Here is a 115343-nt window from a genome sequence, read left to right as displayed (position 1 = left end):
TAGTGCAGAACAGTATATTCAGGAACCTGCAGGAAGATTGTACTTATATTGAGGGTGGAAGAATAATTTTTGCCAATAATGTGTTTTACACTACAGGGGTAACTGGAGGTGAGGCCATGAACTTTAAATCGGGATGTTTAGCAGATATTGCCTACAACCTGGTTTACAGCACCAATACCAATGCACTAAAACTATCAAATACCGGCGATAAAACACCACAAACTTACATTATAGCCTATAACAATACGATGGTTAACACCGGTTGGAGAAGACCAACAGCAAAGGGTGGCTCAATTTGGTTGGAAAGTACAGTGCGTGCAGATTTATACAATAACCTTTTTGCCAACACCCGTTTTGGTGTAAAAAGGGATCCGAAAAAACCAGAAGACGCCCGTTCTGCTTACAGCAATAACTGGTATTATGGATACGACCAGGCTACAGTTAACCAGTTTCAACCAACAGGAGATATTATTGCTGGGAAAAATGATGTGATTGGCACAGCTGCTGGCGCTAACGATCCAAAATTTGTTAACTACCCATTAAATACCGCAGTCAATAATGCGGATTTCAACACCGCCTGGGATTTTCATTTACAGGGCAATTCGCCAGCTTTGGGTAAAGGGATTACTAATTTTACCCGCCACCACGCGGCTGGCATCGTAATGAAAAATGGTATTACTTATATTTCACCGGCACCATCTACTTTTGTAGGTGCTTACGGTACTAAAATTTAAAATGAAGAATAGAATTATTATACCCGTTGCAGCAATTGCAATTTTAACACTTTGCTTTTCTTGCAACGGAATTGCACAAAAAGCTGATAGCACTGCGGTAAAGCCGCTTTATGTTTCGGAACCGGTTGATTTTGATACCGATGATCCTGCCATTTGGGTTAACCCGGCAGATGCCTCACAATCTTTGGTAATTGGTACCGATAAAGATGCAAACGGAGGTTTGTATGTTTTTGATCTGAAAGGGAAAATCATCAAATCGAAAACTGTTAAAGGTTTGCAAAGGCCCGATAATGTGGATATTGCTTACGGATTAAATCTTGGAGGGAAGAAAACTGATATTGCCATAACTACTGAAAGATTGAGTCATAAGCTCAGAATTTACTCTCTTCCGGATATGAAACCGGTAGACAATGGGGGTATTCCGGTTTTTGTTGGGGAAACAGGTGCAGAGTTCCGCGATTTGATGGGCATATCGATGTACACAGACCCTGACGGAAAAATATATGCAATTGTTGGCCGTAAAACTGGTCCGAAAGCTGGAGGTTACCTTTGGCAATACTTATTAACCGACGATGGCAATGGGCATGTTAAAGCCGATTTGGTAAGGAAATTTGGGAACTACAGTGGCAAAAAAGAAATCGAAGCCATTGCCGTTGATAATGAACTGGGCTATGTATACTATTGCGATGAGCAGTTTGGCGTACGTAAATATTACGCAGATCCGGCTAAAGGGAACAAGGAACTTGCACTATTTGGTCAGGGCGACTTTGCGGTGGACAATGAAGGCATAGCCATTTATAAAACTGCCGAAAACAAAGGTTATGTATTGGTTTCTGATCAGGGAGCCAGACAGTTAAAAGTTTACAACAGGGAAGGTAAAGCGGGTGCACCTAATCAGCACCCATTATTGGCCACTATCAAATACGCGGCTAACCAAACCGACGGAATTGATGTGGTATCGGTACCTTTAAATAGTGACTTTAAACATGGGTTGCTGGTAGCGATGAGCGATGATAAAACTTTTCATTTTTACCGCTGGGAAGATATCGCGGGCAATAATTTAACTGTAAACCCGTAACATGCAACAGTATACTGTTGTTTTATGCGTGAATTAATAACCTGTAATCGTGAATTACACAAAAAACAACATTTTTATGTTGTTTTTTGTGTTTTTTATGTTGTAAAGAACAGAATGATGTCGATTTCACTGGGTTCGGTTATTAAAAAAAGAAGAAAAGAGTTAGGGCTCACACAGTCTCGATTATCCGCAATTGCAGAGGTCAGTCCCACTACATTGCGTGAGATAGAATTGGGAAAAGTGAATCCTGGTGTAGACGTTGTTAGTCGGATATTGGATATACTAGGTATGGAACTTTGTGCTGTAGTTAAAAATATATCGGAAATAGATCATGAGGCGAGCTGAAATCTTTTTTCAAATGGGGATGCTCATTTGAAAAATTTTGGGTTGTTGGAAACTACTCACGGTGATTTCACACTTAGCCCAGCCTATGATCTTTTGAATACCAGGATACATGTTGACGTTCCAGATTTTGCACTCGAGGGCGGGCTTTTTGCCGATGATTTCAGATCAGGAAAGTGGAAAATAAATAATTCGCCTAATGAACTCGATTTTCTTGAGTTTGGTAGAAGATTGGGAATTTCAGAGAAACGGAGAGAAGTGTTAATAGCCACGTTTTTACTAAGACAGGATAAGGTTTCAGGGTTAATTGAGAGTTCATATCTTGCCCCCGCAGCAGCAAAAAACATATCTGCTGCATTATAATAAACGTAGGAACCTGCTGAAATAATTTAGATACTTTTCTAACAGCTGTTTTATGCTAATGTTATGATCTTTAAAAATGGCCTTATCGTATTGATTGTCGGTTGTTAAGTTGTGTAAAGACAAGCGAGGAGAGTGAGGTAGATGTGTGGTAGTTAGTTGTTTATGAAGGCCGGGCCACTTAAAGTGAAAAGTCGGAAGAAAAATCTTCCGACCATGAATGGGCCAAGGCCGCTTTTTTGTTATTAAATCTTCGGGTAATTATTTTGCTAAAGCTGCAGTTCTTTGGGCAGCTTCCGGAGTATTCATTTCTGTATTTACAGCTGCAAAACGATCTAAGTTTAATTTTGGTGTGCTTCCCATTACCAGGCTATGGTTTTGAGTTGTTCCACTTAATTTTAAATCTGCATGGTCTGCAATAACGGTGTACAAGCTTTCAGTTTTCGAGTCGATTTTCGCTACTGCATTTCCGCTTAAAAATACCTGAAGGTTAGTTACATTTAATTTACCTGTTGTTTTTACAACTGCATCATCAGATGCCATTACGCGGTAAATGCTTTTTACATAAACAGTAACTTTAGCTACCTGGTTATCTGCCGAGGTAATTTTTAAAGCTGTTCCGTCCTGGATCACTTTTACTTTTCCGCTATTGTCATCAGCATAGCTAATGCCTTCAGTTCCGTTTTGGATCAAGGTTACTTCTACATTTCCGCTCACTACTACTTTATCGAAGTTTTTAGGAGCAGAGATTTTAACAGGTTGTTTTTCGGTAGCCATAACAGGTGTAGAGAAGATTGAAGTGCTTAAAACAACAGCTGCCATTAAAGATTTTGCTAGGGTTGAGAATGAAGTTTTCATAATATTTTCGTTTTATAGTTTTAGAATATTTTGTGAATGTTTTAATAATAAGACGGCAAGAGGGGAGAAACGTTTCAGCGGTTTTGGCCGTATTATACCAACGGCTGTAACTTCTCGACGAACGCCGTTTTAAATCGGGCAAAAAATGACTGGTCTGATTGAAAATGTAAACCGTTTATTCACTTATCGCCCTTTAAATGCATAAAGCCATTAAATTTATTCGCATTTTTATATAGAAAAACAACCAATATATGTCTGCCTGTTAAAGCAGCCAGATATGTTAAATAGCTAAAAACAAAGGTTATGGAATTTACAGTTAGTATTAATGCAATATCGCAGGTAACACATAATGTAAAGTGTCTTCGTTTTGATAAACCGGAGAATTACCATTTTGTTCCTGGTCATGCTGCCGATGTATCCATCAATAAGCCTGAATGGGTTGAGCAAAAGCGGCCATTTACCTTTACGGCTTTAGCAGATAAACCTTATCTTGAATTCACCATAAAATGCTATACTGATCATGACGGGGTAACCAATCAGATAGGGCAGTTAAAAGTTGGCGATCAATTAGTGATTTCCGATTCATGGGGAGCCATTGAGTACAAGGGCGAAGGTTGTTTTATTGCAGGTGGCGCGGGTATTACACCTTTTATAGCTATACTCAGGCAGTTACATCAGGAAGGAAAAGCAAAAGGCAATAAATTGTTTTTTTCGAATAAAACTGAAGCCGATATCATTTACAATGAAGAGTTAACAGAAATTCTTGGCGAAGATGCTGTGTTTTTGCTGAGTAGCCAGGCATCCACCCGCTATGAAAACGCACGCATTAACGAAGCTTTCATTAATGCCAATATCGAAGATTTTAATCAACCGTTTTACATCTGCGGTCCGGATTTGATGATAGAAGAGATTGCTGCCATTTTAGTAAATAAAGGGGCAAACCCCGAAATGGTTGTATTTGAAAAGTAAGGGGTTAAATGCCCTGGTGCTGGCTTGAAATCTATACTTCAGTTAAGCATCTGTTTTTTCATACATGGCGTTTCTATAAGCCGTTCCCCATTTTGCAATTTCATCTATAATGGGTTTCAGTGTGCTACCATATTGGGTAACTTCATATTCTACCGTAATCGGTTTGGTATCCAAAACAGTACGGCTAACAAGTTGATTCATTTCCATGTCCTGTAATTCCTTTGAAAGCATTTTTGCAGCTATGCCATCTATTTCGCGCAACAAATCCATAAAACGCATTTTACCACCTTCAAGCAAGGTGCCCAGGATGTGAAACTTCCACTTGCCCGATAAAACCTCCATGGTATCCTTAATGGCTGTTATCCTTCCTTTACAAATGTTAGTGTTATTTACCGTCTGGTTTTTCTTCATCTCAATTAATTTTCCAATTATTCTATAAAACTAGAGAAACTCCAGATAGTTTCCAATGGGTAAGTAGTTTCCAATTGGAAACTGATAACGTTTGTAAACTGACAGGATTTTAAATTTGCCCAAGCGAATGAATAAGCTTAAAAACATGTCAGACAACACTATAAAAAATAACCCATTGCTGTGCAATCCTGAATCTGGTATTTGTGAAATGCCAGATTTTAGCGCTGAAGAATTTGATGCGACTGAGGTTGTGGCGAAAGTAAATCCCGTTAAAGTAATTTATTTTACCGACCCGATTTGTTCTACCTGTTGGGGAATAGAACCTCAGCTTAGAAAACTAAAACTGGAATATGGCAGTAGTGTAGAAATTGAATATCGTATGGGTGGTTTATTGCCTGATTGGAGCTATAATAGCGGGGGGATTAGTAAGCCATCAGATGTAGCGCATCATTGGGATGAAGTAAGTACGTATTACGATATGCCAATTGATGGTGATGTTTGGCTGGAAGACCCGCTCGATTCTTCTTATCCACCATCAATTGCTTTTAAAGCAGCACAACTGCAAGATCATGAAAAAGCGATTTTGTTTTTAAGGATCATAAGAGAAATGGTTTTCATGCAGAAAAAGAATATTACCAGATGGGAACATCTGGCAACAGCGGCTAAAAATTCAGGATTGGATATTGAACAATTAAAATCAGATTTCGAAGGTCCGGCAAAAACAGCTTTCGAAGCAGATTTGAAAGCGGCCAGAGCATACGGTGTGAGGGGGTTTCCTTCCTTGTTTTTTGAAGGAAATAACGGAGAAAGAGAATTTATTTATGGAGCTAAGCCTTATACCCATTATGAAATGGCGGTTTTAAAGCTATATCCTGATGCCATCAAAACAGGATATAGTAAAGACTGGGAAGCGCTTTTTGGTAAATATATCTCGCTTACTGCTAAAGAATTTACCGAACTCTCTGGTGTGAAACGAAACGTGGCTGAACAGTTATTAAATGACCTGGTGCTTAAAGGAAACCTTGAAAAGCTAACAACAAAAAATGGTTGCATCTGGCGACTAAAAGCTTAATCTTCTTTCACTATTTCTAAACTGCGATGTAGTTCACGGTTTAAAATATTGATTGCCCAAAACTCATTGTTTAGATGATTTAAAGCAAAAATAGCATCAGTTATAGTCAAAATTTGAGGAGTGTATGGAAATGGGGATTTCTATCTTAATCATATAAATCATTCAATGCCGCTATAATTGATCAACTAAGCCTTATCTATACAAGTTTTACTGGTTAGGATTTAGGAAGCAGCTTGATTAATCTGTAATGGATGATTTTTTAATTGATTATTTGGCACATTGTAAAAATGTAAGCGATAGCCTGCAAACAATTGCGAAAGATCTTTTAACACTTTAAGGTTGTGAACGATGAGAATGTCCAGGAAGATAATTGAAACAAAAGAAAAACAGTCCGTTGTGCGGATTAGCAGGTATATCACCATTGATGAACTTGAAGACTTGATAGAGGGACAGTTGGTATATGATGAAAAAGGGATGTCGGCTATTTTACTTGACATAGAAATAAAAGCCTATAAAACGGAAAAGCATGTTTACATTAAACTTTCTTCCAATCCAAAAACCATACTGATTATTAAGTAAGTCTCATTTAAAACAAGAAAAGCGACCGAAGTCGCTTTTCTTGTTTTAAAAACTTGTAATGTTTATTTTGATAAGGCTGCAGTTTGTACTGTAACTTCCGGAGTGTTCATTTCTGTATTTACCGCTGCGAAACGATCTAAGTTTAATTTTGGTGTACTTCCCATTACCAGGCTATGGTTTTGAGTAGTTCCGCTTAATTTTAAATCTGCACGGTCTGCAATAACAGTATATAAGCTTTCAGTTTTCGAGTCGATTTTGGCCACTGCATTTCCGCTTAAAAATACCTGAAGGTTGGTTACGTTTAATTTGCCTTCGGTTTTTACAACTGCATCATCTGAGGCCATTACGCGGTAAATGCTTTTTACATAAACAGTAACTTTAGCCACTTCGTTATCCGCTGAAGTGATTTTTAAAGCTGTTCCATCCTGGATCACCTTTACTTTTCCAGTATTGTCATCAGCATAGCTAATACCCTCTTTACCGTTTTGGATCAGGGTTACTTCTACATTTCCGCTTACTACTACTTTATCGAAGTTTTTAGGAGCAGAGATTTTAACAGGTTGTTTTTCGGTAGCCATCACAGTTGTAGAGAAAATTGAAGTGCTTAAAACAACAGCTGCCATTAAAGATTTTGCTAGGGTTGAAATTGAAGTTTTCATAATATTTTTGTTTTATAGTTTTAGAATAATTTGTGAATGTTTTAATAATAAGACGCTAGGAGGTGCTAAACGTTGCAACGGTTTTGGCCGTATTATACCAACGGCTGTAAGTTCTCGACGAACGGCGTTTTAAATCGGGTAAAAAATGACTGGTCTTTTTTTATTACCAGTTACACTCGCTAAAACAATTGGCAGATTGGATGGTAAGTTTCTCATGCAGGGTTGCCGGGTGATGGACCAAATGAGTATTGGCTGATTTCAGTGATAGCGGCTTTAGCTATTGGCTATGGCCTAATTTATACGATGATAGTTTAAGATAGAGTAAAAAAACAGGGAGAAGAGAAGGCAATGGGGTCGTATAGCTTTACTTAAAAGACAGATAAGTAGTGTTACTAACCATGAATCAGCTTTACGTGGTTTTAAAAAACCGATGATCGGAGAGGAAAAAAGACTGGTTTTCCTGCTTATGGCAAATTTTACTTTTGTATTTAAATTTATAGTTTTGTCCTTTATAGCGCTACATTTCCATTGCAGTCCTTATCTTGTTTTGATCATTTCCGTCAAACTCACTCCAATACTCGAAGCCTATTGTTTTTGAATATTTTTTATTCTGAATATTCTCTTCATATATCGCTGAAAGCTGTTCTTGAATTTTTAGAATGGAATCAAAGCCTTCAAGAAAAGGAGTATTAATGTATAGCGACCCGTATTTTGGTAGTGAACTCAAGAATGGGTATTCGCGCTTTGGGAGCCCAATAACATATTCCTCTATATCGTCAAATCTGGATATAATATAAGGCTGTGAAGAAGCTTGTAGTTCCTCAAATAGGGTATCTAGACTAAAGTTTTGTCTATCGCCAAATTCTCTTTCTGCCCCAATCAAAAAGGGTAGGGTGAGTCCGTTCTTATCCTCTACTGTACACCAAAGGTATACCAGTTTACGCCATAATGATTTTTCCATATATACTGATGATTATTTGGCTACCATATGCCATCTCCAAAATAAATATACGCACATTTTGGTCAGGAGGGGACTATATCAGCAAAAGGTTTTCACTAAGATTCACTTTTGTGCCTGTAAAATATCAGAGATCCAATGGATGTTTCTTTTTTTATTCAGGAGCTTAACGAATCAGTATATTGTTTAATTTATAATCAGCGGATTAAAGTTTAACCTTTTTCAGTATAGCTAGTTCTACTTCAATCTGTACGCTGAAATATCCTTCCAGCGTATTTTTGTAAGAAAAGGAACATTTAGAACCATAAGCACTATTAAGCCGCTCCTTCAAATTATCTAGTCCTATGCTTTCCCCAGAACTATTGATATCGGTATTGATAAGATTAATTGTTTCGACTACGAGTTTATCTTTGCGTATGAGTAAGTTAAAGATTCCTGGAGCTGATGGGTCACTTAGATTTCCATGTTTGAAAATGTTTTCCAGTAGAGTAAGTAGAACAAGGTGGATAAAATGGTAATTATAAACCTCCCTATCGACATTGAAATTTAAATAGGCTGTTCCTGATTTTGGTATTAGCCAAAGATCAATGAGGCTTTTTGAATGAGCTATTTCAATTGATAGTGGTGGATTTTCTTCAGCATGCTCAGCATCTAGCGCAAATCGCATTATTTTAGAAAGCCTCACTACAGCTTCAGCAGCTTTAGGTTCACTTTTTTGAATTAGGCTAAAGATGTAATTGAGCGTGTTGAAAAGGAAATGAGGATTAATCTGTGCTTTCAGGTAAACCAGTTTAGCCTGAGTTAACTCAAGTTGCAGCCTTTGCTCTTTAATCTGGTTTTCAAGACTTAGGCGTTCGAGGTTTTCGCGGATATCTCTTTCCTTGACGTAAGTTCTGAAGTAATAGAAAAGAAAGGCTAATGCTAGGAAATACAGGCTTCTCCAAGCGGCACCCCCAATATACCTGGCATTGAAGTTTAATGCTCTTCCGAGATCTTTATCCATAAGTTTGAAAGAGAGATCTAGTAGTCCTTTGCTTATAATTAATAGAGAGAACGCTGCAGCCAAAAAAATGGGAAGTCTCCAAACCCATTGTTTGCCATATCTCAGAGAGTAAGGAATTACCCATAACGAAGTAAGGTAGAAAAAGAAGATGTTGATCACATAGTGAGTCACAATACGATCCAGTTTAGCGACTATTCCCATCGCAAATGATATTGTGTATAGCTCATAAGTGATCAAAAGTAACCATGCCAGTATATGCCAATAATATGTCTTTTTAGGATTTTCAAGACCAGTTTTTACGTTAAAAGGGACTTTAGTATAAGTAATATGACTTAACATAGCTATTGAATAAATTCTTATTTATCTTATGTTTTTAGTAAATTGGTTTTATGAAAAAACAGCTCTCTCCTAAACTGACCAAAAAAACGGTATTTACTTTTCGATCAATGAATATGATAAGGAAAATAAGTACTGATCCTACAGAAACAACAATGACCATTGTTACCACAACATCAACGGATACCATAGCAACTTTTCGGTAGCTTGTTATTAAGGATTCTCTATTTTCTAAAGAGTAGGGTGTTGTCTTCTAGGTACCGGACAAAATCAGCTTTGTAAGGAACAGTCATGAGTACATCATACTTCTGCAGGTGTATGGTGTTCCCTTGAATTGAATGTACATAGTCGGTATTTATGATGTAAGACTTATGTACCCTGAAAAATCTAGTGTTGCCCAAGAGTTTTTGAACCATCTCCTGCAATGAATAATAGATGGTATAATGTGTTTCAGAAGTAAAAATGTGTAGATAGTTTCCTGCTGCTTGGATATAAATAATGTCTTCTTTCAAAACCTTCACCCGATATCCCCTTTCTCCAACCCTAAGATAAAATGCATCATTGTCTTCATCCAAAGGATTATCAAAACATTCAAGTAACACCGTGTATACCTTTTGGGAAAAGATATCAAGGTCAATGGGTTTTAATAAATAGTGTTTAGCTCGTAGGTCGAAAGCTTTTACTGCATATTCGGCAAAGGCTGTCGTAAAGATAATATTCGGGAAAGAATGCCTCACCGATTCGGCGAAATTGATCCCCGTTAGCCCAGGCATATCGATATCAAGAAAAATAAGGTCTAGTTTATTTTTTAAACTGTTTATCTCAGATAGTGCTTTAATTGGATTTGTATAGGTTTGTAAAATCTGTAACCTAGGGATTTCTGCAATGTGATTGGCAATTACTTTAATTGCAAACGGATCATCGTCAATAATAACGCAGTTAATAATGTTTTTCATATAGGAATTTAAGGCTCACTAAATTAAATATTCTTATTTTGTTTAAATCATGCTGAAAGTACTATCTGTAACGGAAAGTGTGCTATTCGTGTAGCTGTGATGAAAAGCTAACCAAGTTCTAGTGATGATCTTGCTGATTTTAGTGCATTATAATTTTCGTTGGAAAGACATTTTAATGAAAACGAAAAGGATCAACCCTCCCTGATCTCTTTGGCCTATATATTTACAGCTTTTAAGTTTCTTGGAGTGAGATATGTCTTTGCCTGGTGTCCAGTAATTGATTTAGCTAAATCTCTGGCAATTCCGTTGGATAGAGCGAATACAAAACCTTCATTATCTTTTGAATTTTTCGTTTTGCTTATTTTCAACTTTTGAGGATTCAACTCAACAAAACGGTGAGGTTTCCGTAAAATATTTTAATATGAATGGAGCGGCTAGTTCTAAAAATAACACGGCGGAGGTATTTACCTCTTAGCAGGTACAATTTCTGTTAATTTTTGTAGTTTAGAATTTTTAACCAAACCAAATGAGCATTTATAAAGAGTACAGTGAAAAAAAACTGCTTAGTCTTCTCGCGCAAGGAGATACCGATGCCCTAAGTAGTCTGTATTATTTACATGTTAAACAATTAAATTATTTTGTCTTAAGGACGGCTAAGTCATCACCACTAGCCGAGGATGTTGTGCATGATACTTTTATTAAGGTTTGGGAAAATCGTGAGAAAATTGATTGTGAGCAACCATTTAAGCCATATTTGTATACGATTGCCCGCAGGCACCTGCTTAATCTGTTAAGACGTGCACAACATGAAGTGAGCATTATGGAGGAGTTGAAAAAAAACACAATCAGCAAAGAGAATGTTACCGAGCACCTGATCGACTATACTGAAAGCAGTTCGATATTCATGGAAGCAATAAATAGTTTGCCTGCACAAAGGAAAGAAGTCTTTATTCGTTGCCGGATTCAAGGGCTTACTTATAAACAAGCTGCAATAGAATTGGGTATTTCTGAAAGTACCGTTAATAGTCAAATGGTTAAAGCTCTTAAAACTATTAGAGGTTTTATCTCCTTACGAACTGCCGTTCTGCTCTTAATGGCAGCTGTTACAAAATAATTATTTTTTTTTCATCACAGTAGATGTATTGTTGTCACCATTTGTATTAGTTACAAATGAAGGAAAAATTGAACAACGAGATCATACAGCTATTTATAAAGTATTTAAACAATCAATGTAGTAAAACAGAACTTGAAAAGGTACTTAAGCTGATTGAGGAGGGAAGTTATAAAAGTGAATGGGAATTTGTAATTACTGAAGATGCAGCGGCATTGGTAAATAGCAACCATCAAACGGAAATGCCAGTTGAAGTAATTTCCGGGCTTCACGATAAAATACAAAACACCATTACCGAAGAAAACAATAAAACTTCAGCCCTCTCACTGCAGGTTTCATATTGGCGGAAAATTGCGGCTGCTGCAGCCATCCTAATTACATTGAGCATAGGAACTTTCTATTATTTCTCCAAGCAAAAGAATACAAGTGACTTAGTTCGGGATATAGCCCCCGGTGGTAGTAAGGCAATACTTACATTGGCGAATGGCAGAAAAATAATCCTTACCGATGCAAAAAATGGGCAACTGGCTGCGCTGGGTAACGTGGTGGTAACCAAACTTGCTAATGGAAAGATAATCTATAGCGTAAAACCGGGTAAAACCGGCGAGGCATCACCTAATACAATAGAAACACCAAAGGGGGGACAGTACCAGGTTATATTGCCTGATGGAAGTAGAGTTTTACTAAATGCGGCTTCAGTCTTGACTTATCCTGCTTCATTTGCAGGCCTTAAAGAGCGACGTGTGTTGTTAAAGGGGGAAGCATATTTTGAGGTGGCAAAAGTGCTGATGAAGGATAAAGAAGTGAAGCAAAGGATACCATTTATCGTAGTAACCGGTAACCAGGAAATAAAAGTGTTGGGTACACACTTTAATGTAAATAGCTATTCAGATGAACCGCAAACCAAAACTACATTGATTGAAGGATCTGTACAGGTTATATCAGCAGGAACAAAAAAAGTCCTTCTTCCTGGTGAGCAGGCTATAGTAGGCCCCAATGGACTGTCCATTTCTGAAGCTAATATTGATGAGGTCTTAGCTTGGAAAAATGGGTATTTTATGTTTGAAAGCGAAGACATAGAATCAGTAATGAGGAAGATTGCCCGATGGTATGACGTCGATGTTGTATTTGAAGGCGATAAACCTAAAGATAGATTTGGTGGTACTGTTAGCCGTTTCAGTAATGTTTCCCAAGTACTCCGAAAATTAGAATTAACCAATAAGATTCACTTTAGAATAGAAGAAAGGAGGATTATAGTTACCAAATAACAACTTAACTTATGAAGTAATCTTAAAAAGAAAAAAGCCAGAAGTGCTTGCAACACAACTGGCCAATGCCTGGATTACTTAGTCAATAAATGCGATTTAACCAACTTTAACCCGCAGAAAACTTTAGATTCTTTAGGATCACAGTTAACCTGCGAATAACCAGACTAACAAATGTATAAAAATTATACTAATGAACTTGGTGTACCCAAAAGGCATGTCAATAAACTACTGCTGATTATGCGATTTACTACCGTAATACTAATAGCAACCATAATGCAGGTGAGTGCAGCAGGTTTTGCCCAAAGGATTACTCTTTCTAAAAAGAAAGTATCCCTTAAAAGTGTTTTTAAGGAAATACGAAAGCAAAGTAATTATGATTTTATCTATACGGATGAATTATTGCAAAATGCGAAGCCCGTCGATATAAATGTTAAAGAAGCGTTGCTGGACGATGTTCTGGATAAACTATTTCAAGGCCAGCCATTATCCTATACCATAGAAGACCATACAGTTGTCCTCAAAGAAAAAACAGAAATTTCTTTAAAAGGAAAATTAGCCCTGCGGACAATTGACATACGTGGCCGCGTTGTGGATAGCAAAGGACTAGGAATTCCGGGTGTAACAGTTCGGATAAAAGGTGAACCTGGTGGGGGCAGTACAAATAATAATGGAGATTTTAGTATCGCAGTTACCTCGGCAAATTCTGTACTTATCTTTTCGTCCACCGGTTTTACGACAAAGGAAGTTTCTGTAAATGGTCAGACAGTCTTAAATGTAATACTCACAGAAGCAGTGGACGAATTGTCTGAGGTTTTGGTCGTCGGTTACGGCACTCAGAAAAAGATTACTGTAACTGGTTCTATCAGTTCTGTGAATATGGCTGATATGAGAACGCCTGTAGCGAGTCTTTCCAATGCCTTGGCGGGTAAAGTAGCGGGTGTTATTTCCATGCAGTCCAGCGGCGAACCAGGTTATGATAATTCTCAATTCACCATTCGTGGACTGGGGACTTTTACCGGAAGTACATCACCTCTTATTATTATAGACGGTGTGCAGCGTGATGATGTTAATAGTGCCTTCGGAGGCTCTTTTAATAATATAGATCCTGAAGATGTGGCCAGTATTTCCCTGCTTAAAGATGCTTCTTCTACAGCCATGTACGGTGCAAAAGGCGCCAATGGAGTTTTAATTATTACGACAAAAAGAGGGGTAGCCGGTAAACCAAAAATATCCTTAAAAGCAGAAACTGGAATAGCCGGTTTTACGGAAAGACCTGAAATGTTGGATGGAATTCAATACATGCAGTTGTTTAATGAGGCCAGGACCAACATGGGATTATTACCTAATTTTTCAAATGAACAAATTCAGAAAACAGCTAGTGGCCTTGACCCATATTTATACCCAAATGTAAACTGGATAGATGAGGTTTATAAAGATCATTCTACTTTAACCAACGCAAACTTAAATATAAATGGTGGTACCGAAACGGTACGGTATTATATTTCCAGTTCATTTTACAACCAAACAGGGCCTTATAAAGTTGAGAAGTTAAATGGTTACAATCCTAATCTAAATTTTAAACGTTATGACTTTAGAAGTAACATCGATGTCAATGTTACTAGTAGCACACTTTTGCAACTGAATATTGGTGCAATGTTGGTTAATGCGCGATATCCGGGAATTAGTGCAGGCAGTCTATGGTACCAGTCTTATGCCACGACACCTGTTGCATTTCCAACAAGGTATCCAGATGGAAAATGGGCTGGTCCAACACCAAATGGAGGCATTAATCCACTAAATGCAGTACAAAACAATGGGTATTCCGATGAATTCAGACCTGCTGTACAATCTGTATTTACGGTAACCCAAAAGTTAGATGTACTCACCCCTGGTCTGTCATCCTATGCAAGGTTCTCTTTTGATAGTTATGGAGATTTCAATAATAGGAGATCAGGTGTTAATGATAACTGGCTGGCCATAGGTCGTGATGGTAATGGTGAACTGATGTTTGTACAAAACAGGATAGGACAACAGTTTTTAGGCTATAGCCAAGGTTCCGATGGTGAAAGAATCATGTACCTGGAGGGAAATTTGAACTATGACCGAACTTTCAGCAATCACCGTATAGGTGCCATGTTTCTATATAATATGAGAAACAGGCTTAAAAGTACTGCAGGGGATGTAATCAATGCTATTCCTTTTCGTAATCAGAGTCTGGCCGGTAGAATCACCTATGGCTATATGGATAAATACCTTTTGGAAGTGAATGCCGGTTATACCGGGTCTGAAAATTTTCAAAAGGGAAGTAAATTTGGTCTTTTCCCCTCTTTATCAGGAGGGTGGGTGATTTCTAACGAGCGTTTTTTTAAACCATTGGCCAATACATTTACCTTATTAAAGCTTCGTGGTTCTTATGGCGTTGTGGGGAATGATAATATTGGCAGGGGAGATAGATTTCCGTATCTAACGCAAATCGGGGGAGGTTCAAGTACCGGGTTTGGTTTAAACGGTACATGGAACGGTGGTTTAACAGAAAATTTGATAGGGGTAGAAAATCTAACCTGGGAAAAATCATATAAAGGAGACATCGGTCTTGAAATAGGTTTGTTTAATAAGTTGAATCTTATTGTTGATGGATTTGATGAGCGGCGTAAGAATATTTTAATCATGCGCGAGTCCATCTCTTCGATAGTTGGATTAGAGGGAACCCCGGTATATGCTAATATCGGAGAGATGAGTAATCGTGGTATGGATGCGAGCATTGAGTATAATGATCAGATTGGTAAGGTAGCGTTAAGGGTATTTGGAAACGTTACTTACAGCAAAAATAAAATCATTTTCGCTGATGAGCCCGCGAGGAAATACGCTTATCAAAATAAGGCAGGCTTCGCCCAGAATGAATTCCTAGGTTATATAGCTGATGGCTACTATACCAATCAAGCAGATATTGATTCACGACCAGTACAAAAATTTGGTGTGGTAAAACCTGGTGATATCCGCTATCTTGATCAGAATGGTGACAATGTTATTGATGCTTATGATGCAAGAAGATTAGGGAAATCTCCATTTCCTTCCTGGCTATTTGGTGCAGGTTTCTCTGTAGCCTACAAAAAAATCGATTTGTCTTTGTTCTTTCAAGGAGTTGCAGATGTAGGAATCATGGCAAACGGATCAGGCATTTACGGAAATGGTGCAGGGGTAGATGGAGTAGGAGTCGTGCCCTTTTCGGGGCTTGGGCAATATCCCAACAATACCATGGCAAAGGTGCTGGACAGGTGGACAATAGATAATCCACGTCAGGATGCATATTATCCCCGTTTATCCGTAGGCTCGCTTTCCGATAACAACTATCTCAGCAGTACCCATTGGCTAAAAGACGGTTCTTATGTCCGTTTAAAACAAGCTTCAGTTGGTTATACACTTAGTTCAGAAAGATTAAAAAAAGCAGGGTTTCCTCTTTTGTACTTCTACGCTTCTGGACAGAATCTTTTGACTTTCAGCAAATTTAAGATATGGGATCCAGAGTTGGGATCTAATGGGGCGAAATATCCCATTACCAGGATGGCGACTTTTGGTGTGAGAGCTCAGTTTTAATAACCATTTAACAATGATTAAGATGAATAATATATTTAAAAATATTCTTTCAGGCAGCATAGGATTGTTCTTGTTGTTGTCTGGCCTGGGCTGTAAATATTTGGATGTAGCACCAGATAACCTACTAACCTCGGACATGCTGTGGGAAACCAGAGCAAATGCCGAAGGGTACCTAAACCAGATTTATGGTCGTATTGGTATTCCTGATGATGATTATACGATGCTGGGGGCAAGTGATGAAACTTCTTGCAGTATTGCAGGAGTGAACGTTAGGCAATTGACTTCCGGAAACTGGAATGCACAAAGTAATTATTGGTATTATTGGGGACAGGATTATGCAGGAATCAGGCAAAGTATTGTCTTTGAACAAAACATAGACAAGATGTCTGAGTCCATAATTGGTGCTGATTTAAAGAAACAATATAAGGCTGAAGCCCTATTTTTAAGAGCCTGGTTTTATTGGAAGTTGTTAAGGCAATACGGCCCATTTGTTAAAATTACCGAGCAGTTAAGTCTTAATGAAGACTATAATAAGTATCCTCGTGTACCCTTTAATGACTGTGTAGCATACATTAGTGATTTGTTAGACAGGGCGGCCACTAATTTGCCAGCTACGTGGTCTTCCTCATCAAATTATGGAAGGGCTAATAAAGCCTCATGTCTTGCCGTTAAATCTCAGTTAACCTTATTAGCTGCCAGTCCATTATGGAACGGAAACCCCATGTTTGCAGGTCTGAAAAATCATGATGGAACAGCTTTAGCACCATCTCAGTATGATTTGAATAAATGGTGGGCAGCTGCCAATGCGGCTAAGGCAGTAATAGATCTGCCAGGCTACAGGCTTTTCACAAATCTGGATGAGGGCGATAGCCAGTTTGATCCGTATCTCTCTTTCCGTAATTTGTTTCTTACAAATTGGAACGCAGAAATTTTATTTTCAACCAATATGGCAAACTCATGGCAGTGGGGGCATGAGGTGCGTTGTGCGCCGAATCCGGGAGGGTATAACATGCAAAATGCCACCCAGAATATTGTTGATGCTTTTTATATGCGTAACGGAAGGACAATCGATGATCCATTGTCACAATATGTTGAAACTGGATTTGTTCAATTTGATGACCCTGCTAACTGGGGTAAATCCAAGGACGGGTTAAACAGGGGATATATTAAAGGAAATTCCAACATGTACGCCAATCGTGAAGCTAGGTTTTATGTAAGCATCCAATATAACGGTAAGCCTGTTTTGCCAGCACCTACACAGGATGACCGGAATTTCTTTTCATCTGATGCGAACAAAGATGGAACCGGAAGAGCGGAGTTTTATTATTCAGGAAAATCAGGAGTAGGTGTGAATAACAATGGTGACATTACCGGTTACGATGTTTTAAAAAATGTAAGCCCTGCATCGAATATTAGAACAAACTCAGCTGTTTATCGCCCATTTATTCATTTACGCCTTGCAGAAATGTACCTGAATTACGCTGAGGCCTTAAATGAGGTTGAGCCCAGTAACCCGGATGTTTTAAAATATGTGAATTTGGTAAGGCAGCGTGGCGGCCTTCCTGATTTACAAACAGTTTATCCCTCTTCGGTAGGAAATCAAGCTGAAATGAGAAAACGCATCCTGCAGGAAAGACAGGTGGAATTGGCATTTGAGGGCGACCGATATTTTACACTTATCAGAAGACTGATGATGGGAGATACTAAGGTGCAAACCATTTACAGGATGAATACCATCACAAATGATGGCAACCAAGGATTTGCTTTTGCAGATTTTAACAAACGTACATTATTGCAAACCCGGGTGTGGAATGATAAGATGTACCTTTTTCCAATTGCGCAGAGCGACATCGATAAAAATGCTTCATTGGTTCAAAATCCAGGTTGGTGATGAAATTCATTATTTATTAATACATATAAGATTATGAAAAAATATATAAATGCATGCCTATTCATTATTGCTGTTTTGGTGGTGGTGACTACAGGCTGCAAAAAAGAAAAAGGTTTTACACACGATGCATCCTCACCGATAACAATTACTCAAATCCTTCCTGAAAAAGGTAGTGGTGGCACAGAAATTCTGATCAACGGAAGTAATTTTACAACAGATACCTCACAGGTTAAGGTTAGCCTGAATGGAAAATCATTAAAGGTGATAGGTGTTAATGGGGAACAGTTGATGGTTGTCGTGCCAAAAAAAGCAGGTTCGGGTGTGATTACTGTTACAATTGGAGGTAAAAGTACCACAAGTAAAACGCCCTTTATTTATGAATACATGAGAACCGTGACCACCCTTGCAGGATCTGGGGTTGCCGGATTTGCAAATGGGCAGGGCACTGACGCCAAGTTTAATTTTAGTGGTCAATCCTGGTACCGTTGCAGTGGTATTGTCGTTGATAATAACCTGAATGTATATGTTACCGATGTAGGTAACCAATGCATTCGGAAAATTGATAAAGATGGAAATGTCACCACTTTTGCAGGTAACCCAGGTAATGCCGGTTATCAGGATGGGAAAGGAACCGCTGCTAAGTTTAGTCTTCCTTACGGTTTAACAATTGATGACAAAGGGAATTTATACAGTGTTGATCCCGGTAACTGGGATATCAGAAAAATAACTCCAGATGGAACGGCAACTTTGCTTGCATGGGCCAATCAGGAGCCCTGGAGTGTGGCCTTTGATAAGAAAAGTGGAAACGTATTTTATACCAGCTGTAATTCGCCTGGAAATGTTTATCAGCTTACGCCCTCAGGGGTAACCACCCAGGTCATTAGCGGCCTTAATTACCCCTCAGCAATGGCTTTTGACGATGCAGGCAATCTGTTTGTCACTGTACATGGTGATCATATGATTAAAAAATTTCTAACTGGTAGCTGGACAGGGAGTATTGTTGCTGGTTCAGGAACGGCAGGCTATTTTGATGGACCGGCGAAAAGCGCAAAATTTTCTTTACCCTGGGGTATGTCTATCGATGGGACAAATAATTTATACATAGCTGGAAATGGAGCAGGTGGTGGAGGTCTTTCCAATCCAGATCAGAGTATCCGGTATATAGACGCACTGAGCTATGAGGTAAGCACTTTTGCCGGTTCCGGCACTGCAGGGAATGTAAATGGTATTGGGAAAGCCGCCGCTTTCAGTTCCCCTGCCGGAGTTACCGTGGATAAGAATGGAACTGTTTACGTACTGGATAGAAACAATAATTGTGTCCGGAAAATCGTATCCGAATAAAACTTTAAAATACACAAATACTACAGCAGATTGAAGATATATTGTCTTTAATCTGCTGCTTAATGGAGTTTTAGCATGAAAATATCAAAAATATTTTATTTAAAGAATGTCTTTCTTTTGGTGATGATGTTGCTATGCTTTAATGTTTCGACTGCACAGGGCAATAGGAGTTTGCGGGGGGCTGACCATCCTGAAAAATCATCATCCGCCAGAGATATTTATGTTGCGCTTAATGGAAAGAATTCAAATAATGGAACCTTGAATGAACCTGTAAATACCATTCAGAGAGGATTAGAGCTGGTAAAACCTGGTTTTACTGTTTTTGTGAGGTCCGGGACATATAAAGAGAAACTGAACTTCCCCAGAGGAGGGCAAAAAGATAAAGTAATTACTTTAAAGCCATATCGGATGGAGCGTGTGATTGTAAGCGGTGAAGGGCTTTCAGTATCGGGTAGTGAGGCATTGGTTAGTGTAAGCGGAGTAAACTATATCGTTATTGAAAGACTTGATATCTGCAATTTTAAAAGTGCAGCAGCATTTGTAAATGTGGATGGTATAGCAGTAAAGGCTGGTTCAAGCAACATTACCTTAAGAAAGAACAAAATATACAATATTGAAAATAATGCTTCGGCTGAAATGGGCAGAAGCGGGCATGGTATACACGTGATTGGAAATACGGCTGTTGTCATGACAAAAATTTTAGTAGAAGAAAACGAAATTTTTGACTGTAATACAGGCTATAGTGAGAACATAACGATAAATGGTTATGTAGATGGTTTTGAAGTCAGAAAAAATAAGGTTTATAATGGCGAAAACATAGGGATTGTGGCTGCTGGTGGTTACGCAGCTAATATCAACCCAGCATATAATTATGCACGTAATGGTATTATCGCAGATAATGAAGTGTTCAATCTTGATGGTAAAACTGGTCCAATACCAGCTTTCAAAGACCACAATGGGGCTATCGGGATTTACGTTGATGGTGCCAGGAATATCATTGTAGAAAGAAACCTGATAAAAGATTGTGGTCGTGGAATCGGTATCGTTAGCGAGACCAACAACTTTCCAACCCAGGAATGTACCGTTAGGAATAACCTTGTTTCTGGCTGTTCGCTTGCCGGGATTTACCTGGGCGGATATGTTGGTTACACAGGTGGTGGCACCTATAATTGTTTTGTGGTCAACAATACCATTTATTGTAATAATAAAGACTTAGGCTATTCAAATGAAGTTGAAGGGGAACTCAGGCTAACCGAACACTGCTACAACAATGTAATAAAAAATAATCTGATCTACGCCCGGCCTAAAGACCTGCTGATTCATAAATATAGCTCAACAGGAAGCGGAAACACTATCGATCATAACACCTATTATACTACTACTACTACTACTACTGGTCAACCACAATGGATTTGGGATAGTACAAGTGGCAACCCAGTTGGGTTCCGGGACTGGAAAAAAAATAGTGGACAGGATGCCAATTCCATCTTAAAAATAGTTAGTCCTAAGTTTTACTCTAATTTAAGCAGAAAATGGAAAAGATTCCAACAATCAAAGATATAGCCAGACGACTAAATATCGATCCATCAACTGTATCCAGAGCACTTCGCGGACATCCAAGCATTGGTCTGGTTACCACAATGAGGGTTAATAAAATAGCCAAAGAACTAAACTATCATCCCAATCAAAATGCAGTATTTCTTAAGCAAGGAAAAACTTTTACCATAGGAATTGTACTACCCGATATTTCAGAAGCTTTTTATTGTACTGCCTTGAGCGAAATAGAATGTTACTCACACCGTAAAAATTATAATGTAATTTTCGCTCAGTCATTTGAAGACCCTGAGCGGGAAAAACAAATCCTTAATAATATGAAAAACCATCGGGTAGATGGTATATTGATTGCTGTTACCAAATCTACCGAGGATGCCGGGCAGTTCGAAGAGTTCAAAAGATACAATATTCCTGTAGTCGTTCTAGACAATAGGAATATTGTAGCAGATAAGCCGTATCCGGCTATTGAGCATCTATTTTCAATTTTAGAATTTCAGCAACTATCTGGTTTAAAGGTTTAGACTGGCTTTCGGCCTTTATCTCCAGATTTTGATTTACCCATGCGCGCTCCCAGATAAAAAAGTCAGGAGCCTGCATGGTTTTACCCTCTAGGTTGCCCTTCAAGTAGTTTATATACATCTCCCATCTTACCAGATAAAAGTCCTTCATTAATCCTCCCCATTCCTTATAAGCATATTCATGGAGATTATCCTCGTTGCGCACATTTTCGCCCCAATAGGTAATCAACATCATGGCATTCTTGATATTCAATTCCTTCTCCTGTTTGGTTTTTCCAAGATTCAAAGCCTGGATTTTGTATGTATTCAACTGATAGTAAGGATGAGTGGATAACAGTTCGTCTGTTAAACGAATCATATTGAGGAACTGATCAGAGAATAACTTAAATTGTTTAGTATTCTTTTCCTTGTAGGCCTTTGTCATTGCCTTGAAAACAAGTTCTCCATCATTGGCCAATATTTGCCTCATGAGGTTAATCAGATCAATCTGATAAGTGTCTGAATGCTGAAATTCAGGACCTGCTTCTGCAAACTCCAAGGCAGCTTTTTTAAATTTCACGGCATCATAATTCCTTAGCCGCGTTCCCCAGTGGGATACGGGCAGGGAATCCAAGGCCGGACGGATACAAAATACCGATTCACTAGCCCCTTCCTGATAACCCGGAATACTTTGATAGATTGTTTCAAGAAAACCCTGCCAGGCGTCATCAATATGGTTGTTTGAACCCCCATAGCGATATCTTGTGAAATTGGTCAACCATTTTTTAACATCTACGTGGTCTTTTCTCCAACCGAGTTCCAACATCAGATCGTAAACCGGAGGGTTATTGTTAAGTCCTTCAGGCATAATCCCCACGCCTTTTAAAAGGTTTTGGTACGGGCTTTTTTCAATGCGGTTAACCTCGTCTGCAAAACGCTGTAACTTACCATATAGACCCGGCCTTTCGCCGAAATTATTGACAACACACCAGATAAATGGTGTAGCATCGTAGCCATTTCTTTTCTCCCAATTATTGGTGAATTCTCCAAATAATTCCTGCACAAGTATATGCGATTTATCGAGCCCTTCTAACATATGTTGCTTGGGATTGTCCTGCCAACCCTGCAAAATCCAGGTTGATCCAGGAAAACTCTTTTGCATTTCAACCTGAATAGAGTGGCCTGCCATCCTTAAATCTATACCATCGGTAATCCCACCTTCATGAAATGGATCACCAGCAAAAAAACGGATATTTTTGCCGTATGCCTGCTGCAGTTCTTTATAATATATTGCTGCAATCCTGGAAAAGTCAGGGTTGCCTGGAGTTAAGATGTCCGGACGCTTGAATGCTCCCCAGGTCTTTTGATCGATGATTGCAGCTTTAGATTTGCTTTTCAAAGAGCTTGGAACCATGCCATAAAAACCTTGAAGTACAGGTTCTATTCCGAATGCTCTCATTCGTTCTATTATCCTTTTCTGCAGTATTTTACGCCCATCAATCTGGCTTTGGGGCATCGGGCCTCCCCAGCCTTGTATGTTTCCCATAAGCCACCATGCGGTATAGGCTGGGCCAACTAAAAAATCATCAATCTCCTGATTAGAATATCCGATTTGTTTTAATGTATTTTGCCACACGGTTTCCATCCCGGTTACCGTAAGCATTAGATTTACACCATTCAAAGCCATCCAGTCGAGCTCATGTTCCCAGTCTTTCCAATCATAAAAACTCATGGTATAATTATAGGTGCAGTAGTTTAAAGCATAGCGGTATTGGGCCGGTGCCTCAAGAGTGATTACATTTTTTACTGCTGGAATTGGCGATACAGGAGCAAGGTTATCTCCCATATGCGACATAGAACGATGGCAAAAGTATTTTAAATACCAATTTAACCCAACTGCAGCAGCATTGGGGCCAGAAGCACTAATGACCACTTTGTTTCCTATGCTTTGTAATTCGATAAGGTCTCTCTGATTGCTTTTAAGAGACTTAAAAACAATTTGATTTTCTAGCCATGGCACTCTTCGTTTAATCAAATCCTGTACAGGCTTGAACTGCTGGGCTAGAAGGTTTAAAGGAAGTAAGAGTAAAATTAAATAATGGAATTTTCGCATAAATCAGTTCGGTTTTTTGTTTCAAATAGACCGAAACTAACTTAAAATATGATGTAAAACAATCAGTGAACCACCCTGTTATCCGCTATAAGAACCACACAATCGATTGTATTGATCGGTACAATCGATTGTGTGATTTTTCATTATTTTATTCTTTTTTGCATCCCTCGAATAGGAGCAGAGAAAGCATTATGGCTTATTTTATTTTTGTATATCTTTTAAGAAAGATCTTGGTCAAAAGAAGTATTAATCCTAAGGCTTATGCCAGCAGATAATATTTCCAAAAATTCATCGGATTAATAGCTGTTCAACACTGAAGTATAATGTAATAGGAAAAAAGACAATCTGATCCCTTTAAGTCGCTATGTTGTTGGCTCCTTTGTAGAATGGCCAAAAACGCAAAAAGCGACCATGGCCGCTTTTCTTGTATTAAAAAATTGTGATGCTTATTTTGATAAGGCTGCAGTTTGGATTGTAGCTTCCGGAGTGTTCATTACTGTATTTACAGCAGCGAAACGATCTAAGTTTAATTTTGGTGTGCTTCCCATTACCAGGCTATGGTTTTGAGTAGTTCCGCTTAATTTTAAATCTGCACGGTCTGCAATAACAGTATATAAGCTTTCAGTTTTCGAGTCGATTTTGGCTACTGCATTTCCGCTTAAAAGTACCTGAAGATTAGTTACGTTTAATTTGCCTTCGGTTTTTACAACTGCATCATCAGATGCCATTACGCGGTAAATGCTTTTTACATAAACAGTAACTTTAGCTACTTGGTTATCTGCTGAGGTAATTTTTAAAGCTGTTCCATCCTGGATCACTTTTACTTTTCCGCTATTGTCATCCGCATAGCTAATGCCTTCAGTTCCGTTTTGGATCAGGGTTACTTCTACATTTCCGCTCACTACTACTTTATCGAAGTTTTTTGGAGCAGAGATTTTAACAGGTTGTTTTTCGGTAGCCATAACAGTTGTAGAGAAGATTGAAGTGCTTAAAACAACAGCTGCCATTAATGATTTTGCTAGGGTTGAGAATGAAGTTTTCATAATATTTTCGTTTTATAGTTTTAGAATATTTTGTGAATGTTTTAATAATAAGACGGCAAGAGATGAGAAACGTTTCAGCGGTTTTGGCCGTATTATACCAACGGCTGTAACTTCTCGACGAACGCCGTTTTAAATCGGGCGAAAAATGACTCGTCTTTTTAGAAAAAGCCTTATTGCGGTAAAACTATAAGTAGAATGATTGCTTCACTTCAACCGGTATAACTTAAATCATTCGATTTTTTAGCTATGGAAAGGTGACATAGGAGTGAGGCGGGAGTACATTTAGGCATACCATGCAGTTAATATGGATGATATGCCTTTAAGCTGGGTTTTATTTTTTTAACGCGCCAGCGTGTTTATAGGTATTGATGAGCAAACCAGTAGGCGTAGCTTTCGAGTCAACAAAAATAAGTTCACGGGCATCAATAGTATCGGCCAACAAGCGTTTGCCATGGCCAAGCAATACCGGATAGGTAATGAGTACCACCTCATCGGCTAGTCCATGGTCAAGCAGTAATGAAGTTAGTGTCGAGCTTCCTACTACAATCAGGTCTGGTCCTCCGGTTGATTTAAGTGTGCGAATCGCCTCTACAACATCCTCATTAAGACCTTGCACCGGTCCCCACTCCAGACTAGCCGGTCTGTGGGTTACAATAAATTTAGTTGCAGCATTTATTGCATTTGCCATTGGGAAATCTCCGGCATTTGGCCAAAAACCGCTAAATATATCGTAAGTATGGCGGGCAAGTAGTAGATCAAAGTTTGGTCCGTATGCTTCAAAAAGCATTGCCGCTCCAGCGGGGCTGCGGTAAGGTGTAGTCCATGCGCCATAGGTGTAGTCTCCGTCGTGTTCTATTATACCATCAAGGGAAATATGTTCAAAAATTCTGATCTTTCTCATGTTGTTTACATTAGGTTAAATTATAGACCAAATTTAATGAGGAATAAAGCACCCCGTGAGGTGGAATTGCGACAATAATAGGGTGCTTAATGGATTAAAGTTAAACCTTGCAGTAGTTGATGCAGGTATTTAATCCAGAACCATATTTAGAAGATTAGCATTTGAGAAGGGTAAAGCTTATTTATTTCCGGCTTTTACTAAAGTTGTAATAGATTTTCAAAAATTTGATATAGGTAAACAGGGAAATGGAAAATAGAAAGGTTTTATCTTTTAATTGAAATGGTATAAGAATATCACGTTTCCGGTATATGCAGTTTTTGTCTGCCCCATAATATCGAGATCTGCCTGGATTACAACTTTTGTAATGCCTCTCAGGTCTGAAATTGAAATTAACTTTGCGCGGAGTTGCACTTGATCATCGACCAAAACCGGACGGTTAAACTTAAACTTCTCTATTCCGTAATTTACTTCCATTTTTACACCTCTTATATCTGCAATCTGCTTCCATAAATAGGGAATGAGTGATAGGGTTAAATAACCATGGGCAATTGTTGACCCAAATGCACTATCCAAACGTGCCTTCTCCGTATCTACATGTATCCACTGAAAATCAAGAGTTGCCTCCGCAAATTTGTTGATCTGCTTTTGCTCTATCTTATGCCAGTTTGATTCGCCAATCTGCTTGCCCAAGTACGCACTATATTCTTCAAAACTGTCAATGATTACCATAAGGATCTGCAATGTTATTTACCTGAGTAATATACAATATTTTAATCAACTTGTTTGGTTTGGGATAATCGCTGGAGCTAAAACACTGCCGAAGCGCTGTCGTTATCGGGTTATTTGCATGGCTTTTTAAAATATCTTCCTGTGCCTTATGGTGTTATTAATTTTTTGCAATGCCTAATTTAGAAAACACCAAAAACAGCATTACCATGATGATGAGTAGAAAGGCATTAACCCAGTGGCGGTTTTTCCATGGTTTTAAATCTACAACGCCTTTGTCCTGGGGTAAATAAGCAGTTTGCATGGGGTAAAACCTGCCAATTAAGAGCATAATTACGGTTGTCGAAATGAAAAGTAAAGCCAGTATATGTAAGAAATGAATACCCGTATCAAAAAATATTTGAGTAAGGATGTAGCCGAACAGGCAAAATATGAGCCCTATCTTCGCAGCAATTGGAGGCACTCTTTTGGTTACGAAACCAACAAACATAATGGTAAAGATAGGAATGCTGAAAGCTGCATTCATTTTCTGCATAAAAGTGTAAAAATTATCATTAGAGAAAATAATCAGCGGTGCAATAAACATGGCGAGTAAAGAAGCAAACATTTCAAATCTTTTTGAATTTCTGAGCAGGCTTTTTTCTGTAACCGTTGTGCCTTTTTTTTCTTTATAAGGTTTATAAAGGTTTAGGATAAATAAAGTACTGGCACTGTTAAGGCCTGGAGAAAAAGAAGTAATTGCGGCTCCGAAAATAACTGCGGCAATAAATCCGCTAAGGATGGGCGGAGATACATCACTTACTACCATTGAAAACACTTCAGTGGTATTTTGTACCTTACTGTACATATGAACGGCAATAATTCCGGGTAATATAAAAAGGAGTGGGCCAAGTAGTTTTCCTGCGCAGGCAAGGGCAATACCTTTCTGGCTGGTTTTTAGATCAGAGGAGGCAAGAGCTTGTTGAACAATAACCTGTTCAGTACCCCAATAAAAGAGATTCATCAGAATCATTCCGGTAAAGATTGTTGAAAAAGGTATTGCATCGGTTGATGTACCTATTGAATTAAAATGTTCTGTTTTTGAATTAAGGATAGTGTGTATTCCTTGTTGAAGATTACCATGGCCAACATGGCTTAATCCGAAGTAAGCCAATAACAATGCACCGGTAAACATACATATCCCCAAAACAAGATCGGAGATTACAATTGCCTTTAAACCTCCTAAAATAGAGTACAAACTGCCAACAAGACCAATACACCAAACCAGTATCCAGATACTACCTGTGTAACTAATGTGCCACACGTCTGAAAAGTGAAATAAGCCATTTAACGCAACAGCGCCACTATAGAGCACAATTGGTAACAGGTTCACCATATAGCTGATCAGAAATATGAAGGAAACCAGTTTCTTTGTCGCGGGGTCATACCTGTTTTCCAAAAAATCTGGAGTGGTAGACATGGCTCCCTTCAGATAGACCGGAATTACGAATTCAGATACAATCAGCATCGCAAAAACAGAGCTAACTCCCCAGGCCATTACTGTCATGTTGTTTATATAAACCGATTCACTGCTGCCAACGAACTCAGCGGCGCTGATATTGGTGAAAAACAATGCACTGCCAACGGCAGTAAAACTTAATGTACGGTTAGCCAGAAAAAGGCCTGTTGAGGTTGTTATCTTATGCCTTCTGGTTTTGAACCAGGAAATCAGACCAACCAGGAAAGTGACTACAAGAAAAGTAATGAAGGCAATGGAGTTCATTGGAGCTGATTATAAGGATTTTCTTCTGATCAATACTGTAGGGATAATTTCTTGCACTTTTTCTTTTTTCAAAATGGCCTGTGCTACTTTTTTGCCCATCAACGAGAAATCTGCTGAATAAGTGGTAAGACCACCACCAACAATCTCTTTAACAATTTCATCGTTATGAGATAAGATACCTATGTCTTCTCCAATTTCTAAGTGCTTTATTTCACAGTCCTTCATGATTTTCCATATCTCAGAATTGTCCAACGTGAAATAAACTTTGCCTTTCTCCACACTGCCGGGTTTGTATTCATTTAGTATCCTGGTATTTACTTTGAAATCTTTGGCGAATTTTTTAAAGGATTTAATAATTTCAATAGGATCCAGTGAGCCTGGCGTATGAAAAAGAATCATTTCATCGAATTTCATTATTGTTTCTGCAAGTTCAGAAAGTACCTTATAAGTCGATTGCTCAAATTCCTGGGTAATGAAATTAAATTCACCTTCTAAGGGTTCATATCGATCAAACATGATAAGTTTGTTGCCAGGCAGGGTTTCCAGCAGCTGCTTTGTTTTTGGGTGGGGAATCGGCGAGATAACATACACACCATACTTCCCTTTAATCATGTCAAGCATCGTTTCAAACACGGTAATGTTGCCATGGTGGAAAAACACATCAATATGTACGTTCGGCCCAAGTTCATTTCTGAAATTTCTATAGAACTGCTCCTGAAAAGAGTCAATGAGGTACATAAGCAGGGCTACCTTAAGCGTTTGTTCTGTGTCGTCATTTGCTACAAAATACCCGAGTCTGCTTTTAGATTCTACTATTCCCCTGCTAATCAGCTCCCTGTAACCTTTCATAATCGTTTCCCTTGCAAAACCCAAATTTTTGATCAATACACTTATCGAAGGGAGTGGGGCGCCTTTTAAGATGATTTTTTCATCAATCGCATTAATGATGCCCTGAACAAACTGTTCATGTTTGGAATAAGATGGTATTTCTTCGAGTTCTTGAATCTTTTCAAAAATAGTGAGCATATCGGAACGGTTGGTATGGATTAATTATTTACAGATGAAACTTGTTTCTAGTTATTTTACAGGTATATAAGTTTTATCTAAATCATTGCTAGGTAGTGAAAATCATTAAAACTAAGGTATTTTTTTATAAATGTTCTTTGTTTTTACATGTTTATTTCAAATTGGACTTAAGTGGAAATTATTGAAGCGAGAATAACGGAAGGAATGATCTGCCATAGCAAACCATTCCTTCAATTTAATTTTAATAGCCCGGGTTCTGGTTTAGCTTGGTCCGGTTAATTTCACTTTTGGGGATAGGCAGCAAATAATGTTGGGGCTTAAATACCCTTGTTTGTACCTGGGTATAGTTGTAATTCTTGCTGGCATTACCATTTTTAGTGATTATTACACCCATTAATGGTTTGTTTTCGGTTATACTGGCAATTTTCCATCTACGCACATCATAATAACGGTGCCCTTCCAAACAGAGTTCAATCTGTCTTTCATTTCTGATTTTATTTTCAAGGTTTGTACCTGTTAAGGTGTTCGGAAGCTTGTTTTTTATGCCTGCTCTTTCCCTAATCAAATCCAAATATTGAATTGCTGTGCCATTATTGCCAAGATAAAACTGGGCTTCGGCATAGTTCAGGTAAATTTCGCTTAACCGGCTAATAACCCAGAATTTATTGGTTTGGGTTTCGTTATTGAAGTTATAGGTGGTATCGCAATATTTTCTAAAGGTATAGCGGGTAACACTATTGTTCCATTTGTCCCAGCCCTGGGGCGAGTCTAATCCGCCCTCATAAAATTCAGCTGCATTGGTGCTCCCCACATTGTATCTGTCTTTAAAAAATTCAGGCTTCCCGTATGGCCTTCCATCATAAACGATATCATGATAAAAGCGAGGATCGCGATTGAGGTAAGGCTGCTGCGGATTGTAACCTGAGCTCGGATCGGTGATGTCTTTACCGTCCAGTGTTCCAAATGCATCTACCAGGTTCTGGCTCGGGGCAAACGAAGCCCATCCATGGTATCCACTGGCAGATAAAAACATTTCTACCCCCTGGAAAGCGCTCCACATATACTTTTTATTGGTTAACCGCACCATAATCAGTTCTGAATTTTTAGTTGTAAAAAGATCAGCATAATTCCCCTTAAATAGTTGAAAAGGCAGATCGATTACTGCTTTGGCTGCATCCGAGGCTCTTTTCCATTTCGCCAGATCGTTAGTTGTATTCCACTGTGGACTGGCTGCATATAAAAGAACTGTAGACTTTAATGCAAGCGCTGCGGCAGTAGTAACCCTGCCGTAAGTAGTTGAACTTTGTTTTTTTAACAGTTCTGAAGCTTTGTCCAACTCATCAGAGATGAAATTTGAACATTCATCATAGCTGCTGCGGCTGATTTCAAAGCTACTGTTCAGATCAAAGGGTTGTTTGATTAGGGGAACACCTCCATAATCCCTGATCAATTTGAAATAGGCATATGCCCTTAAATAGGTTACTTCACCTTTTAATCTGTCGCGTAGTGCTGCATCACCTGGAACATTATCAATCTTCGATAAAAAAATATTACAGTTCTGAATAATGCCATAGGTTGGGGCCCAGATGTCAAAATTCCCCAGATTGTCTGGTGTCAAAGTACCTGAATTCATCACCGATGCATTGTAATCGTCAAATTTGTTGTACGCTTCATCACTGGCTGAAGATAAAGCCCATGTCCTGTTGGTGGTATTATCCCAGTTGTGTTCAGCATTGGGCAGGATGTTATAGAGATTATTTGTGAAAGCTTCTGCAAGACTTAAATCATTCCATACCGATTGATCTGTATAAGAATCAAGTGGTGTTTTATTTAAGACATCCTTTTTGCAGGAAGTCATTATAGCGCATAGGATATAACAACAGATGAGTATTTTATTTTTCATATTTGTCGTTTTTATAAATTAACATTTAAACCAAATCTAAAAATGCGGGTTTGTGGATAGTTGATCCCCGTGATATTATTAGTTTCGGGGTCGACACCATATTTCTTCATGCTGTCAAATGAAAATAGGTTGGTGGCCCCGGCAAATACCTTTACCGCACCGATGCCATATTTTTCGAAGGTAACCTCAGGCAAGGCATAAGAAAGCTCAATGGTTTTTAATCGCAAAAATGCAGCATTTCGCAACCAGAAATCAGCAGATGTTGAGTTTCGGGGATCATTGGCGTTAAATGCTTTTGGAAATTCTGCATTAGGATTATCGGGGGTCCAGCGTCCGTTGTACAGGTAGGATGGAGGTGCTACGAGCGAACCTTGTGATTGTGGTAGTATCATTTGCTTGGCCATAGCCTGTCCCGACCAAACCAAATTAAGGGCAATACCTTTGTATTCAGCTCCCATCAATAGCCCATACATGATCTTTGGTGTAGCTGATTCAGGCACCCTGACTCTATCATCACTGGTAATATTTCCGTCTCCACTTTTGTCAATCAACCAGAGATCGCCTGGTTTTGCGCCCGGCATGTGAGGAGAGTTGTCTACCTGGCCCTGGGTATGGTAGATACCATTGGTCTGGTATACTAACCAGGAATCAATTGCATAACCAGTTGATTTTTGCCATTCAGGGATGTTAGGTGATTCGTCACGGAAAATGATCTTACTCTTGGCATAAGTAAAATTGGCTCCGAAATTATACTTGAAAGTACTCCTGTTTTCGTTATAGTTGATGGAAAAGTCAATACCCTTGTTTAATGATTTGCCAATGTTTTCAGCAGGGAGTGATAGTCCTGTATATTGTGGTACGGAAGCATTGCGCTGTGCCAGAATATCTTTCCTTAAGAAGCGGAAAGCATCAAAGGTAATGTTCAACCTGTTAGACAAAAATGCAGCATCGAATCCGATGTTTCTGGTATCCTGCTTTTCCCATGTAATATTAGGATTAGGCGTTGCAGAAAGATAAAGGTTTTTCACCTCGGTATAGTCATCACCAAAGTAAGTGTAATAAATAGGATTGTTTACTAACTGGTATCGGGTTACATATAGGTACTGAGCCACGGCATCGCTACCCATTAAGCCCCAAGAGGCGCGTAATTTTAACTGGTCTATACCTTTAATATTGTCCTTAAAGAAACCTTCTTCAGAAATTTTCCAGCCTAAAGATATTGCAGGGAATAGCCCCCATCTTTTGTCTGTTGGGAAATTAAAGGAGCCATTGTAGCGAAAAGAGGCCTCAGCAAGATATTTATTCTTATACGCATAAGCCAGCCTTCCCAAATAGCTTTCGCGTGCATCCTGAGAAGCCGAACCTGTTGCATTCTGATCAACGGCACTTCCGGTGAATAGCTGGTCAAGCTGGTTACTCAACAAATCTCTACGGTAAGCGTATGTTCTGTTCCATTTGCTTACTGTTTGCTCAAATCCTGCAAATGCATTGATGCTATGGTTGCCGAATTGATGGTCATAAGCCATTTTGATGAAATAGGTATTTTGATTCGATAACTGGGCGTCCTGCGCCAGGCTCAGAATACTGGTGCTGGCTCTCTGGTTACTATAGGTTTTGCTCGCAGCATCGTAAGTATAGGCATCCCAGGGCTGGCGGAATGTTTTTTGTTCAACATATTTATAGTCAAAGGCAGCATAGCCGTTTAAAGACAAGCCTTTAAGGATATAGGGCAGTTTCAGGTCAAATCCAAGGGTAGGGTTTACCGTGTAATAATTGGTGTGGTCATAACCAGGCAATGAAGAGGTCATTATTGCCGGATTTCTACCATTTGATATACCGGCATTGATATACCCGTTTGGCCAGTATACCGGTAAGAAAGGGTACATACTTACCGCTTCATGTAAGGTTTGACTTAAAGAAACCACTGGATTGTTCTTGTCTTCCTTGCGGGCGGCTATGTCCAGGTTAACTTTCAGGTTTGGTGAAATAGTGGCATCAATGTTCGAACGGATATTGAACTGTTTAAACCGTTGTTCGCTATTCCTTAGGTTACTCTGTTGATCGAGGGTTTGTCCGGAAAAAAAATATTTGACCTGTTCACCTCCACCCTGTACAGAAATCGAATGGTTGTTCTGTGGTGCATTTTTTCTGAATACCGCATCCATCCAATCTGTGCTGGTATAGTTTGGATCATTACCTGCTTTATATTTGTCGATTTCACTTTGTGCATAAGGTGCGGTATTCCCCTGGTTAAGGTTTAGCTCATTAAAGTAAGTCATGTATTCCCATGCGTTAACGCGGTGGGTAAACCTGGTTAACTGTTGGATACTGTATGAGCCGTTATAGTGGATTGCAGCTTTACCAGTTTTACCTCTTTTAGTGGTGATTAAGATAACACCATTGGCTGACCTCACCCCATAAATAGCTGCCGAAGCATCTTTTAAGACTGTAATATTCTCAATGTCATCTGGATTAATGCGATTTAAATCCCTATCCGGGATTCCATCAACAACAATCAACGGGCTGGTACCCCCACCAAATGAGTTCAATCCCCTGATCAATAAACTGGCCCCATCTGCTCCAGGCTCTCCGGAGCGGTTATTGGTAATTAATCCAGGTACCCTTCCGGCTAAGGAATTAGAAACAGAAGGCGAAGCATTTTGAAGTACCTGTTCTCCTTTTACAGTACTCACAGCGCCTACAACGTCTGCTTTTTTACGCGTACCGTAGCCAACTACTACCACTTCATTTAAATCAGCGTCTTTACTTTTGAGGACAACATCAATTGTAGCGGAACCAGTTACTTTGCGTTCCTGGGTGATGAAACCTATGTAACTAAAGACTAAGATAGCCTGGTCATTGGGTGAGGTAATGCTGTAATTACCATCATTGTCGGTTGTGGTACCATTGTTTGCATCTTTTATTTTTATGCTCACCCCTGGCAATGGCAGGCCTTTTTCATCGGTTACCTTACCTTTAATTTTAAGGATGTTGATGGCGGGTTCAGGGCCTGGGCTAAGTATTTTATATGCTGTTGGAAGATGACCACGGGCAGAGAGCCTTGCGTTCGCCTGGCTAAAAACAACCAAAGCAATTAGTGCTGTGAAAGGTAAGGCGGGTGATAATTTGGGAAAGCGAAGCCATAGCAAAAGCCTGGCTTTTGAATTTAAATTCATATTTTTGAAAACTTAGGGTTAAAAAATTATGTCGATTACTCAATCTGGCTAATGGTAACCTTTAGATTTGCCGGATGGTGCTACGAACACTTTCCGGCTTTTTATTAACTGGTTACCCGACTGTTCTTTTTTATACTTGTATCTTTCTGTTCATCTTTTTTTAGTTGTAAGGTTTATAATTTGGTTATTTATTTATCTTCTTCATTGATAGCTTTTTCCTTATAATTTTATTTGAATGGTGCTGCCTTCTGTAATGGAGTAGGAGGTATGGCTACCGTTTGTTTTAGTTACAGTTATCTTAATTTTCTTGCCGGCTAACCTTTCTATTTTCAAGTCGAAAAAGGTATTAAAAGCATTGATATTCCGCAGAGAGATTTGTTTCCAGGCTTCAGGTAGCCTTGGTGAGCAGTTAAAGCTGTCGAATCCAGTTGGCCGCATGCCGAATACCCCTTCAGTAAATATCCTGCAGTATAAGCCGCTTTCTGCCGAAAGGTGTCTTTGATTACCTTCAGGATAGGCTTCTACCGGATAGGGAACATGTTCGCCCAAAAGTCTTCGGCGCGAGTAATATTGAAGGAATTTCATTGCCTGATCGGTTGCACCTGCCTGAAGTACACCCCGAAGTCCATAAAGGGTAGAACGGTCCCAAAAAGTTTCCTTTCCAGCCTCGGTTGCCAAACCATCAACGGTCCAGAGCTGGGGGGAAAATAGGGCAGAAATGGTTCCTTTACTGCGATTGTAAATTCCCATGGCAAGGGGCATACTGATCCAGGCGCGTAATGTGCTATTGGTCTCGTAGTATTTGTAGGTATCGAAACCCGCTAGGTTAGCTCCAAAATACTTCTCGATATTACCTTTGAGTTCATTTGCACGCTTGGAATATTCATTAATCTGTTTTTGTGGCAAATGCAATTGCCCGGCTAACATCGCTGCCGATACCAGCGCATCATAATACAAACAGTTGGTAGAAAGATTTGCTTTACCTGAAGGGAATCTGCCTTCCAGTTCATCACTTTGCGATTCGACCACGCCTTGCTTATTGATATGTCTGCTATTATATTCCAGACACCAGCTGATTAGCGGCCACAACACTTTCGCCGAGTCGGCTTTACCATAAGCAAGCGCAAATCTTGAAGCGCCATAAGCGATCATGGCCTGGTCACCACGATCTCCGGCACCTTTCCATACTGCATCTCCTTCTGCTACAATAGAGCTGGGTAAGGGATGGTATTCAGGGTTCATATAAGCGGCAAACATCCGGTAGCAGTTCATTGCAGAGAGAATGCCAACACTATCGCCCGAAAAGGCAAAATAAGGGCTGATGTATTCAGCCTGATCGTTTGCCCATATTGCCGCATAATATTCAAGACCTCCCGGACCGTGTAAATATCCGCGTTTGGTCTTGAAGATACTTTCTGTAGCCCTTATTTTTGCAAAAGCAAAGGCAGTATTTAAAATCGTATCTGGAGTTTCCAATTGTAGGGGAGAGAGGATGTTGCTGATGCGTTTAATCCGCTCATTCTCTTCTGCTACAGGGTCTATGGTAAGTGGCTTTTCGGGGTGATCTGTAGCAAAATAACAAACTGAAAAAACAGTAGACTGGCCTGGCGCAAGAATACGGCTGCCTTCATTAACCGTTTTCATTACTATGGTATGTGGCGATGATTTGCTTTGTAAGGTATCGGTTGTAACGCTGCGGACGAGCTTTTCCATAGAAACCCTTACCGCTTTATCGCTGGTATTGCGCAAAACAAATTTTTCAACCGCCATAGGTTTTTCTACCGATGGAAAAAGGCTGCGTTCAATCTCAACCCCATTAGCTGTTTCGGCATCAGCTGTGATGCGCATAAGGCCATGGTGGTTAATTTTTTTTGGGACAAATGCCAAATTGCCCCTTTGGTCACGCCTGGAAATATCCATTTTCAAAAGCCTGTTGTTGATATAAATCTGTGGCAGTTCATTATCCTGGAAAGTATAAGTGATATGGCTCCTGGTTTCATCTGGCAGCATCCTGAATGTGGGGAAAACTACTTTACGGATTATTCTTAAAACACCGGCGGTGTCAATCCGGTAATCTATCCACAACGAAACCTTTTCTGCTGACATTTCGATGTGATCAGCATGAGGCAGGCTTTTGTTTGTTTGCCAGGTTATACTCCCATTAGGTTGTATAGCCCACCTGTCTTTTTGCTCAGGCAGGGATATCTGCTGGCTATAGAGCTTTAAACTGGCAACAAAGAGCATTGAGGTTAGGAAGACTTTATTTTTTAGGGCTTTCATTCGGGTTTTATCGTTTAAAAATGGGATTTACATCAACTTTTATTTGCATTCCAGGTTTTACATCTACCTCAATCCAACTGGTCATTTTCCCTTGTGGGTTTGCTTGTTTTTTGGTCGCTTTTGGAATGCCATTAACAGTAGCGCGGGGATAATTTCCGGAGAAAATCGCTCTCCATTTAAATGACCTTTTCCCTAAATTAAAGACTGTTGATTGATAGCAGCTGCTATGGACAAGTTTGATCCTGGTTTGCAATACAGGTAAATTGGTTACAGTAGCTGCCCCTTTGCTATTAGACCTGAATAATGTGCTGATTGTGGTTGTTTGAGCATCCGCGGCAATGCCCATTAAACCTTGAACAATGCCATCGATCACGCCAAAAGAAACCTCTGGATATTCCCTTCTGGGGGTAGCTGGATCTGAAAGATAAAGTATATATTTTCTTGCCTGATCCCATTCGCCGTGTTTGTAGAACAAGTAAGGGAAATAAGAAGTGGTTTCGACATTGCTTGTTGTTGAAGCAATTTGCGCTAGATGTGGCTTGACTCTTGTCGTATCTTTCAAGGCATCGAACCAAAGCAGATATGGTATAGGCTCATCTTTTACGAATTTGCCATTACTACTGTAATAGAGATAATAGTGCCCCTGGGCAGCATTCCACCAATCAGCTTCAAGTCGCTCACGGTAACGCTCAGCTTTTTGGGCATATAATTTAGCTTGTCCCGGTAGCCCTTTTGCTGCGAGTATATCAGAATAAGTTTGTAGCCCGCGATAAAGTGCAGCAACGAGATCTACACCAGTTCGCATGTTGGGGATTCCCTCAGAGTAGGAAGGTAGTCCTCGGCAACTATGAAAATAATCCTTTTCATTGTAAGGGATAGGAGTATGTAGGTGGGCCGGTCTTTTTAACAAAGAATCGCTGGAGAGTGCCCAGGTGTCAATATATTCTTTAACTGTTTTTTCCTGGAAGTACACAAAAGATGGGTTATTGATATAGGATGGATTTCCTGTCCAATTATACAGGCGCCAGGTTGCAAAAAGTACGTCGAAATTAGCGGGTAGATTGTACCAGAATTCTTTGTCATTCCTGTAATCCTCAGGAGCAGGTTTGCCAAGTTTATTAATTTCCCAGTAAGAGCACCAGTTTTTACTGGCAGAAATGTTTTTGGCAAACAAGGTAAACATGTTTAGGTTTTCTCTACTTAGGCCTAATATTTCCGCGCCGATACTTTGATGTGCCGCATCGCGCATGCAAAATGCATAGCGGGAGGGGAGGGCTGCTTCATACCATGGCCCTACCGGGTCGGTGTTGGCTCCTTTATAACTCAGCGCCGTTTTTTTTGCCCAGTTAAAAGCATGCTCTAAATCTTTATCCGAGGAAGTAAAACTAACCTGGGCTGAAACAGCTGAAAATCCATAAAATAGAAATGTCAAAAGGATAAGTCTACATGGATTAAAAATCCTGTTGTAATTAGGGTATATCATTTGTATTTACTTTAATGCTCATATATTAAAGTCCAGGAAATAGGCCTTACACAGTAAGGTTATTGTAGCGCTCATCTTTTGGGAATGAAATCAGGAATAAATATTTGGTCTGGTCTAATCTGGTCTATAACAATGTTAGAGAATTATTTTTGTATTTGCAAATTTATTTTGGAGAATATGCTTGCTTTTTAGTTTTGAAATTTGTTCGATAAACTATTAAGAAAATTAAAAAATAATTTTCTGCAAACACTTTAGTCATAACAATACATACATTTACCCTAATTCTATTACAATTGTTAAGATTATTTACCCTAATTTTGTGACGAAATATTCATTAATTAACCCTAATTTTGTAACAACAAGTAGTTTTGAAATTAAAGTTTGTCAAATGTTCGATAGGATAATATTTACTGAATTAGAAAAATGGCTTACCAAATCAAATCGTAAGCCATTAGTAATACGAGGTGCTAGGCAGGTTGGTAAGACAACCGTAGTTGAGCAATTTTCGAAGAAATTTAAACAGTATATCTATCTCAATCTTGAGCTTGCTGTAGACAGAAAACCTTTTGAGGAGTTTACTACAGTTGAATTACTTGTTCAGACGCTGTTTTTTGTTAAAAATCAGTCACTTACCCAAAGAAATCATACACTTTTATTTATTGATGAAATACAGGAAGTACCTGAGGCCTTGAACATTCTACGTTATTTTTATGAAGACCAGCCCGGAATTGCTGTAATAGCTGCGGGTAGTATGCTCGAAACTTTATTTGATAAAAACATTAGCTTTCCGGTCGGAAGAGTAGAATATATGGTTTTAAGACCTGTTTCATTTCCAGAGTTTTTGAGCGCTATGGATGAGCGGGAAGCTGTAAATTATTTACAACAGGTACCCGCACCAGCGTTTACACATGATAAACTCATGCAGCTATTTCATACCTATGCACTTATAGGGGGAATGCCAGAGGTTATTAAAGAGTATAGTAAAAACAAAGATCTACTGGAATTGTCATCAATCTTCGATTCGTTGATTACGGCATATATGGACGATGTTGAGAAATATGCTGGCACAAATGCACAGGCGTTACATATAGGTCATGCGATAAGGGCATCATTTGGACAGGCCGGTCAGCGTATTAAGTTTGAAGGTTTCGGAAATTCGCCCTACAGATCCAGGGATATGGGAGAAGCATTAAGAACGCTGGAAAAGGCTCTGTTAATTGAGCTCATTTACCCCTCAAGTGATGTAAAACTGCCTTTGCTGCCAGACTATCGGAAATCTCCAAGGCTTCAGGTGCTGGATACTGGAATGCTTAATTATTTTGCTGGTATACAGACCGAAATTTTAGGCACTGATGATTTAAATAAAGTTTATCAAGGCACCTTAATTGAGCACCTGGTTGGTCAGGAGTTATTGGCTACACAGTTTAAATCTTTAAGTGCACTCCATTTTTGGGTAAGGGAGAAAACTACTTCAAGTGCGGAAGTGGACTACGTTGTATCTTTTGAGGGGCAACTAATTCCTGTAGAGGTGAAATCAGGAGCTGAAGGAAAATTAAAATCTTTGCATATGTTTATGGACCTGTCCCCACATAATATGGCCATCCGATTTTATGCAGGCTCGCTGCATATTACTGATGCCCTTACCCCGGGCGGCAAGAAATACAAACTATTGAATCTCCCTTATTATCTGGTATCTCAAATAGAGAATTACCTAACCTGGTTCAAAACACAAATCTAGATTAGCAAGTTTACACAGGCTTTAAACTAATTCATTCATGACCAGCCAAATAGAATAATCAGAACTTAATCAGGCAAGCATGAAAAAGCAAATCTCGTCAAAACGAATAGGATTATACTTTTAACTGGTTTGAATTGCGGGAAGTGCACATTAGTTCAGGAATACTTCATCTATAAACACCCAACCTTTATCGCCTTTGCCTGGATGCCAGGCGGGCAGGCTTCGAAGCGGCTTTACTATTAGTTTGATTACAGCAACTTTTTTCTGCTGAAAACTGCAGCTGTAGTTTTCGATGTAGGGCATGCTTTCTTTAGTTGGTTGCACTGGTTTAAGCTTTTTTAACAAGCTGAGTGAAGCCGTATTGCTGCCTCCCCAAATCTCAATTTCTGAAGGTGGCATAATAAAAGACCCAATATCAATTAACGACCTGAATGCTACGGAGCCTACCATTACTGGTTGCTTAAAAAACAGAAAGGCCTCGAGTGGGGTTTCTCTGTAAGCTGTCCAACTTGTGCCGGCAGAAAAACTTAGGGGCCCGAGTTCACCATCAAAAAGAGCATTGTTAGTTTTAACAGCAAACTTTTTGTCTGGCAGTGTAACCAGGCTTATGCTATCTGGGCTAAGATTACTCCTATAAAAATTTTCTAGTGTGGTATTGCTGCTTATCCAACCTTTGAGATAAGATTTTGCTTTAATAACTGTAGACTTTCCTATATTAATGGGGGCTTTGTAAACTGGCGACTTAATACTATCTGGCTCGCTGCCATCAAGAGTATAACGGATAACCGCACTTCTAATTGAGCTTTTAATTTTTACTGAAATCTCGCTCTTGAATGTTTTTTTTCCTCCATCTATTACCGGTGCATTCAATTTTGCCTTAACCGTATCACCGTTAAAGCCCATATCAAACCTAATACCTGGGAAACCACCCTTAAGCGAACCCATTTCCTTTTCATTAATTGGCGTATTCCACAGCTGAACAGTTTTGAGTTTTTTTAGCTTTTTTAACGGATTAAGCATACCCGCGTTTACCCCCGTTCCGGAAAGAGAAAGCTCGTTTAAATTATTCAGACCGATTAGGTATTTGAGTCCGCTGCCTTTAACATTGGTAAAGGCCAGATTTAAACGCCTTAGGTTAACGAAATTTCCAATTACTTTAAGTTCCTCATCACTAAGCGGCATTTTGCTAAGCTGTAGCGAAACAATGTTATTTTTAATGGCATCCAATTCAGCGAGCTGCTTTGGATTGTACTGCGCCGTGCCATAAAAACTAACTGCTACAGCAGCCGAACCTACATCAACCGGAACCACTGATCGGTAATCGGTATTTAATTGAGCTACTTTGCCTTTATCTAAAGCAGGAAGATTTTGATCCTCATTGTTGTCATTACTCAGAAAATTTGCTGCAATTGTTCGTAACGAATCGCTGGGCGCTAGCGCTATTACTTTTTGGGTGAAACTTGCCCCGCCTTTTATCCACAGATACAGTACTTTTACTTCCTGGTCTGTTAGTTGTAGCTTTCCTTTGGGAGGCATATGGTCTTTATGCTCTTCGGGTAGATGTATGCGTTGCATCATTCGTCCGAAATCAGCTTCAGCAAGGTTCCATAATTTGCCATTTTTGCCACCCTTTAACAACGACTGTTCATTCTCCATAATCAATCCACCTTTAGCCTTACTGCTGTTATGGCAACTAATGCATTTTTGCTGGATAATGGGTTTAACCAGATGCTGGTATACAACGGCATCGGCCAATGAAACTTTCGGGGTAGCTTCTCCTGCCTTAATGGGCAATAGCAAGAAATCGTCGCCATGCGTAAGGTTTGCTCCATAATGCCCCGCGGCCAATAAGAAAAGGCTTGCGCAAATTCCTGCTAATGTTACAGCCAGCTTGCTTTTGCGGATGGTATTTCTTGCTGCATACCATAAAAAACTCAACAGTGCGCAAATGGCACCCAACCATTTGTGTATAGCTACCTCATTACCATCGTAGCCACTTTCTTTGGATAGAAAAAGTCCCATTAATGCAGCCATTACCGTAGTGAAACAGGCGGCAAGCAATACCCAGTTAGCCAGCTCTTTTAGCAAGATCTGTTTTGACGAAGTGGCCATTACTTCAAAAACAAAGGCCAGTAGCAAAAGTACAATCGGAAAATGAAGCACAAGTGGATGCGCCCTGCCAAGTACCTGCAAAAAAACAGGCACTTTAAGTTGGTCGCCAAAGCACAATAAAAAAACCAAGAGGCAATTGAGCATGATGCACAAATTGAAAATGATCCCCTGCCACTTAAAATATTTTGTCATTTAGTATAATTTAACTTCGTCTATAAACATCCACGCTAATTTGCCCACCCCCTGATGCCAAGATGGTAATTTGGTATTGTACAATACCAGTTTAAGTTTGTCAGTGTTGCTGGGAATAAGCTTCATTGTAATTGCCCTGCATTGTACCTTTGTATTTTGAACCATAGGTAGGGTTACTGTACTCAAAACCACTGAAAAACTATTGTTCTGTTTATTATAGGCATAAACCACAGCCCTCGAAGGTGTAAAAATCCACGCCTGTTGGTTTTCAAGGACATTAAAAAGTACTTTATGTAAGTTTTGAACTTTACCTGTTTCGATAATGAGGCTTACCGAATCTTTATCATACCCCAACCAGGTAGGGCTATTGTAATTGGTTATGCCTCCCTGATTGTCAGAGAGGATACTAGGCTTACTGCTTTTGTAAGGTCCGCTGGCCTCGGGAAAATGAACCGCTGCCTGAATTCCGCTTTTAATAAAGGTGGCCTCAACAATTTCGGAAGTCATAAAATCTTTTGAATTCGCGCTGGCTTTAATCGTTGTTACTTCTTTGTTGATCAGAATGGGCTTATTGTACTTTTTGGCTTTACCTGTCTCTCCATCAATACTGTAAGTGATGTAGGCGCCCGGCTGTTCAAAAACAATGGGAACCCTTAACCTGTCATCAAAAAAAATGGATCGGTACTTAATCAAAGGCGGAGCCAGTTGAAAACGGTTTTGAGCACTTGCCGTACAGTACAAAAAAAGCAAAAAAAACAGGTATTTGTATTTCATAAGCAGCATGCGATTTAGGCTATAGGCTCTAGCTTGTAGGGATAAACTTTGCCGGAGTTCCATTGGGCCACATAAAGATTTTCTTCATCGTCAATACATACATCGTGGGGGTAGTCAAATGCTTTAATGGTTTGGTACATTTCCTGTAATTGCCCGTCTTTATATTCGGGCGTGCTGCCAGCGAGATTGGATATCACTTTGTTATGCTGATCGAGTATGGTTACGAAACCAGATTTTTGAGATTGCCTGCTATTGGTTTGTAATACTGCTGCATATAAATGCTGGCCATGTATAACTGGGCGGCACACCCAGGCGCCAGGCAGTTCTACAGTGCTGAGGTAAGTTCCATCCATAGCATATCTTTTAAAAGCATTCTGTTGCCGCGAGGTTACCATAAGTACCGGCTGGTCATTCCTGTTATCGATACAAATGCCATGTGCATTAAGCAAGTGTTTGCTTTGATCACCCCTGCCTCCAAAATGCCGGATATAATTGCCTTTATAATCATACTGTATAATAAAGTCTTTCCCATAGCCATCTGCTACAAAAATATCGCCATTGGGTGCAATTGCCGTTTCAGTAGGCACATACTCGTCTGCTTTCAAATATTGGCCCGTTTCTTTGGGGTAGTTAAGCTCCATAAGCACTTTGCCATCAATTGTGGTTTTTATAACCTGATGTCTGTTGTTATCGCATATAAAGAGTACATCTGTTCCATTTTCATTAAACAAGGTTAATCCATGTGCACCAGGATAGCTTGTTCCCCATGATTGGAGAAAATTACCGTTCTTGTCATAGATCATTACATTGTTTTTGGTTTCATTGGTGAGCAGCAAGATACGTCCTTTACTATCTTGAACCATTTCGTGGCAGTCGTTAACAGGGTTTTTGGCCACATCGGCACGGCTCCACTTCGTATTTATCCTATAGCGCTTTTTGCCATGTCCAAGTTCTACCTCATTATGAGCCAACCATTCTGGAACATATCTTGCTCCAATAGCACCCAAAGCCATATTCCTAACAAATTCTTTTCTGTTCATTTGCTCATATGTTCAAAATTTAAAATACTTGCAATACCGCACCATTCTCGCTTTAAGCAATCAGGTCATTGATAACTTTTCCGGCTACATCAGTAAGACGGTAGCGCCGCCCCAAATGTTTATACACTAAACGCTCATGGTCAAGCCCCATCAGGTTTAAAGCCGTTGCATGAAAATCGTGAACATGAACAGGGTTTGACACGATGTTATAACCAAACTCGTCTGTTTCTCCATAAACACCAGGTTTTACGCCACCTCCTGCCATCCACATGGTAAAGCAACGGGGATGATGATCGCGGCCATAGTTGTCTTTAGAAAGTTTTCCCTGGCAATAATTAGTGCGGCCGAATTCGCCACCCCATATTACTAATGTCTCATCGAGCATTCCCCTTTGCTTAAGGTCTGTAATTAGGGCCGCAGATGCCTGATCGGTGTCTAAACACTGTCCTGCAAGTTCTTTTGGCAGATTACCATGGGAATCCCAGCCCTGGTGATAAACCTGAACAAAGCGTACACCACTTTCAGAAAGCTTTCTTGCCAATAGACAGTTGGCGGCATAAGTGCCAGGTACTAAGCAGTCGCCACCGTAAAGTTTGATGATCGATTCAGGCTCTTTGCTTAAATCGGTTACTTCAGGAACTGCAGTCTGCATCCTGTAAGCCATTTCATACTGCTGTACTTTTGCTTTTATTTCTGGATCACCAACCTGGTCATAAGCTTCGTTATTTAGCGTTGAGAGGTGATCGAGCATTTTTCTTCTTTCGGTTTTATCCATGCCATCGGGATCATTAAGGTATAGCACCGGGTCTTCTCCACTGCTAAACTGCACCCCTTGATGAATTGAATCTAAGAAACCATTGGTCCATAGTTTGGAATAAACACCCTGTCCATTGCCTTTGCCTTTAGAGAGCAGTACACAAAAGGCGGGTAGATTCTTGTTTTCGCTGCCCAAACCATAGCTAAGCCAGGCCCCCATGCTGGGACGATTGCCCACCTGGGCTCCGGTTTGGAAAAAAGTTAAAGCAGGATCGTGGTTAATGGCTTCGGTGTACAGGCTTTTTACAATACATAAATCATCTACAATGCGCGAGGTATGGGGCAAAAGCTCACTCATCCACGCTCTGTGTTCACCATATTGGTTAAATTTGAACGCTGTACCTGCAAGCGGAAATTTAGCTTGTCCCGAGGTCATTCCTGTAAGTCGTTGACCCTTTCTGATTGATTCGGGTAGATCCAAGCCGTGCATTTGTTGCAGTTTTGGCTTATAATCGAACAAATCTAGTTGTGAAGGGGCACCATTTTGAAAAAGATAGATGATACGTTTGGCTTTTGGCGCAAAATGCGGTAAGCCTGCAACAATTGCATCTTCAACAGATTGAGGATTAAGTAAGTCGGGAACCAGCAAGCTACCTAATGCAGCTCCGCCAATACCCATTCCCAGGCCAGTTAAAAACCGGCGGCGGTTCATATTAAGGCCATGTTCCAATAATTCTTTTTCCATTTTTATTTGGTTATCGAAAAAATCAACAAGAAGGCTTAACCCTTTACTATTGCTTCTTCCATGTTATAGATGATGTTAATTGCCCTCATTAAGGCCGCTACTTCGCTTATGCTGGCTGTATTTTTTTGATGCGGGTATTCACCGATATTCAATGTTTTTTCGGCTATATTCTTTTTTTGTCTGAATACTGCCAGTTGGTCTTTATAATAAGTATTAAGTACACTCATTTCTTTTTCGAATGGCTTACGGCAAATGATGCTTTCAAATGCAGTACGAATGGCCTGCTCTGGGTTTTCTTTATTTGTTAGCAAAGTTTCAGCAAATACCCTTGAGGCTTCGAGTGCCGTTGGGTCATTCATCATAACCAATGCCTGGAGGGGAGTGTTGGTTTTTAAACGGTTTACCTGGCACTGGTCTCTGTTACTTGCATCAAAAATCATCATCGATGGGGGAGGAACAGTTAGCTTAATAAAGGTATACAAGCCGCGCCTGTAGATATCTTTTCCTTTATCCTGCCGGTATACAGCCAGTTGCCCCCTGCCTGAAGTGGCCATTTCCCAAAGGCCTTTAGGCTGATAAGGTTTTACGCTTGGCCCTCCAATTTCTTTATTTAACAACCCGCTACTGCTTAACAGCATGTCCCTGATGGCCTCAGCAGGCAGGCGCATACGTGAGGCCCTTGCGTAATAAAGGTTCTCTGGATCTTTCTCCAGCAGCTCTTTGGTGATTTTTGAGGATTGGCGATAAGTGGCCGACATCACTATCTTTTTAACCAGTAGCTTGATATTCCATCCATGCTCCATAAAATCGGCGGCTAACCAATCGAGTAATTCAGGATGGCTAGGCAGGTTGCCCTGCATCCCAAAATCGCCCACAGATTTTACAATTCCTTTCCCGAAAATCTGCTCCCATAACTGGTTCACAAATACGCGGGCAGTTAAAGGGTTTTGCTTACTAACCGTCCATTGGGCGAGACCCAACCTGTTTTTTGGGAAATTTTTGTTGTCAAAATTCAGCACTGCAGGCAATGCTGATGCGCTTACAGCTTCGCCATATTGATCGTAAACACCACGTTTAAGCAAATAGGTTGTTCGTGGCGTGTCAACCTCGCCCATGACAGATACTTTTACTGCCCCGGTATCTTTTTTGTTTACAAACCTGAGAATTTTTTTGACGTCGTTATCACTTAATGTCAGTATAGGTGTTTTGGCCGGACCAGATCCCACAAGCCCTTCCAGGCCTTTTTCCTTGCTTGTATTAAAAAATGCAAACAGCTGATAATAATCTTTTTGTGCAATAGGATCGTATTTATGATCGTGACACTGTGCACATTCTACTGTGAGCGCCAGTAGGCCACGGGTATAGGTTTTTACTTTGTCAATACCGTACTCTATCCGGTATTCCTCAGGTATTACCCCTCCCTCTTCGGTTATTTTATGGTTCCGTAAAAATGCTGTAGCCAGTAATTGTTCCTTACCGGAGTTGGGTAAAAGATCGCCAGCCAACTGCCAGGTAATAAAACGGTCGTACGGGATGTTTGAATTAAAGGCATGGATTACCCAATCGCGATAAGGCCATTGTGACCTGTAATCATCGTCTTGATAGCCGTAACTATCGGCATATCGCGAAACATCAAGCCAATGGAGTGCCATTTTTTCTCCAAATTGAGGCATTGCCAACAATTGGTCAACTACCTTTTCATAGGCTTGATTGCTATTATCGGCGCTAAATGTTTTTTGGAGCACCAGGCTTGGCGGAAGGCCTGTTAAATCTAAAGATAATCTCTTTAATAACTGTTCTTTGCTGGCCTCTTCGCTGGCTTTGAGCTGGTGCTGCTTTAATTTTGCCGCTACAAAATAATCTATCTCATTTTTGGCCCACCCCTCCTTTATTTCTGGCAATGCTACTTTTTTAGGAGTTACAAAAGCCCAATGCTTCTCATATTTTGCACCTTGTTTTACCCATTTGGTTAAAATTTCTATTTCGTCTTTGTTCAGAACACCAAGGTGTGATGCAGGTGTAGGCATTTGATAGGAAGGATCGGTTGAGGTGATCCTTTTAATCATTTCAGATTTTTCTGGCTTACCTGCAACAATGGCATATGCACCCTTTGTTTCTCTTAAAAGTGCTTTAGTATTAGCTTCTATATCTAGTCGTAGTCCTGCTTCCTGTTTGTTTTTATCAGGGCCGTGACAAGCAAAGCATTTATCAGAGAGTATAGGCCTAACATCGTAATTATAGCTTATTTCATTGCTTTTACTTGCCGAAAGTTGGTTTGTTCCCGTTAACCAGGCTATAATCACAGCAATGCCTATTACAACACATGCAATAATCTTTAATTTCATAAGCAGGGTTTATAAATGGTTATAAGAAACCTTAATTCAATGCTTACCTCAAATGTTTTAAATCATTTCATATCAGTAATGCTTTGGATTGGTTTCGTAACAGGAAATTAAAAAAGTAGCCCTTTAAAACATGTTTTTCACTTATGTTGAAAAACCAGAAGGCATTGATCTAATTTCGCGAAAAAAAACAAAAAATCAATAACCAATTAATTTACAGTTAATTCCTTTAAATCTTGAATTGGCGGAACCAGGGCAATCAATTTGGTTTAAACAGTTTGGAATAGCTCTTTAAAACCAATTCAAAATCTTTAGTGTGTTGTTTCTCTTCTATCTGTCTATTAACAATATCGATAAAATTAGAAGAGAACCCTTCATAAAACTAATTTAATATTGACTATTTGTAATGTTATTTTTGCTTATTTAAATTGATTGATGATCCATTTCAGAAATTAGTCAATATGATTAATACGGGGATTTGCTAAAATGATTACAATTTCAATTAATTCTTCGAACTTAGGTTTATGGCTTTGATTGTGAAAATTACCTTTGTAAAATGATAAATAGCCCAAAGTAACATGATAATCAGGAAAAAAGAAAATTGGTTCAAAATGCTTTTTGTATGGCATGGCTCAGTTCTCCCTAGGCTATTACCTCGGCTTACCTTACTTTTTGTACTGTCGATAGCGGTAGTATTCTTTCATGGTAAAATCCTCTCCTTCAAGGTGCCTTTGAACCCAACGCCATTAACCTTATTTGGTTTTGTGCTTGCCTTGTTCCTTGGTTTTCGAAACAATGTGAGTTATGACAGGTTCTGGGAAGCCCGAAAGCTTTGGGGCTCTCTTTTAAATTGTACCCGCTCACTCGCCAGGCAAGTCTTGACTCTTCCGCGTACTTCATCAGAAAAATCAGAATCCACCAGCTTTATTTACCTTTTGATATCGTGTACATATTCGCTGAAACACCAGCTAAGGGGGACAAATGCAGAAAACGACCTTAAAGAAAGACTCAGCGATACTCAGTTCAGCTTCATCCATGCTACACACTATAAACCAATCATGGTCATTAAACTGATGGGGGATTGGATTGCTAATGCACGGAACAAAGAGAATATAGATTCAATTCAGCAGATGCGCCTTGATGAAAATCTAGATAAGTTGACCGAAATTGTCGGAGGCTGTGAACGCATTATCTCAACACCAATACCTTATAGTTACCGTGTGTTACTGCATCGGACGGTTTACCTATACTGCTTTCTTCTGCCCTTTGGACTTGTGGATAGCCTTCAATGGTTAACGCCGTTTATTGTCGTTTTTATTGCATATACTTTTGTCGCCTTTGAAGCGATTGCAGATGAGATTGAGCAGCCTTTTGGTATGGAGTCAAATGACCTTGCACTGAATGAAATGTGCCGGATGATAGAAGCCACATTGATGGAGCTTGACGGTAACGAAATTCCTGAAATTATAGTTAGGAAAAGTGGAACCATTGATTAACGGCTACCTGTAATACTAAAATAACATCACTGGAAAGAAGTTCATAGCAGATCACGAGGGAGAAAGTGACAAACGGGTGAATTTTAGTTTATCACCATGATGTGGATTCGACTATAGGGAAAAAATATTTGAAATTCCTTCATTTAGGCATGCGGTACCATCGGTATATTTCTTGTCAGAACCAGCTGGTGGACTACTACCGGGCGGACCACTTTTATAGTTTGCCTAAATGTAAACTATAAAGCAGGCAAGACCTACAATGTAACTGATTTATTAAATAATAGATTCTTTTTCGTGAGCTTGAAGGTGTTAAAGGAATCGGTATACAGCCTACTATTGATATCGCAATTTTCTTATTCTTAAAAGTATAGTCCTGTTAATCGCGTTATTATCCATTTTTTTTGATTTTGAGCAAACGTAATTTTGTTATTGTGATGGTTCTGCCAGATGAAAATTTAGCTATTTATTAAGTTCAATGAAAAAAATATACTGTTTTATCGGTTTAGCGTGCATTATTTGTTTGGGTTTTCAGACTAGCCATGCGTTGCAGCCAGGGGTACAGGAACTTTTTTCTAAAGTTGATACCGCCCGCCGCATACAAAAAATAAAGATAACGGTATTAGACCTGGCCAGTTCCAAACCATTGGATAGTGTTCAGGTAACCTTAGGAAAAGAGTCAAAATATACAGTAAAAGGTATTGTTGTTTTCGAGAACAATGAAGATTCTGTAATTGTACTTTCAAAACCAGGTTATCGTAGGATGGGAAAGAAAGTGTTAACACCCTCACTTGTTGTTCGGATGGTAAATACGGAAAGGGTAGAGGGCTACGCGGTAAGTTCAGCTCTTTTGAAAGCATCGAATGATGCCTTTTCACCTTCGGCCGTAGTGGTAACAGGCGAAGAACTGCGCAATATCAGTGTGCTTAGTTTAATTGACGGTTTAAAATTCTATCTACCATCATTATTGGTAAGCAAAAGCAACAATCAAGGCGATAATCCAAATTCAATTCCGGGTCTTTCATTGTCTGGCACTGGTAATTTCCCCTTTTGGGCAAATACTGCAGGTAATAATAAGGACAATACTTCTTCAGGGCTATTAACAACGCCATCCGTTTCGGATTATATTGCCTCAAATACGATTGCAAACAGTACACCGGTTATTTTGCTTGATGGTATTCAGGTATCGCTTCAAACCATTTTGGATATTGATGTTAACCGGGTAAAAAGCGTTACCATATTAAAAGATGCCTTGGCCATGGCCAGCTACGGAATGCGTGGTGCCACTGGCGTTATTGCCATTAAAACCAATAAGCCATCTGGTAAACTGGAAATATCATTTAGAGAACAAGCTCAAATTGCTTCGGCTAATATTTCTTCTTTTACGCCACTAACTGCAAAACAGAAATTAGAAGTAGAGAAAAACTCCGGCCTATTCAATGGAGCTTTAGCGCCGGTTTATCAAAATCGCTACAATCAGGCTTATGCTAATGATGTAAATACAGATTGGTTGTCAATACCCTTACGCAATGCACTTAGCACGAAGCACACGCTGGCCTTAAGTGCAGGTAATGATGATATGGCGTATGGGTTAACTGGCTCATACAATAATGTTAATGGCACAATAAAAGGCACTTTCAGGAAAAATCTTGATCTGGGTGCATACTTTGGGGGCCATTTTGGTGAATTCTCATTCAGTAACCAGTTTTCGTATCTCGGTACTGATGCGGCAAATTCTCCATACGGTACCTTTGATTTGTATGCTAAAATGAATCCGTACTGGCAGGTTAATGATCAGTATACAGGCAAGTTTCAGAAAATTGTAGAATATAATGCCCTGGGAAATGGTAACCTTACTTATGTAAATCCGGCATACAACTCAACACTCTCCACAACCGATGCCATGAAATATTCACGTTACAGTAACTTGACCAACCTGAACTGGCTATTGGGGCGCGGATTTCAATTGGATGGAATGATTGGCATTTCAAAACAATCTGATGAATTAAATCATTTTTTACCTCCAAATCATACCGCATTCGCCAGCATAACAGCAGAAAATTTGTTTACCAGGGGATTATATAACTATACTTCAAATTCATTCTTTGATGTTCAGGGTGGGCTGCGGTTACAGTATGAGCAAAATTTTGACAAGCATTATCTGTTTGCAAGCATAGGCCAGAATTTATCGCAAACCTCCAGCGAATCAGAGGCTGTTTCTGTGAGTGGTTTTGCCACAGATCGTTTGGTTGATATCGCACTGGGGAATTCGTATAATATTGCAAAACCTGTTAGCGGAAAAATTGTAACCCGCTATGTTTCTACTTTTGGAAATGTTGGCTACAGTTACAATGGCCGTTATCAGATCGATATTTCGGGTGCCATGGATTACTATTCGGGTTTAAATCAGGCGGCTAATTTTGGTGCAGTTGGAGTTTCGTGGTATATCAACAAAGAAAAGTTCCTTAAATCGGTAAGCTGGATTGATCTTTTAAAAATTAAGGGGAGTTTAGGGATTTCGGGGAACCAGAACTTCTTGTCTTATTTAAACAGAACAACCTACAATTACTATACGAATCAGCAATATATACCTACCGGCAGTAGTATGGGTACCATTGGTATTGGTTTAGGGGCTTATTTAACCGGAATGGCAAACAATCAGCTGCAATCGCCCGAGACTTTTAAACAAGACCTTGGTTTAGAAGCTTCCCTGTTGCATAACCAGCTTACATTTTCCCTTAATGTTTACAAGCAGATCAGCTACAGGATGATTCTTCCGGTAAGTTCGGTTGCTTCTACAGGGTATCAGAACTTTTCGTTTTACGATAACTACGGAGAGATAGAAAATAATGGATTCGAGTTATTGGCAAAAGCAACGGTATATAAATCTTTACACCATAATTTAAAGATAAACGTTATCGCCAATGCGCTGCGGACAACAAATAAAATTAATGCTGCAGGACCTTACTTAAATGATGTAAATAACTACAATGATTTTGCTGTTCCGCAAACTACTATCCAGCCCAAATATGTAGTTGGGCAGCCGGTATATGGCATTTGGGCTGTACCTTCTCTAGGTATTGATGCACAAAGCGGCCAAGAAATTTTCTTAAAGAAAGATGGTACATCAACCACTATCTGGGATGCTAAAGATAAAGTGTATGCCGGTAGTTTAGTGCCCACATGGGTAGGTGCCCTGGGTACCGAAATCAACTTTAAGCAGTTTTCATTTGGCGCATATTTCAACTATCAGTACGGGGCTAAGGCGTACAATCAAACCATGGCCGATATTGAAAATGCAACGGTTGATTATAATCTGGATGCCCGTTTATTTAATTCGGGACGCTGGAGCCCGGGTATGCCAAATGCAGCTTACAAAGGTTTGTTTGTTTCGCCAACCTACGCTACAACCCGATTGGTAGAAAATGAGAATAAACTGCAATGCTCTTCGCTTACCCTTGGATATATGTTGCCGAAAACATTTTCGCAGAGGATTAATGCCAAAAATATAGGGGTAAAGGTTATGGTTAACAATGCTTTTGAAATTGGCGGTGCCGATATGCAACGTGGCATTAATTATCCTTTTCAACGTAATTATACATTCATTTTAAATGCAAACTTTTAAAACAAGCGTAATGCAGATTTTGAAGATGAAAATATCAGCTATTATGGGCCTGTTAGTGCTGCTGAGCATTATGGGCTGCAAAAAATGGGTTGATGGTGCACCGCAACCTTTGCAAGTAGATGAAGGTAAAGTCTTTTCTACCGAGCAGGGATTCAGGGAAGCTTTAAATGCCGTTTATCTCCAAATGGGGTCGGCTACACTGTATGGCAAAGACCTGACTATGGGCGTGCTTTCTCTTGCCGGGAGAAGTTTCGATAGCGTTAATGTAAATAAAGCCGGACAATTATATTATCAGGCCGCTACTTTTAATTTTACTGACCCTGTAGTAAAGAATTATAGCACTGAAGTTTGGAACAAAATGTATCTGGCTATCGCTAACCTGGATAACCTATTGATTAATACCGAGGCTAAAAAGGATATTTTTACCGGAAATAACTATAATAAAGTAAAAGGAGAGGCCTTAGCGTTAAGGGCTTATTTACACTTTGACTTGCTGCGTTTATTTGCTTCGGCAGATCTTCAAGACCAGGGCATTCCTTATGTAACAACCATAAATCCTAACCCAACACCAGCTGGTACGGTTGAGCAGACCCTGAATGCTTGTCTTACTGATTTAAATGCAGCCGATGCCCTGTTAAGTTCTGATGATTTAACCACCTCGCAAATTACCAGGTGGGCTGTAAAAGGATTACTGGCACGTTTGTATTTATATAAAGGAGATAAAGTTGAAGCCGGTAAAAATGCTTTGGCGGTAATTAACAGTAATAAATTTGCTTTATCTTTTAATACAAATTCTGATTTGTTTTTTACAAAGGAAAGCCTGTTTAAGCTAAATATTTATGCTAATAATTATTATGCTAACTATAAGGCTGTTTTTGCCGCACCCTGTTTTATCGGTTTGTCTGCATCAAGTCAGACTGCACTATATGGCAGCACAAATATCGATTATCGCAAAAGTTTTATAGATGCAGCTACTGGTAGCGCTAGCGGGACTCCGCTTTTGCCTAAAAAGTTTACTGTTACTTCATCTAATATATTCCCAATGATTCGCTTAACAGAAATGTACTATGTTTTGGCTGAGTGCGCGAGTGATGTTACAACAGGCTTAGGTTATCTTAATCAAGTAAGGGCAGCCAGAAATTTAACTACCCCTTTAACTGCGGTTAATGTGCCCGATGCAGCTGCACTAGAAGCTGAAATTATGAATGAGTACCGAAAAGAATTTATAGGAGAAGGACAAATGTTTTTCTATTACAAACGTAAAAGGACGCCATTTACAGCATTGCCATTTTACCCTAAAACGCCGCCGGTAACCGGAGTAGCTTACCTGCCATTGGTGCCTGTTGCAAGTTACGTATTTGTAAAACCTGAATAGGAAGTGAATTAATAATAAAGGAAAATTAGTTGCGATTAATCCTGATGGACAACAATAAAAATAGATTAAATAAAGGCATTTACAACAAATCAATATTGTTATTGATGTTGAATTTTTTTTCGCTTGCACTTTTTGCGCAAAGTGTAAACGTAAGAGGGGTTGTTCAGGATGAAACCGGAGTACCCCTGGCTGGTGCGGTTGTGATGCAGGTAAGCAGTGCAAATAGTACAAGAACTGATAAGGACGGCCGCTTTGAACTAAAAAAAGTAACGCCTGGTGCAACAATCAGGGCAACATTTGTTGGCCGTTTATTACGTGAAATAACCTTAAAGGCCGGAGAAACAGATTTAAAATTTGTATTAAAGGTTGATGCGTTTAACCTTAAAGAAGTAACGGTTAATACCGGTTTATATAAACGGCCGGTAGGTAATTTTACCGGTTCAGCAAAAACATATACCGGCGAGGAACTGAAAATGGTTAATCCCAAAAATGTGATACAGGCATTAGGGGTGATTGACCCATCTGTAAGGATAGCACAGGATAATCAGTTTGGGAGTGATCCGAACAGATTACCCAATATTCAGATCAGGGGTGCCAATAATTTACCTTCTTTACAGCCTGGGGGTACCACAGGGGCAAATCCGGTTTCCAATGGCGATATCATGGCCAATTATCTGGCTAACCCCAACCAGCCGTTAATTATTTTAGATGGTTTTGAGACTACATTGCAAACACTATTTGATATGGATATCAACCTGATAGCCAATATCACGGTGTTAAAAGATGCGGCAGCAACTGTTGCTTATGGTTCAAAGGCCGCAAATGGTGTAATTGTAATCGAAACAAAAGTACCACTGGCCGGAAAACTGAAAGTGACCTACTCCGTTAATACAAGTGTAGAGCTGCCGGATCTATCATCTTATCATTTGATGAATGCAGAACAGCTGCTGGAGGCGCAAAGGTTAACCGGAATTTTTAGCGACCCCAATAATCAATACAATGATATTGCAAAAAAGCAATGGTACGATTACCGCTTAGCGAAGGTAAAAAGCGGGGTTGATACTTACTGGCTTTCTCAGCCCTTACAAATTGGTTTTGGCTTAAACCAAAGTCTTTCCCTGTCTGGTGGTTCAGGCCCGCTGCGGTATTCTTTTGGTTTAAACTATAATGCTTCTGACGGGGCTATGAAAGGCTCTGGAAGGAACCGTTATGGTTTAAGTTACAATGTTTCTTATGCTGTTAGCCGAATTAAATTAAGTAACAGCATTCTGGTAGGCTACACCAAAGGGAATAATACCTCGTGGGGATCTTTTAATGATTACGTAGATCAATTTCCGTATTTTAGAAATAACGATGAAAACGGAAACCCGATTAAAATTTTAGAGCCTGGTCAATCTGCTTTAGGATTTAATATTACTGCACCGGGTGGCGCATTTACCAATCCATCCTATAATTCTACCTTAAATGTTAAAGACTATAGTACAATTTTAAGTTTTACCAATAATACCAATTTGGATTGGTCGATTACAAATGATCTAAAAATAACAGGTAGCTTAGGCTGGAGTAGTAATTTACCGGGTGCTGAAACATTCTACCCGGCTGATCATACAAAATTTGTTTCAAGTTCATTAGCACTATTTCCTGATTTGGGCTATTACCAGCAGCTTAAAGGTAAAAATAGCGCAATTAGCGGACGGTTAAATGGCAGTTATCGCCTGGCTTTAGGTAAAAATACTATTTTGGCCAATTTGGGTACCTCTTTGCAAAAAACAAGTAGTAATTCCACTACTATTGAAGTATATGGCATTCCTAACGATTATCTGGGTGAACTGGGTCTTGCAAATGGTTTTGATTATCAAACCATAAAACCCAGAACGACTAATAATCTAACTAAAAATCTTTCTAATTATTTAAGCTTAAGTTATAATTACGATAACCGCTATACTTTAGAATTTACAGCTAACCAAAGCGGGTCTTCGCAATTCGGTTCGAATAGCCGGTTTGCTCCATTTTTTGCAGGTGGTTTGGCCTGGAATATTGCCAACGAAAAGTTTTTTAAACCTAACGATATTATCCAGGTGGCTAAACTGAGTGCCAGTATTGGTACTACAGGTAACCAAAACTTTTCTTCGGATATGGCACAACAAATCTATCAGTATAATTATGCAAACAATTACCGCTTAATGGTAGGTGCTTCAACGCTTAATTATGCTAATCCTGATTTGAAATGGCAGCAAACACTTAAAAGCAATATCGGATTAAATCTGGGATTTTTCAAAGGAAGGCTTAATGCCAGTATTGAGTTTTTCAGGGAAACGACTGACAACCTGATATTGCCGCTTGATCTTGCGCCCTCTACCGGTTTTTCAACTTATCAGAATAATTTAGGTGCCACTAAAAATGAAGGATTTGAAGTGGGGATTACCGCTCCTGTAATTAAAAATCCGGCAAGAAACATATTTTGGACGGTTAGCTTTAACGCCGGACATTATACCAATACCATTACCAGGTTATCGCCTGCTATTGTAGCCATAAATAATGCATTTAACAGTGCTACAGCTCCAAATGATGTTTTAAACTCAAGATACCAAACTACGCCGTTGCCACGTTTCGAAGTAGGGCAATCCATGTCGAGGATTTGGGCCGTACCCTCTTTGGGTATCGATCCGGCCACCGGTAAAGAAGTATTCGTTAAATTAGATGGAAGCCAAACCTTTATCTGGGATGCCAGGGATAAACGCCCGATTGCTGATGCTACTGCTAAAATTAAAGGAAGTGCCAGCTCCAGTCTTACTTACAAAAATTTTGTCCTGAACTTAAATGTTAGCTATCAGTTTGGTGGTTACATGTATAACCAAACCTTGGTTGATAAAGTTGAAAATGTTGATTTGTTGCATGGTAATGCGGATTTAAGGGTATTAACAGAACGCTGGAAACAACCCGGTGATCAGGTTGCATTTAAGGCTTTGGTAGCAGATGGTTCAACCGGACTGCAGCAAACAAATGCAACTTCGCGTTTTGTTCAGAAAGATAATTTTCTTGAACTGGCAAGTTTAACGGTTGGTTATAACTTTCCGACAAGCCTAAAATGGGTGAAGGCCGCTCATTTATCTGCACCTCGTATCATGATTACCCAAAACAATTTACTGCGTTTTGCAACAATTAAAACCGAAAGGGGAACGAGCTATCCTTTTTCCAGAAGTTTAAATTTTGGAATAACTACAAATTTCTAAGTGTATGTTTAAAAAGAATAAAATTACACCGAAAATCAATCAGGCAGCCACTGGCTTGTTATGTTGCTTTGTACTGTTGCTTACATTGAACGGATGTAAGAAATTTCTGGAAATGCCATTAAAAGATAAAGTCCCTCAACAAGCTTTGTTTAATGATGAACAAGGTTTCACCGACGCCCTGACAGGCGTTTATTTAGGGATGGATAAGCCGGCTTCTTTTGCTGGAAAAGGTTTATATACGCAAGATTTATCGGTAGGAATGCTTTCGGTATTGGTGAATAATTACACCAATGCCTCAACCTCGGCTTTAGGCGATAACCTTTACGCCAATACTTACCGGTATGATTATGCCCAGGTAGGGGTAAAAGCTGAAATGGCATTGATATGGGGCGGAATGTATAACAACATCGCTAATCTAAATAACCTGCTTGGTTATGTTGATGCAAAAAAAGAAGTTTTTTCAAGAGATCACTACAATAAGGTTAAAGGAGAGGCTTTAGCACTAAGGGGTTTATTCCACTTTGATCTGGCCCGTTTATTTGGTCAGTTACCTTTAACGGGTATGAATGAGAAGGCAATACCATACGTGAGTAATTTTACAGCTAAAGCAGCCCCTTTTTTAACGCTTAATGCAGTATTGGATTCTTGTATAGCAGATTTAAATCAGGCTAAAAATATACTGGCCCAGGCAGATACTTCAGCGTTACAGCAAGGCAATTTAGATTTATTTTCGGGCTATACCCAAAATCACATGAACTATTGGGCAACCAAAGCCTGTTTGGCCCGTATTTACCTATACAAGGGAGATTATGCAAATGCTATGGCCAATGCAAAAGAAGTTATTGGAAGTAATAAATTTCCGCTGTCTACCAGTAACGTAGCTTTGGCAACGGCCAGTACCAGAGACCGCCTTTTTTCAAAAGAACTGGTTTTTGCACTTTACAGTACCAACATCGGCTTAATTAACGAAGGGCTTTTTAATGTAGGCGGAACGACGGGAGTTTCACTTCAGCTTGCACCTGCTAATAAAACTGCACTTTACGGCACTACCGACTGGAGGTTATCGTGGTTCGATAATAATTCGGCAAAAGCCTTTAATGTTCCTTCTAAATTTTTCCAGAATGCGGGATTACCCTATCCCATGCAAAATATTATGCCTGTGATCAGGATTTCTGAAATGTACTATGTGGTTGCTGAATGTGCTAATGCAATGGGAGATCTTGCAACAGGATTATCGTACTTGAATTTAGCCAGGAGCGCAAGGGGCTTAACTACATTAACAACAGCCACTGTACCAGATGGAATAGCCTTATCTGCAGAGATTACCAGAGAATATAAAAGGGAATTTATCCAGGAAGGACAAACTTTCTTTTACTATAAAAGACTGAATAAAGATTTGAAAACAGAATCGGGAACAACAGTTCCTGTTCCTGCCAATGTATATGTATTTCCAATTCCGGATAAGGAATTAGAGTACAATAAATAGTAACCATTAAATTAAAGAATTGTTATGAAACTTATTTTGCTGTGTATGACAGCTTTTTTGTCCATCTCCTTTTTTAGCGGATGCAGCAAGGATCCTGCTTTGTTTGCAGAAGCCGATGCCATTTATTTTGGAACGGCCGACACAAGCATCTCTTACTCCTTTGCTAAATACCCTAAAAAGTTAAAAGATACCATTAACGTGCCTGTAAATGTATTGGGAAATTCTGCCGCGACAGATAGGTCGTTCAGTGTTGAAATATTGCCTTCTGCTAACAACGCAGCCATTGAAGGCACACATTTTAAGCTGTTAACAAATCTAATTATCCCTGCAAAATCGGTAATGGGTATGCTTCCGGTTGTAGTATATCGTACTGCTGATTTAGAAAACGGGAAACAGGTTAAAATAAACCTTAAACTAAAGAAAGATCAGAATTTCGCAGCAGAGGGGATTACCACTAAACAGAAAATAACAATTAACCTGGGGTATATGCAGAAACCAGATTCGTGGGGTGAGTTTACCGGAACGGTAACCGGTTTTTTTGCGGGCTATCAGACTAATTTCGGCACCTGGAGCCCCACAAAATACAAAGTGATTTTAGATGCCCTGTACGATCCGGCAACAGGAGTAACCATAACAGAGTTTCCCGGAAGCAGATTTTCTCCCCCTGTGGCCTATAACTTATATCTGGCAACGGTAAGAAATTATATCAAAACAAATTACCCGGGCAATTATGGCTTACCAGGCGCGGTATTAAACGATCCTGACAATGGGAATAAACCCATCCAGGTTGGACCGGCAAACTATTAATGAACTTTCATTTGACAAGTGAAGAAATAAAACAGATGAAAAAAATATTAGGTATTTTCTTAAGCTTAACTGCTGTCGCATCAATAATTATAGGCTGTTCTAAAGATCAGGGAAATTACGATTATATCGAAATCAATACTTTGAAGATTTCGGCTGACATGGCCAGCGCAGATCCAGCTATGTTTGTTACGCCAGATTCAATTATTCTACGTCAGAATGATAGTTTAAAGGTGAAACTAAAAATAGACGCTTCAATTGGTGCTCCGGGCAACCTTTCTTATCAGTGGTTAATTACACAATATTTACAGGCAAATGCGAATCCTTCAAAATATATGATTAGTGAGGCGGCGAGCTTAAAGACTAAGATTACCCTTCCTCCGAATTTATACAGATTGGTGGCCCGGGTAACCAATAACGATACAGGGGTTTCCTATTATAAAACATTTGTACTCAATGTATCTGGGGCAGAATGGGGAGGTGAAGGCTGGCTGGTATTGCAAGAGCAGCAAAATGGAGCCGATATTTCAGTAATTACCACCAGGGATGGCGGGGTAAAAGGGAAAGTCTTCAATAATGTGTATGCTACCATGAACGGGCACAAGCTGCCTGCCGGAACTTTTAAGGTAAACGTAGTTAATTATGCAACTGCAATTAATGCACAAAAGGTCTCGTTCCTTTATCCAAATGGAGGATTACAGGTTAGAAGTGTTGATTTTGCGGACTCCACAAGGATAGAAAACTGGTTTACTCCCGGTGCAATATCTTCGATGAATTTTCAGGCAAACGGTTCTGCGGGTGGCTCGGGAGCTGGATGGGAATATGTAATAGTAAATAACCAGATTGCTTACCGTCAGTTTCAAAGTGTGGCTCATTTGGCTAACCCCCCTTTGTTTTTTCCACCTTATGCTGGTCTTACTATTGCGCCATATGTAATTAATGCCAGTACAAGTGATCAAATATATACCCTTTATGATAGGGTGAATAAAGGGTTTGTGTTGTTTAATGCCTCTACATCTGCATTGGTAAATATACCCGCCTATGCTGCGGCCACAACAAATTTAAATCCTGTTACCGGGAGTGGATTTGATTTGAAAAACATGACCGATAATATGATTTATGCCGAGAATGCACAACCCATGACGGCATCGCTCGCCATATACTGGAATTGTTTCTTTAGAGATGACGCTGGTAACAACACCTACCTGGTGCAGTTTCCAAGAGGTATAGCTTATTCAAACAATTTTACAACCGGACGTTTCCAGTTAAAAGAAGCAAACTGTCCGGGTATTAATACTGCGACCATGTTTGCTAACCCGACCTTTTTATCGCAGCCAAAGGGAGTGTTTTATTATGTAAACAGCAATAAAATATACACTTGTACAGTGAATAATCTGGCCAGTTCTGCTGCAACGGTTGGTTTAACATTTCCAGGTGGCACAGTAATCAAAGCGATGAAGATTTTTAATTCGGGTTATACTGCGGCTAATATTGCCGCACTTAATGTACCCGAAGGTAAGGTGTTGGTAGTAGCAACCGATGAAACGGCCAGTGGTGGTGGAAACAAGGTTTATTTCTTTAACCTCAACGCTCAAACTGGCGCTATTTTAGGCTCAGTGTCATCTCCAGCCGATGTTTATACCGGCTTTGATAAAATTACCGATATCACCTTTAAAAAATCTCTCGGGAGATAAGTATATAGAACTTAATTAAACACACATATGGCCGTGAACAACGGCAGCCAATAAGATCAATTAATAAATATGATAAAATTAAAGTTTATACCTGTTTTTGCCCTCGTTTTATTTGCGGCAGAAAAAGGATTCGCACAAGATTCGACCTCGGTTACCAAACCTGTAGTTGTAGCTAAATTAAAGCCCTATAACCAGGTTATTACAGCTAAGTCTATATCAAAGCTGGGTTTGTTTACTGTTCACAAAGTTGATGAACGTTATTATTTTGAAATCCCTGATGAATTGTTGTCAAGGGAATTCCTGTTCACAACGCGTTTGAGTAAAGTTCCGACCGGAAGTCCCCGTTATAGTGGAGATCTGATGAATGGCATTATTGTTTCTTTCGAAAAAGCAGCTGGTGATAAACTATTTGTACGGGCTATAACCAATGTCGCACAAAGCGACCCGTCAAATGAACTGGCAAAAGCAGTTAAAAATGCTACCATTGATCCCATCATTATGGTATTAGATTTAAAAGCACGCAGTGTTGATGGTAAATCTTCTGTTGTGGAAATGACAGATTTCTTTTTAAAGGATAACCTGATTTCCGGTTTCCATCCTGCGGCTAAAAAACAAATGGGTACCGGTGCACCGGCAGCGGATAGGTCGGCAATTCTGGGAATGGAAGCTTATCCAAATAATATCGAGGTAAAATCGCTTAAAACCTATGCCTTAGGTGCAGCTCCAAGACCAGCAGCGGCTGATGGAGATTCTCCTGCCGACGCTTCGGCACCAGCGCCGTCGAGCGTTGGCGTTACCTTCGAAATTAGCAATTCAGTAATGGTATTGCCTAAAGAGGCCATGAAAATTCAGGCTTATGACCCAAGAGTTGGTTTCAAATCTGATTCTTACACTGTTTTTTCTGATGCACAACAGAAGGTGGAGGAAAGACGCTTTATCATTAAGAACAGACTGGAAGTAAAACCCGAAGATTTAAAACGTTATCAGGCAGGCGAACTGGTAGAACCTAAAGAACCATTGGTGTATTATATCGATCCAGCAACGCCAAAACAATACAGAAAATACATGATTGCTGGTATCAATAACTGGAACGAGGCATTTAAGGCCGCAGGTTTCAAGAATGCAATTATTGGCAAAGAGTGGCCGGTTAACGATAAATCAATGGATTTGGAAGATGGACGTTTCCGCGTTATTCGCTACATGCCAGCTATCAGCCCCTTTGTTGATAATAACCAGGTAACAGATCCACGTTCGGGAGAAATTATCCAAACTTATATCGGTTGGTCGCACTCGCAGGTTAAAACCCTTCACGACTGGTACATGATTCAAGCCGGGGCGGCAGATAAAGATGCACGAAACATGAAATTTAGCGAAGAACTAATGGGTGCATTAATACAGGCGGAAATCAGCAGAACTGTAGGCTTTACACTGGGTTTAACAGAAAACCTGGGCAGCAGTTATGCAATCCCTTTAGAAAAACTGAGAGATAAAAACTGGCTGGCAAATCACCCGTTTAATTATTCGATCATGGATTATAACCATTATAATTATGTGGCCCAACCTGCTGATCAAGTTTCGCGTAAAGGTTTAATTCCACAGATTAGCGATTATGATAAATGGGCTATTAAATGGGCTTATACCAACACCGGGGCTACCAGTTTCGAAGCAGATAAGAAAATCAGATTGGGCTGGATTAAAAACAATTTAAATGCAAATGCTAACCTGATTTTTGCAACCCAACCAGCAGGTATTAAACCTACGGATATTACCAATCCTACAGCGCAATGGGAAGATTTAAGTAATAATCCGGTAGCGGCAGCAGCATATGGTATAAAAAACCTGAAATACGTGATGGCTAATTTAATTCCATGGACGACTACTGGTGAGAATACCTATTTTACTACTTCAGATCTTTATTACACTCTTGTAAGCCAGTATTCATTTTTTATGCGTCATGCCTTTACTCAAATTGGTGGTGTTACAGAAAATATGAAAACTGTGGACCAGGTAGGAGATGTGTATGTTCCGGTATCGAAAGTAATTCAAAAACAGGCAGTTGCTTTTTTAAATAAAGAAGTTTTTAATACGCCTGAATGGATTTTAGAGCCGAGTGTACTAAATAAATTCAGAAAACCAGCAAAAAAAGAAGAGGTTACAAAAATGCAGGAAGATGCACTTTTTAAACTTATTGACCCTAACCGCCTTTTCCGTATGAACACCGCTACCATGCGTTTTGGAAAAGATAAAACTTATACGGTTGACGAGATGCTTACAGATCTGAGTAATGGCCTTTATGCCGAGTTTAAAAATCACCAGCCAGTAGACGGCAATAAGCGTTACCTGCAAAAATTTGCAGTAAATTATTTGCTTAAATATCTGGCAGAAGGCGAATTAGTTCCTGATCCAACAAAAGAGGGCCTTATTGCCGGAACAGATATTCCTTTAGCCATGCGTAAAAACTTAAAGGCAATTGAGGCACAATGTAAAGCTGCGATTCCAGCTTACACTGATCCGGTAATGTTAGCGCATCTTAAATACCTTTCGGATAAAATCAATAATGCCCTAAATCCGAAAAATTAAAAGACTGTATATTAAGATAATAAGTAGATAATGAAATTCATATATATAGTATTGCTAGGTTTGTGCAGCAGTTCGCTATTTGCGCAGAACCCAAAAGAGCAAAAAACTGCTGTCAAAACTGATACAGTAAAAAAAGCCGATCCGTTAAAAACAATTATTACCAAAGAGACGGTCATCAAAAAAGGCTTGTTTAATGTTTACCAAACTGGGAACAGGTATTATTTCGAAATTCCGGATTCACTTTTAAAGAGAGAGTTATTATTAACCAATTGGCTGGTTAAAGTACCAGGCGGCAGTCCGAAATACGGAGGTGAAGAAATGGGACAAAAAACCATTTTATTTGATAAAGGGATTGGAAAAAAGATCAACTTAAAAATCGTTAGCCAAATTACCAGGGTAGATTCGACGAGTACCATCGCTAAGGCGGTTGGCAATAATAACCTCGATGCCATTGCAATAGTATTTGATTTGAAAGCGAGGGGAGAAGCTGATAGAAGTTCTTTTATTGATGTAACGGATTTCCTTCAAAAAGAAAACACATTTACCAAACTAAATGATGAGGTACAGAAGCGATTAAGCCTTGGTGCCATCGCCCAGGATAAAAGCTTCCTGAAAAATGTAACAGCCTATCCTATTAATATTGAGATAAAATCGGTTCGGACTTATTCAGCTACAGTACCAGGGAAGCCCTCACCGGTAATGCCAGTTTTAGATGCCGCTAAAATCGGAAATGCCGTTACCATGGAGGTTTCGACATCTATTTTGCTCATGCCTAAAACACCTATGGTGCCGCGCGAATTTGATTTGCGCGTTGGATATTTTGCCGATAGTTATACGCCATTATCAGACGATCAGCAGAATATTGAAACCAAATCATTTATTGTTCGCTATAACCTGGAGCCCAGGGCAGAAGACATGGCCAAATACAAAAGGGGCGAACTGGTAGAACCCAAACAGCCTATTGTATACTACTTAGATCCTGCAACACCAAAGCAGTGGCGGCCATACCTGATTCAGGGAATTAATGACTGGAATGAGGCATTTAAAGCGGCTGGTTTTAAGAACGCGATTATCGGTAAGGAATGGCCGGAAGGCGATACAACGATGAGCCTTGAAGATGCCCGTTATAAAATACTACGTTATCTGCCTTCAGATGTTGCCAATGCCTACGGACCTAATATCCATGATCCCCGAAGCGGGGAAATATTGCAAAGTTATATCGGGTGGTATCATAATGTAATGTCTTTGGTGCATGACTGGTATATGCTTCAGGCAGGACCGAATGATCCAAGAGCGCGCCATATGACTTTTAGTGATGATTTAATGGGCGAGTTGATCAGATTTGTATCATCACATGAAGTAGGGCATACTTTAGGCCTTCGCCATAATATGGGCAGCAGTAGCTTAACACCTGTAGAAAAATTAAGGGATAAGGCCTGGGTAGAGAAATATGGCCATACCAGTTCAATTATGGATTATGCCCGTTTCAACTATGTGGCACAGCCCGAAGACAGCATTGGTGCAGCCGGTATTATGCCACGCATCAACGATTATGATAAATGGGCAATTAAATGGGGTTACACTTATGTTGGTGCCAAGGATGTAGCTACTGACCGGAAAATTGTTTCTAAGTGGATTAGCGATACGCTAAAAGATAATCCAAGGTTATGGTTTGGTGGGGAAGGTATGAATAATGATGCCCGCTGCCAGACTGAGGATGTTGGTGACAATAGCATGAAAGCCAGCGAATATGGGATTAAAAACCTAAAGTACGTGGTTAAAAACTTACCCGAGTGGACCAAAGAGGAGGGGGATTTATATAAAAACCTTAGCCAAATGTATATTCAGGTGATTAACCAGTTTAACCGCTATGTAACCCATGTGACCAAAAATATTGGAAGTGTTTACGAAACGATTAAATATCCTGGAGATGCAGGTGACAGTTATGCCTCAGCACCGGTTGATAAGCAAAGAGAAGCGGTAGCGTTCTTAAATAAACAGGTTTTTGAAACGCCTACCTGGCTGCTTGATCAAAACATCTTAAATAAAATTGGTAATCCGATACGTTACAGCAGTGTTAGGGTTATTCAGGAGCGAGCCATGAATGCTGTATTCAGTGATCGTGCGTTTAACACCCTGTACATGATGGAGGAACGTTTTGGTAAAGAAAATACTTATTCGATGAATGCATTGCTGGCCGATATGAAGGCTGGTGTTTGGAACGAGTTGAATACCCATCAGCCAATAGAGCAATTTCGCAGGGATGTTCAAAAATTCTATGTTAATGCTTTGCTGCGGAGTATGAAAGAATCGGAGGTGGGTTACAATGCCATTGGATTATTATTCGGTGGTACTCAGGCTGCAGAAATGATGCCTTTAACCACAGGCTCAGATATTGGGGCATTAATAGCTGTTCATTTAGAAGACTTGCGTAAAAATATTCTCGCCACAATTCCTTCAACGACCGATATCGATTCAAAAGAGCATCTGGAATATGTGGCCGATTATATCAAGAAAGCCCTCGATAACCGTTTTAGCACTAAATTATAACACTGAGAGAACTTAGGATAATTGATTTTGGGAATTAATACGAAAGCAAAAATGAGGAGTAAATTATTAGCCATTTTATTATGGTGCAGCCTCGCGGCTGGCAACGTTTATGCTAATGGAAATAAAGCAACTATTGACTGCACCATTTATGGAAACAGAGCCAGTGGATTGTTTTTATACGAGCTCAAAGATGGTACGACGGTAAGTTTAGGGTTTAAACGACCCGATGTTAATGGGAACTGTAATTTTGAAGTTGATGTTAAAGAAGGTATCTTTTTTTTCAAAAAGGCAGGAGGAAAGGGGCATGAGTTCAAATATACCATCTACCTTAAAGCAGGCGAACATAAAAAAGTTAGCTTTTACATGGAAAAGAGCTCTGTTGATTATGACAGTTGCGTTATTGAGAATGAAAATACCGAAAGCAAATTTTTACAGGAATGGTTAAATGCCAAGAATGAATATAGTCATTCCGTTGCTACTAAACTAGATATTGGCCGTAGTAAGTATGCCCAGTTCGAAAAATTTGCCATCTCATTTTTGGCTTCACACAAAACCAATAACACTTATTTTAATATCTGGCTTAACGATAAAATTAGTATTGATCTTAAATATCTGAAAGCTGGCAATTATTTTGGTTTAGGGAGGCTGAATGCCAATTATGATAGTACGGCAAATGCTCAGCCATTTTATAAACCTCTGCTTGATAAAAATATAGTGAACGATGTTCGTTTGCTACGTTCTGAACATGGAATGGAATTGCTTGATTATGTTTTTGGTTATCGGAAGTTTATTGAAGTTAAAAATCAGGAGAAGGTTTTAGAGAACTATTTTTCTCCTGAAAATGCCGCAAAAATAAATAATGGTAGTGTTAAGGTAGCTTTCCTTTTGCATAAAATGCCCGGGGTTAAAGAATTTGAGCATTTTGTGAAGTATGTAGAGCCATACAAGGATATTTTTACAACTGTAGCGCAAAAAGAGGCTTATCAGAAATTATACAATGATTTAACTCCGTTTGCAGTAGGGAAAGCTGGTTATAACTTTGAGCTTAAAGACGTAAATGAAAAAACGCATACCTTAAACGGCTTTAAGGGCAAGGTTGTGGTTATAGATGTTTGGGCCATGTGGTGCGCTCCTTGTTTAGCAGAAAAGCCAATCATGGAAAAAATTGCCGAAGGCTATAAGAATAGGAATGATATTGCTTTTATTGGAATGTCGGTTGATGGGTACAGTAAAAAGGATGCCTGGAAAGGTTTTGTGAAAAAACATGCCTTTACAAGTATTGAATTATTATCACAATTCGATGAATCACTTTTTAAGTTCTACAAGATATCTGTTATTCCACGTTTTCTGATTTTTGACCGTGAAGGAAAAATAGTAACGGTTGATGCACCGCGGCCATCAGATCCCCGCTTTAAGAAAATAGTAGATGCTGCATTAGCGGTAAAGTAAATTATATATGCTTTAAATATTGCTATGATGCAATAATTAATTAGTGAAATGAAAAAAGAGATAAAAATAGTTTTGTGTGCCATTTTTTGCTTTGTTAATGTAATCAATGTTTTAGCACAACAAAAGCCTGCGGAAGTTTCGGGAGTGATTACGCAAAAGAAAAATTATGAAATTACTATAGTTGGCAAAGCTGAAGGCAAGTCGTTCAGGGCCATTCAATACTTAATTGATACTGCCACAAATAAGTTTTCGATTGTAATGCCGGTCTTAGCAAATACATCGTATGAAATGCGGGTTGCAGTAATGAAGATGGGCCACAGAAGGTTAGAGACCGATTACGTGGTTAATTTTCCATTGAAACTGGTGGCTGGCCAAAAACTAAATATAGCCCTTGATGAGGCCGCTTTTAAAGCGAAAAAAGGGTTCATTATTGCGAAACAAGCGGCCAAATTCCCGATGACTCAGGTTAGTGGTAAAGTGGTTACAAGTTTAAAATGGGCTGTTGATCTTTCTTTAGAAAAAGTGGTTGAGGGGCGTTGTCAAACAATTGAAACGTATACCATAGCTAAAAGCGATTCAACCTTTAATTTTAATCTTCCGATCCAAAAAGAAGGTCTTTACTACCTTTCTTCAGCCAGGTTTAAAAAACGGTTATACCTTAAGCCCAATGATCAGATTAATCTGGTATTTGATTATAATACGGGTGTTGAACTGAGCGCTTCAAAAACAACTGAAGCCAACCGGTTGATTAGTGAATGGGAACGGTTGATTAACCCACTAAAGCTCATGAGCCTCGAAAAGAAGCCTGATCGTGAAGCATTTTCTGCGCTTTATAAACCGCTCCAGGTAAAAGTTAGTGATTTTATCCGCCAGGTTAAAACAGCCGACCCTGCTTTTAACTCGCTCTTTAAGGTAGCGGTTCAGATGGATAACAGTCTGCTGGCATTAAACATGCTGTTAAAATCTTCTACTGAAAAAAGAGGAGGCTACATTTACCAGTCTAAAAACTTTTTAGCCGTCCCTGATTACTATCAGCAGCTTTTGAGAGATAACAGCATAAAATCAGGACAAATTCTTCAATTGGGAGAAGGGTATGATTATATTAATTTGTACGCCAGGTTTTGTTTAAATCATCTGAACGAAAGCCAGAAAGCGCAAATGGGTGATGCAGAGCGGGTGAAGTTATTGATGAATGCCATTACAAACGACAGTCTGAAATCTTTTGTACTGAAAGCGCAGCTGGAAGAGTTAGAATTAAACATTGCTAATTACAGCGAATTTAGGGATACTTTCATGCCTTATCAAAAATATGCTAAACCATCTTCTGTGAAACAGAAATATGAAGCACAGTTAAAAACGTTTATTGCCGACACTGCTTTTATCGGGAAATCGGCTGCTGACTTTATTTTGCCTGATGCAAGCGGTAAAATGGTTTCGATGAAAGATTTTAAAGGAAAAGTAGTATTAATTGATGTATGGGCAACCTGGTGCGGACCTTGTAAAGCACAAATACCTTTCTTAAAAGAAGTAGAAGAACATTACAAAGGCAATAACAATGTAGTGTTTGTGGGAATTTCTTTAGATGCCGAAAAAGATAAAGAGAAATGGCTGGGCATGATTAAAGAGAAAGCATTAGAAGGTGTACAGCTTTTGGATAATGTTGGGGATGCTTTTGGGCGGAAATATAAAATGGTGGCTATCCCAAGATTCTTATTAATTGATAAGCGCGGAAATTGGGCTGAGGTAAGATGCCCGCTGCCTGAGAATAAGGAAAAGCTTAAGGGCTATATTGATCGAGAGCTTAGCAGAAGCCTGTAAAAAGAAAAGCAAGAATCCTTAAGGGTTCTTGCTTTTTTAGCATATATGCCAGCTAACTTTAGTTGCCGGGATTTAATTAGCATGAATAAACCGCATGCCATTTTGGTTGTGGCGCCTGTTAGACAAAGTGTTTAGCTCTTTGTATTCTCGCGGGGTTTTTCCGGTAACTTTTTTGAAAATTCTGGTGAAATAGAAAGGATCGTCATAACCAACTTCGCCCGCAATTTCCTTTACAATTAAGTTGCTGGTGGTTAGTAATTCGCTTGCATGCTTAATTTTTATCCTGATAAAGTATTCTATTGGCGATAAGCCTGTTTTTTGTTTAAAAAGAACCGAGTAGTGTGAGGGAGAATACCTGAAGGTTTCAGCAATTTCATCCACACAAAGGCGCTTATGAAGATTGGCTTTCATGTAAGAAATCGATTGTTCCAGCTGATCTTCTCTTTCTAATACTGGTTTCTGCTTTTGGTTCGAAAACAGAAAAAATGAAATAAAACGGTACAGGCAAAGGTTAGCATAAGCTATATTTTCAGCGCTAAGTTCTTTTGACAGGCTGTTAAATATTTCATTCCATGAATCGATAATGAGCCCGTCGAAATGAAGTTCGGTAGGGGAGGCAAATTTATTTAAACCAAAGGCCACATTCAGTTCATTGATCATGTTTCCGTTAAAATGCAAACAATAAATTTCTCCGGGATACTGTTCATCTACTTCATAGCTGTAAAACTCATTTGGAGGGAGTAACATAAACTGGTTGGATTTGAGCTGGAAATTACCATAAGAGGTATTGCAATTCAACTTACCCGTTAAACAATAAATCAATACATAGTCTGGTGTATGTGTTTCACTTTTTAACGGCGATTGACCAATTTGAGTAATGTACAGCAGGTTCTTAAAAGGCATATTTTTAATGCTGTTTTGTACTTCTTCCGGAATGGTAATTTGTTCAGCTAGGAGAGCGCCTTCATGCAAAAAATAATTCATAAACCCTTGGTTAGTTTGTGTAGTTGTTGATGCTCAAAGATGGGGAGAAAAAAAAGGTAACAAGAAAAAAGTACCACTACAAAACCATAACAATATGCCTTTAAATGCAAATAAAGGGTGCTCTTTGCCTAAAAAGGATAAAAAAGCCAAGGTGCTCAGTTTTTTTACCGGCAGCGGGGATAAAAGGATTTGCAGGTATTGGGGTTTTAAATGTGGTAAATTATAGCCGCTGAAGCTGTGAAAGGAAAGTGACTAAGTTATAATCAAGGCCGGTTAAGTTTAACTTTTTACGTAAGCGGGTTCGTGCGATTTCGATCGATTTAATGTTTTGATGAGTGATGGCCGAAATCTCTTTGGTAGTCATGTTCAATTTTAAAAAAGCACATAATTTTTTCTCGCTCGGACTAAGGTTCGGAAATCTTTCGTTAAGCACATCGTAAAAATCTTCATGTATCTGCTGAAATCTGAATTCAAATTCTTTCAGAATCTCGGGACGTAAATTTGACTGCAAATCTGATACGAGTTTTTGCATTGCAGGTTGGACGTCCTGATCCATACCGCTCTTCATCTTTAGCAGTTTTTCCGAAATATGGTCAATAAGCTCATTTTTCTGAATCAGATGCAAGATGTTGGTAGTGAGTTCCTTGTTTTTTAGCTCGATGTCTTTTTCTAAACTTTCTTTCTCTCGTTTTAAATGCGCCTGTTCGAGTACTGAATTCTTTGCCTTATTTCTTTGCAGGTAAAATAAGAGACTCACAATAATCAGCGATAAAACAAGGCCAACCCCTGCCAATAGGTAAGTCAACTCTTTTTCGCGCTGGCTTGCTTCTTTCTCCTTTTGTTTCCTGTCAAACTCAAACTGCATTTCCAGCTGGGTAATCTTATTAGATTTTTCGGCATTAAATAGCGAGTCGCTTACCCGTTTGTTTAACATCAGGTACTCAAAGGCTAGCTGATAATTGCCTTGTTGCTGATAGAGTTTATACAGGTTGGTAGAAGCGCGGCGTACCGTTAACAGGTCGCCTGTTTGTTTTCCAAGGTTAATGGCATCCTTTAAGTATTTCTCTGCTAAAGGGTAATTTTTCAGCTCAAAATAAAACTCCCCTAAACCATCGTACGATAGGATTACGCCCGATTGATCATTGTTTTTTTCGCGGATTGCCAATGCTTCGAGGTAATGCTGAAGTGCCATTTCATTTTTACCTTGTTTATGAAACAGCCTGCCCTGATTGGTTAGTACGTGAACCAGGTTCTCCTCATCATTTAATTGTTTGCAGATCTTTAAGGCTTCATTATAAAAGAAGTTCGATTTGTCGAATTCCTTCATCTCTTCGTAAATGATTCCCAGGTTATTTAAAAGGCTTTCCTTTAATTTTTTTTCACGTTCTATTTCTGACTTCTCGGTAGTGGAAAACTGAAGGGCCTTATTGTAATATTTAATGGCGTTTTTATAATCTCTCTGGTAGTAATTAATGATGCCAATTCCATTGTACGCCGCCAAAAGGTCATTTGATTTTGCGGTTTTACTTTTTATAATCTCCTGATAGATAGTTAAAGATTTTGGATAATTTCCAATTTGTAAATAAGCCCTGGCCAGATTGATGATTGCTTTATTGATAATGGTATCTAATTCGATTTCATTTGCCAGCTGCATCGATTCTTCGGCATAAACCAATGCCTGTTTAGCATCCGATTTACCAACCAGTTTGGAAAGGGTTAACATGGTCCTTACCTTTTCAAGTTTGGAAGATGCTGTGGATAGATGAACTTTTAAACTATCTATTGTACGTCTATCTGATTGCGCATAAATGACATGGCAGACTGAAAATAATGTGATTAAGGTAAAATATATTTTTAGTCGGTATTTCATTCTTTTTTGATATTAAAGAAAGGGGATGCTGTCATTAAACCGAAAGTTTTTTATGATAGTCAAACTTACAAATCTTAAGTTGTATTTGTATAAAGCGCTTGGTTAAATACTTTGTAATATTTAAAAAAAACTTCTACAGGGTAAAGGCAATTTTATTTTTTAGTATAAAAGATATTGAATGAGCGCAGAGTTGATGGCTTCCGACACTGAATGTCTTTTTTCTTCATACCTTAAAATTGGTGGAATAGGATCCAAAATGGTTTACGCAAAATAAGTAAAACTTCCAGTTTTTTTCATTAACATATCAATCATTCGGTAGAGCCAATTGAAACGCGCTTTTAATGGATTCGCAAATCGACTGTTTTTTTTTGCAATCCGATAATGTTTTCCCCGAAAAGGCTCTTAGATTTACATAACCAAATTTAAATGAGCCAGTGAAAAATTGTTGCCTGAGGCTAGACCCTGTAGTTTTCTTAATGATTTTTCTTGTTTTTACTATCCAATAAGAACTGCAATAAATGAAGAAGTAATCTATGGAAACGGTGAAGAAAACACTTGGCTACCTTAACTGGCAGGATAGTTTTTTCTTAAGTAATTGTTCATGAAGTATATCGTAGCAATATTTTTTATCAGGAGTCTTTTTGAAAATCAGACCTTTTACCGAGCATAAACCTTGCCTAAACAGTAAATAAATACGAACGGACATTAATCAAAAATAACCACAAAAAATGAGAAGTTTCTTTTCTTTATTACTTTTACTTACACTTAACCAGGCATTTGCACAACAGCCTGCCAATTTAGTTAACCCATTTGTAGCTACAGAAAAACCGCGTTACGATTTTTTCGGGTCGGCAACTCTGCCATCTGGTATGGTGGCGCTAAGTCCTGATACACGGCATGGTGATTTATGGGATGCAGGTTATCGCTATAATGATGGATATGTGCTTAACTTCAGTCATGTACATAATGCACAAACGGCTGGTATTCCTGTAATGCCAGTGGTGGGCACTTGTAAAGCATTACAAGGTTTAGCCTCCTCCAAAAGTAAATTTACCCATCAATCTGAAATTGCCCATCTTGGTTATCATAAAGTGGTTCTCGATGATTATGGCATTACAGCAGAACTTACTGCTTCATTGAGGGCTGGTTTTCATCGTTATACTTTTCCTGAGGCCAAAGAAGCGCACATTATCATGGATTTAACGGCGCCATTAGGGCCGGTATCGATGGACAGGGCCTATGCAAAAAAAGTTAGCAGTACTGAGGTAGCGGGCTATTCGGTAAATAGTCCAACCTTTAGAAGAAAGAAACCCTTTAAGGTTTATTTCTTTGCCCGCTTTAGCAAGCCGTTTAATAAGTTGAATTTCTGGAAAGCAGAAAGCGAAACATCGGCACAAAAAGTATTGGCTGAAAGTGATATGGTCGATGATAAAAAAGCCGGTCTTTATGTTAGCTATTATGACCTTAAAGCTCATGAGCAAATTATGGTACAGGTTGGGATTTCTTACGTAAGTACTGAAAATGCAAAGCTAAACCTTGATACTGAAATTCCTGACTGGAATTTTGATCTGGTTGCTGCCAAAGCAACAAAAGCCTGGAATGAATATTTAGGAAGGATAGAAATAAAGGGAGGTACTAAAAAGCAACAGACTAAATTTTATACTGATTTGGCGCACACTGCAATGGGCCGAAGAATAGCAGAAGATGTAAACGGCGCTTATATCGATAATAATGGAGATAAGCCCGTTGTAAGGCAGGTTTCTATGAACAAGGGCGTTCCTGCTTATCATTTTTTGGATGCGGATGGCTTATGGGGCTCACATTGGAACTTGAATATTTTATGGTCTATGGTGTATCCGGAATTCGGCAATAATCTAGCCTCAACTTTTATTGATTACTATAAAAATATGGGACTATTGGGGCGCACCTCCTGGGGTGGAGAAGAGTGCTATGTTATGGTGGGGGATCAAACAGTACCATTGCTGGCTGCATTAATGCAGACTGGCCGGGCTACCTTCGATAAAGAACTGGCTTACAAGGGAGCTTATAAAAATGCTTTTCCAGGCGGTATAAAAGATAGGGCGGGTTATGAATCAGGGCCAAATCCCGCAGGTGGTGGAATAGATTGGTACCTTAAATATGGCTATGTTCCAATCGAAATCCAGGGGCGTGGCCAGGGTTTTCACAGGGGCGGCGCAGCCATGACCCTTGAATATGCCTATCAGGATTGGTGCGTAGCCAATATGGCCTTAACATTGGGTAAAAAGAAAGACAGCCAGCTGTTTTTGAAAAGGGCTGGGAACTGGAAAAATCTATTTGATGTCTCTACTGGCTATATACGCCCGAAAGATACGTTAGGCAAATGGCTAAGCCCTTTTGTCCCTTTGGACCTCAGGGGAGGAAGCGCTGGCGGTTTTGCAATGCCTGGTTTTATAGAATCAAGCAGTGCTGTTTATAGTTATTATGTGCCACAGGATGTAAACGGTTTGATTAAGAAAATGGGAGGCAATGATTCCTTTATTAAAAGATTAGATACTAGTTTTCAAAAGTCGGTGAGTGTCGAATTTGCTGCCGATCACGGCCATCATGGCGGGGCACTGGTAGATTATGATAACCAACCCAGTTGTGAGATTGCTCACCTATTCAGTTATGCAGGCGCTCCTTGGAAAACCCAATATTGGGTCAGACAAGTTAAGGAGATCACTTTTGGTGGCATAACTCCTTCTAGCGGGTACAAAGGCGATGAAGACCAGGGACAAATGAGTGCTTTAAGCACACTAATGTCGGTAGGTTTGTTTAATGTGCAGGGACTGGCCAATATCAATCCGTCTTTAGAAATTACCTCACCTATTTTTGATAAAATTACTTTTCATCTTCCAGGTAAAAAAACATTTGTGATAGAAACCAGATCTCCGGTGGAAAAAGATAATACCTATATCCAATCTGTGCTAATAAACGGTAAAACTTGGACGAGTTTCAAATTTCCTTTTAGCGTGTTTGCAAACGGAGGCACCATGAAAATAGATTTAGGGCCAAGCCCTAACAAAACCTGGGGCATAACAAAATGAATCAAATAAGTCTGTAAGAAAAATCTATCATTTTAAATTTAATGCATTTAACTATGAAAATGATACAGCTGAGAGGATAGAAAAACAGGAGTTAAGATTTTGTGCCTCGGAAAAAAAATAGAATATGCCAATTAACAAGCCAATCATATAAATTCTCAAAATAATTTTTGATATGAAAACCACATTTATAACAAATCCATTCGATTTGGCTAATTATAGCAGCCCAATTGGTCACTTATTTCAGCAGCCAAAAACTGCGGCAGAATGGGAGCAATATGTGTTGACAAAAGAACAGATCGATTCTTTTAAAGAAAACGGTTATCTTTCTGGTATCAAAATACTAACCGAGCAACAAGTTGATGCGCTGAATGTTGAACTTATACGCCTGCAAAGTGGTCGTCCGGAAGATAAAGAATTGTTTTATCATTATGAAAGTAATGAATCGGAAGATCCAGATAAAGTGCTTTTTCATGCCATTGGTGCCTGGCGTGTTACTCCGGGCTTTCACGATCTGATTTGGGCACCAGCCTACCGTATGGCAGCTTACCAGTTGCTAGGTCAACCTTTTAGACTTTTTCACGATCAGTTGTTTTGCAAACCAGCCAAACACGGTGGGGTAGTAGCCTGGCACCAGGATTTTTCTTATTGGACATTTACAAAGCCAATGCAGCACCTTACCTGTTGGATTGGTCTGGATGATGCTAATATAGACAATGGCTGTCTTTACTATATTCCTGGTAGCCATAAATGGGGTTTGCTACCTGTGACTGGTTTGGCTGGCGATATGGATGCGGTTAGGCAAATTTTAGATACAGATCAAATGCTGGCTTTTGAAAAGAAGTTTGCCAACGAACTGCCTAAAGGATATGCCAGCTTTCATCATCCCTTAATGATGCATGGCTCTTACGCAAACTCTTCACAGAGATCGCGCAGAGCCGTAGTAATTAATAGCATGGGACAGGACACGATGGGAAATACAGCTGGCTACGAACGGTTGGAAGCTTTGGGTCATTTTCCGCCAATGCCTCAGGATCAATTGTTAAGTAGCCAGTTTTTCCCCAAATTATTCCCCGATAGAGAGGATGACATCCAGCGACTCATCAATAGTGTACCAACTATAAGCTCTTTAGATTAATTACCATGAATACGTCAATAACAGAAAAATAATTTTATTGTACTTGTCGAGGTGTGACTATTCTGGGGGATTATTATTCGGTTTCGGTACAGCCATAATTTGGGGAACCGTTCTCAGATAGTATTGATTGAAAAATGGAAGGCATTTTTTAAGTAATAATTGCCAGGTTTTTTATGTAATTGTAAAATAATTTAAACAAAAGGTTAAATGAATAAGCAGAGTAGTTGTATCGGATTGGATATTGGTGGAAGTCACGTTTGTGGGGCAATTGTAACCAATTCGGTGTCAGCTTCTAGACAATCCGAAATCATATATAAGCCGCTAGATACAAGCGGTAGTAGCCTGGCAATTGTCAATATCATTAGTCATGTGATTAGCGAGTTGATTGCCCAAACGACCGGGAGGGTAATTATTGGTATTGCGATACCTGGACCATTTAATTACGAAGATGGTATTTGTGAAATTTACGGGGTGGGTGGGAAATTCAAGAATGCTTTTGGACTGAATTTAGCAGAAGCATTTAACAATTTTGGACATCTGCCAGAAAAAAATGAGCTGTATTTTGCAAATGATGCTCATTGCTTCGCGGTAGGGGTTTATAGGTTTCTGAATCTGCAAAGCAAATTCGCAGTCACTATTTCACTTGGCACAGGTTTTGGTTCTGCCTTTTTGGAAAATGGTGATTTGGTCTTCCAGCACGCAGGTATTCCCGAATCCGGGGCATTTTACTGCGAATCGTTTAAAAATTCTACCGCTGACGATTATTTTTCAAGCAGATGGTTTATTAATGAATTTAAGAAGGTATGTGGTAAAGAAATTCTATCAGTAAAAGCACTTGCCTTGCTGGCTGAGGAAGTAATGGAAGCCAAAATTATTTTTGAAACTTTTGGTGCGAACCTCGCTGAATTCCTAATTCCCTGGTTAATTAAATTTGACTGCGGAACGCTAGTGATCGGAGGTAAGATTGCCAGGGCCTGGCATTTATTCGGTGAAAAATTTTGTGAGGCGTTGGTGAATAGTAACTGCAGAACCAAAGTAATGTTTTGTGATGATACAGAAGAATGCATTATTACCGGAGCGGCTCTGCTTGCAAAAGAAAAAGCAAGCAGAGTTGCATCCAGTGATCATTCAAATCAAAAAATCAAACAAAACTATTCTTATAGAGAAACGCTACCACCCTTATTTCCCCCTGGTAATGAAACAGCTGATCATGACTCTAACCTTTATCCTTCCTTTCAAATACCAATAGAAAAAATCGAAACAGGATTAGATACACTGGCAAAAAAAATTGCTTTGAATAAAAAGGCAATCATTGATGGCATTAGTGTAGTTTGCTGGACTGAGTTTCGAAAACAGTTAAATACTGCTTTAGTGGCGCAGGGAACCAGGCCACTATGGTATGAGATTACGGCCTGCTTAAAAGGGGAGGATGTCATTGATGAAATGATCAAGGAAAGTTTAAATGATGACGATAGTGTTCTTGGTAAAGAACTTCCTGGAGAGCTTATCGATTTTTTTGATCCACAAAAATTGGCTTTACTAAAAGCAGATACTGATGCAGATATTAGCATTGTTTACGGTACTGGCGCTGCCTTAAGTAACTGGGATGGCCCATTGGTTTATCTTGATGTTCCGAAAAATGAAATCCAAGACCAAATTAAGGTAGAAAGCATCACAAATCCGGCTACATCAAAACTCAGGGATAATAGGCAAATGTGTAGTCGATTTTATTTTGTCAACTGGTCTGTCCTTAACAGACATATGCAACAGTTGCTTCCTAAAATTGATCATCTGGTAGATGAGCAGTGTATTCTTGGAATTACCTGAGGCTAGTCGTATGCAGGATAAACTGATATTTAAAGCTGAAACAGCCAGAGAATAGACGAATGGAAAAACCCTGATGCTGTGAGAGATGAGCGGTAATGGGTAGCGTAAAGAAATCAGGTTAATAGTACAAATGGAGAGCATAACATCTGTATAATGAAGAATTGCTTTTTCATTTCTTTGTGCCATATTTATAATAGGTTTGCAAACCAAATAAAGGCTTTAGCCCGCTACCGATAAATATCAAATCTAATGAATAAGAAGAAATTTAGAATCGCGATCTTGTTGCAGGTTTCCAGGGTATACGACAGAGATATCCTTACGGGAATTACAAACTTTAATAAACTTCACGATAAATTTATTTTCTTTCTTTCCCCGCCTTATTATACCGATATTGATAATGGCGCTAAGCTGATACAACGAATTATTGATTGGAAACCTGATGCTATTTTGACCAATGAGGTACCGGGATTAGATAAATTGGAAGCGTTAGATATTCCAATTATTGTACTGCCATTTAATCAACCTCTTCCAGAGCATATCAACCTAAGGGGTGATGGTAATGAGCTTGGCGGGTTGGTTGCGGACTATTTCACCTCAAGGGGATATAATAATTTTGCATTTTTTGGCCTCAAAGATTTTTACTGGTCTGTTGAACGGCAAATGGGCTATTGCTTTTCTATTGAAAAATTGGGATATACCGTTAATACATTCCTATATGATACACAGGCTTTAAAGTGGGAAGAACTTCCAGTTAAGCTTGTAAACTGGTTGGCTTCAATAAAAACACCATGTGCCATTTTTTCGGCCACTGATGAATTAAATGTTCCATTAATAGAAGCGGCAAAGGAATTTGGCGTAAAAGTACCCGATGATATCTCGATAATGGGAGTAGATAACGATATCATGATCTGCGAGATGATCAGCCCATCTTTGTCTTCTGTAGGGCAAGGTGCAATTCAGGCTGGCTTTGACACGGCTTTAGCTTTACATAGATGGCTGGCTTACAATGAACCACCTGAGGGGGATATCCTGGTAGGCATTGGAGCGATAGTTACGCGAAACTCCACAAACGCATTGGCTATAGCTGATGAACAGGTGCGTAAAGCCTTACACTATATTGCTAATACTGCACCTTATAAGGATATTTCTGTTGAAGATGTGGTTCAAAATACTACCTTATCCCGTAGGGTGCTCGAAAAAAAATTCAAAGGCATAACCAAAACAACTATTCTTGAAGAAATCAAGAAAAAGCGGATTGAAAGAATTAAATTCTTATTGGTAAACTCCGACCTCACCGTGAAGGAAATTGCCTGGGAACTGGATTTTCGAAATGTTGATAATATTACCAGATATTTTAAACAATATACCCATTCGGGGCTTCTGGAATATAGAAACAATTTCAGAAGATTTTAATGTACCCTGTATTTAGACCTAATGAGATAGGATAGAAGCATATCAGCTCAATCAATATGACCAGATCATCCTTTTATTTTTTCTTCTACTGTAATAACACCGCATTGCTGTCATAACCTTATACTTAAGGCCTAAAGACAATGGATTGTCGTCAGTACTATTCTCCTATTTTGATACGTAACCTATTGATATTTCCTGCGCTTTCAGCTCCCAGATTTCTAAGATGTTTTGATTTAACTTCTTTGGGATATCTGCTATAAGTGTGCTATTTAATAACTTGATTTTTAGTTGTTTGTGGTATTGTTTAGTCTTCGCAAATTGACAGTTTTTTTTCGCAAAGTGCTCAATCCATGTGCTGAAGGTGTTTTAGATTTACAATACCAAATATAGATTTAAAGGAGTCAAACGATAAAGCTAACTGTGAGCCTATGCTTACACGTTACTTCTTCAAGGTTTCTTCTTGTTGCTATACTTGGCCCAAAACCAGAGAATTAACTAATCAATGCACTACAGAATCTAAATAGCAACTGGATGAAAAACCACATTACGCTTAGAAGAAGATTTGTCCTGTTCTCTCTGCTGTTTTTTACAGCTTTTCATAAGAATTTATCTGCCCAGTCGCTTGTAAAACAAAATAGAGAAAGCGAAGCAGTCCAAAGAAACCAAAATGTCAAAGAAATCATTGTAGTATTTAAGACGCATTTCGATTTAGGTTATACCCACAGGGTAAATGATCTTGTTCAATACTACCGCACCGATATGATTGATCGGGGACTCAAGACCATGGAATCATCACAATCCTCATCTAAGGAGGAACAGTTTAGATGGACGGCACCAGGCTGGGTGATGTCGAAAGTGATGGAGCCTTGGGAGGGACAAACAGAGGAACGAAGAAAAAAACTGGATGAAGCTTTCCGTAAAGGACGATTCTTAACCCATGCCTTGCCTTTTACTATAGAGTCAGAAATTTGCGAGCCAGAGGTAATTACCAGAGGGCTTGGCTTTGCGTCCAATCTTTCCAGACGCTATCAATTGCCGATTCCGATAGCCGCCAAAGTTACCGATATGCCTTCTCAGGCTGGATCGCTGGCAACAGTACTGGCAAATGCAGGTGTGAAATTTTTGCATATTGGTTGCAACTGGCCCAGTGGATATGTGGAAACGCCAGGTTTGTTTTGGTGGGAAGGCCCTGATGGCTCACGTTTGCTTACCTTTTATTCCAGTAACTATGGTACAGCTACTGGACTTAGTTATCCGCACAAATGGAGCAAAGGCGAAAAATATGTTGGCCGAAATTTAATACCTCCTGCTGACTGGCCTTACAAAGTTTGGCCTGCTATTTTGGTAACCATGGATAATAGTGGTCCTCCAAAGCCGAGCGAAGTGAAAGCATTGTTTGATGAGGTGCGTAAAGCGATGCCAGGGGTAAGGGTGAGGACCGGATCAATGGATGATTTTGTTAAAGACTTTTTAGCCGATAACCCTAAGATACCTGTTTTCAAGAAAGAAATGCCCGATACTTGGGTACATGGTGCCATGTGTGACCCGGGAGGTTTCAAATTGGCTAGAGCAACAGCGCCTTTGCTGGCGGCTGATGAACTGCTGAATACACAAATGAGAAACTGGGGATTAACTATTCCGGCTATTGGTGACTCTATTGCGAAAGCCTACGAAAAAATGGCCTTATATGCCGAGCATACCTGGGGAGGCTCCGCCAGTGTAAAAGAATACGGCAGCGACTTTAAAAAATTACCTGCTGGTAAATTTGCCAATTTAGAGGCTTCCTGGGAAGATAAAACCAATTATGTCCGTACTGCATGGAATATTTCCAGCCAAATCAAACAGGACAACTTGAAAATGCTGGCACAATCAGTTAAAGCGGCCCCAAATACCGCCATTGTATACAACCCTTTACCCTGGGCGCGAAGTGGACTTGTGGAGGTAAATGGTCAACAGATATGGGCGAAAAATATCCCTGCAGGAGGTTATGCCACAGTACCATTAGTTAGCAAAGAGACCGGTTCGAAGTCAAGCAATTCATTTATCGAAAATAAGTTTTATAAAATAACTTTCAATGCCAGTAAAGGTACTATTCAATCGCTTGTTGATAAACGTACCGGTCATGATTGGGCGGCAAATTTGTCTGGTAACCAAACGGGTGCATACGTTAATGAACGGTTTACCTATGAACAAAGCGCAAAATATACATCGGATTACCAACAGCACCGGGCTTGGGAGTTGGAACAGAAGAATGTTGACTGGCTACATCCTGGTATCAATAAACCTGGAATGATTTCTGAAAAGCAGGTGCCTTATCGCAAAGCCTCACCAGAGGGAGGTAGCTTAAGCGTTAAAATTAGTGCTTTGCAACAAACCGCAACACTGGAAATGCCTGCCGATACTGCCAATCATTTACCGGCAACAAAACTAGTGGTTACCCTTACCGATGGGCAGCCTTACCTTGATTTGGAAATAACAATTCTGAACAAGGCAAAAGATAACTGGCCAGAGGCCGATTGGCTCGCGCTTCCGTTTAACATTAAAGACCCGGTTTTTAAAGTCTATCGCCAATTGGGTGTTATGAATCCTGCAACCGATATTGCCACTGGTGCAAACAAAAATTTATATGCTGTGGGGCAAGGGCTTACCATTACAGGGACCGGTGGAAAGGGTATTGCGGTAGCTCCGTTGGACCATCCGCTAATTAGCTTAGATACCACGGGGATTTGGCAATTTTCACGTGATTTTGTTCCTAAAAAACCGATCGTTTATATCAACTTGTATAACAACCAATGGAATACCAATTATCGTTATTGGTATCCCGGGTCCTGGAGCTCCCGAGTGAGGATATGGAGCTTTGATGGACATACCTCAAAACAGGATCAAATGACAGTTCCAGCTTTGGAAGCCCGAAATCCTTTAGAAGCCGTAATCCCGCAAAATCCAACAGGTAAACTACCGGCCTTGCAAAAAGGCATTACCCTTTCCCGCAAAGGCATTACGGTAACAGCCTATGGAAAAGACAATGATGGTAATAAAGGTACGCTGCTTCGTATTTGGGAACAGGCAGGCAGTTCAGGCCTAGTTACCATCACGCTGCCTAGGAAAGGGGTCTTTAGCAAAGCTACGCCAATCAACCTTCGTGGAGAAGTAAGTGGAAAGCCTATTAGTATTCTTGGCGGGAAGTTTAACTGGAATGTTAAGGCATTTGGACCCTCCAGTTTTATATTAAACTAGTCTTTAATCATCAAAATTCAGCAGGGAAGCATGCTGAGCAAAATAATCCATTCTTAATTAATTTTTAATCCATAAACAGCTAAAATATATTGCCTATGAACTAAAAAAATACAACATGAATTTGCTGCTGGCAATGCTAAAATGTAACTAAAAACTGTATTTGGCCAGCTAATTAACTGTTTGTCATTAATCCTGCTTATTTGGGGAGGGAATTCTTCCAAGGAGCTATTAAGATGTATTAAAACCAAATAAACAAATATGAAGAATCGATTTTTTTTAACCCGGCTAAGAGTGAGGTACCTCTGCCACCTGTTGTTTTTTATGGTCATGGCTTTTGAGGTAACCGCTCAGACCACTGTTACTATAACAGGTAAAGTTACCGATGTAAAGGGCGGCCCACTGCCTGGGGTAAGTGTTACCCTAAAAGGTTCTACCACTGGCGGTGTTACCAACGGAGAGGGTGTATATACAATTAAATTAACAAATGGGACAGGAACGCTTGTTTTTTCATTTGTTGGTCATAAGAAACAAGAAATAGCTATTGCAGGACGCAAGACCATTAATGTAGAGCTGCAAGAAGACGAAAATTCCTTGGAAGAGGTTAAAGTTGTGGTGGCCTACGGAACTCAAAAGAAGGAAAGTTTGGTTAGCTCGATTACGACGATTAACCCCAAAGAATTGAAAGGGCCTACCAGTAACTTAACCACCATGCTGGCCGGACGCTTATCCGGCGTTGTAGCTTATCAGAGAAGTGGCGAGCCTGGGTCAGACAATGCACAATTTTTTATCCGGGGAGTAGGCTCCTTTGGAGCGGGAAAGATAGATCCTTTAATTTTGATCGACGGGATGGAATCTACGCCAACAGACTTGGCGAGGCTGCAGCCAGACGATATTTCTGGTTTTTCTGTATTGAAGGATGCCGCTGCATCATCATTATATGGGGCAAGGGGAGCAAATGGGGTCATATTGGTTGTTACCAAGTCTGGTGCTGACGGTAAAACGAAATTTAATTTCAGGGCGGAAAATTCGCTATCCTCGAATGTGCAGAATTTTAAACTGGCAGATAATATTACTTATATGAAAATGGCCAATGAAGCGGTATTAACGCGCACCTTGCCAGGTTCCAAATCTGCTCCACAACCTTATTCACAAACGAAAATCGACCGCACTGCCGCGGGCTGGAACCCCTATCTTTACCCCAATAATGACTGGATAAAAACGCTAATTAAAGACTATACCTTAAACCAGCGTTTTAACATGAATATGAGTGGGGGAGGCAAAGTTGCCCAGTATTACATTGCCGGAACCTATAATATCGACAATGGCGTATTGAAAAACGAGGCGCTGAACGCATACGATAATAACGTTAAATTAAAAAGCTATCAGGTACGTTCGAATGTTAATGTAAAACTCACCCCAACTACGGAGGGGATTGTAAGAACCTCAGGTAGTTTTGATGATTATCAGGGGCCAATAGGCGGTGGGGCCGGTATTTTTGCTCAGGCCCTTGCATCAAATCCGGTATTATTTCCTGCTATCTATCCCGAATCAGCACTGCCTTTAGTGAAACATCCTTTATTCGGGAATGCCCTGATTGGTAGCGGGAATGTTTTTTATAATAATCCATATGCTAGTATGGTTTCTGGTTTTCAGGCTTACAATACTTCAACATTAAATGTACAGCTTGAAGTTAAGCAAGACTTTAATTTTATTACGCCAGGACTTACCGCCCGGGTGATGGGCTACACCTCAAGGTATTCTTATTTTGCCTTGAACAGGCAACTCTTCCCCTTCTTTTATGGTGCAAATCCTGTAGATGCACAAGGAAGTAATTACACCTTATCATTGTTAAATGAACAAAGCACCCCGGCCCCTACAGAATATCTTAACTATACGCCGGGAGAACGGAAGGCAAATACGACCACTTATATGGAGGCTGCTGTAAATTATAACAGAACCTTCTCTCAAAAACATGCAGTTGGCGCGCTATTGATTACCACAATGCGCAATTATTTAACGGCAAATGGTACCGATCTTCAGTCTTCGCTTCCTGCCAGAAACCAGGGGCTTTCGGGCAGGGTAACCTATGGTTATGATAGCCGATATCTTTTTGAGGCTAATTTTGGCTACAATGGTTCTGAGCGCTTTGCCCAAAATAACCGCTATGGTTTTTTCCCGTCGGTAGGTGTGGCCTGGAATGCAAGTAACGAGAAATTTTTTGAACCCTTAAGAAGTGTCGTATCTAAGCTTAAATTCAGGGCAACTTATGGCTTGGTGGGCAATGATCAGATTGGAAAGCCTGAAGACCGTTTCTTCTATATGGCTAATGTGAATTTAAATGGAGCCGCACAGGGAGGTTTCGGAACGGATTACAGTTATAATAGGCCATCTGTTTCTATAAGCAGGTATCCAAATGATGCAATTACCTGGGAAAAAACAAAAACCACCAATTTGGGGATGGATCTAAGTTTGTTTAATAGCTTAAACCTGGTTGTGGAAGCATATCAAAATCACAGGAGCAATATTCTAATGACCAGGAGCTATATTCCAAGCACCATGGGGCTTTCTGCTGCCATTCAGGCCAATGTTGGTGAAGCTGAATCGAAGGGTATTGATGTTTCCTTAGATTACAATCAAAATTTTGGAAAGGTATGGTTACAGGCACGGGGGACATTTACTTACGCTACTAGTAAATTGCTGGTTAATGAAGAGCCAAATTATGGCGCTGACTTAGCCTACCTTTCTAAAGTGGGCAACTCTCTTGGACAAAATTATGGTTATATCGCCGAAAGGTTGTTTGTGGATGATGAAGAGGTAAGGAATTCACCTCGCCAGGCTTTTGGCACTGGTCTGGACCCGGTTAGGGGTGGGGATATTAAGTACAGAGATGTGAATGGTGATGGTATCATCAGTCCATTGGATATCGTTCCGTTAGGCTTACCAACCACACCGGAGATCGTTTATGGTTTTGGGTTATCCGCAGGGTATAAAAATTTCGATATCAGTGGATTTTTCCAGGGCTCTGCCCGTTCATCCTTCTGGATTGATCCAACCAAAATTACACCATTTGCTTTTGGTACCGATCCAAATAAACCTCTGAATTATCAAAATGGGCTTTTACAAAGTATAGCCGATAATTATTGGTCCGAGGATAACAGAAATATGCAGGCTTTTTGGCCACGCTTAAGTTCAACTGTTAATTCAAACAATATCCAGGTTTCTAACTGGTGGATGCGTAACGGTTCTTTTTTAAGATTAAAAACTGTTGAACTTGGCTATAATGTCTCAGGGAAATGGATTAACAAATTTGGTATTGGTTCTTTGAGAATTTATAGCAATGCTACCAATTTATTTGTCAAAAGCAGTTTCACCATGTGGGATCCTGAACAAGGAAGTAACGGATTAGGTTATCCGCTTCAAAGGGTATACAATTTTGGAGTTAACGTTCAGTTCTAAATTTTAAAAACAAAAGAGATGAAACTATTTAAAACTACATATCTTATTTTATCAGCGGTGGCATTAACTTTGGTGATACCCTCCTGTAAAAAAGGCTTCCTGGACATCGTGCCAGATAATGTACCAACACTGGATAATGCTTTTACCAATCGGAATGAAGCGGAAAAATTTTTATTTACCTGTTACTCGGCATTGCCAAATGATGCAAACCCTGATTTTAACCCGGGCATGAATACGGGCGACGAGTTTTGGATTTACCCAAACCCCTTAGCGAGTGATTACGCTTCTTTTGAGCCTTTTAATATTGCCCAGGGATTGCAAAGCAGGGTAAACCCGGCTATGAATTACTGGGATGGATCCGGCAGCGCTAAATCGCTATGGTTAGGCATTCGTAATTGTAATATTTTCCTGGAAAATGTGGATAAACCAATCGATTTGCAACCTTATGAGAAAGAGCGTTGGATTGCCGAGGTAAAATTTCTCAAAGCCTATTTACATTGGTATTTGTTCAGAATGTATGGGCCAATTCCTATCGTTGATAAGAATTTACCGATTACGGCATCTATCGAAGAGGTAAAGCTAAGCCGCAAACCTGTCGATTCAGTTGTGAACTATATTGCTGATCTCTTGGATCAGGCAGCTGCAGGACAAGGTTCGGGGCTGCCCGATAAGATTTTGAACGCAAGCACCGAATTGGGCCGGATTACAAAGCCTGCAGCATTAGCTATCAAAGCCAGATTATTGGTAACAGCAGCCAGCCCATTATTTAACGGAAACGCTGATTTCAGTAATTTGAGAAGTAAGGATGGACAACCGCTGTTTAACCCCAGCTATGATGTAAAGAAATGGCAACGTGCCGCTAATGCCTGTAAAGCAGCTATTGATGCTGCAGAAGTTTCAGGTGCTTCCCTTTATAGGTTTATCCCAACCAGCCTTCAGGTTGTTGATGAGGCAACCAAAACGGAAATGAGCATTAGAAATGCTGTATGTCAGAAATGGAACCAGGAATTAATTTGGGGTAGTACAGCTTCTACCAATTACCTTCAAAGAACTGCTTGTCCGAATTTATTTGCGGCACCACAGTTTGATAATGGTTTGAGGGGACAGCTGGCCCCAACTTTAAAAATGGCCGAATTATTTTATACCAAAAATGGTGTGCCCATTACCGAAGACAAAACCTGGGATTATGCCAACCGGTATACCCTGAAGGCAACAACGGCTACTGACCAGGGTTTGCAGAACAATTACCAGACTGTAGGTTTGCATTTTGACAGAGAACCACGTTTTTACGCTGATATTGCATTTGATGGCTCTAAAATGTATATGCAGAGTAATCAAAACCCGCCATTGAATATCCAAAATAAACTCACACAAATTTCGGCAAAAAAACAGTCCCTCTATTATTCCATAACGGGCTACTTTACCAAAAAACTGATCAACTGGAATCTGGTTATTGGTGCTAACGGGGGAATTACTACTGAAAATTATCCCTGGCCAATTATCAGGCTGGGAGACCTGTACCTGCTTTACGCAGAAGCTTTAAATGAAACCGGGGATTTAGCAACACCATTAACCTATTTAAATAAAATTCGGGATAGGGCAGGTTTGCAAAGTGTAGAAAGCTCCTGGACGAATTTCTCAAATAATCCTGGTAAATACACTAGCCAAGGTGGGTTAAGAGATATCATCCAGCAGGAGCGAGCAATCGAAATGGCCTTTGAAGGAAGCCGTTTTTGGGATTTGAGACGCTGGAAGAAAGCGGGCGCTCAGCTTAATGCCCCAATTTACGGTTGGAATGTTTCTACAGCAAGTTTTGCAGATTACAATACCAGGGTGTTGTTGTTTAACCAAGCTTTCGTTAGCCCAAGAGACTATCTCTGGCCTATAAAGGAAAGTAATTTGCAGGTAAATCCAAATTTAGTGCAAAATACGGGCTGGTAAGCAGTGTTCAGTTTATAAAACCTGATTTATTTAATATTAAACTTAAGTAAAATGAAACGATTAATATATAGATTGTCCCTTTGCCTGCTGGTTGCCATGGTAACACACGCTTGCAAACAATCCGCAATAGCACCAATAGAAAACGATGGGGTAGCCCCAGGCCCGGTAACAGGAGTAACTGTAACTAATCTTAGCGGTGCGGCAAAAATAACTTACAAAGTGCCACCCGATCTGGATTTATTATATGTAAGAGCAGTATACACTACTAAACAAGGTGAAGCAAGGGAAACCAAAGTGAGTTCCTACAACAATACCTTGACCGTTGTTGGTTTTGGGGATACCGATAGCTATGAAGTAAAACTGTACGCCGTTGATAAAGGAGGGAATATATCACAACCAACATCACTTACCGTTAAACCACTTACTGCACCCTTTAAACTTATCCGGAACAGCCTTCAGGTAACGGCTAATTTTGGTGGAATTGATGTTGCTTATCAAAATTCAACAGAGGCAGATATTGCAATTGTTATTTTAATGAACAATAGTGTGGGTGATTTTGTCCCTGTAAACACGGGTTATACCAATTTAAAACAGGGTGTAATCTTAACCAGAGACCTGAAGGCCACTGAAGCCAAATTTGGAGTATACGTGCGGGACCGATGGGGTAATCTCTCGGATACTTTAACCATTAGCCTTACCCCTTTGTATGAAGTTAGGCTAGAGCGGACATTAATGAAGGAAGTAAAATTACCTACCGACGCTACATTAGGCTTTAGTGGTACTGTAGCGGCCCTTTTTGATGGGGTTTCGATTACCGGGGCAGCGCCATATTACCACTCCAACTCCGGTAATGTAATGCCGCAATGGTTTACCTACGATATGGGGGTTACGGCTAAAATAAGCCGCATGGTCTGGTGGATGCGATCGGGCTTTTATTTTGACCTGCATGCACCGAGAAAAGTGGAAATATGGGGCTCTAATAACCCTGCTGCTGATGGTAGTTTTAACGGCTGGACATTGTTAACAACCTATGAACAGATCAAACCTTCCGGCTTGCCTAACGGACAATTATCTACTGCAGATAATGAAGCCGCTCTTGCTGGTGAAACCATTACCATTCCATTAGATGCACCTAAAGTCCGTTACATTAGATGGAAAACCCTGAGGAACTGGTCCGATGGCCCTTATGTAAACTTTACTGAAATTGCGATGTATGGTGATCCCAGGCCATAACCTAATTAAATAATAATCAGTTAACGATATAAAATTATGGAAAAGATAAAATGTTTAATCTATCCTTTTCTCCTTGTGACGGTCTTATACCTAAGCTCGTGCACTAGAGATGACGATTATAAAAAGTTTGCAGCTGGCGGAGAGCGTTCTTATCCTGGTAAGCCAACCGCTGTAATTGCACAAACAGGAAATAAACGGGTTTTGTTAAAAGTAGCACTTGGACCAGATCCATTGGTCGCCCGAATTAAATTATATTGGAACAATCGCGCCGATTCCCTGGAGGTTCCTGTTGTAAGAAGTAATGGAGATACCGTAAGGGTTTTTGTTGATCAGCATCTCAACGAAGGTACCAATAATTTTGAGGTGTACACTTTTAACTCCAGAAATGACAAATCGATAGTGACTAATGTTTCTGGAAATATGTTCGGCGATAACTATCTAAGTACAGTACCCAAAACCAACAGGCCCATAACCTCCGTTGCTTTAAGTGCTTTTCCCTTTATAACCATCAATTGGGGTACAGCACTAATCAGTGAACAGTATATAGAAATAAAATATACTGATGTAAGCGGAACAGCTCAGACCCTCACTGTCCCTTCACCATCGGTATCAACGAAGCTACCCAACTATAAAGCTGGAACTGCAATCACTTACCGCTCTATTTATGCACCAGATGCGACTTCTTTCGATGTGATATCTGCTACAGCCAGTCCGGTAGATATGTCTGCAGCAAGCTATACGGCGGCCACATCAGGCTACTTATACCAACCTACAGGATCTAAAGTGTTAACTGCGGTAAAAACCTGGGTGCCTAGTGGGACAAATGGTATCGTCATTGGTTTTGCCGATTTGGCCAGTACAGGTTATAAAGCTTTAATTGTGGTAAACCCAGATAATACCTTAACCATTACCGCTGCTCCTGGTCCACCATTGGCTACTGGTGCACCTTATACCATGTTTACTGCTGGCCTGCCAACCCCATATACACCAAATGCGGCGTTCCCGGGGTCTACCTCCTGTAACAATACCTACGATCCGGTTACCAAAACCTACAAGGTGAGATATGGCACAGGCACGGCAGGATCCTATCGTGTAGTTGAAGAAATCATCACCCTTAATTAATTTTTTTTGAAGAGTTTTTAAGTAATAATAAGCGTGTGAAAATACCTGAGCGGTGAGCTCGGGTATTTTCATTTTATCGATAGACCTTAAGATCCCATTACATCCTGATGCTGTGCCTCAAAGAAGACTGCCTCAGCACTGGCTATTTTTTAATAACCAGATAATGTCATATTGTTTAGGTTATCATTCGCAAATTGACATTTTTTTTTCGCAAAGAGTCTGAAAGAAACGCTGGAGGTACCTTAGCTTTATCTAACCAAATGTAAACCACATGAAAGCAATTAGATATCGTCCTGGCTTTGCCTTTATTCTCAAATGCCTCAAGTTTTCCATAATTAGTCTCTTTATTTTTTGGCTAAGCTCAGCCAACGTTTCTGCGCAGTATATTAATGGCAGTGTAGCTAATTCGCCAATACCGGTAAGGTACACCAATCCGTTATCTGCTAAAAAAGTGCCGATGGTAACAGATATCTGGGTAGTATTTAAAACGCATTTCGATCTGGGATTTACTGATCTCCCTGAAAACGTTTTTAAGCGATACCGGGAAGAAATGATGGATAATGCATTAAGCATTATTGAAAAAAGTAAAACACAACCAAAAGAAAAGCGCTTTGCCTGGACTGTTTCGGGCTGGCCACTGGAGGCGCAAATACTGGGGCCGCTGCAAACGCCCGAAAGAAAAGCAAGAATTGAAAAAGCCATAAAAGAAGGTACACTGGTGGTTCATGGCCTTCCTTTTACTACACATACAGAATCGCTTGATTATGAAGACCTCGTACGGGGTCTTGGTTTTTCTTCTGCAGTAGCCAGGAAATACGGTGTTCCATTGCCCATTAGTGCCAAAATGACTGATGTACCCAGTCATTCCTGGATTATGCCAACTTTATTAAAAAATGCAGGCATACAATTTTTGCAATTGGGCTGTAACCCAGCCAGCCAATACCCACGTTTTCCAGAGCTTTTTTGGTGGGAAGGTGCTGACGGGTCGAAAGTATTATGCAATTATACAGCAGAATATGGTTCTGATATCAAACCAACGCCTAACTGGCCATGTAAAAATTACCTGGCTATGCAAATGACGGGCGATAACCATGGACCACCAACAGCAGCGGAGATAGATAAGCTCCTGGCTTACGCTGCCAAAGAGTTGCCAGGTGTGAAAATCCATTTTGGAACACTTGATGATTTTGCTAAAGCTGTACTTGCTGAGAATCCGAATGTTCCAACCGTAAAGGGGGATTGTCCCGATACCTGGATTCACGGCCTGCAATCCAATCCACAGGAAGCAAAAACCGGAAGAAATATCCGTCCACTTGAATCAGCCCTGGATGGGTTAAATACACAAATGAAAGCTTGGGGTATCCCGGTTAAGTCTGTTGCCTCAAAGCTGGCTAAAGCTTATGAGCAAAGTTTGTTATATGCTGAACATACCTGGGGAATGAACGCCGAATATGGTCCACGCTATAGCTATGGCGATGCCTGGAAAAAATGGATGATAGCGGCAGCTGCAGAACCGCTCCCTGAAAATGATAACTATGCCGCCCTTAAAAATAGTAATGCTTACCGGATAGAAAGTGGTAGTAAACGCAAATGGTTACGTTCATATGATGATAAACGCCAGTATATCCACAACACGAATGATATTGTCCGTAAAGGACTAGATACAGACCTTAATCTATTGGCTGCATCAGTTAACAAGAAAGGCAAGCGTATTGTAGTTTATAATCCCTTGCCATGGAAAAGATCCGGAGTGATTGAAAATCCCTGGGTAAAAGGAACGTATTTTTATGTAAAAGACATACCCGCTTCTGGTTATAGCTCTTACGGCGCTAATGAGTTAAATGAAGGAAATTTTACAAACGATGAAGCTTCAACCTTTAGTACGCCATATTTCAAAGTAGTTTTTGATTTGAAAAAAGGTGGGATTGCCTCTTTAGTTGAAAAATCTACCGGCCGTGAATGGGTAGATCAATCCTCGAAATACGTTGTCGGACAATTTTTACACGAACGATTCAGTTCTAATGAAGTAGATACCTGGTTTAATGCTTACAGTCGTGTAAAAACTGGTTGGGGCTTAAATGATCTTGGTAAACCTGGTATGCCTAAAGCATCGGAAATTCCATATCTAAATTTTACACCAAATGACTGGGAAATAAATGTCAAACACACACAAGTTGCAGATGTTGCTACATTAACAGCCGTATCAACTGATGGTTTTGCAAAAGGATATACTTTAAGATTTACCTTTCCGCGCAATATGGCTTATATCGATGTTAATTGGGCTGTGGATTCAAAAACACCAGACAAGCAGGCGGAAGGAGGCTGGCTTTGTTTTCCTTTTAATGTAGAAAAACCGAGGTTCACCGTGGGCCGTTTAGGAGGGCCAATTGATCCTGCAAAAGATATTATTCCAGGTACCAACAGGCACCTCATGGCGACTACTACTGGAGTCGCATTAACAGCGGCCAACAAATCTGGTGTAGTGCTAGCCTCACCAGATGCTCCATTGATTAGTCTTGGGGAGCCCGGACTTTGGAAATATTCGATGGATTATGTGCCACGTATTCCATCCGTATTTGTTAATCTTTATAACAACATGTGGAATACCAATTTCGCTTTGTGGCAAGAGGGTTCATGGGATGAAAATGTACGTTTATGGTTGGTTGATAAGAGCACGCAAACAGTTGCGAACCTGACCCATTATGGGTGGGAAGCACGGGTACCTTTATTAACAGGTATAGCTGATGGTGCTCCAGGAGGATTGCCTGTAAGTAAAACTGGTATTTCCCTTTCAAAGACAGGTGTTTTAATTACTGCATTTGGCGAAAATCCAGATGGTGAGGGTACTATATTGCGTTTGTGGGAACAATCAGGTACTGGTGGTGTACTGAATGTTACCCTGCCTTCGGCTAAACAATTTTGTAAAGCTACGCCAGTAAATCTGCGTGGAGAAGTAAAAGGAAAAGCAATCCGTGTCATTAATGGTAATTTCAGCTGTTCAGTTAAGGCATTCGGACCGGTTAGTTTTGTATTGCAATAATTAATTTGTTTATAATTTATTATCAGTAGCCATGCATAGAGGCATATTTGATGTAATTGTTTTGGCTCATTACAACGCTACTCTAAAGAAGGTCAGGTAAACTATGGAAAGAAAAATAATAAATATTATAAAATGTATCTTGCCCATTTTATTATTAATTGGGCCTGTTAGGGGGAGTGCACAATATATTAATGGCAATGTGCCCATATCGCCAATATCAGTACCCCCAATGCCTGCCAATTTATTGCCAGGAAAAAAAGCACCTGCGGTAACCGATGTATGGGTTGTTTTTAAAACGCATTGCGATTTAGGTTACACCATGTCAGCTGAGAAGGTATTTAAGAAGTACCGCGAAGATATGATGGACAATGCGATTCGTTTAATAGAAAACGATCAACAGAAACCTGTGGAAGACCGGTTTAAATGGACAATTGCCGGATGGCCGATGAAAGGCGTTATACTTGGCCCTTTGCAAACTCCTGTTCGAAAACAGAAGGTGGAACAGGCACTCAGATCAGGTGCTATCAGCGTACATGCATTACCCGCCACTATAGAATCAGATGTAATGGAGCCGGAGGATTATGTCCGTAGTTTGGTTTTTTCCTCACAAATTGCACGGGACTATGGGCATAAGTTACCCATTGCAGCGAAGATGACCGATGTGCCGGCACATAGCTGGCTTTTGCCTACATTGCTTCACCACGCAGGTATAAAATTTTTACAAATTGGCTGTAATTATACCGTGCAGCCCATGCGGCTTCCCCAACTTTTCTGGTGGGAAGGTCCCGATGGATCTAAAATACTGTGTAACTATACGCCTCATTACGGTTCGGGGGTAAAACCTCCGGAAAACTGGCCTTCGAAAAATTATTTGGCTGTAATTATGACCCATGACAACGAAGGACCACCCTCACCCAAAGAAATTGAAGATGTTAAAAGGCAGGTTGCGGGGATGAAAGGTGTACGTTTGCATTTAACAGATCTGGATGAGTATGCAAAAGTACTACTGAAAGAAAACCCTGAAGTGCCGACCATCCGGGGGGACATGGTAGATCCCTGGATACATGGCGTGATGGCCATGCCACAGGAGTCAAAAACAGCAAGAACAGTTCGCCCGCTGGTGCCTGCTCTGGATATTTTCAATACCCAGCTTAAAAGCTGGGGTATTGGGGTAAGCCCGCTCGCATCTCCTTTAGCTCAAGCCTATGAAAACAGCATGCTCTTCAGCGAACATACTTTTGGAGCCTGGGGACCCAATGGTTATTTTTCACCTGATGGAAAAACAAACCTGGCTGATAAAGATTGTTATCTGTATAATGAGGCATTCTTAAGTGCAAAAAAAGAAGGTTTTTATAAAAGGTTTGAGTCCAGCTTCAGAGACAAGGCACACTACATCAATGTTACTGACAGTATTGTTCGCGACAATTTTACTTCAAGGCTTAAATTATTGGCTGATAATGTAAGAACCAAAGCAGGCAACATTATTGTGTATAACCCTTTGCCATGGAAGCACAGTGGGTTATTTGAGCTCAATGGAGAAAAGTATCTTGCCGAAAATGTTCCTGCCAACGGATACAAAGTAATTGAGTTGAGTGATACAAAATCAGTTAAAATCAAAAACAGCACAATTTTAACCACTCCTTTTTATACTGCAAAGTTCGATCTTAAAAAAGGTGGCATTGTATCATTATTTGATAAACGTACCGGCAAAGAACTGGTTGATCAGCAATCGAAATATGTACTTGGACAATTTTTGCATGAGCGCTTTAGTTATGCCCAAACAAAAGATTACCATGATCGAAATTATACCAGGAATAACCCACACGCCGGGTTGAAACCCAATATGCCCGATGATATTGCCTACCAGGCGAGCACGCCTGCTGATTGGACAATGCAAACCACTCAATCACAAGCCGGCATCAGGGTTATACTCACCGCAACAAATGCAAACCCGATTGCCCAGGCAGTTGCGATTAGTTTTTCTTTTCCTAAAACATTGCCTTGGGTGGATATAGAATGGGAGATAATAAACAAAACGCCTAATACAGTGCCTGAGGGAGGGTGGCTTTGTTTTCCTTTTAAAGTGAATCAACCAAAATATCTCTTGGGGCGTTTAGGTGGTGCTATGGATTTGGCCAAAGATCAGATTGTGGGAGGTAACAGGTATTTATATGCAGTCCAAAGTGGTGCATCTATTGTAGCTCCTGAACAATCAGGAGCTGGTATTTGTGCTATAGATGCACCATTGTTAAGTTTTGGTGAACCGGGACTTTGGAAGTATGATTATGATTATTTTCCAAAGCAACCCAGTGTTTTTGTAAACCTATACAACAATATGTGGAATACCAATTTTCCTTATTGGACAGAAGGCTCCTGGAGCGAAAGGGTACGGATTTGGGGTATTGCTCCAGAAGAGAAAATTGCCGAAAATCTTGCTGTACAGTCCGAAGAAGCAAGAACACCGTTTATGGCTGTATTAGCCAGTGGAAAGGGGGTGAAACTTCCGCAATCGCAAACAGGAATTTCACTATCACAAAAAGGCGTGCTGGTAACTGCTTTTGGTGAAGATCCTGATGGTAACAAAGGTACATTACTCCGGCTATGGGAGCAAGGTGGTAATAGTGGTATGGTTAGCGTTACGCTGCCTATGGGTAGACCGTTTCGTAAAGCGACACCGGTGAATCTCCGTGGTGAGATAAGTGGAAAACCACTCAACATCATCCATGGGAAATTCAGCTATAAGATCAAGGCATTTGGACCGGTCAGTTTTATACTAGAATAATTGATATGCAAACAAAAAAAATAAAAACTTTAAAATATATTTTACTCGCTTTGTTACTTGGGGGGATGATTAAGGCATCCGCACAAAATGGGCCGGTGTCCCCAATACCAGTGCCTGAACGCCCATCTAATTTATTGCCTGGTAAAAAAGCACCAACTGTAACTGATGTCTGGGTGGTATTTAAAACCCACTGTGATTTAGGTTATACCACCTCTGCCAGGGAGGTATTTAAGGAATACCGGGAAAACATGATGGACCATGCCCTTGGTTTAATTGAGGCAGATAGAAAAAAGCCTGTAGATGACCGGTTTAAATGGACGATTGCAGGATGGCCGATGAAAGGTGTTATCCTTGGACCATTACAAACTCCCGAGCGAAAACTGAAGGTGGAACAGGCACTTAGGGAAGGGACAATAAATGTACATGCCTTACCAGTTACCTTAGAATCGGACGCTATGGACCAGGAAGACTATGTACGGGGATTGATTTTTTCTTCTCAGGTATCCAGAGCTTACGGTCATGAATTACCTATTGCAGCAAAAATGACTGATGTGCCTGCACACAGCTGGTTTTTACCTACTTTGCTTCATCATGCGGGAATTAAGTTTATACAAATTGGTTGTAATGGCTCATACCGGTCGCCCTTACTACCACAACTATTTTGGTGGATTGGCCCTGATGGATCAAAGGTATTATGTAATTATACTACCAACTATGGTTCTTCGGCAAAACCACCAGTCAACTGGCCGTCAAAAAATTATCTCGCGGTTTTTATGACCTCTGACAACGAAGGGCCGCCTTCCGCTAAAGAAATTGAGGATGTTAAAAAACAGGTAGCACAACTAAAAGGTGTAAAATTGCATTTTGCTACCTTGGATGAGTATGCGAAAGCAGTATTAGCTGAAAATCCTGCAATCCCAACAGTAAAGGGTGATATGGTTGATCCATGGATACACGGTGTGATGGCGATGCCACAGGCAACCAAAACAGCAAGGAATGTTCGGCCACTTGAAAGCGCGTTGGATGTTTTCAATACACAGCTGAATGGCTGGGGGGTAGCCGCGGGTTCCCTGTTAAAAGAACTTGGGGTTGCCTACGAAAACAGCATTCTGTTTGGTGAGCATACCTGGGGTGCAAAATCACCAGGTTGGGGTTTCTTTTCAATGGATGGTAAAACCAAGGGAATTGAACGCTACTTATACAATGATGCTTTTGTTAAAGCAAGGGAAGCTGGTTTCTATAAAAAATTCGAAGCCAGTTTTACAGATAAGGCGGCATACATCAATACTACCGATAGTATTGTCTCAACGCAGCTGAATCGGCGGCTTAACCTATTGGCTAATTCGGTAAAGGCTAGTTCAGATGAATACATTGTATATAACCCATTGTCCTGGATACGCAGTGGTTTGGTTGTGGTAAGCGGTAAAAAAGTATGGGTCGATAATGTTCCGGCCAATGGTTATCAAACTATCTCTTTGCCAAAAGAAGCCGCGCCAACCCGGCTTAGCAATCCTTCGATGTTAAACACCCGTTTTTATACTGTTCGCTTTGATGTTAAAAGAGGGGGGATCGCATCAATGATAGAGAAGGCCAGTGGTAAAGAAATGGTAGATCAAAGTTCCAAATATGCACTAGGGCAATATCTTCACGAACGATTCAGTTACGCGCAGACTATTGAATATTACAACCGTTGTTGTAATACCAATAATTCTTTCAATACAACAAAGCCTAACATGCCCAAGGATATAACTTATGCTGCGATCACTCCTGATGACTGGGAGATACAGGTAGAGCACTCTTCCGCTGCAGATGTGGTAACCCTTACCTCAAAAAATAGCAGCCCTCTGTCCAAATCAGTTGCTGTTGTGTTTACCTTTAATACCGCTCAACCTTTTGTAGATGTAGAATGGAAGATTGATGGGAAGGTAGCTAACACAGTACCAGAAGGAGGATGGCTTTGTTTTCCATTTAATGTGAACAAACCTAAGTATATTCTGGGCCGTCTTGGAGGAGCAATGGATCTGGCTAAAGATCAGCTTGTAGGCGGAAATAGATATCTCTATGCTGTGCAAAACGGCGCATCCGTTATTGCTCCGGATCACTCAGGTATGGGCCTTTGTGCAATCGACGCCCCACTGCTGAGCTTTGGTGAGCCTGGACTTTGGAAATATGACTATAGTTATTTCCCCAAACAACCTACCATGTTTGTAAATCTATACAATAACATGTGGAATGTCAATTTTCCTTACTGGACAGAAGGTTCGTGGACTGAAAGAGTAAGGATCTGGGGAATTCAGGCAGGTGTAAAAACTAATGAAAATCTTGCAATACAATCCTGGGAAGCAAGGCTGCCACTTATGACAGTGAAGGCGAGCGGCATGGGAACAAAACTCCCTTCACGGCAAAGCGGTATTGTTATTTCGCACAAAGGTATACTCGTTACTGCTTTCGGTGAAGATCCTGATGGTAACAAAGGTACGTTGCTTCGGTTATGGGAGCAAGGCGGCAATAGCGGTATAGTTAGTATTACGCTGCCTATAGGAGGTAGACCATTTCGTAAAGCGACACCAGTGAACCTCCGTGGTGAGAGAAGTGGAAAACCCCTCGACATCATTCAAGGGAAATTCAGCTATGGTATTAAAGCATTTGGACCGGCAAGTTTTATTCTGGAGTAAACGCTTAAATATGAGCAACCAAAAAATGAGTGTTATAATGCGGGGGGAAATCAATTTGTGAAGCTCAATTTACACTTCAAATCTGATAATGAAGTAAGGGAAAAGGAATCCCTTCACATTTACTAAAAGCCTTCGCAGTAATGAAAAGACTTTAACAATTATACTCATAAAATTAAAATATGAATAAAAGATTACTATTACTCCTGTTTTTTTTTACTGCTGTTATTCAATTTGCATATGCAGAAGATATAGTAGTTTATGTAGCTCCCAAAGGTGTTGGAAACGGGACTAAAATATCGCCATGCTCACTCGAACAGGCAGTCGCAATGTTGCCGAGGTTGAAAAGGGAAAGCAAAATTGGAAGTATTACCATTCTTTTAAAGGATGGTACTTATGAATTAAACGGTCCTCTTCTCCTTAGCCCGGAGAATGGAGGGACCAATGATTTAAAAATAATCTTTAAGGCTAGTGGCAATTCGAAACCCGTTATTAGCGGAGGCAGAACAATCACCCTTGCCGGTACTGAAGTTCTATCTGCAGATCTTTCTTTACTGCAGAAAGGGAAGGAGGGAATGCTTCAGGATATTTATGTTGATGGAAAAAGAGCCATACGTGCCAGAATGCCAAATAGTGGTTATTTGAATTTTAAAAAGACTGCTGAAAAAAAGAATTCAGATTTGCCATGGAGCCAAACAAACTCTGTTCAATACTTTGAAATCCCTTCAGAAACCTATGATGAATTAAAAAAGGTACCTGCAGAGAAATTAAAGAACATACGATTTAATGCCTATCACAAATGGATTGCGACAAGCCGCACGATTGATTCATTAAGTTCAGGCAGTCCAGGTTTTTATTCAACAGGTCAAGCCATGGCTCCCCATAACAAAATTGATAAGTCATCGCTTTTCTTTTTTGAGAATGCAGATTATGCATTGGATATGAAAAATGAATGGGTCATCGATGAAAATAATGTGGTGAAATATATTCCTGAAGATAGAAAAATAAAGGAAGTAAAAGCTGTCGTACCCGTAATTGAGAAATTATTGGTTATTGAAGGCGATAGTAAAAATTTGGTAACCAATGTTTCTTTTGAAGGTATCTCATTTTGTTTTGCAAATAAACCATTTATCGCCTCTAAATATGGTCAGGCGGCCGCTGCAATTGATGCCGCTATTATGCTAAATGATGCGAAAAACATTCAGTTTGAAAATTGCCGGATCATGCATACTGGCCAATATGCTATTTGGTTTAAAAACAATGTCAAATATTGCGGTTTGCGGAAATGTTATATCAACGATTTAGGTGCGGGTGGTGTGCGTATCGGGCCTACTGAATTGCCTGGTGATACACTAAAAACTACTTCCAATATCCGTATAGAAAATTGTATTATTCAATCGGGTGGAAAAAACTATGCACATGGCGTAGGGGTGTTAGTTGCTCATGCTGCTAATAACATCATCATACACAATGATATTGCTGACTTTGGGTATAGTGGTGTATCGGTTGGATGGGTTTGGGGCTACGGCTACAGCCCAAGTGTTAACAATAAAGTGTTATTCAATCAAATACACCACATCGGGTGGGGGATTTTAAGTGATATGGCAGGCATCTATACACTTGGTATTTCTCCGGGCACCGAAATAAACAACAATATCATTCATGATGTGTATTCTTACAGCTATGGTGGCTGGGGGCTGTATACTGATGAGGGTTCATCAGATATTCACATGGAAAATAATCTGGTTTATCGTACCAAAACGGGTGGCTTCCACCAGCATTATGGGAAAAACAATATAATCAATAATAATATCATTGCCTGGAGTAAGCAATTCTTAGCTCAAAATTCAAGAATTGAGAAACACCAAAGTTTTGAATTCAAGCATAATATTTTGCTATCAGGCGGAGAAACCTTTTTTCAAGGCACCTGGAAAAAAGGTAGTGTAAATATTGATAGCAATGCATATTGGAACATGCATGATAAAAAGAATTTTTTTATGATTTCAACGAGTGAATATGGAAGTAAACCTGACACTTTATCTTTTAAACAGTGGTCGGAGAGTAGTGGTAGAGACAAAAACAGCATATTCCTTAACCCGCACTTTAAGGATCCTGAGAAATATGATTTTAAGATCAGGAATAAATCTTTGCTAAGGCAAATAGGATTTATTCCATTTGATTATACAAGGGCAGGGGTTACTGGTGATAAGAAGTGGAAAAAATTAGCTGTTTTGCCGGCAAAAATTATTCAGGAATTTGATAGAACAGTTAGGGAAACCATGCTGCAATAAACAGAAAAGAGAATTTCAGGGAATTAGCATTTGTTATTGATGATAGAAGCTAAATGAGATATAGTATAATCATTTTTATGATAATTATCAATAATAGATAATAGAGATGAACAATTTGATAGAAAAATATTACAAAGAAGAGAATGGATACCATCCTTTTTTTATTCGTGAACAATGGCAGGTAGCACAATTGAATTATTTGCCATCCTTATGTTTTACCTGTATTGAACAGGTGGAACGGCATGCGCTTACGGATGAAATTTTTGTATTAACAAAAGGTCAGGCCGTATTGATCGGTGCAACAATTGAGCAAGACCAGGTGAGTTTTGAATGTATGCAGATGGAACAGGGCGTAACGTATAATATTCCGGTTAACTGCTGGCATACGATTGCGATGAGTGAAGATGCTCAGGTTATCATTGTCGAAAAAAACAATACTCATTTGGGTGACGTTTTTTATTATACACTTTCAAACGAGGATAAACAACAGTTAAAAAATACTATAATGGAATTGGTAATAAAATAGAATATGGAAGATGCAAATAAACAAAGCCATGAAGTGGAATCTTAGTGGCCTTTTGCAAGATTTAGTGCAATTTCAGTTGAATGGATAGTGTAGATTATCGCCCATTTCTGGCTCTGTGATTTGTTATAGCCGCAGTGATGATTATATAACTATTCAAAGAAATTTTAGTTCCATCTTTTGTATGCGCCATAAAAATTATTATTCATGTCATTTATAGATAATTAGAAATGAAAATATTAAAAATCATTGCCTCATTCAGTGTCCTAGTATTTATTTGCTTTTATGCGTCCGCGCAAAAACAAGTAAATAGTATTATTCAGGAGATTCCTGCAAACGAAATTACCTTGTCAGCATCTACTAGTTTTAGTCCGGATCAAAGTGCTGGTCATTTAATAGACGGTTCTGGCGTTCGAAACAAAGTACATGACAATAATGGTAGCGCTACTACCATGTGGCATACTATTCAAAATCCTGCTGCAAGTATCCCTTCAAAAGGATTGCCCGCATTCAAGGCATGGCTTAGATTTGATTTTTCAACTCAAAAATCTTTTAATAGGGTTTTGATATGGAACCATAATCAGGAGAATCTGACTAACCGTGGATTTCGTTTAATTAAGATTTATGGAACAACTGATGGGGTTAGTTGGACTCAGTTAAGTGCATTGGAGTTGCCAAATGCTAAAACGACGAGTGGAAAGGCAACTGAAATCGCCATTGGGGAGAAAAAAAAGCTCAAGGCAGTAATCATTGCTGCAGAATCCAATTGGGGAGGTGACGTTTATGGATTAAGTGAAGTTAGGTTTTTATCTGAGCTTAAGGTTGATAAATCAAATTTTCCTTTTCCCAACGATTTGGAATGTACTTCAACAAGTATTTATCGATTTTGTAAAGATGGGAAGCCGGGGAGAGAGGTCGTACTGAATTTTAAAGGCAATAATTTATTTCAGGCTTCCACTATTGAAGTTTCAGCAGAGGGGCGAACGGAAACTTTTGCTGTTCCATTCCAACAACAGGGACGGACATCAACAAAGATTACCCTGCCATCCCAAGTAGGTGTTGATAAGGAAGTGTCCATACTGGTCACATTGAGATCAGGAAGTAAAATTCTAAAAAAATCATTTGCGCTGAAACCACAAAGGCAATGGACGGTATATATCTATCCGCATTCTCATGTAGATATAGGCTATACCAACACGCAGGCCAATGTTGAAATTATTCATAAACGTAACCTTCTTAATGGAATGAAGCTGGCCAAAGAAACAGCAAATTATCCTGTAGGATCCCGGTATATCTGGAATCCGGAGGTGATTTGGCCAGTGGAGCGTTATTTAAAGAATGCAACACCAACTGAAAAGGAAGAATTATTGGATGCGGTTCGAAAAGGGTATATCCATCTTGATGCCGGTTACATCAATGACAATACAAGCATTACTGCAGATGAGGAATTTCCAAGATATTTTGGTGATGCAAAGAAATTGGAAAAAGCTACAGGAATACCTGTAAACACAATTGTTCAGGTTGATGTTCCGGGTATGACCTGGGGAATCGTACCCATGGCCGCTCAGTTTGGGATAAAATATGTTTTTGCTCCGTTTAATGGGTCTGATCGCATTGGGTTGGCGGATAAACTCAATTTTAAACCCTTTTGGTGGATTGGGCAGGATGGAGTCTCAAAGGTCTTGTTTCTTCAGCCAGGGGATTATACTCCCGGTGCCAGAGCTAAGGGCTTTAAATATTGGCCTATAATGGCTGGCCAAAAGGATCCTGATAAATTACTGCAAATTGTTAAAACAGCCCATCCCCGTGAAAATTTTATTGATGGTTATTTATGGGGAAAACTAAAGGAATTGGAAAACAACAAAGAATATCCATATGATTTATTTCCAATGACATGGGCAATGGCAGATAATACACCTATTGATGCGGACTTGCCTGAGGCTGTAAAAAGCTGGAATGAAGAATATGCGTTTCCCCGTCTGGTTATTTCCAGTTCAACGGATATCATGTCAGCTTTTGAAAAAAAATATGGTGAGGTCATTCCTTCATATAAAGGGGATTTTACGGAGTACTGGACCGATGGCCTTGGGACGGCGGCCAAAGAGACATCAATGAACCGCAATTCGAAAGAGCGGTTAATTCAATCTGATATTCTTTGGTCAATGCTTTATCCAAATCAAAAGGCACCCCGAACTGAGTTTGATGAAGCATGGCGAAATGTCCTGATGGGGTCAGAGCATACCTGGTGTTACATGAATCCAGCTCAGGCTGATATGCAGGATGTTATATGGAAAGTAAAGCAGGGTTTCTTTAAAACAGCTGAACATAGTAGTCAGCAAATACTTTCTAATATGTTAAAACCTATTGCCAGTGAAACCTCTAATATTGTAGGGGTATTTAATACTTTGTCGTGGCCTCGTGGTGGGCTGATAACACTGACCCCTGAGCAGAGTAAAGGCTTTAATATTGTAAGGGATGAGTATAAAAAGATCATAACTTCTCAGCGGCTGAGCACAGGAGAACTGGTATTTTTGGTGTCTGAAATTCCCGCTTTTGGAACCAAAAACTATTATCTGAGCAATAGCTCTGGAAAGAAGCCTGATGTTAAGATAGCAAAAGGAAATACCCTGGATAACGGAATATTTAAGGTGAAAATAGATACGGTTTCGGGAGATGTCATTCATATAACAGATGCATCGGGTACTGAATTTGTAAATAAGAATGACCCGGCCAATATTAATAGCTTCAGGTATCTGCTGGGAAGTGGCGAACCTGCATCAGCAGGACCTCAGTATGCTGCAAATGCAAACACCGTTTTGAGTAATGATGCTGTGAAAATCGTAAAAGCAACTGGTCCAACGGAAGTGAGAGTCGTTATCAAAGAGAACGGACCTCTTGTCGCATCAATACTGGTCACATCAAAAGCCGATGGCTGTAACAAGCTAACCCGTGAAGTCCGTGTTGTTGCTGGCAAACCTGAAATTGAAATAGATAATTTGGTAGACAAAATAGCAACGATAAAAAAAGAAGGGATACATTTTGGATTTGCTTTTGACGTTCCAAATGGACGTACCAGAATGGATATTCCCTGGGGTGTTGTAGAGGTTGAAAAGAACCAACTTCCTGCAGCAAACCGCAATTGGATGAGTTTCCAGCGCTGGCTGGATATTTCCAATGAGAATAAGGGAGTTTCCTGGTGTGCGCTTGATGCACCTACTTTCGAAAGCGGTAATATGACAGCTAACATTATTGGAGGAGCTTTCCATTCACCACAATGGATTGAAAATCTACCACTAAATTCAACCATTTATTCCTGGGCACTTAACAACCATTGGCATACCAATTACCCCTTGTTCCAGGAGGGGAAACTGAATTTTCGTTATAGGATATTACCTCATAAATATGGGTATAACGCGGTAAAAACAAATCGTTTTGGATTGGAACAATCTCGTCCACTGCTTGCGGTGCTGCTAAAGGAAAAAATATCACTTAAACCTGTAGTTAAAATAGATAATGAAAATGTTTTTATATCAGTCATAAAAACCTCAGCAGATGGTAAATCCAAGGTTATCAGACTACGCTCTTTATCAGAGAAAGAAGAAACAGCAATTTTATCATTTCCAGGCATCAGGCCGAAATCCGTGCGGACCTGTGTTGCAGACGAAACTCCAGGCGAAGAAGTTGGAAGCACCATTCATTTGGCGCCATATGGCATAGTAACACTTGTGATTGAATAGATATTAAAAAGGGAGATATTATATCAGGGAAATGGTTGTAGCGTTAGATTTAGTTATGGGTATTGTTTAACTATATAGTCGTTTGCAAATTGCAGGAGGAATTTATTAGCAAAACATAGGAGATGCTTACTTCGGGGATAGGATTTTTGCTGTGAGGGGTTTCTGAAACTGAAATCGTCAGTTATTCATTAAAGTTAGGCTTAGTATAAGCATCGGTGTTATATATGAACACCGATGCAAATGTATTATAGATAAAGGTTTATTTTAAGTCAGCAGGCTTATAATAATTCTCCAGTGTTACAGGAAACATTTTTTCATTGAATAATTTTTGCATTACCCTGATTGTTACCGGACTGATTCCAGTATTTACATTATTTACTTTAATGGGGTAGGTCATGTTGGAGGAATGCCCGTAGCCTACGCAGTGGCCTACTTCATGAGATAAGACATCTCCCGCCCCCGCAACATTTATATAATCCCTTATTACATGGTTTGCATATCCCAAAGTGGATCCACCGCCTAATCCAGATACATTGGTCACTACTCCGCACTGGAAAAAGCTATGATTTAAAATATCGTTATAGGTTTTTAATTTTTGTGCATCTGTCAAAACAGTTGTTCCATCGTTGGCTACAATCCGCTCGTTTAGGAATTCAGTTTTAAAGTCCGCAGATATGAAAACTGTGCCCATGTTAATCATTAACCCGGTATATCTGCGGATATCTTTCGCAGTTATGTCTTCTGCCCAATTATTTGTTACATCATTATTAGGATCATAATCATGGTATTGTATATCCCATTTGAGCACAGCAAGTTTTTTAAGTTTGAGTATGATGGGATTGTCACCGGTGAAATCGAAGGATATTTTGGCTGGATCGATTCCAGTTCCTTTGTATTGGGAAAGGTCGGTTACTTTATTGTTGGTATCTAAGTATAAAACAGTTCCTTCCATAAATGGGTACTTTATTGTTTGTTTCCCATGAGCCCTTATTTTACTGATTTTAATAAGTTTAACGACCTGTTTGTTTGTGGCATCCGTACCGTTTGAAATAGTTGCCAATATGGTTGCGTTTTCAATATCAATGGGCGCGAAATTGGAAATTTCGATGTTTTTTTCGTCAACAGCCCTTACACGGAGCACATGGGCAATGTTATACCGTCTGGCATCCGAGGTCATGACATCAGGCGATTCGTTGTCCTGAAACATCAATGATGAATTCTGATCGCTATCCAAAGCGATGGTTTTTGTTGTTACCTCTGCTAGCTTTGGGAGCTCAGGGTCGTTGTTTTTTCTACAAGAGAGCGATAAAGCGCTACATAGAAACAAATAAAAGATTTTTTTCATAATAGATAATATTTTAATGGTCTAAAATATGCTTAATAATCTTAGTAGGGGGGAGACATATGTCCTGAAAAGGGGGATAAATGTTTTTTTTTGTTGGGTCAGGATTTGAGGTTAAGACCAGCTCAAAAGTAGTAGACGATAAAGGCATACCGGCCATTTTGGTAGATGTAATGCGCTGGTTTAAATGGTTTCGACGATACCGATTTTGCCGCCTTTGCTAATGTTATCAAGCGTAAATGATTTTCGGTATTGGAGTGGACTGATATTTTTTATTTTCTGAAACTGTTTATGGAAATTGGCATGGGTGCTGTATCCGCTTTCATAGCAGATATCAAATATAGACTTGTTGGTTTCAATTAACTGGCTACAGGCATATTCAATGCGCACTTCGTTTAAAAAATCGTTATAGGTTTTTTTCGTGCTGCGTTTAAAGTTCTTGCAAAAAGCAGGAATACTCATACACGCTTTTTTTGCAACATCAGAAAGGGTAATCTGCTCCCGGAAGGAGTCGATAGTGAATTGGAAAACTTTGCCCATAATATCCATACCCTTCTGATCATATGCTTTGGCCTGCTGGGTAGAAACCGAGATATACTCCCGTTGGTTGGCGATTAAAAAGAGGCTTTCAAGTAAAAGAACGATGCGTTTAACGCCGTTCGCGTATTCCAGTTCTTTGATTATTGATGCAAGTTGGTTTTTTATCACAGCTTTTATTTTCAAGCCAAGCATTGATGCTTCAAACAAAGCTTTTATCACACGGTTTTCTGGTAGATGAATGAAACTGGTACCCCAGAAATCTTCCCGGAACTGAACGACTATTGCACTGGTTACTTGATCTCCGGTTTTCTGAAAGGTATGAGGTAGGTTAGCTCCAATTAAGTAAATATCACCTGTTTCAAATTCGCCGATATGGTTTCCAACAAAGCTCATACCAGAACCTTCCGTAAAAAGAATGAGTTCATATTCGATATGCTGATGCCAGCCAACTTCAAAGTTTGGCGTGCGGAATGTCTTTGCTATAAATGAGCTGGATTCATCTGGTAATAGCCGCTGGGTAAATGGTTGCATCTGGATGTGGCATTAAAAGAATAATGGATTAAAGTTAACTAAGTTATTCAATAATTACCATTGGTGTGCAATATTTAGTTTATGATAGTTTATTTTTTTGATAATAAAGTAGTGCTGCTTCTTTTTGGAAACATCTAAATTTAAAGTAATTACAAATCTAACCATTTATGTTATCCAACCACTCAATTCTGAAGCGGGACGCTGCAGTAGAAATGCCTGAAAAAGTTGCCGTAAATAAGTCTTTTATCATCTTAATAAGTTTTGTCGCTGCATTTGGCGGATTATTATTTGGCTTTGATACGGCTATTATATCCGGTGCCATTCCTTACATTACTTCTTATTTCCAGCTTAATGAATACATGTTAGGCTGGGCCGTTAGTTCCATTCTTATAGGGTGTGCCCTGGGAGCGCTCATTGCCGGGGTGTCTGCAGATAAGTATGGACGTCGCATCACGCTGATGATCTGTGCCATACTGTTTGCCGTTTCCGGCCTTGGTGCAAGTTTATCTAATGAGTTGTATCTTTTTATACTTTTCCGTTTAGTTGGCGGGCTGGGCGTGGGGGCAGCCGCAATGGTATCGCCAATGTATATTGCTGAAATAGCTCCTGCGAAATTGAGGGGCCGCCTGGTTGCCTTTTACCAAATGGCGATCGTAATTGGGATTTTACTGGCTTATTTCTCTAATTATTTATTTGATGGCTGGGGTACTAACAACTGGAGGTGGATGTTTGCCTCTCAGGCCATGCCTTCCGCCTTTTTCCTGTTGCTACTATTTGTGGTGCCAGAAACGCCAAGGTGGCTTATTATGAAAGGGCGGAAAAATGAAGCAGCTCAAATTCTGGCTAAAATTTCGCAAGAGATGCCTATAAACGCAGCAGTGCACGAAATTGAACAAAGTTTTCAAAACGATCATAAAATATCTCTGAGACTTTTATTTAGTAAAACCTATAAGCCTGTTTTATTTATTGGAATACTGGTGGCTGTATTTCAACAGGTCACAGGAATTAACTCAATTATTTATTATGCGCCTGTTATTTTTAAAGAAACTGCCAATGATAGCTCTTCGTCGTTAATGCAGACCATCATCATAGGCGTGGTAAACGTGATTGCCACGTTTGGTGCTATTGCACTGGTTGATAAACTCGGGAGAAAGAAATTATTGGTTTCAGGTTGTGTGATAATGGGAATTTCACTGATCGCTGTTGGTTTGTGTTTTCAATACAGGTATTTTGATAATTACATCGTCCTGGTTTTTATGTTGCTCTATGTAGCGGCTTTTGGTAGTACATTGGGAGCTGTTGTTTGGGTATATCTCGCCGAAATTTTTCCTAATCGGATAAGAAGCATAGCCTTGTCTGTTGCAACATTGGCCCTGTGGTTAGCAGATTTTGTGGTAACACTCACCTTTCCGGTTTTGACCAAGCAGTTGGGGATCGCTGGCACCATGTTTATTTATGCTGGTTTTTGTGCCGTGGCCTTTGTATACATGCTGTTTAAAGTAAAAGAAACAAAAGGGAAATCCTTAGAAGAAGTCGAATCATTATTTATACAATAAAATTGTCAAGATGAATAAAGAAAATGCTTTTGTTGACCGAAAAGGTCTAACTCAAGAAAATATTTCGTTCTACCAAACCTATGGGTACCTGATAGCCCCGGAATTGTTAATTGCAGATGAAGTAGAAGAACTTAAAGATGAGACTGCTGCAATTTTCCGCGGCGATAGGGGGCAGGTAGAGGGCTTGTTACCGGCCGATAAAAGTAAGAGTAATGCAGAAGTGATGAAGCAATATGTGGCTATACATTTTCCCCACAAAATCTCCCCGCTCATCAAAGAATACCTGTTTCATGAAAAAATAGTAGAAGTGTTAACTAATGTAGTAAGCCCAAACCTAAAATGTATGCAGTCTATGTTGTTTGTAAAAGGGCCTGGTAAAGCTGGACAGTCATGGCACCAGGATGAGTTTTATATCCCAACCAGAGATCAATCGCTAATTGGTGTGTGGATTGCAATTGATGATGCCACAGTTGATAACGGCTGTCTATGGATAATTCCTGGGCGCCCCAAATACATGATGCCCCGTATAAAAAATGAGAATACGCAATACGCAGATGTAGATACGATTGATGTATCTATGTACAGTACTGATCAGATAATACCTATAGCAGTTAAAAAGGGCTCAGTGGTATTTTTTAACGGATATACCCTGCATAGCTCTAAAAGAAATAAGACAAAAGATTGTTTTCGCACTGCTCTGGTAAATCATTATATGAGCGCTGAATCGATGTTGCCCTGGGATCAGGATGGTAAGTTACCTGCAACTGAAGACCTTAGGGATATTGTGATGATTTCAGGTGAGGATCCTTATGCATGGAAAGGAACCCTAGAGGCAAACCAACCTTATCTTCGTCCAGAAGTATTACAAATTAAAACCAGTTTATAGGGGATGTTAGCAGAATTTTATTGTCCCCGTTGGGGAAGTGAGCAACTGAGTTGGGAAGACTTTTGTGCAAGGGTAAAGCTTGAAGGATATGATGGTATTGAAGTTGGCATAGCCAATAGTGCCGGTCAAAAAGAAATGGATGAAATATGGAATTTAGCCCACAAGCACGAGCTGAAACTTATTGCTCAGTTTTATGACAGTGCTAATCCTGAATTTTCGAAACATTTTGATATTTATGGTGCATGGCTGGAAAAAATAGAATCATATCCTTGTGTGAAAATTGATTCGCAAACGGGAAGGGACATTTTTAGTTTTGAACAAAACCAGAAATTAATATTGGCGGCATCACAGTTTACCAGTCGTACAGGCATAGAGGTCATGCATGAAACGCATCGGCATAAATGTTTATTTGCTGCGCACATAGCTAAAGATTATTTGCAGAAAATTCCAGAGATGAAAATTACCCTTGATGTCTCCCATTGGGTCTGCGTTGGCGAATCATTTCTGGAAGATCAAACAGAAGCCATACAGTTGGCCATTGCACATGCAGGGCATATTCATGCCCGGGTGGGTTATACTGAAGGCCCCCAGGTAACAGATCCCCGTGCAGAGGAATGGCAGCCTGCTGTAGCAGCCCATTTAGCCTGGTGGGACGGAATCGCAGAACGGAAAAAACAGCATGGCGAAACCCTTACCATTACTTCTGAATTTGGCCCATATCCCTATATGGTTTATTTACCAGGTAGTACAACGCCTATTACCAATCAATGGGAGGTGAATGTGTATATGATGCAATTGTTGAAAAAAAGATATCTATAAGTCCTCATGAATAAAATAACAATACAAATGAAAAGAGCTTTTGCTTTTACTGCTTGCATTATGCTTTACTGCAGTATAAGTTTCGCACAAAAACCAATTCTTCCAGCCCAACGCGAATATCATGTCGCTGTTAATGGTAGCGATACAAATACAGGTACATTATCAAGTCCCTATAAAACCATTATGGCTGCGGCTAATAAAGCTATGCCCGGGGATGTAATTACCGTACATGGTGGTATCTATCGAGAATCAATTGTTCCTCCCCGTGGTGGAAACTCCGATAAGGAGCGCATTACCTATCAGGCGGCTAAAGGCGAAAACGTTACTGTAAAAGGTTCGGAAATAGCAAAAGGATGGAAGAGACAGCAGCACGATACCTGGGTATTAAAGCTGCCTAACAACTTTTTTGGATCTTTTAATCCCTATAAAGAGCTGATTCATGGAGATTGGTTTTGGCCGAAGCCCAAAGAACGAAAATATTTGCGAGGCGCGGTATATCTTAATGGCAATTGGTTAATGGAAGCCTCAAAAAAAGAAGAGGTAACAGATAAAGATGCCGATGTCAACAATCAACTTTGGTGTGCTACGGTAGATAGCGACAGTACAACGATCTGGGCGCAATTTAAAAATACAGACCCTAATCAATCTCTGGTAGAGATTAATGTCCGCCAAACTGTATTGTATCCTGATAAACCCTTTATCAATTTCATTACTGTCCGAGGTTTCACTCTTGAGCAAGCGGCAACCAATTGGGCGCCGCCTACAGCCGAACAGCATGGACTTATTGGCACGCATTGGAGCCGTGGTTGGGTGATCGAAAATAACACCATCCGCTATTCAAAATGTGTGGGCATTGCATTGGGTAAATATGGTGATGAGTACGATAATAAAGATACCGAATCAGCTAAAGGCTACGTAGGCACCATTAACCGGGCGCTGGCTTTTGGCTGGAACAAGGGAACAATTGGCGGGCATATTGTACGCAATAATACCATTACCAATTGCGAGCAAACTGGTATTGTGGGAAGCATGGGCTGCTCATTTAGTGTGATAGAAGGGAATAGCATTCATGATATTCATATCCATCGTTTATTTAATGGCGCAGAGCAGGCAGCGATAAAATTTCATGGAGCGGTGGATGTGCAGATTCGCAATAACCATATTTACCGCAGTAATTTTGGGATTTGGCTCGATTGGATGGCACAGGGTGCTCAGATTAAAAACAACCTGATGCACGAAAACGATCACGATATCTTTTTGGAGGTAGATCATGGACCGATGTTGGTAAGCAATAATGTTTTGCTATCCAAAACGAATCTGCTAATGAATTCCAGCGGAGTGGCATTTGTACATAATATTTTCGCTGGCGGAATGAGCGTTATCAATTACGATGGGCGATTAACCCCCTTCCATCTACCGCATTCTACTTTTGTTACTGATTTGCATGATAACCCCGGAGGCGATGTTCAATTTGTAAATAATCTTTTTGTTGCTGCAGGCAATGCGAGTCAATATAGTAAAGCCCTGTTGCCCGTAAGGTTTGAAGGTAATGTATACACCAAAGGAACCATAAGAGCTGTAAACAACGATAAGGCGATGCAGTTTGGAGAAATGAGTAAGGAAGCTCAGGAACAATTTAAAAAATATAAACCAGAAGCAGCCTCCGAAAACAATGCTTTGGTGAAAACAGATTTTGATGCGATGGCCAATTTATCTGCAGAAAAAGATCATTTTTATTTAGAAATTAATCTGGATAGAAGCTGGTTATCCCAAAAAGCCCGAAAACTGGTTACAAGCAGTTCACTTAATCGTGCTGTAGTGCCCAATTTGCCTTTCGAAAATACAGACGGTTCAGTGTTGAGAATCGATACCGATTATTTCGGTAAGAAAAGAAATGCAAATAATCCATCACCTGGACCATTCGAAATAACAGAAAGCGGTAAACAGAAATTAAAATTGTGGTGAGGAAATATCGTCTGGAAGAATGGTTCAATGAATGTGTTTTCAAAATTGTAAATACTGGTATGAAAAGAAAGAATAGCTTAAAACTAAGGATGTTGATCACCACGTTTTGCTGGATGTTTGCTTCTTGCATTGTTGTTGCACAACAAATCGTAAAAGCGCCAAAACCTTTTTTTCCCTTGCCGAATGCAGCCCAATTGCGATGGCATAAAGCTGAGTATTTGATGTTCGTGCATTTTGGAATGAAAACATTTTATCCAAGCGATGATCATATGGGCTATGGTCTGGAAGACCCTAAACGGTTTTTTCCCGCAAAGTTTGATGCCAACCAATGGGCCGATGCAGCCAAAACAGGAGGTTTTAAAGGTATTGTGTTCACAAGCAAACACCACGATGGTTTTTGTAACTGGTCCACAGCAACAACCAATCATAGTGTACAAGCTTCGCCCTGGAAAAATGGCAAAGGAGATGTCGTAAAAGAAGTATCGGATGCCTGCAGAAAAGCTGGGATTCAGTTTGGTATCTATGTTTCTATTATCGATAAGCATTTTGAACAAAAGGGATCACCTGAATATAAAATATATGGTGATTACTATTATGCGCAAATTAAAGAGCTCAGCACTCGCTATGGAAAAATTGATGAATATTGGTTTGATGGGTTTAATGCCGATAAACTGAAAATGGATTACCCGAGAATAGGTAAGATGATCGCAAAAAACCAACCCGGCGCAGTAATTTATGATTCAAAGGTATTGGTAAATACTATTCCAGACCGTTGTTTGGCCTGGCCTGGCGGACATGGAGGCATTACTCCTGATCAGGATTACCGGCAGTTGGTAAACGATACGCTACGCTGGTATCCTAACGAACCCTCAATCATTCTGCAGGGCAATTGGTTTCATAACGGAAAACCTGCTATAGAATTGAAACAGATGCAGGATTATTATCTTAGTTCGGTTGGTTATGGCACCACTGCGTTAATGAATATATCACCTAACAGCGATGGATTGATTGATAAGGAAACTATCCAAAAGCTCAGTGCTTTTAAGCAATGGGTAGATCAGGTTCATCAGCAAAATCCAGCCTTATTAAAAAAAGCAAAATCCTTATTACCATGCAGGGATAATAACTCCAGATATGCAGCTAACAAAGTAAACGATGGCAATTACAACAGCTATTTTGCTACTGATGACAAGGTAACCACGGCAACAATTGAAATTGAACTTGGGCAGACCAAAAAAATTGATGGATTCATTTTGCAGGAATACATTCCACTGGGGCAGCGGGTAGAAGCATACAGCCTGGAATGCCGTGTAAATGGACAGTGGAAAGATGTATTCACCGGAAAAAAAATTGGCTACAAACGCATCATTCTTGCTGGCCGTGCATCGGCAAAAGATATTCAATTCCCTGACGCTGATGCTGTCCGGCTTCGAATTGATAAAGCGGGAGCCTCCCCGTTGATTAATAATTTCCAGGTGATCAGTCTAGGAGGTAAATAAACCTGAAAAGAAGACCTTAAAAGCGGGGATTTTGGTATAGTTCAGACGGTGAATTTCAAGCTTATTGTCTTGTCCTGAAATAGC

Annotated in this window: 71 protein-coding genes (1 of these 71 running past the window's edge); 46 read left to right on the top strand and 25 right to left on the bottom strand. The window is 39.8% G+C overall.

Translation table 11 applies throughout. The features are described 5' to 3' along the window. The 4 genes in view from DBR40_RS21970 to DBR40_RS21955 are tightly spaced (at most 45 nt apart) and all read left to right on the top strand, a layout consistent with a single transcriptional unit that may run on beyond the window. A protein-coding gene (locus DBR40_RS21970) for a right-handed parallel beta-helix repeat-containing protein (protein ID WP_124561883.1) crosses the window boundary here: on the top strand, positions 1-734 show its 3' portion. It extends 526 nt beyond the left edge of the window; only the last 734 of its 1260 coding nucleotides appear in the window; the start codon falls outside the window, past its left edge; its stop codon occupies positions 732-734. A 1-nt stretch (position 735) separates the two neighbouring features. Further along, complete coding sequence (locus DBR40_RS21965) at positions 736-1812, top strand: phytase (RefSeq protein WP_124561882.1); 1077 nt, start codon at positions 736-738, stop codon at positions 1810-1812. A gap of 24 nt (positions 1813-1836) precedes the next feature. Beyond that, positions 1837-2157, top strand: a complete 321-nt coding sequence (locus DBR40_RS27310) for a helix-turn-helix domain-containing protein (RefSeq protein ID WP_124561881.1) — start codon at positions 1837-1839, stop codon at positions 2155-2157. Positions 2158-2202: 45 nt separating this feature from the next. Further along, positions 2203-2517, top strand: a complete 315-nt coding sequence (locus tag DBR40_RS21955; protein ID WP_158674108.1) for a hypothetical protein — start codon at positions 2203-2205, stop codon at positions 2515-2517. 258 nt (positions 2518-2775) lie between these two features. On the opposite strand, the gene DBR40_RS21950 is transcribed toward DBR40_RS21955, so the two are convergent. Then, the gene (locus tag DBR40_RS21950) at positions 2776-3372 is read right to left on the bottom strand and encodes a GIN domain-containing protein (protein ID WP_124561879.1); all 597 of its coding nucleotides are present in this window, start codon (positions 3370-3372) and stop codon (positions 2776-2778) included. 303 nt (positions 3373-3675) lie between these two features. On the opposite strand from DBR40_RS21950, the gene DBR40_RS21945 reads away from it, so the two are divergent. After that, entirely contained in the window at positions 3676-4341 is a 666-nt protein-coding gene (locus tag DBR40_RS21945) for an FAD-binding oxidoreductase (RefSeq protein ID WP_124561878.1), read from the top strand. Between the two features lie 42 nt (positions 4342-4383). On the opposite strand, the gene DBR40_RS21940 is transcribed toward DBR40_RS21945, so the two are convergent. Beyond that, complete coding sequence (locus tag DBR40_RS21940; RefSeq protein WP_124561877.1) at positions 4384-4752, bottom strand: winged helix-turn-helix transcriptional regulator; 369 nt, start codon at positions 4750-4752, stop codon at positions 4384-4386. A gap of 127 nt (positions 4753-4879) precedes the next feature. On the opposite strand from DBR40_RS21940, the gene DBR40_RS21935 reads away from it, so the two are divergent. Then, entirely contained in the window at positions 4880-5824 is a 945-nt protein-coding gene (locus DBR40_RS21935; protein ID WP_233603952.1) for a ClpXP adapter SpxH family protein, read from the top strand. 354 nt (positions 5825-6178) lie between these two features. Next, positions 6179-6403 carry a hypothetical protein gene (locus DBR40_RS21930; RefSeq protein ID WP_124561876.1) on the top strand — a complete coding sequence of 75 codons (225 nt, stop codon included), beginning with the start codon at positions 6179-6181 and terminating at the stop codon, positions 6401-6403. Positions 6404-6465: 62 nt separating this feature from the next. Here DBR40_RS21930 and DBR40_RS21925 read toward each other — a convergent pair whose 3' ends face one another. From DBR40_RS21925 to DBR40_RS21910, 4 genes are all read right to left on the bottom strand, one after another. Continuing rightward, positions 6466-7062, bottom strand: a complete 597-nt coding sequence (locus DBR40_RS21925) for a GIN domain-containing protein (RefSeq protein WP_124561875.1) — start codon at positions 7060-7062, stop codon at positions 6466-6468. A gap of 517 nt (positions 7063-7579) precedes the next feature. Continuing rightward, positions 7580-8023 (bottom strand): hypothetical protein, encoded by a 444-nt coding sequence (locus tag DBR40_RS21920; RefSeq protein ID WP_124561874.1) that lies wholly within the window; start codon positions 8021-8023, stop codon positions 7580-7582. Positions 8024-8225: 202 nt separating this feature from the next. Next, complete coding sequence (locus DBR40_RS21915) at positions 8226-9362, bottom strand: sensor histidine kinase (RefSeq protein ID WP_124561873.1); 1137 nt, start codon at positions 9360-9362, stop codon at positions 8226-8228. A gap of 221 nt (positions 9363-9583) precedes the next feature. Continuing rightward, a complete protein-coding gene (locus tag DBR40_RS21910; RefSeq protein ID WP_124561872.1) occupies positions 9584-10315 on the bottom strand; it encodes a LytR/AlgR family response regulator transcription factor in 732 nt (243 codons plus the stop codon). A 526-nt stretch (positions 10316-10841) separates the two neighbouring features. Between DBR40_RS21910 and DBR40_RS21905 the strand changes: the two genes are divergently transcribed. The 7 genes from DBR40_RS21905 (at position 10842) to DBR40_RS21875 (ending at position 21595) form a co-directional block, all read left to right on the top strand. After that, on the top strand, positions 10842-11429 hold the full coding sequence (locus DBR40_RS21905) for an RNA polymerase sigma factor (RefSeq protein WP_124561871.1): 588 nt from the start codon (positions 10842-10844) through the stop codon (positions 11427-11429). Between the two features lie 56 nt (positions 11430-11485). Further along, a complete protein-coding gene (locus tag DBR40_RS21900; RefSeq protein WP_124561870.1) occupies positions 11486-12694 on the top strand; it encodes a FecR family protein in 1209 nt (402 codons plus the stop codon). Positions 12695-12865: 171 nt separating this feature from the next. Beyond that, complete coding sequence (locus DBR40_RS21895) at positions 12866-16288, top strand: TonB-dependent receptor (protein WP_166209359.1); 3423 nt, start codon at positions 12866-12868, stop codon at positions 16286-16288. A gap of 22 nt (positions 16289-16310) precedes the next feature. Continuing rightward, entirely contained in the window at positions 16311-18179 is a 1869-nt protein-coding gene (locus DBR40_RS21890) for a RagB/SusD family nutrient uptake outer membrane protein (protein WP_124561869.1), read from the top strand. Between the two features lie 33 nt (positions 18180-18212). Continuing rightward, positions 18213-19520, top strand: coding sequence for an IPT/TIG domain-containing protein (locus DBR40_RS21885; RefSeq protein WP_124561868.1), 1308 nt, complete (start codon positions 18213-18215; stop codon positions 19518-19520). Between the two features lie 75 nt (positions 19521-19595). Next, positions 19596-21083, top strand: coding sequence for a right-handed parallel beta-helix repeat-containing protein (locus DBR40_RS21880; protein WP_124561867.1), 1488 nt, complete (start codon positions 19596-19598; stop codon positions 21081-21083). Then, entirely contained in the window at positions 21053-21595 is a 543-nt protein-coding gene (locus tag DBR40_RS21875) for a LacI family DNA-binding transcriptional regulator (RefSeq protein WP_124561866.1), read from the top strand. Before DBR40_RS21880 ends, DBR40_RS21875 begins: the two co-directional genes overlap by 31 nt. On the opposite strand, the gene DBR40_RS21870 is transcribed toward DBR40_RS21875, so the two are convergent. From DBR40_RS21870 to DBR40_RS21825, 10 genes are all read right to left on the bottom strand, one after another. Further along, positions 21537-23684, bottom strand: coding sequence for an alpha-N-acetylglucosaminidase (locus DBR40_RS21870; protein ID WP_124561865.1), 2148 nt, complete (start codon positions 23682-23684; stop codon positions 21537-21539). The genes DBR40_RS21875 and DBR40_RS21870 overlap by 59 nt on opposite strands. Positions 23685-24130: 446 nt before the next feature. Beyond that, entirely contained in the window at positions 24131-24727 is a 597-nt protein-coding gene (locus tag DBR40_RS21865) for a GIN domain-containing protein (protein WP_124561864.1), read from the bottom strand. A gap of 331 nt (positions 24728-25058) precedes the next feature. Continuing rightward, positions 25059-25628: a dihydrofolate reductase family protein gene (locus tag DBR40_RS21860; RefSeq protein WP_124561863.1), complete on the bottom strand. Its 570-nt coding sequence runs from the start codon at positions 25626-25628 to the stop codon at positions 25059-25061. A 270-nt stretch (positions 25629-25898) separates the two neighbouring features. Further along, positions 25899-26357 carry a MaoC family dehydratase gene (locus DBR40_RS21855; RefSeq protein WP_124561862.1) on the bottom strand — a complete coding sequence of 153 codons (459 nt, stop codon included), beginning with the start codon at positions 26355-26357 and terminating at the stop codon, positions 25899-25901. A gap of 157 nt (positions 26358-26514) precedes the next feature. Beyond that, complete coding sequence (locus DBR40_RS21850) at positions 26515-28116, bottom strand: solute:sodium symporter family transporter (protein ID WP_124561861.1); 1602 nt, start codon at positions 28114-28116, stop codon at positions 26515-26517. A 9-nt stretch (positions 28117-28125) separates the two neighbouring features. Then, the gene (locus tag DBR40_RS21845) at positions 28126-29142 is read right to left on the bottom strand and encodes a winged helix-turn-helix domain-containing protein (RefSeq protein WP_124561860.1); all 1017 of its coding nucleotides are present in this window, start codon (positions 29140-29142) and stop codon (positions 28126-28128) included. Positions 29143-29383: 241 nt separating this feature from the next. Further along, positions 29384-31045 carry a RagB/SusD family nutrient uptake outer membrane protein gene (locus tag DBR40_RS21840; RefSeq protein ID WP_124561859.1) on the bottom strand — a complete coding sequence of 554 codons (1662 nt, stop codon included), beginning with the start codon at positions 31043-31045 and terminating at the stop codon, positions 29384-29386. An 11-nt stretch (positions 31046-31056) separates the two neighbouring features. Further along, positions 31057-34221 carry a SusC/RagA family TonB-linked outer membrane protein gene (locus DBR40_RS21835; protein ID WP_124561858.1) on the bottom strand — a complete coding sequence of 1055 codons (3165 nt, stop codon included), beginning with the start codon at positions 34219-34221 and terminating at the stop codon, positions 31057-31059. A 219-nt stretch (positions 34222-34440) separates the two neighbouring features. Then, complete coding sequence (locus DBR40_RS21830) at positions 34441-36501, bottom strand: hypothetical protein (protein WP_124561857.1); 2061 nt, start codon at positions 36499-36501, stop codon at positions 34441-34443. Positions 36502-36508: 7 nt separating this feature from the next. Continuing rightward, positions 36509-37933 (bottom strand): hypothetical protein, encoded by a 1425-nt coding sequence (locus tag DBR40_RS21825; RefSeq protein WP_124561856.1) that lies wholly within the window; start codon positions 37931-37933, stop codon positions 36509-36511. 439 nt (positions 37934-38372) lie between these two features. On the opposite strand from DBR40_RS21825, the gene DBR40_RS21820 reads away from it, so the two are divergent. Then, on the top strand, positions 38373-39722 hold the full coding sequence (locus DBR40_RS21820) for an ATP-binding protein (RefSeq protein ID WP_124561855.1): 1350 nt from the start codon (positions 38373-38375) through the stop codon (positions 39720-39722). A 150-nt stretch (positions 39723-39872) separates the two neighbouring features. On the opposite strand, the gene DBR40_RS21815 is transcribed toward DBR40_RS21820, so the two are convergent. The 5 genes from DBR40_RS21815 to DBR40_RS21795 are packed head-to-tail and all read right to left on the bottom strand — an operon-like array spanning position 39873 to position 47686. Beyond that, positions 39873-42026, bottom strand: a complete 2154-nt coding sequence (locus DBR40_RS21815) for a chitobiase/beta-hexosaminidase C-terminal domain-containing protein (RefSeq protein ID WP_124561854.1) — start codon at positions 42024-42026, stop codon at positions 39873-39875. Next, positions 42027-42800, bottom strand: coding sequence for an FN3 associated domain-containing protein (locus DBR40_RS21810; RefSeq protein ID WP_158674107.1), 774 nt, complete (start codon positions 42798-42800; stop codon positions 42027-42029). A 14-nt stretch (positions 42801-42814) separates the two neighbouring features. Beyond that, on the bottom strand, positions 42815-43840 hold the full coding sequence (locus tag DBR40_RS21805) for a 6-bladed beta-propeller (protein WP_124561852.1): 1026 nt from the start codon (positions 43838-43840) through the stop codon (positions 42815-42817). Between the two features lie 52 nt (positions 43841-43892). Further along, entirely contained in the window at positions 43893-45341 is a 1449-nt protein-coding gene (locus tag DBR40_RS21800) for a DUF1501 domain-containing protein (RefSeq protein WP_124561851.1), read from the bottom strand. 35 nt (positions 45342-45376) lie between these two features. After that, positions 45377-47686, bottom strand: a complete 2310-nt coding sequence (locus tag DBR40_RS21795) for a PSD1 and planctomycete cytochrome C domain-containing protein (RefSeq protein WP_124561850.1) — start codon at positions 47684-47686, stop codon at positions 45377-45379. Between the two features lie 575 nt (positions 47687-48261). Between DBR40_RS21795 and DBR40_RS21790 the strand changes: the two genes are divergently transcribed. The 11 genes from DBR40_RS21790 (at position 48262) to DBR40_RS21740 (ending at position 69790) form a co-directional block, all read left to right on the top strand. Beyond that, positions 48262-49179: a bestrophin family protein gene (locus DBR40_RS21790; protein WP_124561849.1), complete on the top strand. Its 918-nt coding sequence runs from the start codon at positions 48262-48264 to the stop codon at positions 49177-49179. A gap of 475 nt (positions 49180-49654) precedes the next feature. Continuing rightward, entirely contained in the window at positions 49655-52801 is a 3147-nt protein-coding gene (locus DBR40_RS21785) for a hypothetical protein (RefSeq protein WP_124561848.1), read from the top strand. Then, on the top strand, positions 52788-54176 hold the full coding sequence (locus tag DBR40_RS21780; RefSeq protein ID WP_124561847.1) for a RagB/SusD family nutrient uptake outer membrane protein: 1389 nt from the start codon (positions 52788-52790) through the stop codon (positions 54174-54176). Before DBR40_RS21785 ends, DBR40_RS21780 begins: the two co-directional genes overlap by 14 nt. 44 nt (positions 54177-54220) lie before the next feature. After that, positions 54221-57409, top strand: coding sequence for a SusC/RagA family TonB-linked outer membrane protein (locus DBR40_RS21775; protein ID WP_124561846.1), 3189 nt, complete (start codon positions 54221-54223; stop codon positions 57407-57409). A gap of 4 nt (positions 57410-57413) precedes the next feature. Next, positions 57414-58895, top strand: coding sequence for a RagB/SusD family nutrient uptake outer membrane protein (locus DBR40_RS21770; RefSeq protein ID WP_124561845.1), 1482 nt, complete (start codon positions 57414-57416; stop codon positions 58893-58895). Between the two features lie 45 nt (positions 58896-58940). Beyond that, entirely contained in the window at positions 58941-59702 is a 762-nt protein-coding gene (locus DBR40_RS21765) for a DUF4843 domain-containing protein (protein ID WP_158674106.1), read from the top strand. A 35-nt stretch (positions 59703-59737) separates the two neighbouring features. Next, positions 59738-61393 (top strand): PKD-like family lipoprotein, encoded by a 1656-nt coding sequence (locus DBR40_RS21760; protein ID WP_158674105.1) that lies wholly within the window; start codon positions 59738-59740, stop codon positions 61391-61393. A 69-nt stretch (positions 61394-61462) separates the two neighbouring features. Beyond that, on the top strand, positions 61463-63973 hold the full coding sequence (locus tag DBR40_RS21755; RefSeq protein WP_124561842.1) for a zinc-dependent metalloprotease: 2511 nt from the start codon (positions 61463-61465) through the stop codon (positions 63971-63973). A 30-nt stretch (positions 63974-64003) separates the two neighbouring features. After that, positions 64004-66523 (top strand): zinc-dependent metalloprotease, encoded by a 2520-nt coding sequence (locus tag DBR40_RS21750; protein WP_124561841.1) that lies wholly within the window; start codon positions 64004-64006, stop codon positions 66521-66523. Between the two features lie 51 nt (positions 66524-66574). Next, positions 66575-67972 (top strand): TlpA family protein disulfide reductase, encoded by a 1398-nt coding sequence (locus DBR40_RS21745; RefSeq protein WP_124561840.1) that lies wholly within the window; start codon positions 66575-66577, stop codon positions 67970-67972. A 48-nt stretch (positions 67973-68020) separates the two neighbouring features. After that, positions 68021-69790 (top strand): redoxin family protein, encoded by a 1770-nt coding sequence (locus tag DBR40_RS21740; protein ID WP_124561839.1) that lies wholly within the window; start codon positions 68021-68023, stop codon positions 69788-69790. 72 nt (positions 69791-69862) lie between these two features. Here the strand turns inward: DBR40_RS21740 and DBR40_RS21735 are convergent, their stop codons facing one another. Continuing rightward, positions 69863-70774, bottom strand: coding sequence for an AraC family transcriptional regulator (locus tag DBR40_RS21735; protein ID WP_124561838.1), 912 nt, complete (start codon positions 70772-70774; stop codon positions 69863-69865). Between the two features lie 220 nt (positions 70775-70994). Beyond that, entirely contained in the window at positions 70995-72644 is a 1650-nt protein-coding gene (locus DBR40_RS21730) for a tetratricopeptide repeat protein (RefSeq protein ID WP_124561837.1), read from the bottom strand. A gap of 728 nt (positions 72645-73372) precedes the next feature. Between DBR40_RS21730 and DBR40_RS21725 the strand changes: the two genes are divergently transcribed. The 15 genes from DBR40_RS21725 (at position 73373) to DBR40_RS21655 (ending at position 106121) form a co-directional block, all read left to right on the top strand. Continuing rightward, positions 73373-75712, top strand: a complete 2340-nt coding sequence (locus tag DBR40_RS21725; protein WP_124561836.1) for a GH92 family glycosyl hydrolase — start codon at positions 73373-73375, stop codon at positions 75710-75712. Between the two features lie 172 nt (positions 75713-75884). After that, positions 75885-76847 carry a phytanoyl-CoA dioxygenase family protein gene (locus DBR40_RS21720; RefSeq protein WP_124561835.1) on the top strand — a complete coding sequence of 321 codons (963 nt, stop codon included), beginning with the start codon at positions 75885-75887 and terminating at the stop codon, positions 76845-76847. A 207-nt stretch (positions 76848-77054) separates the two neighbouring features. After that, positions 77055-78674 carry an ROK family protein gene (locus DBR40_RS21715; protein WP_124561834.1) on the top strand — a complete coding sequence of 540 codons (1620 nt, stop codon included), beginning with the start codon at positions 77055-77057 and terminating at the stop codon, positions 78672-78674. A gap of 249 nt (positions 78675-78923) precedes the next feature. After that, positions 78924-80087, top strand: coding sequence for a XylR family transcriptional regulator (locus DBR40_RS21710; RefSeq protein WP_124561833.1), 1164 nt, complete (start codon positions 78924-78926; stop codon positions 80085-80087). A 531-nt stretch (positions 80088-80618) separates the two neighbouring features. Beyond that, the gene (locus DBR40_RS21705) at positions 80619-83324 is read left to right on the top strand and encodes a glycoside hydrolase family 38 C-terminal domain-containing protein (RefSeq protein ID WP_124561832.1); all 2706 of its coding nucleotides are present in this window, start codon (positions 80619-80621) and stop codon (positions 83322-83324) included. Positions 83325-83582: 258 nt separating this feature from the next. Continuing rightward, positions 83583-86780 (top strand): SusC/RagA family TonB-linked outer membrane protein, encoded by a 3198-nt coding sequence (locus tag DBR40_RS21700; protein ID WP_124561831.1) that lies wholly within the window; start codon positions 83583-83585, stop codon positions 86778-86780. Between the two features lie 18 nt (positions 86781-86798). Then, positions 86799-88721 (top strand): RagB/SusD family nutrient uptake outer membrane protein, encoded by a 1923-nt coding sequence (locus tag DBR40_RS21695; RefSeq protein WP_124561830.1) that lies wholly within the window; start codon positions 86799-86801, stop codon positions 88719-88721. 51 nt (positions 88722-88772) lie between these two features. Next, positions 88773-89954, top strand: coding sequence for a DUF5000 domain-containing lipoprotein (locus DBR40_RS21690; RefSeq protein WP_124561829.1), 1182 nt, complete (start codon positions 88773-88775; stop codon positions 89952-89954). A 36-nt stretch (positions 89955-89990) separates the two neighbouring features. Continuing rightward, positions 89991-91076, top strand: a complete 1086-nt coding sequence (locus DBR40_RS21685) for a DUF4998 domain-containing protein (RefSeq protein WP_124561828.1) — start codon at positions 89991-89993, stop codon at positions 91074-91076. Positions 91077-91347: 271 nt separating this feature from the next. After that, positions 91348-94116 carry a DUF5054 domain-containing protein gene (locus DBR40_RS21680; RefSeq protein WP_124561827.1) on the top strand — a complete coding sequence of 923 codons (2769 nt, stop codon included), beginning with the start codon at positions 91348-91350 and terminating at the stop codon, positions 94114-94116. A 103-nt stretch (positions 94117-94219) separates the two neighbouring features. After that, positions 94220-96898, top strand: coding sequence for a hypothetical protein (locus DBR40_RS21675; protein WP_124561826.1), 2679 nt, complete (start codon positions 94220-94222; stop codon positions 96896-96898). Positions 96899-96903: 5 nt separating this feature from the next. Continuing rightward, positions 96904-99573 (top strand): hypothetical protein, encoded by a 2670-nt coding sequence (locus tag DBR40_RS21670; RefSeq protein ID WP_124561825.1) that lies wholly within the window; start codon positions 96904-96906, stop codon positions 99571-99573. 179 nt (positions 99574-99752) lie between these two features. Further along, on the top strand, positions 99753-101861 hold the full coding sequence (locus DBR40_RS21665) for a right-handed parallel beta-helix repeat-containing protein (protein WP_124561824.1): 2109 nt from the start codon (positions 99753-99755) through the stop codon (positions 101859-101861). Positions 101862-101967: 106 nt separating this feature from the next. After that, entirely contained in the window at positions 101968-102387 is a 420-nt protein-coding gene (locus tag DBR40_RS21660) for a hypothetical protein (RefSeq protein ID WP_124561823.1), read from the top strand. Between the two features lie 227 nt (positions 102388-102614). Beyond that, positions 102615-106121 (top strand): glycoside hydrolase family 38 C-terminal domain-containing protein, encoded by a 3507-nt coding sequence (locus DBR40_RS21655; protein ID WP_124561822.1) that lies wholly within the window; start codon positions 102615-102617, stop codon positions 106119-106121. Positions 106122-106380: 259 nt separating this feature from the next. Here the strand turns inward: DBR40_RS21655 and DBR40_RS21650 are convergent, their stop codons facing one another. After that, the gene (locus tag DBR40_RS21650) at positions 106381-107466 is read right to left on the bottom strand and encodes a hypothetical protein (protein ID WP_124561821.1); all 1086 of its coding nucleotides are present in this window, start codon (positions 107464-107466) and stop codon (positions 106381-106383) included. Between the two features lie 180 nt (positions 107467-107646). After that, positions 107647-108534 carry an AraC family transcriptional regulator gene (locus DBR40_RS21645; protein ID WP_124561820.1) on the bottom strand — a complete coding sequence of 296 codons (888 nt, stop codon included), beginning with the start codon at positions 108532-108534 and terminating at the stop codon, positions 107647-107649. Between the two features lie 167 nt (positions 108535-108701). Between DBR40_RS21645 and DBR40_RS21640 the strand changes: the two genes are divergently transcribed. The 5 genes from DBR40_RS21640 to DBR40_RS21620 are packed head-to-tail and all read left to right on the top strand — an operon-like array spanning position 108702 to position 115259. Further along, positions 108702-110090: a sugar porter family MFS transporter gene (locus tag DBR40_RS21640; protein WP_124561819.1), complete on the top strand. Its 1389-nt coding sequence runs from the start codon at positions 108702-108704 to the stop codon at positions 110088-110090. 10 nt (positions 110091-110100) lie between these two features. After that, positions 110101-110976 (top strand): phytanoyl-CoA dioxygenase family protein, encoded by an 876-nt coding sequence (locus DBR40_RS21635; protein ID WP_124561818.1) that lies wholly within the window; start codon positions 110101-110103, stop codon positions 110974-110976. 3 nt (positions 110977-110979) lie between these two features. Further along, positions 110980-111795 carry a sugar phosphate isomerase/epimerase family protein gene (locus DBR40_RS21630; RefSeq protein ID WP_124561817.1) on the top strand — a complete coding sequence of 272 codons (816 nt, stop codon included), beginning with the start codon at positions 110980-110982 and terminating at the stop codon, positions 111793-111795. A gap of 27 nt (positions 111796-111822) precedes the next feature. Continuing rightward, entirely contained in the window at positions 111823-113760 is a 1938-nt protein-coding gene (locus DBR40_RS21625; RefSeq protein WP_158674103.1) for a right-handed parallel beta-helix repeat-containing protein, read from the top strand. A gap of 59 nt (positions 113761-113819) precedes the next feature. Beyond that, complete coding sequence (locus DBR40_RS21620; RefSeq protein WP_124561815.1) at positions 113820-115259, top strand: alpha-L-fucosidase; 1440 nt, start codon at positions 113820-113822, stop codon at positions 115257-115259. The last annotated feature ends 84 nt before the right edge of the window (positions 115260-115343 follow it).

Source organism: Pedobacter sp. KBW01 (assembly GCF_003852395.1).
Classification (GTDB): Bacteria; Bacteroidota; Bacteroidia; order Sphingobacteriales; family Sphingobacteriaceae; genus Pedobacter.
Note: the sequence above shows the minus strand (reverse complement) of the source record. Positions and strands in the feature narration are given on the sequence as shown.

What these genes read in the sequence shown, in the direction of transcription:
- DBR40_RS21965 (WP_124561882.1), top strand. Translation starts at nt 736, where the DNA reads ATGAAGAATAGAATTATTATACCCGTTGCAGCAATTGCAATTTTAACA.
- DBR40_RS27310 (WP_124561881.1), top strand. Translation starts at nt 1,837, where the DNA reads ATGCGTGAATTAATAACCTGTAATCGTGAATTACACAAAAAACAACAT.
- DBR40_RS21950 (WP_124561879.1), bottom strand. Translation starts at nt 3,372, where the DNA reads ATGAAAACTTCATTCTCAACCCTAGCAAAATCTTTAATGGCAGCTGTT.
- DBR40_RS21945 (WP_124561878.1), top strand. Translation starts at nt 3,676, where the DNA reads ATGGAATTTACAGTTAGTATTAATGCAATATCGCAGGTAACACATAAT.
- DBR40_RS21940 (WP_124561877.1), bottom strand. Translation starts at nt 4,752, where the DNA reads ATGAAGAAAAACCAGACGGTAAATAACACTAACATTTGTAAAGGAAGG.
- DBR40_RS21935 (WP_233603952.1), top strand. Translation starts at nt 4,880, where the DNA reads ATGAATAAGCTTAAAAACATGTCAGACAACACTATAAAAAATAACCCA.
- DBR40_RS21930 (WP_124561876.1), top strand. Translation starts at nt 6,179, where the DNA reads ATGTCCAGGAAGATAATTGAAACAAAAGAAAAACAGTCCGTTGTGCGG.
- DBR40_RS21925 (WP_124561875.1), bottom strand. Translation starts at nt 7,062, where the DNA reads ATGAAAACTTCAATTTCAACCCTAGCAAAATCTTTAATGGCAGCTGTT.
- DBR40_RS21920 (WP_124561874.1), bottom strand. Translation starts at nt 8,023, where the DNA reads ATGGAAAAATCATTATGGCGTAAACTGGTATACCTTTGGTGTACAGTA.
- DBR40_RS21915 (WP_124561873.1), bottom strand. Translation starts at nt 9,362, where the DNA reads ATGTTAAGTCATATTACTTATACTAAAGTCCCTTTTAACGTAAAAACT.
- DBR40_RS21910 (WP_124561872.1), bottom strand. Translation starts at nt 10,315, where the DNA reads ATGAAAAACATTATTAACTGCGTTATTATTGACGATGATCCGTTTGCA.
- DBR40_RS21905 (WP_124561871.1), top strand. Translation starts at nt 10,842, where the DNA reads ATGAGCATTTATAAAGAGTACAGTGAAAAAAAACTGCTTAGTCTTCTC.
- DBR40_RS21900 (WP_124561870.1), top strand. Translation starts at nt 11,486, where the DNA reads ATGAAGGAAAAATTGAACAACGAGATCATACAGCTATTTATAAAGTAT.
- DBR40_RS21895 (WP_166209359.1), top strand. Translation starts at nt 12,866, where the DNA reads ATGTATAAAAATTATACTAATGAACTTGGTGTACCCAAAAGGCATGTC.
- DBR40_RS21890 (WP_124561869.1), top strand. Translation starts at nt 16,311, where the DNA reads ATGAATAATATATTTAAAAATATTCTTTCAGGCAGCATAGGATTGTTC.
- DBR40_RS21885 (WP_124561868.1), top strand. Translation starts at nt 18,213, where the DNA reads ATGAAAAAATATATAAATGCATGCCTATTCATTATTGCTGTTTTGGTG.
- DBR40_RS21880 (WP_124561867.1), top strand. Translation starts at nt 19,596, where the DNA reads ATGAAAATATCAAAAATATTTTATTTAAAGAATGTCTTTCTTTTGGTG.
- DBR40_RS21875 (WP_124561866.1), top strand. Translation starts at nt 21,053, where the DNA reads ATGGAAAAGATTCCAACAATCAAAGATATAGCCAGACGACTAAATATC.
- DBR40_RS21870 (WP_124561865.1), bottom strand. Translation starts at nt 23,684, where the DNA reads ATGCGAAAATTCCATTATTTAATTTTACTCTTACTTCCTTTAAACCTT.
- DBR40_RS21865 (WP_124561864.1), bottom strand. Translation starts at nt 24,727, where the DNA reads ATGAAAACTTCATTCTCAACCCTAGCAAAATCATTAATGGCAGCTGTT.
- DBR40_RS21860 (WP_124561863.1), bottom strand. Translation starts at nt 25,628, where the DNA reads ATGAGAAAGATCAGAATTTTTGAACATATTTCCCTTGATGGTATAATA.
- DBR40_RS21855 (WP_124561862.1), bottom strand. Translation starts at nt 26,357, where the DNA reads ATGGTAATCATTGACAGTTTTGAAGAATATAGTGCGTACTTGGGCAAG.
- DBR40_RS21850 (WP_124561861.1), bottom strand. Translation starts at nt 28,116, where the DNA reads ATGAACTCCATTGCCTTCATTACTTTTCTTGTAGTCACTTTCCTGGTT.
- DBR40_RS21845 (WP_124561860.1), bottom strand. Translation starts at nt 29,142, where the DNA reads ATGCTCACTATTTTTGAAAAGATTCAAGAACTCGAAGAAATACCATCT.
- DBR40_RS21840 (WP_124561859.1), bottom strand. Translation starts at nt 31,045, where the DNA reads ATGAAAAATAAAATACTCATCTGTTGTTATATCCTATGCGCTATAATG.
- DBR40_RS21835 (WP_124561858.1), bottom strand. Translation starts at nt 34,221, where the DNA reads ATGAATTTAAATTCAAAAGCCAGGCTTTTGCTATGGCTTCGCTTTCCC.
- DBR40_RS21830 (WP_124561857.1), bottom strand. Translation starts at nt 36,501, where the DNA reads ATGAAAGCCCTAAAAAATAAAGTCTTCCTAACCTCAATGCTCTTTGTT.
- DBR40_RS21820 (WP_124561855.1), top strand. Translation starts at nt 38,373, where the DNA reads ATGTTCGATAGGATAATATTTACTGAATTAGAAAAATGGCTTACCAAA.
- DBR40_RS21815 (WP_124561854.1), bottom strand. Translation starts at nt 42,026, where the DNA reads ATGACAAAATATTTTAAGTGGCAGGGGATCATTTTCAATTTGTGCATC.
- DBR40_RS21810 (WP_158674107.1), bottom strand. Translation starts at nt 42,800, where the DNA reads ATGAAATACAAATACCTGTTTTTTTTGCTTTTTTTGTACTGTACGGCA.
- DBR40_RS21805 (WP_124561852.1), bottom strand. Translation starts at nt 43,840, where the DNA reads ATGAACAGAAAAGAATTTGTTAGGAATATGGCTTTGGGTGCTATTGGA.
- DBR40_RS21800 (WP_124561851.1), bottom strand. Translation starts at nt 45,341, where the DNA reads ATGGAAAAAGAATTATTGGAACATGGCCTTAATATGAACCGCCGCCGG.
- DBR40_RS21795 (WP_124561850.1), bottom strand. Translation starts at nt 47,686, where the DNA reads ATGAAATTAAAGATTATTGCATGTGTTGTAATAGGCATTGCTGTGATT.
- DBR40_RS21790 (WP_124561849.1), top strand. Translation starts at nt 48,262, where the DNA reads ATGATAATCAGGAAAAAAGAAAATTGGTTCAAAATGCTTTTTGTATGG.
- DBR40_RS21785 (WP_124561848.1), top strand. Translation starts at nt 49,655, where the DNA reads ATGAAAAAAATATACTGTTTTATCGGTTTAGCGTGCATTATTTGTTTG.
- DBR40_RS21780 (WP_124561847.1), top strand. Translation starts at nt 52,788, where the DNA reads ATGCAAACTTTTAAAACAAGCGTAATGCAGATTTTGAAGATGAAAATA.
- DBR40_RS21775 (WP_124561846.1), top strand. Translation starts at nt 54,221, where the DNA reads ATGGACAACAATAAAAATAGATTAAATAAAGGCATTTACAACAAATCA.
- DBR40_RS21770 (WP_124561845.1), top strand. Translation starts at nt 57,414, where the DNA reads ATGTTTAAAAAGAATAAAATTACACCGAAAATCAATCAGGCAGCCACT.
- DBR40_RS21765 (WP_158674106.1), top strand. Translation starts at nt 58,941, where the DNA reads ATGACAGCTTTTTTGTCCATCTCCTTTTTTAGCGGATGCAGCAAGGAT.
- DBR40_RS21760 (WP_158674105.1), top strand. Translation starts at nt 59,738, where the DNA reads ATGAAAAAAATATTAGGTATTTTCTTAAGCTTAACTGCTGTCGCATCA.
- DBR40_RS21755 (WP_124561842.1), top strand. Translation starts at nt 61,463, where the DNA reads ATGATAAAATTAAAGTTTATACCTGTTTTTGCCCTCGTTTTATTTGCG.
- DBR40_RS21750 (WP_124561841.1), top strand. Translation starts at nt 64,004, where the DNA reads ATGAAATTCATATATATAGTATTGCTAGGTTTGTGCAGCAGTTCGCTA.
- DBR40_RS21745 (WP_124561840.1), top strand. Translation starts at nt 66,575, where the DNA reads ATGAGGAGTAAATTATTAGCCATTTTATTATGGTGCAGCCTCGCGGCT.
- DBR40_RS21740 (WP_124561839.1), top strand. Translation starts at nt 68,021, where the DNA reads ATGAAAAAAGAGATAAAAATAGTTTTGTGTGCCATTTTTTGCTTTGTT.
- DBR40_RS21735 (WP_124561838.1), bottom strand. Translation starts at nt 70,774, where the DNA reads ATGAATTATTTTTTGCATGAAGGCGCTCTCCTAGCTGAACAAATTACC.
- DBR40_RS21730 (WP_124561837.1), bottom strand. Translation starts at nt 72,644, where the DNA reads ATGAAATACCGACTAAAAATATATTTTACCTTAATCACATTATTTTCA.
- DBR40_RS21725 (WP_124561836.1), top strand. Translation starts at nt 73,373, where the DNA reads ATGAGAAGTTTCTTTTCTTTATTACTTTTACTTACACTTAACCAGGCA.
- DBR40_RS21720 (WP_124561835.1), top strand. Translation starts at nt 75,885, where the DNA reads ATGAAAACCACATTTATAACAAATCCATTCGATTTGGCTAATTATAGC.
- DBR40_RS21715 (WP_124561834.1), top strand. Translation starts at nt 77,055, where the DNA reads ATGAATAAGCAGAGTAGTTGTATCGGATTGGATATTGGTGGAAGTCAC.
- DBR40_RS21710 (WP_124561833.1), top strand. Translation starts at nt 78,924, where the DNA reads ATGAATAAGAAGAAATTTAGAATCGCGATCTTGTTGCAGGTTTCCAGG.
- DBR40_RS21705 (WP_124561832.1), top strand. Translation starts at nt 80,619, where the DNA reads ATGAAAAACCACATTACGCTTAGAAGAAGATTTGTCCTGTTCTCTCTG.
- DBR40_RS21700 (WP_124561831.1), top strand. Translation starts at nt 83,583, where the DNA reads ATGAAGAATCGATTTTTTTTAACCCGGCTAAGAGTGAGGTACCTCTGC.
- DBR40_RS21695 (WP_124561830.1), top strand. Translation starts at nt 86,799, where the DNA reads ATGAAACTATTTAAAACTACATATCTTATTTTATCAGCGGTGGCATTA.
- DBR40_RS21690 (WP_124561829.1), top strand. Translation starts at nt 88,773, where the DNA reads ATGAAACGATTAATATATAGATTGTCCCTTTGCCTGCTGGTTGCCATG.
- DBR40_RS21685 (WP_124561828.1), top strand. Translation starts at nt 89,991, where the DNA reads ATGGAAAAGATAAAATGTTTAATCTATCCTTTTCTCCTTGTGACGGTC.
- DBR40_RS21680 (WP_124561827.1), top strand. Translation starts at nt 91,348, where the DNA reads ATGAAAGCAATTAGATATCGTCCTGGCTTTGCCTTTATTCTCAAATGC.
- DBR40_RS21675 (WP_124561826.1), top strand. Translation starts at nt 94,220, where the DNA reads ATGGAAAGAAAAATAATAAATATTATAAAATGTATCTTGCCCATTTTA.
- DBR40_RS21670 (WP_124561825.1), top strand. Translation starts at nt 96,904, where the DNA reads ATGCAAACAAAAAAAATAAAAACTTTAAAATATATTTTACTCGCTTTG.
- DBR40_RS21665 (WP_124561824.1), top strand. Translation starts at nt 99,753, where the DNA reads ATGAATAAAAGATTACTATTACTCCTGTTTTTTTTTACTGCTGTTATT.
- DBR40_RS21660 (WP_124561823.1), top strand. Translation starts at nt 101,968, where the DNA reads ATGAACAATTTGATAGAAAAATATTACAAAGAAGAGAATGGATACCAT.
- DBR40_RS21655 (WP_124561822.1), top strand. Translation starts at nt 102,615, where the DNA reads ATGAAAATATTAAAAATCATTGCCTCATTCAGTGTCCTAGTATTTATT.
- DBR40_RS21650 (WP_124561821.1), bottom strand. Translation starts at nt 107,466, where the DNA reads ATGAAAAAAATCTTTTATTTGTTTCTATGTAGCGCTTTATCGCTCTCT.
- DBR40_RS21645 (WP_124561820.1), bottom strand. Translation starts at nt 108,534, where the DNA reads ATGCAACCATTTACCCAGCGGCTATTACCAGATGAATCCAGCTCATTT.
- DBR40_RS21640 (WP_124561819.1), top strand. Translation starts at nt 108,702, where the DNA reads ATGTTATCCAACCACTCAATTCTGAAGCGGGACGCTGCAGTAGAAATG.
- DBR40_RS21635 (WP_124561818.1), top strand. Translation starts at nt 110,101, where the DNA reads ATGAATAAAGAAAATGCTTTTGTTGACCGAAAAGGTCTAACTCAAGAA.
- DBR40_RS21630 (WP_124561817.1), top strand. Translation starts at nt 110,980, where the DNA reads ATGTTAGCAGAATTTTATTGTCCCCGTTGGGGAAGTGAGCAACTGAGT.
- DBR40_RS21625 (WP_158674103.1), top strand. Translation starts at nt 111,823, where the DNA reads ATGAAAAGAGCTTTTGCTTTTACTGCTTGCATTATGCTTTACTGCAGT.
- DBR40_RS21620 (WP_124561815.1), top strand. Translation starts at nt 113,820, where the DNA reads ATGAAAAGAAAGAATAGCTTAAAACTAAGGATGTTGATCACCACGTTT.